Origin of the sequence: Roseomonas gilardii, assembly GCF_001941945.1 — a bacterium.
Taxonomy (GTDB): domain Bacteria; phylum Pseudomonadota; class Alphaproteobacteria; order Acetobacterales; family Acetobacteraceae; genus Roseomonas.
In genome coordinates, this window is record NZ_CP015583.1 from 2,735,451 (window position 1) to 2,846,531 (window position 111,081).

110 protein-coding genes, 1 tRNA gene, 1 other RNA gene and 2 pseudogenes (2 of these 114 running past the window's edge) are annotated in these 111,081 nt (G+C 70.4%); 51 read left to right on the forward strand and 63 right to left on the reverse strand.

Annotation, left to right across the window (positions count from 1 at the left end):
* From RGI145_RS26195 to RGI145_RS12590, 15 genes and pseudogenes are all read left to right on the forward strand, one after another.
* Positions 1-57, forward strand: the end of a protein-coding gene (locus RGI145_RS26195; RefSeq protein ID WP_075798616.1) for a helix-turn-helix domain-containing protein. 651 nt of this gene lie to the left of the window's left edge; 57 of the gene's 708 nt are visible here — the last part of the coding sequence; its start codon lies off the left edge, out of view; the stop codon is at positions 55-57.
* A 72-nt stretch (positions 58-129) separates the two neighbouring features.
* Positions 130-312, forward strand: a complete 183-nt coding sequence (locus tag RGI145_RS25085) for a hypothetical protein (RefSeq protein ID WP_156878515.1) — start codon at positions 130-132, stop codon at positions 310-312.
* Positions 312-470, forward strand: coding sequence for a hypothetical protein (locus tag RGI145_RS25090; protein ID WP_156878516.1), 159 nt, complete (start codon positions 312-314; stop codon positions 468-470). Before RGI145_RS25085 ends, RGI145_RS25090 begins: the two co-directional genes overlap by 1 nt.
* Positions 470-781, forward strand: coding sequence for a hypothetical protein (locus RGI145_RS12535; protein ID WP_075798617.1), 312 nt, complete (start codon positions 470-472; stop codon positions 779-781). The genes RGI145_RS25090 and RGI145_RS12535 overlap by 1 nt, the downstream gene beginning before the upstream one ends.
* Positions 781-990, forward strand: coding sequence for a hypothetical protein (locus RGI145_RS12540; RefSeq protein WP_075798618.1), 210 nt, complete (start codon positions 781-783; stop codon positions 988-990). The genes RGI145_RS12535 and RGI145_RS12540 overlap by 1 nt, the downstream gene beginning before the upstream one ends.
* Positions 990-2,324 (forward strand): hypothetical protein, encoded by a 1,335-nt coding sequence (locus tag RGI145_RS12545; protein ID WP_075798619.1) that lies wholly within the window; start codon positions 990-992, stop codon positions 2,322-2,324. Before RGI145_RS12540 ends, RGI145_RS12545 begins: the two co-directional genes overlap by 1 nt.
* Positions 2,321-2,833 (forward strand): hypothetical protein, encoded by a 513-nt coding sequence (locus tag RGI145_RS12550; protein WP_156878517.1) that lies wholly within the window; start codon positions 2,321-2,323, stop codon positions 2,831-2,833. Before RGI145_RS12545 ends, RGI145_RS12550 begins: the two co-directional genes overlap by 4 nt.
* Complete coding sequence (locus RGI145_RS12555) at positions 2,833-3,207, forward strand: hypothetical protein (RefSeq protein ID WP_075798621.1); 375 nt, start codon at positions 2,833-2,835, stop codon at positions 3,205-3,207. Before RGI145_RS12550 ends, RGI145_RS12555 begins: the two co-directional genes overlap by 1 nt.
* The gene (locus RGI145_RS12560; RefSeq protein WP_075798622.1) at positions 3,204-3,938 is read left to right on the forward strand and encodes a hypothetical protein; all 735 of its coding nucleotides are present in this window, start codon (positions 3,204-3,206) and stop codon (positions 3,936-3,938) included. Before RGI145_RS12555 ends, RGI145_RS12560 begins: the two co-directional genes overlap by 4 nt.
* Positions 3,939-4,105: 167 nt before the next feature.
* Positions 4,106-4,318: pseudogene (locus RGI145_RS24710) on the forward strand (ClpX C4-type zinc finger protein); the annotation flags it as partial.
* A gap of 10 nt (positions 4,319-4,328) precedes the next feature.
* Entirely contained in the window at positions 4,329-4,526 is a 198-nt protein-coding gene (locus RGI145_RS12570) for a hypothetical protein (protein ID WP_075798623.1), read from the forward strand.
* Positions 4,519-4,779 (forward strand): type 1 periplasmic-binding domain-containing protein, encoded by a 261-nt coding sequence (locus RGI145_RS12575; RefSeq protein ID WP_075798624.1) that lies wholly within the window; start codon positions 4,519-4,521, stop codon positions 4,777-4,779. Before RGI145_RS12570 ends, RGI145_RS12575 begins: the two co-directional genes overlap by 8 nt.
* Entirely contained in the window at positions 4,772-5,110 is a 339-nt protein-coding gene (locus RGI145_RS12580; RefSeq protein ID WP_075798625.1) for a Lar family restriction alleviation protein, read from the forward strand. The genes RGI145_RS12575 and RGI145_RS12580 overlap by 8 nt, the downstream gene beginning before the upstream one ends.
* A pseudogene (locus tag RGI145_RS26200) lies at positions 5,103-5,192 on the forward strand (hypothetical protein); the annotation flags it as partial. The gene RGI145_RS12580 and the pseudogene RGI145_RS26200, both read left to right, overlap by 8 nt.
* Positions 5,193-5,263: 71 nt before the next feature.
* On the forward strand, positions 5,264-6,340 hold the full coding sequence (locus tag RGI145_RS12590; protein WP_083670659.1) for a tyrosine-type recombinase/integrase: 1,077 nt from the start codon (positions 5,264-5,266) through the stop codon (positions 6,338-6,340).
* Between the two features lie 749 nt (positions 6,341-7,089).
* On the opposite strand, the gene RGI145_RS12595 is transcribed toward RGI145_RS12590, so the two are convergent.
* Entirely contained in the window at positions 7,090-9,732 is a 2,643-nt protein-coding gene (locus RGI145_RS12595; protein WP_083670662.1) for a bifunctional diguanylate cyclase/phosphodiesterase, read from the reverse strand.
* 204 nt (positions 9,733-9,936) lie between these two features.
* Between RGI145_RS12595 and RGI145_RS12600 the strand changes: the two genes are divergently transcribed.
* The gene (locus tag RGI145_RS12600; RefSeq protein WP_083670664.1) at positions 9,937-10,920 is read left to right on the forward strand and encodes a TRAP transporter substrate-binding protein; all 984 of its coding nucleotides are present in this window, start codon (positions 9,937-9,939) and stop codon (positions 10,918-10,920) included.
* Between the two features lie 150 nt (positions 10,921-11,070).
* On the opposite strand, the gene argJ is transcribed toward RGI145_RS12600, so the two are convergent.
* Both argJ and RGI145_RS12610 read right to left on the reverse strand, forming a co-directional pair.
* Entirely contained in the window at positions 11,071-12,306 is a 1,236-nt protein-coding gene (argJ, locus tag RGI145_RS12605; RefSeq protein WP_075798630.1) for a bifunctional glutamate N-acetyltransferase/amino-acid acetyltransferase ArgJ, read from the reverse strand.
* Between the two features lie 38 nt (positions 12,307-12,344).
* Positions 12,345-13,280, reverse strand: a complete 936-nt coding sequence (locus tag RGI145_RS12610) for a peptidylprolyl isomerase (protein WP_075798631.1) — start codon at positions 13,278-13,280, stop codon at positions 12,345-12,347.
* Between the two features lie 387 nt (positions 13,281-13,667).
* Between RGI145_RS12610 and RGI145_RS12615 the strand changes: the two genes are divergently transcribed.
* Positions 13,668-15,215 (forward strand): tannase/feruloyl esterase family alpha/beta hydrolase, encoded by a 1,548-nt coding sequence (locus tag RGI145_RS12615; RefSeq protein ID WP_208863871.1) that lies wholly within the window; start codon positions 13,668-13,670, stop codon positions 15,213-15,215.
* Between the two features lie 767 nt (positions 15,216-15,982).
* Here the strand turns inward: RGI145_RS12615 and mctP are convergent.
* Together mctP and RGI145_RS12625 are read right to left on the reverse strand one after the other, a co-directional pair.
* Positions 15,983-17,473 (reverse strand): monocarboxylate uptake permease MctP, encoded by a 1,491-nt coding sequence (mctP, locus tag RGI145_RS12620; RefSeq protein WP_075798632.1) that lies wholly within the window; start codon positions 17,471-17,473, stop codon positions 15,983-15,985.
* Positions 17,470-17,652 (reverse strand): DUF3311 domain-containing protein, encoded by a 183-nt coding sequence (locus tag RGI145_RS12625; RefSeq protein ID WP_075798633.1) that lies wholly within the window; start codon positions 17,650-17,652, stop codon positions 17,470-17,472. The genes mctP and RGI145_RS12625 overlap by 4 nt, the downstream gene beginning before the upstream one ends.
* 314 nt (positions 17,653-17,966) lie before the next feature.
* Between RGI145_RS12625 and secA the strand changes: the two genes are divergently transcribed.
* Together secA and RGI145_RS12635 are read left to right on the forward strand one after the other, a co-directional pair.
* Entirely contained in the window at positions 17,967-20,705 is a 2,739-nt protein-coding gene (secA, locus tag RGI145_RS12630; protein WP_075798634.1) for a preprotein translocase subunit SecA, read from the forward strand.
* Positions 20,706-21,563: a transglutaminase-like domain-containing protein gene (locus RGI145_RS12635; RefSeq protein WP_075798635.1), complete on the forward strand. Its 858-nt coding sequence runs from the start codon at positions 20,706-20,708 to the stop codon at positions 21,561-21,563.
* A 69-nt stretch (positions 21,564-21,632) separates the two neighbouring features.
* Here RGI145_RS12635 and RGI145_RS24715 read toward each other — a convergent pair whose 3' ends face one another.
* The 6 genes from RGI145_RS24715 to RGI145_RS25440 form a co-directional block, all read right to left on the reverse strand.
* Positions 21,633-23,465, reverse strand: coding sequence for a class I SAM-dependent methyltransferase (locus RGI145_RS24715; RefSeq protein ID WP_167668270.1), 1,833 nt, complete (start codon positions 23,463-23,465; stop codon positions 21,633-21,635).
* Between the two features lie 113 nt (positions 23,466-23,578).
* Positions 23,579-25,789, reverse strand: coding sequence for a glycosyltransferase family 4 protein (locus RGI145_RS12650; protein ID WP_167668271.1), 2,211 nt, complete (start codon positions 25,787-25,789; stop codon positions 23,579-23,581).
* A 180-nt stretch (positions 25,790-25,969) separates the two neighbouring features.
* Positions 25,970-26,926, reverse strand: a complete 957-nt coding sequence (locus tag RGI145_RS12655) for an acetyl-CoA carboxylase carboxyltransferase subunit alpha (protein WP_075798637.1) — start codon at positions 26,924-26,926, stop codon at positions 25,970-25,972.
* A gap of 156 nt (positions 26,927-27,082) precedes the next feature.
* Positions 27,083-27,793 (reverse strand): phosphatase PAP2 family protein, encoded by a 711-nt coding sequence (locus RGI145_RS12660; protein ID WP_075798638.1) that lies wholly within the window; start codon positions 27,791-27,793, stop codon positions 27,083-27,085.
* Positions 27,794-27,875: 82 nt separating this feature from the next.
* Positions 27,876-28,796: a site-specific tyrosine recombinase XerD gene (locus RGI145_RS12665; protein ID WP_075798639.1), complete on the reverse strand. Its 921-nt coding sequence runs from the start codon at positions 28,794-28,796 to the stop codon at positions 27,876-27,878.
* A 31-nt stretch (positions 28,797-28,827) separates the two neighbouring features.
* Positions 28,828-28,974, reverse strand: a complete 147-nt coding sequence (locus RGI145_RS25440; RefSeq protein ID WP_167668272.1) for a hypothetical protein — start codon at positions 28,972-28,974, stop codon at positions 28,828-28,830.
* 36 nt (positions 28,975-29,010) lie between these two features.
* Here RGI145_RS25440 and aroB point away from each other — a divergent pair, with 36 nt between their 5' ends.
* Together aroB and RGI145_RS12675 are read left to right on the forward strand one after the other, a co-directional pair.
* On the forward strand, positions 29,011-30,843 hold the full coding sequence (aroB, locus tag RGI145_RS12670) for a 3-dehydroquinate synthase (protein WP_237183061.1): 1,833 nt from the start codon (positions 29,011-29,013) through the stop codon (positions 30,841-30,843).
* Positions 30,844-30,970: 127 nt separating this feature from the next.
* Positions 30,971-31,510 carry a DUF2889 domain-containing protein gene (locus tag RGI145_RS12675; RefSeq protein ID WP_058389627.1) on the forward strand — a complete coding sequence of 180 codons (540 nt, stop codon included), beginning with the start codon at positions 30,971-30,973 and terminating at the stop codon, positions 31,508-31,510.
* 91 nt (positions 31,511-31,601) lie between these two features.
* Here the strand turns inward: RGI145_RS12675 and RGI145_RS12680 are convergent, their stop codons facing one another.
* Together RGI145_RS12680 and RGI145_RS12685 are read right to left on the reverse strand one after the other, a co-directional pair.
* Entirely contained in the window at positions 31,602-32,840 is a 1,239-nt protein-coding gene (locus RGI145_RS12680) for an acyltransferase family protein (protein WP_075798640.1), read from the reverse strand.
* 238 nt (positions 32,841-33,078) lie between these two features.
* Positions 33,079-33,375 (reverse strand): BolA family protein, encoded by a 297-nt coding sequence (locus RGI145_RS12685; protein ID WP_075798641.1) that lies wholly within the window; start codon positions 33,373-33,375, stop codon positions 33,079-33,081.
* Positions 33,376-33,435: 60 nt separating this feature from the next.
* Here RGI145_RS12685 and RGI145_RS12690 point away from each other — a divergent pair, with 60 nt between their 5' ends.
* The 4 genes from RGI145_RS12690 to RGI145_RS12705 all read left to right on the forward strand — a co-directional run bounded on the left by RGI145_RS12690 (position 33,436) and on the right by RGI145_RS12705 (position 38,005).
* A complete protein-coding gene (locus RGI145_RS12690; RefSeq protein ID WP_079253433.1) occupies positions 33,436-34,056 on the forward strand; it encodes a J domain-containing protein in 621 nt (206 codons plus the stop codon).
* 41 nt (positions 34,057-34,097) lie between these two features.
* Positions 34,098-35,084 (forward strand): cobaltochelatase subunit CobS, encoded by a 987-nt coding sequence (gene cobS, locus RGI145_RS12695; RefSeq protein ID WP_027280600.1) that lies wholly within the window; start codon positions 34,098-34,100, stop codon positions 35,082-35,084.
* Positions 35,085-35,156: 72 nt separating this feature from the next.
* Positions 35,157-37,031: a cobaltochelatase subunit CobT gene (cobT, locus tag RGI145_RS12700; RefSeq protein ID WP_075798642.1), complete on the forward strand. Its 1,875-nt coding sequence runs from the start codon at positions 35,157-35,159 to the stop codon at positions 37,029-37,031.
* Between the two features lie 5 nt (positions 37,032-37,036).
* Complete coding sequence (locus tag RGI145_RS12705) at positions 37,037-38,005, forward strand: esterase-like activity of phytase family protein (RefSeq protein ID WP_167668276.1); 969 nt, start codon at positions 37,037-37,039, stop codon at positions 38,003-38,005.
* Positions 38,006-38,017: 12 nt separating this feature from the next.
* On the opposite strand, the gene RGI145_RS12710 is transcribed toward RGI145_RS12705, so the two are convergent.
* The 4 genes from RGI145_RS12710 to RGI145_RS12725 all read right to left on the reverse strand — a co-directional run bounded on the left by RGI145_RS12710 (position 38,018) and on the right by RGI145_RS12725 (position 41,543).
* Positions 38,018-38,857, reverse strand: a complete 840-nt coding sequence (locus RGI145_RS12710; protein ID WP_075798643.1) for a sensor histidine kinase — start codon at positions 38,855-38,857, stop codon at positions 38,018-38,020.
* A gap of 45 nt (positions 38,858-38,902) precedes the next feature.
* Positions 38,903-39,199 carry a 50S ribosomal protein L28 gene (gene rpmB, locus RGI145_RS12715; protein ID WP_075798644.1) on the reverse strand — a complete coding sequence of 99 codons (297 nt, stop codon included), beginning with the start codon at positions 39,197-39,199 and terminating at the stop codon, positions 38,903-38,905.
* A gap of 127 nt (positions 39,200-39,326) precedes the next feature.
* Complete coding sequence (locus RGI145_RS12720) at positions 39,327-39,590, reverse strand: hypothetical protein (protein WP_019460734.1); 264 nt, start codon at positions 39,588-39,590, stop codon at positions 39,327-39,329.
* Between the two features lie 39 nt (positions 39,591-39,629).
* Entirely contained in the window at positions 39,630-41,543 is a 1,914-nt protein-coding gene (locus RGI145_RS12725) for an ABCB family ABC transporter ATP-binding protein/permease (protein WP_075798645.1), read from the reverse strand.
* Positions 41,544-41,605: 62 nt separating this feature from the next.
* Here RGI145_RS12725 and RGI145_RS12730 point away from each other — a divergent pair, with 62 nt between their 5' ends.
* From RGI145_RS12730 to RGI145_RS12740, 3 genes are all read left to right on the forward strand, one after another.
* Positions 41,606-42,511 carry an NUDIX hydrolase gene (locus RGI145_RS12730; RefSeq protein ID WP_237183063.1) on the forward strand — a complete coding sequence of 302 codons (906 nt, stop codon included), beginning with the start codon at positions 41,606-41,608 and terminating at the stop codon, positions 42,509-42,511.
* Positions 42,512-42,596: 85 nt separating this feature from the next.
* Entirely contained in the window at positions 42,597-43,352 is a 756-nt protein-coding gene (gene ydfG, locus RGI145_RS12735; RefSeq protein ID WP_075798646.1) for a bifunctional NADP-dependent 3-hydroxy acid dehydrogenase/3-hydroxypropionate dehydrogenase YdfG, read from the forward strand.
* A gap of 155 nt (positions 43,353-43,507) precedes the next feature.
* Positions 43,508-44,671 (forward strand): helix-turn-helix transcriptional regulator, encoded by a 1,164-nt coding sequence (locus RGI145_RS12740; protein ID WP_156878519.1) that lies wholly within the window; start codon positions 43,508-43,510, stop codon positions 44,669-44,671.
* Positions 44,672-44,693: 22 nt separating this feature from the next.
* Here the strand turns inward: RGI145_RS12740 and RGI145_RS12745 are convergent, their stop codons facing one another.
* From RGI145_RS12745 to RGI145_RS25575, 8 genes are all read right to left on the reverse strand, one after another.
* A complete protein-coding gene (locus RGI145_RS12745) occupies positions 44,694-46,808 on the reverse strand; it encodes a hypothetical protein (protein ID WP_075798648.1) in 2,115 nt (704 codons plus the stop codon).
* A gap of 90 nt (positions 46,809-46,898) precedes the next feature.
* Complete coding sequence (locus RGI145_RS12750; RefSeq protein WP_075798649.1) at positions 46,899-47,492, reverse strand: nitrile hydratase subunit alpha; 594 nt, start codon at positions 47,490-47,492, stop codon at positions 46,899-46,901.
* A complete protein-coding gene (locus RGI145_RS25985) occupies positions 47,492-47,833 on the reverse strand; it encodes an SH3-like domain-containing protein (protein WP_075798650.1) in 342 nt (113 codons plus the stop codon). The genes RGI145_RS12750 and RGI145_RS25985 overlap by 1 nt, the downstream gene beginning before the upstream one ends.
* Positions 47,830-48,204 carry an SH3-like domain-containing protein gene (locus RGI145_RS25990; RefSeq protein WP_075798651.1) on the reverse strand — a complete coding sequence of 125 codons (375 nt, stop codon included), beginning with the start codon at positions 48,202-48,204 and terminating at the stop codon, positions 47,830-47,832. The genes RGI145_RS25985 and RGI145_RS25990 overlap by 4 nt, the downstream gene beginning before the upstream one ends.
* Positions 48,201-49,112, reverse strand: a complete 912-nt coding sequence (locus RGI145_RS25780; RefSeq protein ID WP_075798652.1) for an SH3 domain-containing protein — start codon at positions 49,110-49,112, stop codon at positions 48,201-48,203. Before RGI145_RS25780 ends, RGI145_RS25990 begins: the two co-directional genes overlap by 4 nt.
* A 58-nt stretch (positions 49,113-49,170) precedes the next feature.
* A complete protein-coding gene (locus RGI145_RS12770) occupies positions 49,171-49,554 on the reverse strand; it encodes a DsrE family protein (protein ID WP_075798653.1) in 384 nt (127 codons plus the stop codon).
* A 2-nt stretch (positions 49,555-49,556) separates the two neighbouring features.
* Positions 49,557-50,396 carry a HesA/MoeB/ThiF family protein gene (locus RGI145_RS12775; RefSeq protein WP_156878520.1) on the reverse strand — a complete coding sequence of 280 codons (840 nt, stop codon included), beginning with the start codon at positions 50,394-50,396 and terminating at the stop codon, positions 49,557-49,559.
* Positions 50,397-50,456: 60 nt separating this feature from the next.
* Entirely contained in the window at positions 50,457-51,098 is a 642-nt protein-coding gene (locus tag RGI145_RS25575) for a DUF4260 domain-containing protein (protein ID WP_208863872.1), read from the reverse strand.
* 173 nt (positions 51,099-51,271) lie between these two features.
* On the opposite strand from RGI145_RS25575, the gene RGI145_RS12785 reads away from it, so the two are divergent.
* Positions 51,272-52,717 (forward strand): bifunctional phosphopantothenoylcysteine decarboxylase/phosphopantothenate synthase, encoded by a 1,446-nt coding sequence (locus RGI145_RS12785; RefSeq protein WP_075798654.1) that lies wholly within the window; start codon positions 51,272-51,274, stop codon positions 52,715-52,717.
* Entirely contained in the window at positions 52,714-53,166 is a 453-nt protein-coding gene (gene dut / locus RGI145_RS12790) for a dUTP diphosphatase (protein WP_027281734.1), read from the forward strand. Before RGI145_RS12785 ends, dut begins: the two co-directional genes overlap by 4 nt.
* Positions 53,167-53,182: 16 nt before the next feature.
* Here dut and RGI145_RS12795 read toward each other — a convergent pair whose 3' ends face one another.
* From RGI145_RS12795 to RGI145_RS12805, 3 genes are all read right to left on the reverse strand, one after another.
* Positions 53,183-54,787: an ABC transporter substrate-binding protein gene (locus tag RGI145_RS12795; RefSeq protein WP_075798655.1), complete on the reverse strand. Its 1,605-nt coding sequence runs from the start codon at positions 54,785-54,787 to the stop codon at positions 53,183-53,185.
* Between the two features lie 100 nt (positions 54,788-54,887).
* Positions 54,888-56,102, reverse strand: coding sequence for an MFS transporter (locus tag RGI145_RS12800; RefSeq protein ID WP_083670673.1), 1,215 nt, complete (start codon positions 56,100-56,102; stop codon positions 54,888-54,890).
* 222 nt (positions 56,103-56,324) lie between these two features.
* Complete coding sequence (locus tag RGI145_RS12805; protein ID WP_075798656.1) at positions 56,325-57,062, reverse strand: class I SAM-dependent methyltransferase; 738 nt, start codon at positions 57,060-57,062, stop codon at positions 56,325-56,327.
* Between the two features lie 153 nt (positions 57,063-57,215).
* On the opposite strand from RGI145_RS12805, the gene mutM reads away from it, so the two are divergent.
* Positions 57,216-58,106: a bifunctional DNA-formamidopyrimidine glycosylase/DNA-(apurinic or apyrimidinic site) lyase gene (gene mutM, locus RGI145_RS12810; protein ID WP_027281737.1), complete on the forward strand. Its 891-nt coding sequence runs from the start codon at positions 57,216-57,218 to the stop codon at positions 58,104-58,106.
* 46 nt (positions 58,107-58,152) lie between these two features.
* On the opposite strand, the gene RGI145_RS12815 is transcribed toward mutM, so the two are convergent.
* A complete protein-coding gene (locus RGI145_RS12815; protein ID WP_075798657.1) occupies positions 58,153-58,788 on the reverse strand; it encodes an isochorismatase family protein in 636 nt (211 codons plus the stop codon).
* A 125-nt stretch (positions 58,789-58,913) separates the two neighbouring features.
* Here RGI145_RS12815 and RGI145_RS12820 point away from each other — a divergent pair, with 125 nt between their 5' ends.
* Complete coding sequence (locus tag RGI145_RS12820) at positions 58,914-59,702, forward strand: OBAP family protein (protein WP_075798658.1); 789 nt, start codon at positions 58,914-58,916, stop codon at positions 59,700-59,702.
* A gap of 194 nt (positions 59,703-59,896) precedes the next feature.
* Positions 59,897-61,198 (forward strand): MFS transporter, encoded by a 1,302-nt coding sequence (locus tag RGI145_RS12825; protein WP_075798659.1) that lies wholly within the window; start codon positions 59,897-59,899, stop codon positions 61,196-61,198.
* A gap of 48 nt (positions 61,199-61,246) precedes the next feature.
* Here the strand turns inward: RGI145_RS12825 and RGI145_RS12830 are convergent, their stop codons facing one another.
* The 6 genes from RGI145_RS12830 to RGI145_RS12855 form a co-directional block, all read right to left on the reverse strand.
* On the reverse strand, positions 61,247-61,714 hold the full coding sequence (locus RGI145_RS12830) for a GNAT family N-acetyltransferase (protein ID WP_075798660.1): 468 nt from the start codon (positions 61,712-61,714) through the stop codon (positions 61,247-61,249).
* Positions 61,715-61,754: 40 nt separating this feature from the next.
* Positions 61,755-62,402: a 5,6-dimethylbenzimidazole synthase gene (gene bluB, locus RGI145_RS12835; RefSeq protein WP_075798661.1), complete on the reverse strand. Its 648-nt coding sequence runs from the start codon at positions 62,400-62,402 to the stop codon at positions 61,755-61,757.
* A gap of 98 nt (positions 62,403-62,500) precedes the next feature.
* Complete coding sequence (locus RGI145_RS12840) at positions 62,501-63,610, reverse strand: AbrB family transcriptional regulator (RefSeq protein WP_083670676.1); 1,110 nt, start codon at positions 63,608-63,610, stop codon at positions 62,501-62,503.
* Between the two features lie 62 nt (positions 63,611-63,672).
* Positions 63,673-65,496, reverse strand: coding sequence for a glutamine--fructose-6-phosphate transaminase (isomerizing) (gene glmS, locus RGI145_RS12845; protein ID WP_075798662.1), 1,824 nt, complete (start codon positions 65,494-65,496; stop codon positions 63,673-63,675).
* A 1-nt stretch (position 65,497) separates the two neighbouring features.
* Positions 65,498-66,823: a bifunctional UDP-N-acetylglucosamine diphosphorylase/glucosamine-1-phosphate N-acetyltransferase GlmU gene (gene glmU, locus RGI145_RS12850; protein ID WP_075798663.1), complete on the reverse strand. Its 1,326-nt coding sequence runs from the start codon at positions 66,821-66,823 to the stop codon at positions 65,498-65,500.
* A 122-nt stretch (positions 66,824-66,945) separates the two neighbouring features.
* Entirely contained in the window at positions 66,946-67,359 is a 414-nt protein-coding gene (locus RGI145_RS12855) for a VOC family protein (RefSeq protein WP_075798664.1), read from the reverse strand.
* A gap of 211 nt (positions 67,360-67,570) precedes the next feature.
* Between RGI145_RS12855 and RGI145_RS12860 the strand changes: the two genes are divergently transcribed.
* Positions 67,571-68,233 carry an HAD family hydrolase gene (locus RGI145_RS12860; protein ID WP_075798665.1) on the forward strand — a complete coding sequence of 221 codons (663 nt, stop codon included), beginning with the start codon at positions 67,571-67,573 and terminating at the stop codon, positions 68,231-68,233.
* A 10-nt stretch (positions 68,234-68,243) separates the two neighbouring features.
* Here RGI145_RS12860 and RGI145_RS12865 read toward each other — a convergent pair whose 3' ends face one another.
* Positions 68,244-69,116: a DUF3108 domain-containing protein gene (locus RGI145_RS12865; protein ID WP_075798666.1), complete on the reverse strand. Its 873-nt coding sequence runs from the start codon at positions 69,114-69,116 to the stop codon at positions 68,244-68,246.
* Positions 69,117-69,208: 92 nt separating this feature from the next.
* On the opposite strand from RGI145_RS12865, the gene RGI145_RS12870 reads away from it, so the two are divergent.
* Both RGI145_RS12870 and RGI145_RS25100 read left to right on the forward strand, forming a co-directional pair.
* Positions 69,209-69,283: transfer RNA gene (locus RGI145_RS12870), tRNA-Val, on the forward strand.
* Positions 69,284-69,444: 161 nt separating this feature from the next.
* Positions 69,445-69,594: a hypothetical protein gene (locus RGI145_RS25100; RefSeq protein ID WP_156878521.1), complete on the forward strand. Its 150-nt coding sequence runs from the start codon at positions 69,445-69,447 to the stop codon at positions 69,592-69,594.
* Positions 69,595-70,014: 420 nt separating this feature from the next.
* On the opposite strand, the gene RGI145_RS12875 is transcribed toward RGI145_RS25100, so the two are convergent.
* The 7 genes from RGI145_RS12875 to RGI145_RS12905 all read right to left on the reverse strand — a co-directional run bounded on the left by RGI145_RS12875 (position 70,015) and on the right by RGI145_RS12905 (position 79,186).
* Complete coding sequence (locus tag RGI145_RS12875) at positions 70,015-70,644, reverse strand: cysteine hydrolase family protein (RefSeq protein ID WP_208863873.1); 630 nt, start codon at positions 70,642-70,644, stop codon at positions 70,015-70,017.
* Between the two features lie 68 nt (positions 70,645-70,712).
* Complete coding sequence (locus RGI145_RS12880) at positions 70,713-72,773, reverse strand: NAD(+) synthase (RefSeq protein ID WP_075798667.1); 2,061 nt, start codon at positions 72,771-72,773, stop codon at positions 70,713-70,715.
* 284 nt (positions 72,774-73,057) lie between these two features.
* On the reverse strand, positions 73,058-73,612 hold the full coding sequence (locus RGI145_RS12885; protein WP_083671115.1) for an EF-hand domain-containing protein: 555 nt from the start codon (positions 73,610-73,612) through the stop codon (positions 73,058-73,060).
* A 143-nt stretch (positions 73,613-73,755) separates the two neighbouring features.
* Entirely contained in the window at positions 73,756-74,130 is a 375-nt protein-coding gene (locus RGI145_RS12890; protein ID WP_075798669.1) for a hypothetical protein, read from the reverse strand.
* 122 nt (positions 74,131-74,252) lie between these two features.
* Positions 74,253-75,650 carry a M20/M25/M40 family metallo-hydrolase gene (locus tag RGI145_RS12895; RefSeq protein WP_075798670.1) on the reverse strand — a complete coding sequence of 466 codons (1,398 nt, stop codon included), beginning with the start codon at positions 75,648-75,650 and terminating at the stop codon, positions 74,253-74,255.
* Positions 75,651-75,761: 111 nt separating this feature from the next.
* Complete coding sequence (locus RGI145_RS12900; protein WP_156878522.1) at positions 75,762-76,061, reverse strand: hypothetical protein; 300 nt, start codon at positions 76,059-76,061, stop codon at positions 75,762-75,764.
* Positions 76,062-76,312: 251 nt separating this feature from the next.
* Positions 76,313-79,186 carry a DUF4214 domain-containing protein gene (locus RGI145_RS12905; RefSeq protein WP_156878523.1) on the reverse strand — a complete coding sequence of 958 codons (2,874 nt, stop codon included), beginning with the start codon at positions 79,184-79,186 and terminating at the stop codon, positions 76,313-76,315.
* A gap of 236 nt (positions 79,187-79,422) precedes the next feature.
* Between RGI145_RS12905 and RGI145_RS12910 the strand changes: the two genes are divergently transcribed.
* Together RGI145_RS12910 and serA are read left to right on the forward strand one after the other, a co-directional pair.
* Positions 79,423-80,094: an SCO family protein gene (locus RGI145_RS12910; protein ID WP_075798673.1), complete on the forward strand. Its 672-nt coding sequence runs from the start codon at positions 79,423-79,425 to the stop codon at positions 80,092-80,094.
* 16 nt (positions 80,095-80,110) lie between these two features.
* Positions 80,111-81,394 carry a phosphoglycerate dehydrogenase gene (gene serA, locus RGI145_RS12915; protein ID WP_075798674.1) on the forward strand — a complete coding sequence of 428 codons (1,284 nt, stop codon included), beginning with the start codon at positions 80,111-80,113 and terminating at the stop codon, positions 81,392-81,394.
* Positions 81,395-81,516: 122 nt separating this feature from the next.
* Here the strand turns inward: serA and RGI145_RS12920 are convergent, their stop codons facing one another.
* The 3 genes from RGI145_RS12920 to hflK all read right to left on the reverse strand — a co-directional run bounded on the left by RGI145_RS12920 (position 81,517) and on the right by hflK (position 85,601).
* The gene (locus RGI145_RS12920) at positions 81,517-83,058 is read right to left on the reverse strand and encodes a DegQ family serine endoprotease (protein WP_075800037.1); all 1,542 of its coding nucleotides are present in this window, start codon (positions 83,056-83,058) and stop codon (positions 81,517-81,519) included.
* A gap of 333 nt (positions 83,059-83,391) precedes the next feature.
* Positions 83,392-84,318, reverse strand: coding sequence for a protease modulator HflC (hflC, locus tag RGI145_RS12925; protein ID WP_075798675.1), 927 nt, complete (start codon positions 84,316-84,318; stop codon positions 83,392-83,394).
* On the reverse strand, positions 84,315-85,601 hold the full coding sequence (gene hflK / locus RGI145_RS12930; protein ID WP_075798676.1) for an FtsH protease activity modulator HflK: 1,287 nt from the start codon (positions 85,599-85,601) through the stop codon (positions 84,315-84,317). Before hflK ends, hflC begins: the two co-directional genes overlap by 4 nt.
* Before the next feature lie 464 nt (positions 85,602-86,065).
* On the opposite strand from hflK, the gene apbC reads away from it, so the two are divergent.
* Together apbC and RGI145_RS12940 are read left to right on the forward strand one after the other, a co-directional pair.
* Positions 86,066-87,166 carry an iron-sulfur cluster carrier protein ApbC gene (gene apbC / locus RGI145_RS12935; protein WP_075798677.1) on the forward strand — a complete coding sequence of 367 codons (1,101 nt, stop codon included), beginning with the start codon at positions 86,066-86,068 and terminating at the stop codon, positions 87,164-87,166.
* 139 nt (positions 87,167-87,305) lie between these two features.
* Positions 87,306-87,956, forward strand: coding sequence for a hypothetical protein (locus RGI145_RS12940; RefSeq protein WP_075798678.1), 651 nt, complete (start codon positions 87,306-87,308; stop codon positions 87,954-87,956).
* Positions 87,957-87,960: 4 nt separating this feature from the next.
* Here the strand turns inward: RGI145_RS12940 and RGI145_RS12945 are convergent, their stop codons facing one another.
* The 3 genes from RGI145_RS12945 to RGI145_RS12955 all read right to left on the reverse strand — a co-directional run bounded on the left by RGI145_RS12945 (position 87,961) and on the right by RGI145_RS12955 (position 90,225).
* Entirely contained in the window at positions 87,961-88,284 is a 324-nt protein-coding gene (locus RGI145_RS12945) for a hypothetical protein (protein WP_075798679.1), read from the reverse strand.
* Complete coding sequence (thyX, locus tag RGI145_RS12950) at positions 88,281-89,216, reverse strand: FAD-dependent thymidylate synthase (protein ID WP_075798680.1); 936 nt, start codon at positions 89,214-89,216, stop codon at positions 88,281-88,283. The genes RGI145_RS12945 and thyX overlap by 4 nt, the downstream gene beginning before the upstream one ends.
* A 106-nt stretch (positions 89,217-89,322) precedes the next feature.
* Complete coding sequence (locus RGI145_RS12955) at positions 89,323-90,225, reverse strand: alpha/beta fold hydrolase (protein ID WP_237183064.1); 903 nt, start codon at positions 90,223-90,225, stop codon at positions 89,323-89,325.
* A 126-nt stretch (positions 90,226-90,351) separates the two neighbouring features.
* Between RGI145_RS12955 and ssrA the strand changes: the two genes are divergently transcribed.
* The 11 genes from ssrA (at position 90,352) to RGI145_RS13005 (ending at position 98,747) form a co-directional block, all read left to right on the forward strand.
* Positions 90,352-90,677, forward strand: a transfer-messenger RNA (tmRNA) gene (gene ssrA / locus RGI145_RS12960).
* Positions 90,678-90,797: 120 nt separating this feature from the next.
* Complete coding sequence (locus RGI145_RS12965; protein ID WP_075798681.1) at positions 90,798-91,322, forward strand: SspB family protein; 525 nt, start codon at positions 90,798-90,800, stop codon at positions 91,320-91,322.
* Between the two features lie 315 nt (positions 91,323-91,637).
* Positions 91,638-93,281, forward strand: coding sequence for a fumarate hydratase (locus RGI145_RS12970; protein WP_075800039.1), 1,644 nt, complete (start codon positions 91,638-91,640; stop codon positions 93,279-93,281).
* A gap of 139 nt (positions 93,282-93,420) precedes the next feature.
* Positions 93,421-93,597, forward strand: coding sequence for a hypothetical protein (locus tag RGI145_RS25105; protein ID WP_156878524.1), 177 nt, complete (start codon positions 93,421-93,423; stop codon positions 93,595-93,597).
* Positions 93,598-93,684: 87 nt separating this feature from the next.
* Positions 93,685-94,719, forward strand: coding sequence for an NAD(P)-dependent alcohol dehydrogenase (locus RGI145_RS12975; RefSeq protein ID WP_075798682.1), 1,035 nt, complete (start codon positions 93,685-93,687; stop codon positions 94,717-94,719).
* A 140-nt stretch (positions 94,720-94,859) separates the two neighbouring features.
* The gene (locus RGI145_RS12980; RefSeq protein WP_075798683.1) at positions 94,860-95,264 is read left to right on the forward strand and encodes a VOC family protein; all 405 of its coding nucleotides are present in this window, start codon (positions 94,860-94,862) and stop codon (positions 95,262-95,264) included.
* Positions 95,265-95,420: 156 nt separating this feature from the next.
* Positions 95,421-95,975: a hypothetical protein gene (locus RGI145_RS12985; RefSeq protein WP_156878525.1), complete on the forward strand. Its 555-nt coding sequence runs from the start codon at positions 95,421-95,423 to the stop codon at positions 95,973-95,975.
* Positions 95,976-96,027: 52 nt separating this feature from the next.
* Positions 96,028-97,443: a class II fumarate hydratase gene (locus tag RGI145_RS12990; protein WP_075798685.1), complete on the forward strand. Its 1,416-nt coding sequence runs from the start codon at positions 96,028-96,030 to the stop codon at positions 97,441-97,443.
* A 35-nt stretch (positions 97,444-97,478) separates the two neighbouring features.
* Positions 97,479-97,730 (forward strand): ribbon-helix-helix domain-containing protein, encoded by a 252-nt coding sequence (locus tag RGI145_RS12995; RefSeq protein WP_075798686.1) that lies wholly within the window; start codon positions 97,479-97,481, stop codon positions 97,728-97,730.
* On the forward strand, positions 97,727-98,107 hold the full coding sequence (locus RGI145_RS13000) for a thioredoxin family protein (protein WP_075798687.1): 381 nt from the start codon (positions 97,727-97,729) through the stop codon (positions 98,105-98,107). Before RGI145_RS12995 ends, RGI145_RS13000 begins: the two co-directional genes overlap by 4 nt.
* Positions 98,108-98,207: 100 nt before the next feature.
* Entirely contained in the window at positions 98,208-98,747 is a 540-nt protein-coding gene (locus RGI145_RS13005; protein ID WP_075798688.1) for a YqhA family protein, read from the forward strand.
* Between the two features lie 13 nt (positions 98,748-98,760).
* Here RGI145_RS13005 and RGI145_RS13010 read toward each other — a convergent pair whose 3' ends face one another.
* The 14 genes from RGI145_RS13010 to RGI145_RS13075 form a co-directional block, all read right to left on the reverse strand.
* On the reverse strand, positions 98,761-99,267 hold the full coding sequence (locus RGI145_RS13010; RefSeq protein ID WP_075798689.1) for a metallophosphoesterase family protein: 507 nt from the start codon (positions 99,265-99,267) through the stop codon (positions 98,761-98,763).
* Positions 99,268-99,289: 22 nt separating this feature from the next.
* A complete protein-coding gene (locus RGI145_RS13015) occupies positions 99,290-99,835 on the reverse strand; it encodes a GcrA family cell cycle regulator (protein WP_075798690.1) in 546 nt (181 codons plus the stop codon).
* 130 nt (positions 99,836-99,965) lie between these two features.
* Complete coding sequence (locus RGI145_RS13020; protein WP_075798691.1) at positions 99,966-100,934, reverse strand: acetamidase/formamidase family protein; 969 nt, start codon at positions 100,932-100,934, stop codon at positions 99,966-99,968.
* 83 nt (positions 100,935-101,017) lie between these two features.
* Entirely contained in the window at positions 101,018-102,433 is a 1,416-nt protein-coding gene (gene radA / locus RGI145_RS13025) for a DNA repair protein RadA (protein ID WP_075798692.1), read from the reverse strand.
* Between the two features lie 601 nt (positions 102,434-103,034).
* On the reverse strand, positions 103,035-103,907 hold the full coding sequence (gene speE / locus RGI145_RS13030) for a polyamine aminopropyltransferase (protein WP_075800040.1): 873 nt from the start codon (positions 103,905-103,907) through the stop codon (positions 103,035-103,037).
* A 98-nt stretch (positions 103,908-104,005) separates the two neighbouring features.
* Entirely contained in the window at positions 104,006-104,464 is a 459-nt protein-coding gene (speD, locus tag RGI145_RS13035; protein ID WP_027281773.1) for an adenosylmethionine decarboxylase, read from the reverse strand.
* Between the two features lie 163 nt (positions 104,465-104,627).
* Positions 104,628-106,859: a hypothetical protein gene (locus RGI145_RS13040; RefSeq protein WP_156878526.1), complete on the reverse strand. Its 2,232-nt coding sequence runs from the start codon at positions 106,857-106,859 to the stop codon at positions 104,628-104,630.
* Positions 106,860-106,903: 44 nt separating this feature from the next.
* Positions 106,904-107,488 (reverse strand): hypothetical protein, encoded by a 585-nt coding sequence (locus RGI145_RS13045; RefSeq protein ID WP_075798694.1) that lies wholly within the window; start codon positions 107,486-107,488, stop codon positions 106,904-106,906.
* Positions 107,488-108,072 carry a protein phosphatase CheZ gene (locus tag RGI145_RS13050; protein WP_075798695.1) on the reverse strand — a complete coding sequence of 195 codons (585 nt, stop codon included), beginning with the start codon at positions 108,070-108,072 and terminating at the stop codon, positions 107,488-107,490. The genes RGI145_RS13045 and RGI145_RS13050 overlap by 1 nt, the downstream gene beginning before the upstream one ends.
* The gene (locus RGI145_RS13055) at positions 108,065-108,445 is read right to left on the reverse strand and encodes a chemotaxis response regulator CheY (RefSeq protein ID WP_027281776.1); all 381 of its coding nucleotides are present in this window, start codon (positions 108,443-108,445) and stop codon (positions 108,065-108,067) included. The genes RGI145_RS13050 and RGI145_RS13055 overlap by 8 nt, the downstream gene beginning before the upstream one ends.
* Positions 108,442-109,158: a MotE family protein gene (locus tag RGI145_RS13060; RefSeq protein ID WP_075798696.1), complete on the reverse strand. Its 717-nt coding sequence runs from the start codon at positions 109,156-109,158 to the stop codon at positions 108,442-108,444. The genes RGI145_RS13055 and RGI145_RS13060 overlap by 4 nt, the downstream gene beginning before the upstream one ends.
* Positions 109,155-109,670, reverse strand: a complete 516-nt coding sequence (locus RGI145_RS13065) for a DUF6468 domain-containing protein (RefSeq protein WP_075798697.1) — start codon at positions 109,668-109,670, stop codon at positions 109,155-109,157. The genes RGI145_RS13060 and RGI145_RS13065 overlap by 4 nt, the downstream gene beginning before the upstream one ends.
* Positions 109,671-109,680: 10 nt before the next feature.
* Entirely contained in the window at positions 109,681-110,769 is a 1,089-nt protein-coding gene (gene fliM / locus RGI145_RS13070; RefSeq protein ID WP_075798698.1) for a flagellar motor switch protein FliM, read from the reverse strand.
* Positions 110,766-111,081: the 3' portion of a flagellar basal body-associated FliL family protein gene (locus RGI145_RS13075; protein WP_075798699.1), read on the reverse strand. 236 nt of this gene lie beyond the right edge of the window; 316 of the gene's 552 nt are visible here — the last part of the coding sequence; its start codon lies off the right edge, out of view; its stop codon occupies positions 110,766-110,768. The genes fliM and RGI145_RS13075 overlap by 4 nt, the downstream gene beginning before the upstream one ends.

The following is a 111,081-nucleotide window of genomic DNA, read 5'->3' on the forward strand; positions in this document are numbered from 1 at the left end:
CGAGAAGCGATGGGCTTACCCCCGGGATGGGCATCTTCGCAGGTGATCCGGGACTGATAACCCCATTTTGGCATTGACAGGGTAAACCCATTTTGGCATTCCTGGGGTTGTCCACCCCAGGAGGCCTTCATGCCTACCGCCGCACTAGCTGCCATCCGCAGCATCACGCACCTCGGCGCACCACCGCGATCATCCTCCGCTCCAATCGGCAACCTTAATGCCGGCAGCGCGTCGAACTGCGCCCTGGCAGCCGAGCGTGAGGGGCATGCCAGCGCCCTCGCCATCACCGCCTGGATCGAGGCGACCCGCTGATGGCCCCGACCTTCCCGGCCAGCACGGTCCTGGCCAGCGCCGTCGCCGCCGCCATCGAGGCCGCGCGCCGCGTCACCCCGTCCCAGATCCTGCTCGCGATCGAGATGTTCACCATCGGCGCCCTGGCGGCGGCCGTGTTCGTGGGAGTGCCCCGGTAATGGGTCTGTCCGTCACCCACCCCGCCATCTTCAACGTGCTGCGCCAGGACTTCGGCGCCGTCGCCGCAGCGGTGGCGAAGCTGAACCCTCATGCCGAGGGGGCCGAGAACGTCGCCGCCTCGATGAGCCGGACGGCAGACGGTCTGGAGCGGGACGCGCGGTCCCCTGACTTCATCCGCGCTTCCGCCGGGACCTACGGCTACGTGATCCACGCCTTCATGCAGAGCCCGCGCACGCTGGTTCTGCTGGCGACCATCGACCCAGCGCAGATCGTGCCGGAGATGGTCGAGCAGCCGGAGGATGTCGGCTGATGGGCGCGCCCGCTTCCCGGATCAGCCCGGACCAGGAGATCGACGTGCTGTTCGCCCAGTGGGAGGAAGCCGTCGAGGCCCTGCGAACGCTCACGGAGCGCGCTCAGTTCAACATGTCGGCCACGCAGGAAGAGTTGGATCACGCGATCGGCGCCATCGCTCGCTTCGACGCGATGCAGGACGCGATGGATCTGGGGGATCAGGCCTGATGCGCACCCAGAACCTGCGTGATCGGGGAGGGGTGCGCCCTCCCCCGACCAGCAAGCAGCCCGCCACCGGCAAGCGCGGCGGCCGGGCGAAGAAGATGGCCCAGCCCGTCGCGCCGCCGGTCGAGCCGGCGCTGGACGGCGCGGTGAACCCCGATTTCGCCATGCAGCCCGGCGCTGTGGCGCCTGACGCGCCGCTGTTTCCTGTCCCTCGGTGGGACCCGATCCCGCGTCTCGCGGCGGTAATCCAGGCGGTGGACACGGCAACCGCGCTGCCGGACCTCATGTCCTGCCTGATCGAACTGGACCGGCTGAACGATCCGGACCCGACCCGCGCGCCGTACCCCCTCGAAGAGGACAACGACTGGACGGACCGGTGGGTACTGGCCGAGGCGAAGGTGCTGGAGCGTATCGCCGGGCTGCGCCCCGAGACGGCGGATCAGGCCCAGACGCTGTTCAAGCTGATGGCCGCGCGGATCGAGGACGACGTGATCGAGCGGGCCAACGTGAACCAGTACATCTGGTCCGCGCTGATGACGGCCCACGAGTGCCTGTGGTCGCCGGCCACCGCGGCGGCGGCGGACACCGATCTGATCCGGACATGCCACCTGCATCCCGCCTACATCAAGGCATACAACCTGCACGGCGGCGATCTGGAGTTGGAGAAGGACCCGCTCTGGAAGGCCTACGAGCAGAGCCGCGACGCCATCAGCGACTTCGAGCCGAAGAGCATCTCCGGGATGCTGGCGAAGGCGCACGCCGCGAAGGCCGAGGCCGCCAACAAGGACGGCACCGAGAACCCGGACGGCACGATGGCCGCAACTTGGTCCTGGGATCTGGTGAACGACCTGCTGCGGCTGTTCGGGACGCCGGAGGTTGTCGCTGCGCCGCAGTCTCACGAAACCACGGCGCCGGGCCTGTCGATTACGACGATGGCCCATCGCATGCGCGAACTCAGCGTCCAGTATAACCGTCACGATGGGCTGGCGACTGAGGCTGAGCCGAATTCCGGTAAGCGGCGTACTCACGATGCCGCCCGTAATCGCGTCTACGCACAAGAGGAGGCGCTGGAGGCGCTGATCCGGGCAACTCCCGCAACAACCGTGACGGAGGCCGTACTCCGTCTCCGCTGCATCGGCAGCGAGATCAACAATCTCACTGGCTTCAAACTCACCCCAGCCGTGGAGGAAGAATTATCCGAAGCCGTGGACCAGCTCTGTGCTGCGCTGGCCGGGCTGTCCCGCCTGACCGGGGTGAAAGACGACGACCTCGGCACCCGCGCCCTTAGCTTTGGCGCGCATGCGATGAACCACCCGGCGGAGGGGGAAATCCTGTGACCCACCCCTTCGCAATGAACACCCCTCCGCTTTCGGCGGAGGAACTGCTCAACGCCGCTATCCACCTCGGCTCGGCCGAAGCAAAGATCGTGGTCGCCGATGCCGCACGCTGGTCGCGTCAGCATCAGGCTGATGTGGTCTCGTTGCAGGCGGTGGGGGAATGGACCCTGTCTCAGCACATCGAGAGGGTGCTGGAGCCCGTCATCACCGACGAGGCGCTTCTACGGCACATGAGCGATATCCTGGCCGCGGATGCCTTCGATGGCGCCCGCGAAGACCCGGAGGGCGACCTGGGCCTGATCGCCATCAGCGACAGGGCACTGGACTACCTGCACAGCCTGTTCGTGGTGCAGGCCTCCGAAGCGCGCCGGAAGAAGGACCCCGATGGCGCCCGGTTCGCCTGCGACATCTGCGAATGCATCTGCGAACAGCCGGGAGCGGTGGCTATGATGCACTCCGCGCTCTGCCCATTGCTCGGCCACAACTGGCGTCAGGAGGACGGCATCTGATGCCCGAGATCCACATGGACCCCGACCCCTACTATCCCGACGACGTGCTGCTGGAACGCGCCCTGGCAAACGGGACCGTCGAGAAGCTGATCGCGACGCTGGACAACGAAGACCTGACCCAGATCTGGCTCAACACCAGCACGGAAGGGGTGCTTCTGGTGGAGCGGGATTTCCACCGGCTCCTGGTGATGGGGCTGGAGGCCCTGCGGGAGAACGAGCAACCCAAGGTGACCGAGGCGATGGTGGACGCCGGGGAGCGCGCGCTCCTCTGGGCCAATGCCAACGAGCCCAGGACTGACAAGCCGCTCCGGGACAAGGTGAAGCTGGTGCTGGCGGCCGCGTTCCGCACCATGCAGGGGAGTGCCCAGGCATGACCACGCCAGAGCCCTTCGGCACTCTCCACACCCCCTATGGCATCGAGGTCGAGGTCCACCGGAACCCGGACGCCCGGGAGGACGACGAGGACAGCTTCGCGGTCGGCCTGGAAGCCTGCGCGCTGATGGGCGGCATCCACGATCCGGCCAAGCGTCGCGCGTTCATCGAGGCTGCCGGCAAAGCCGCCAGGGAGCATGGCGGCATGCCGCTGGACTTCATCAGCGAGTTCGGCGGCCAGAAGGTCCCGCGCCGCAGCATCATTCCGGCGGTGGCCCCGGTCTACAGCACGATGCCGACCGACCGGGACGGGCCGTTCTCGAACCGGGACGGGTTCAGCGTCCGCGACTGCGCCGACGCCATCGCGAACGACCTGCTGGACCGCCGCCGCTGGTATGAGCGGTCGGAGTACCTGATGGGGTTCCTGGGCAATCAGTTGCCTGTCCTGGGGAACATGCCCAAGGCGCTCGGAGGTCTCGCGCTGGGCCTCATCATCGCAGGCGTACTGGAGTTGCTGGGGGAAACGGAGATCGACTGCTTGGAGCAGGCGGCGTTCTACGCCCTGGCGGAACACCAGCCCTGGCGCGACGCCGGCCGGTCCTGGCTTCTGCCACACCGCAAGACCTGGGTGGCCGACTGGATCGAGAAGCGCCCGGACTATCGCCGCGCCGCGCGGCTGGTCTCCCACGTCCATCCCGACGTGCCGAGCTGGCTGGGGAGCGTCACGCGATGAGCCTCGCCACCGTGTTCCAGATGGAGGCGGCGCGCCTCCGGCGGGAGATCAAGCACAACCTGGCCCAGAAGGACCGGCTCCTCACGGACGATCATATCGAGCGGAGCCAGCTTGTGGTGCGCTCCGGGACCATGGGCATCATCGCCCAGACCATCGAACGGATCGCCATGGCGCTGGAGGAGGCGCCGGCAGTCGCAGCCGCACCCGAGAAGCATACCCTCAGCAATGCTGAGGGTCAGGCGGCGCCCAAGAGGGGCAACACCCTCTACTGCTCCTTCTGCGGCAAGAGCCAGCATGAGGCGCGGCGGTTGATGGCGGGTCCGGGCGTCAACATCTGCGACGAGTGCGTGGATCTGTGCGTGTCCGCCATCAAGGAGAAGGACGGCGAAAATGGCTGATCCTGACCCCGTGTCGCGCCAGTGGAACGTGAACATCCAGGTCGCCCGGATCGGCGCGGTCACGGGTTGCGTGCTGGCTGTGATTTTCGCCGGCACTGCCGCCGCACTCGCGATATCCGGGGACTTCGGCTGGGGGATTTTCCTCGGCGTGTCCATCGGGCTCGCCATCTGGGCACACCACAATGGCTGACCTCCACCCCGAATTCCTGCGCGGCCTGGAGGTCGCGGCCACCATCGCGGACTTGGCGGCCGAAGACGCCATCCGGTCGGCCGGGGACACCGTGCTGCTCGACCCTCTCTTGATGCGATCCGATGCCAGCCCGGAGGCGCTGAGCCTGTCCGCGCGCTGCCAGATGGATGGCACGATCCACAGCGCCCAGCACCACGGCGCGAAGGCCATCGCCGCAGCGATCCGGCGGCGGATGGGAGGTGGTTGTGGCTGACCTGACCAAGCCCCAGGACTGCCCTTTCTGCGGTGACTGGGCGCCGCAGGTACTCAGCGTCATCGACGCATTCTGCGTGTCCTGCGGCGACTGCGGCAACCACGGCCCAGAGTGCGCCACCGAAGCCGAAGCCATTGCCGCCTGGAATGACGTGACGGTGCTGGTGATCGGCCGGGAACAGGCAGCCGAGATTGCCGTCCTCCTGCGGGATCTCGATCAGATCCGGATCGACCCGGCCCTGCCGAAGCAATCCACCTTCATCTCGATCTCCCACGAGCGGTTCGAGAGGATCAAGCGCGTCCTGCGTGAAGTGGTGGGCCGCGATGGCTGAGCAGTTCCTGACCGTGCCGGCGCTGGCCGCCCGTTGGGCCTGCTCTCGCCAGCACGTCTACAACCTCGCTGCCCGAGGGGAGATCCCGACCGTCAAGATCGGGAGCCTCCTCCGGTTCCGCACCTCCGAAATCGAAGCCTACGAGAAGAGTTCATGGCCCGCCCGAGAGCAGAGAGCCCGACCTACAGCCTCGCTGTCCGAGGCGGCCGCTATTACGTCCAGTGGTGGGAGAACGGGGCTACCCAAAGGGTCTCTTGCCGCACTGACAGTCTTGCGGAGGCGCGGCGCTTCCTAGCCAGCTTCAAGGCCACCCTGGCCGCCCCTCCCCGGCCGGAGTTCCCGACCGTGGGGGAGGTGCTGGAGGCCTACCGGCTGGACAAGGAGGGCAAGGTCGCCAGCCAGACCATCGTCTATTCCTGCCGGCAGTTGGCCGGCGTGCTGGGGGACCTGCCGGTCAACCTGCTGAACAAGGAGCGGGTCCGCTTCTACATGCGGGAGCGGCGGAAGATGGGCCGCGGCGGCGCCCCGGCGAAGCACCGGAAGACCCCCGCCTTGCTCAGCAACGGCACCCTGATCCGGGAGCTGGTCACCCTGCGCGCCGCGCTTCGCTGGGCCGTCGAAGACAAGATGATCCCCGAGGCCCCGCACATCGAAGTGCCCAGCGCGCCACCGCCGCGCGACCGATGGCTGACCCGGGAGGAGGCCGATCGTCTGATGCGGCATTGCGAGCAGCCGCACATCAAGCTCTTCGTCGCCCTGGCGCTGTACACCGCGGCCCGGCACGGCGCGCTGACGGAATTGCGCTGGGACCAGGTGCAGCTCGGCGCCGGTCTTATCGCCCTGGGCCGTGGCGTCGGGAACAAGCGCCGCGCCGTGGTGCCTATCGCCCGGACCCTGCGACCGCTGCTGGAGGAGGCATGGGCGGAGCGGGAGGCGGCCCGGAGGGCGGGGCATCACGCCCCGGAGTTTGTCCTGGAATGGCGCGGGGAGCGGATCGGCAGCCTCAAGAAGGCCTTCCAGAGCGCCGCCCGGAAGGCGGACCTGACAGGGGTGACGCCGCACGTCCTACGGCACACGGCGGCCACCTGGATGGCGCAGGCCGGCCGGTCCTTCGAGGAGATCGCGGCCTTCCTGGGGAACAGCGTGGCGATGGTCGAAAAGATCTACGCCCACCATCATCCGGACCATCTGCGCGCCGCAGCGCATGCCCTGGATGGCCACCGCGACTGACCTAGGAAGCCTAGGTCAGCGTTCCCGGTATATGCTCGGTTTGATCGTATTCTGTTTACAGCGTGGACAGTGACAGCGTGTTGATTTCGCTGGATAAGGAGCGCGCTCCGTCCCTTGGTAAGGGAGAGGTCGAGAGTTCGAATCTCTCCAGCAGCACCACGGTTTTCCCCTGATATTCCCGGACTGTTTCGGAAGCGGTTTCCTCGTGCATTATACGAGGCCTCCCTCCACGGCTTATGCCGCCCCCCTCAAGCTGTCAGGACAGCGGTGGGGATGACGGGCTACCGCCGATAGGGTGGCTTCGGCCTTTGGATCTGGGCGGGCGTGGGACCATCCTCGCGCATTCGCGCCCATCTCGTCGGCTTCGCGGAACCTGGCCCCTCTCCAGGGACTTCCCAGAGGCCGCGCCGGACGCAACCGACGGTCAGTCCCCATTTCGGATCGTCGATCCAGACGATTTCGAGTTCGCCCGGTAGGTCGGTAGCCTTGTACCACTTCATGCCCGCTTTCCGCGTAATCTGCTGCGGGCGGGGTTGATACAAACCGAAACACGCGATGTAAACTAAGTATAAAATGAATTCTTCCGAAAAAACATAGTATTAATGAATTCCACCCGCATTGATTTAATGGAATTAAATTACTCGCTCAAAATAAATCGCATGCCATTGAGGACATTGATCCCCTCCATGGTACGGGCCGAGCACCCGTCATCACTCCACAGACAGGTCGCCTTCACAGTTCACCGCGCCTCAGGGCAGGGTAAGACGCTCATCCCGCAGCCCATGCGCCCGCAGGAGCTGCGCCACGGCTTCCCGGCTCATCGGTCGGCCCAGCAGGAAGCCCTGCACCTCGTCGCAGGCACGGTGCTGCAGGAAGCGCAGTTGCTCCTCGGTCTCCACGCCCTCCGCCGTCACTTCCATGCCCAGGTTGCTGCTCATGGCGAGCACCGCCTCCACGATGGCATGCGCGCCGTTCCGCCGGCCGATCGCATGGACGAAGGAACGGTCCACCTTGATCCGGTCGAAGGGGAAGCGGTGCAGATAGCCGAGGCTGGCATAGCCCGTGCCGAAATCGTCCAGCGCGATCCGCACGCCCCGGCGCTTCAGCGCATGGATCGCGTTCAGCGCCTCCTCGGCATCGCCGATCAGCAGTCCCTCGGTGATCTCCAACTCCAGCCGTTCCGCCGGCAGGCCCGAAAGCTCCAGCGCCCGGTCCACGATGGCCGGCAGGTTGCCGCTGCGGAACTGCGCCGGCGACAGGTTCACCGCCAGCCGCAGCGGCTCCGGCCAGGTGGCGGCCTCGGCGCAGGCGCGCTCCATGACCCAGCGGCCAAGCGGCAGGATCAGCCCGCTCTCCTCCGCCACGGGGATGAAGGTGGCGGGCGGCACCGCTCCGCGCACCGGATGCGTCCAGCGCAGCAATGCCTCGAAGCCGCGGATCGCGCCGTTCCCGCAGGTCATGATCGGCTGGTAGTGCAGTTCCAGCACATCGGCCTGCAGGGCCAGCCGCAGGTCCTGCTCCATCTCCCGCCGCTCGCGGAGTTCCACCTCCATGGCGGGCTCGAAGAAGCGCACCGTGCCGCGCCCCTCGGACTTGGCGCGGTACAGGGCGGTGTCCGCGTTGCGCAGCAGGCTTTCCGGTGTCGCGCCATCCTGTGGATGCAGGGCGATGCCGACGCTGGTGCCGACCTGCGCCATGTTGCCGTCGAGGATGAAGGGCGTGACCAGGTTCCGCACGATCCGGCGGGCCAGGGGCTCCACCCCGTCGCGCGAGGCCGCGCCGCGCCACAGGATCACGAACTCGTCGCCGCCGAGGCGGGACACCGTGTCGTCCGGGCCGACCAGCTCGCGCAGCCGCTCCGCCACCTGGCGCAGGAGCTGATCGCCCGCGGCATGGCCATAGGTGTCGTTCACCACCTTGAAGCGATCGAGATCCAGCGCCAGCACCACGAGCTGGCCCGCCCGCCCGCCTGCCTCCCCGATCGCCTCGCCGAGCCGCTCATGCAGCAGGATGCGGTTGGCTAGGCCGGTCAGCGGGTCATGGTGCGCCAGGAAGCGCACCCGCCGTTCCGACAGGGTCTGCTCCGTGACGTCGGTGAAGGTCCGCACAAGCCCGCCATTGTCCAGAACCTGGCTGCGGACCTCCAGCACCGTGCCGTCGGGACGCGTGCAGCGATAGAGCGGCGCGGCAGCGTCCTCCCGGTCCTGCGTGCAGTCCTCCGGCAGGATGTCCCGGCCCTGCCCGGCGCGCAGGAAGGAGGCCTGTCGCCCTTCCGGCACGCCGAGCAGGTCCATGGCGCGGCGGTTCACCACCGGCATGCGGCCATCCGGCGCCACCATGACCAGGCCCTGGCTGATGTTCTCGATCGCATCGGATAGCGCCTGCTGGGACCGTGCCCGCTGCTTCCTGCGACGGATCAGCAGGAGCCCCGCCCCCAGGATCAGCAGCGTCAGCAGCGCGCCGGAGGACAGGATGCTGCGCCGGTAGGCGTCGTAGCCCTGCAGGATCTCCGCCATGTCGTTGCTGACGGCCACGATCAGCGGAAAGGATTCGACGCGCCGGAAGGCGGTCAGCCGCTCGGTTCCATCGGCCTTGTCCCGGCTGCGGAGGGTGCCCTGCGGACGGATCAGCGCCTCCGCCATCAGGTTGCCGCCGGCGATGCTGCTGCCGAGCATCCCGGCTTCCTCCGGTGCCCGCGCCCGGATGATCCCGTCGAGCCCGACCAGGGTCACGGCACCGTGGCCGATATCCAGCGTGTCGTAGACCTGGGTCAGCCAATAGGGGTTCAGCGAGATCACCACCACGCCGCCGAAGCGGCCGTCGCCCGTCAGCAGCTTGCGTGTGAACTGCACCGACCAGCGGCCGGATTCGCGCCCCATCACCGGCACGCTGATGAAGAGATCGTCCCGCTGAGGATCGAGGTGCACCCGGAAATGCGCGCGGTCGGAAAGGTCCACCCCGTTCTGGACCGGCCCCAGATTGCTGAGCCAGAGCCGCCCCGAGGGGCCGATCACCGCGGTCTGCAGCGACATGTCCTGCTGGAAGCCATGTTCCCGGCGCAGGAAGTCGAGGCTGAAATCGGCCGGGTCGTGCCGGTAGGCCTCGCGGATGAAGAGCAGGCGCTGGTCGATGGCCTCCACCGTCCGGGCGATGATCTGCTGCGCGGCCCCGGCCAGGTTGCCGGCGTTGCGCGTCGCGTCGTCCAGCGTCCGCTGGTGTTCGCGTTGCAGGTGCAGGGCGATGCCGCCCCAGAACAAGACCAGGATCGCCAGAATCAGGCCGAGATCGGCGCCGAACCATGCGGCGGCGGCGCGGAGCCTCCCCCGGCGGCCAGTCCTGCTTTCCACCGGTGCGGCGTCCGGCAACCGCGCCATTCCACCCTTCGCCGTCATGTCGCCTCCGGGCCTTTGCGGGATATCCGCCGGACCCTGCTGAAAGCCCCGCGGTGCTACCGGATCGATCCGGTATCCCTGGCCGCGCTGCTGGAATGCAGCTTGCAGCCATGAGATGATGAATCTGTTATCGGCACAACCTCACAAAGACATGGCGCGCCGCCGTTTGCCGCGGGGGCTGAGCCTGACCGGGGAATGGATCACATGACGACGCGACGCGCCCTGATGGCCATGGCGCCGCTGCTGGGCCTGGCCGCCTATCCGGCACGGGCCGGGACGGCGGAATGGGGCATCGCCACCGAATACCCGGCCACCGCCATGCCGGGCGAGGGAATCGCCTTCTTCGCCGAGACGGTGAACCAGGAGGCGCATGGCATCCTGGGGGTCCGCCCGGCCTTCGACGCGCCGGATGGCCTGCGTTCCGCCAAGATGCCGGCCGCCGTGGGCCAGGGAAAACCAGAGGCCGCCGACGCCTTCACCGGCGCGATGGCCGGGCTGGCGCCGATCTTCCAGCTTTCCGCCCTGCCCTTCCTCACCGGCTCCGCTGACGACACGCGCCGCCTGCTGGAGGCGGCGCGCCCCGCCTATGTGAAGGCGCTCTCGGAGCGCGGCCTCACCCTGCTTTATGCCACGCCCTGGCCCGCCACCGGGTTGTGGTCGCGCAAGCCGGTCTCCGGCCCCGAATCGCTGAAGGGGCTGCGCGTGCGCACCTATGACGAGGCCGGGACCATGGTGATGCGCGCGGCGGGCGCGGAGCCGTCGCAGATCTCCTTCGCCGACGCGCTGCCGAGGCTGAAATCCGGCGAGATGGATGCGGTCCTGTCCTCCGGCGACGGCGGTGCCGGGGCGCGGCTCTGGGAGATCCTGCCGCACTTCACCGCTATCGACTACGCTTGGCCGCTGAGCCTCGCCTTCTGCAACACGGCGGCCCTGCAAGCCCTGCCGGACGCGGGCCAGGCGGCGGTGGCGCGGGCAGGAAAGGCCACCGAGGCGCGCCAGTTCAAGGCCATCGCCACCCGCATGGCGGAGAACGAGGCGCGGATGCGGACGCATGGCATGACGATCGCCACCGCGCCGGGACTGCGGTCGGCGCTGGAGACGGCAGCGGCGCCCGTCCAGGCCGCCTGGGTGCAACGGGCCGGGCCGGAGGGAGAGGCCATCCTGCGCGCCTATCGCGGCGGGCGTTGAAGGATCGCGGGGTGGCGCCATTCGGCGCCAGCCCGGGTGTCATGGCTTGTGAGGCAGTTCCGAGACAATCATGGTCCGCGACCTGCGCTCGCGGTTGCACTGATGCCGGCTTCCTGGGGAGACGGAGCGCCTCCCCCCCCGGATGCCCGGTCAGCTCCGGTAGGAGCCGTTGATGTCGATGTAGCCATGGGTGAGGTCGCAGGTCCAAACCGTGGCCTTGCCCTCGCCCAGGCCGAGATCCACCTCGATTTCGATCTCCCCGCCCTTCATGTGCGCGACCACCGGGGCTTCGTCATAGCCCGGCACCACGCCGCCCTCGCGCGCCATCCAGGTGCCGCCGACGGCCACGGACAGCCGGTCGCGGTCCGCCGGCTCGCCGGCCTTGCCGACCGCCATGACGATGCGGCCCCAGTTCGCGTCCTCGCCGGCGATGGCGGTCTTCACCAGCGGCGAGTTCGCGATGGCGAGCGCCACCACCTTGGCCGAAGCGTCGGAAACCGCGCCGCGCACCGTCACCTGGATCAGCTTCTGCGCACCCTCCCCGTCCCGCACCACCTGGAGGGCCAGCTCGTGCAGCAGCCCGGCCAGCGCCTCGCGGAACCCGGCCAGGATCTCGCCGCCCTCGGCCGGAACCTCGGGATGCTCCGCCTGCCCGGTGGCGAAGAGCAGCACCGTGTCGGAGGTGGAGGTGTCGCTGTCCACCGTGGTGCAGTTGAAGGAGGTCTCGACCCCGGCCTTCAGCGCCGATTGCAGCGCGGCGGCGGGGATCTTCGCATCCGTCGCCACGAAGCAGAGCATCGTCGCCATGTCGGGCGCGATCATGCCCGATCCCTTGGCGATGCCGGTGATGGTCACCGGCGCGCCGCCGATGCTGGCCTGCCGCGTCACCGCCTTGGGGAAGGTGTCGGTGGTCATGATGCCGCGCGCCGCCTCCGCCCAGGCCTCCGGCGAGAGGCCGTCATGCAGGGCCGGCAGGGCGGCGGTCAGCTTCCCGTGCGGCAGCACCTCGCCGATCACGCCGGTCGAGGCCAGGAAGACCTCGGAGGGCGCGCAGCCCACCAGCTTCGCCGCCGCCTCGGCGGAGAGGCGCGCGGCCTCCTCCCCGGCACGGCCGGTGAAGACGTTGGCGTTGCCGGCATTCACCACCACCGCGCGCGCCGTGCCGCCGGCCAGGGCCTTGCGGCACCAGTCCACCGGGGCGCCGGGGCACTTCGACTTAGTGAAGACGCCCGCCGCCGTGGTGCCGGGGGCGAAGACCATCATCATCAGGTCGTCGCGCCCCTTGTAGCGGATGCCCGCCGCCACCGTGCCGAGGCGGACGCCCGCGACGGGCGGCAAGGCGGGCATGGGCACCGCGAGGGGGGAAACCGGAAGGTCCTTGGCCATGGTGTTCTCGGTGCTCGTGTATAGGGTCGGTTCTAGCGTCAGTTCTTCTGGGCGGGCGCGGGCGGCGTGGCGCCGTCCAGCGGCGAGGGCTGGCGCTGCGGCGTGCCGTCGAGGTTGAAGCGCTCCACCTTGGCGCCGGCCTTGTACTTCTCCAGCGAGGCGTTCACCGCCTCCTCGAAGGCCGCCTGGCGCAGCGAGGCGCGCTGCTCCTCGAAGCTCTTGGGCGGCGCGGCGCGGCGCTCCTCGACCTTGATGATGTGCCAGCCGAAGGCCGACTTCACCGGCGCCGGGCTGATCTGGCCGGGCTTCAGCGCGAAGGCGGCCTCGGCGAATTCCGGCACCATGTCGGACTTCTTGAAGAAGCCCAGGTCGCCGCCATTGCCCTTGCCGCTGGGGTCGGTCGAATATTTCTGCGCGATCGCCCCGAAATCCGCCCCCGGCTTCTTCACCTCGGCCAGGACCTTGTCCGCCTCCTCCTTGCTGGAGACGAGGATGTGGCGCGCATGCACCTCCTCCTCGGCGGGCTGGTTCTTCTGCTCGGCCTCGAAGCGCTTGCGCAGCGCCTCGTCGGTCAGGGCCGGGGCCACGTCGCGGCGGATCAGCGCCTGCTGCAGCTCCTGGTCCGTGGCGACGGCGATGCGGTGCTGCACCTCGGGGTCCTTCTCCAGGCCCTGGGCGCGGGCAGCGGCGGCCACGGCCTTCTGCGCGATGAGCTGGTCCACGATCAGCGGGAAGAGCACCTGCGGCGGGGCGTTGCGCGCCTCGGCGGGCAGGTCCTGCGCCGCGTCGCGGACATCGCTCAGGCGGATATTCTCGCCGTTCACCGTCGCCACCACCGGGTCGGCGGGTTGCTGGGCGGACGGGGCGGCCGGGGCGGCCGGGGCCGGCGTCTGCGCCAGGGCGGCACCCGCCAGCGGGAGGGCCAGGGGTCCGGACAGCAGTCCGAGCGACAGGATCAGAACAGGGAAACGCATCAGACAAGTCCGGTCGAAAAGGGCGCGGCACCATGACGCGCATGCCGCGGGACGGCAAGGCACGCCTCCGTACCGAAACCTTTCGCTGGCGCGCAGGCCGGAGGGGAAGGCAACAGGCCGAAACACGGCCATCGCCGCGCCGGTTCCGGCGGGGCGAGAATCCGCCGACGCCGCACGGTTCCTCGCCTATCCTCCTTGCCGGAGGCACCCCGGCAAAGGGGTGCCCAAGGGAGGAGAAGACCCATGCCCGACCGGATGCCGGTCCCCCATTCCGGGACCGCCCGACGTCCAGCGCCGGCGGACCGCCCCGGCCGGCGCGCGGCCCCGGAGGATGCCTCACGGGCTGCCCTCCGGATTGCCACAGGGCGCGGAGGAGCGCTCGCCGCTGTGTTCCTGGCCCTGCTCGGCCTCCTCCCGGCGGCGGCCCAGGCGCCTTCTTCCACGCCCGCTTCCGGAGGCGGCGAGGCCGCCCGCTGTGCCGCGCTGGCGGGGATGCGCATCGACGACACCAACCTGCTTTCGGCCACGGCCGTCCCCGCCACCGGGGACCTGCCGGCGCATTGCCGGGTGCTGGGCTATGTCCGCCCGGCGATCAATTTCGAGCTGCGCCTGCCGCTCGCCGGCTGGAACGGCAAGTTCTACATGACCGGCTGCGGCGGCTATTGCGGCAAGGTCCTGGGCGATGCGCCGGGCTTCACCAATGCGCTGAATTACGGGCTGCGGCGCGGCTATGCCGCCGCGACCACGGATTCCGGCCATTGGGGCACCGGCTCCACCGATGGGCGCTGGGCCTGGAACAACCGGCTGGCGGAGATCGACTGGGGCACGCGGGCGGTGCCGGAGGTAACGCGCGTTTCCAAGCTGCTGGTCAACGCCCTTTATGAGCGTCCCGCCGCGAAGTCCTATTTCGCCGGCTGCTCCACAGGCGGGCGGCAGGCGCTGATGGAGGCACAGCGCTTCCCGGATGACTTCGACGGCATCATCGCGGGCTCCCCGGCGCTGGACTATACCGGCCTCGTTGCCACAGCCATGGCCTGGACCACCCGCGCCAATGCCGGACCGGATGGCAGGCGGCTCTTCGATCCCGCCCATGTGCCCCTGGTGCAGAAGGCCGTGGCCGAGGCCTGCGACGGCGCCGACGGGCTGAAGGACGGGCTGGTCTCGGACCCGCGCCATTGCGGGTTCGACCCGGCGAAGCTGCAATGCGGCGCCGGGCAGAATGGGCCGGACTGCCTGGGCGAGGCCGAGGTCGGGGTGCTGAAGGCCTGGTACGCCCCGCCGCGCAACAGCCGGGGGGAGAGCCTCTATCCCGGCGGCATCCCGCTGGGTTCGGAGCCCTTCTGGCCCGTCTGGCTGGCGGGCACCGCCGCGACACCGCCGCTCAACCCGCTCTTCAACCGGGACTTCCTCCGCTACATGGCCTTCGCCGAGGACCCGGGCGAGAGCTACGACCCCCTCACCTTCGATTTCGACCGCGATCCGCCGCGCCTGGCCGCCATGGGCGCGCTGTACAATGCTGCTTCGCCCGACCTCGCCCGCTTCCGCGCGCGGGGCGGAAAGCTGATCGTCTATCACGGCTGGGCGGATGCGATCGTGACGCCGGAGCGGACGGTGCAGTGGTTCGAGGCGGCGAGCGCCGCCGCCGGCCGCGACGCCATGGCCGGCACGGCGCGGCTCTTCATGCTGCCGGGTTTCGATCATTGCGGGTTGTCGAATGCCGGGCCGGGCATCGACCAGAACGGCTTCGACCCGCTCGGCGCGCTGGAGGCCTGGGTGGAGCGGGGCGAGGCGCCCGCGCAACTGGCCACCACCAAGACCGCGACCGGCGGGCAGCGCCTCTGGAGCCGCCCTGCCTGCCCCTGGCCGCAGGTGCCGCGCCATGACGGCAAGGGGTCGGTCGCGGAGGCCGCGAGCTTCGCCTGCGCCGATCCGTGAGGGTGGGCCCGGCCGTTTCCTGTCCAGGAAAGGGGTTGGGAAGCGGCTTGGATCAGGTGAAGAGCGGGATGCGCCGATTTGTAGGCATGCCTTCCGGATGCCGGAGATGCGGGCATGGATTTCCTGGGTGGGGTGGGCGGCCGGGGGCATCCGCCCTCCCCTCGTCACGGCCCGGACATGGCGCCATCCGTGCCACTTTAGGGTTTTAGCGTTTTAGGATTTTAGCCCTTTATCCCTGGATGCAGGCCTCCGGTCTGGACGGCAAACTGGTTCTGCCGAGGAGGCAGGAGACGGTGCGGCAGGGCGATGAGTTGACTATATTCCTATATCCCGGGTGGGTGTGGGAGGGCAAGGGGCTTTTGCGGTGGTCATGCTCCCATCCATTCCGGCGGCGGGATCGTGGCCCGGGGGAAGGCTCCGCCTTGCCCTCGATACCCCCATCCGCCAGGAGCCAGTGGCTCCTGGACCTCCCTTCGCGGGCTCTTGCCGCGGCGGGATCGCGCCGGAGAGCCATGCTCTCCGGCGACGGTCGGTGCCAGGCGTGCGGACAGGGTGTTTGTCTTTCTGGTTCCGGTGCCCGCTGTCTCCACCGGTCCTACGGGATGGGATCGGCGGGCCGACGGCGACCGGTGGCGCCAGTTCCCCGGGTTCAGGGCACGCAGTGTCCTGACGGTGAGGGGGTCCGGGGGAGAGGCAGAGCCTCTTCCCCGGGGGCGGACAGGGCAAGCCGCGCCGGACCCTCCACGCGGCGCATTGCGCCTGCCGTATCAGGCGGTGCGCGCCACCCGTTCCGGCTGCACCACGCGCAGCACCAGATTGGCCAGCACGGCGACCAGCACGTTCGCGATCAGCGCCAGCAGGCCGACATAGGCGGTGTAGGTCCCGCCCCCGAAGACCATGCTGTGCAGCGGCTTCAGCCCGTCGCTCCAGGCCATCCAGGAGCCGCCGAGGAAGCCGACGGCCCAGCCGAGCAGCAGGGGGCCGCCGCGGAACCAGCCGGTGAAGAGGCCGAAGACCACGGCGGGGAAGGTCTGCAGGATCCAGAGGCCGCCCAGGAGCTGGAGGTCCAGCGCGAACTGGGTCGGCAGGAAGAGGATGCAGGCCAGCGCCCCCACCTTCACCGCCAGCGAGGTGACCTTGGCGACCTGCGCCTCCCCGGCATGGGAGACCTGCGGGTTCACGTAGGCCTTCCAGAAATTCCGGGTGAAGAGGTTGGCGGCGCCGATGCTCATCACCGCCGCCGGCACCAGCGCGCCGATGGCGATGGCGGCGAAGGCGAAGCCGGCGAACCAGCTGTCGAACAGCGCCTTGAAGAGCAGGGGCACCACGGCGGTCGGGGTGGTGGTCACGATCCCCGCCGCATGGGCCATGTAGCCCATCAGGGCGATCAGGCCGAGCAGGATGGTGTAGGCCGGCAGCAGCACCGCGTTCTTGCGGATCGTGTTGCCCGAGTTGCTGGCGAAGATGCCGGTCAGCGTGTGCGGGTACATGAAGGCCGCCATCGCGGAGCCCAGTGCCAGCGTGGCATAGGGGAGGTACTGGCCGGGGGCCAGGATCAGGCCGGTGGCGCCGCCCTTGGCCGCGAAGACCCGCTCCGCCGAGGCGAAGACATTGGCATAGCCGCCGAGCTTCATCGGGATGATGGCCACCGCCACGATCACCACGATGTAGATCATGATGTCCTTGACGAAGGCGATCAGCGCCGGCGCCCGCAGCCCCGAGGAATAGGTGTAGAGGGCCAGGATGATGAAGGCGACGGCCAGCGGCACCTCCCCGGTCAGGCCCAGCGCGCCCAGCACCACCTCCATGCCGACGAGCTGGAGCGCGATATAGGGCATGGTGGCGAGCACCCCGGTGATGGCCACCGCCAGTTCCAGGGGCCGGGAGTTGTACCGGGCATGCACCACGTCGGCCGCCGTCACATGCCCGCCCGCGGCCGCCACGGCCCAGAGCTTCGGCATGATGGCGAAGACGATCGGATAGACGATGATCGTATAGGGCAGCGCGAAGAAGCCGTAGGCACCGACCGCGTAGACCACCGCCGGGACGGCGATCACCGTATAGGCGGTGTAGAAGTCGCCGCCGACCAGGAACCAGGTGATCCAGGTGCCGAAGTTGCGGCCGCCCAGGCCCCATTCGTCCAGGTGCGCCAGGTTCTCGGGCCGGCGCCAGCGGGCCGCGAAGAAGCCCATGGCGGTGACGAGGATGAAGAAGCCGATGAAGACCCAGAGGGCCGTCCAGTCGATGCCCCCGCTCACCGGCCTTCCTCCCGCTTCCGGATGGCGCGGTAGCAGAGCCAGGTCAGGAAGGAGGTGATCGGCACCCAGAGGAGCTGGTACCAGTAGAAGAAGGGGAAGCCGAAGAGTTCCGGCTGCATGTGATTGTAGAACGGGACCCAGAGCAGCCCGACAAAGGGCAGCAGAAGCAGAACCCACATGAGACGTCGCCTCCGAATCCCCGCCTGGAGGGCGGGGAAGCGACAGGGAGGCTGACCTGTCCTGGCGCCGTCCGGCAATTTTCTTCTCTGTAAGAAAACGGCCCGGACCCCGGGGCCCCGATCACCCTTTCGCGCGCGGCTCAGGGCGGATTTTCCGGAGGCGCGGTGCCGGTGCGCGCCGCCATTTCGTTGACCCCGTACCCGCTGGCCCCTATCTGTCCGGCGGCATACCCGGCGGCCCCTTGCCGCCGGGCCGATGCCGCGCCCGCGGGACCGCTCCTGCCCCCGGGAGCCTGGAGAGACCCGGAAAGCACATGTTCGCACGCCTCGCCCGCGCCATCATCGGTACCTCGAACGACCGCGCCGTGAAGCGCTATCAGGCGCGCGTGCCTGCCATCAACGCGCTGGAACCGCAGGTGGCCGCCCTGAGCGACGAGGGGCTGCGCGCCAGGACCCAGGAATTCCGCGACCGGCTGGCCCGGGGCGAGACGCTGGACGCCCTGCTGCCGGAAGCCTTCGCCGTCTGCCGCGAGGCCAGCAAGCGCGTGCTGGGCATGCGCCATTTCGATGTCCAGCTGATCGGCGGCATGGTGCTGCACGAGGGGCGCATCGCCGAGATGAAGACCGGCGAGGGCAAGACCCTGGTCGCCACGCTCGCCGTCTATCTGAATGCGCTGGCCGGCAAGGGCGTGCATGTGGTGACGGTGAACGACTACCTCGCCCAGCGCGATTCCGGGGAGATGAGCCGTCTCTACGGCTTCCTCGGCCTGTCCACCGGGGTGATCGTCTATGGGCTGAACGACGTGGAACGGCGGGCCGCCTATGCCTGCGACATCACCTACGGCACCAACAACGAGTTCGGCTTCGACTATCTCCGCGACAACATGAAGTACCGGCTGGACGAGATGGTCCAGCGCGACTTCCACTTCGCGATCGTGGACGAGGTGGACAGCATCCTGATCGACGAGGCCCGCACCCCGCTGATCATCTCCGGCCCCTCGGACGAGAGTTCCGAGCTCTATGGCCAGGTCGATGCGGTGGTCCGCGAGGTGGTGAAGGACAAGACCACCTTTGAGAAGGACGAGAAGCAGCGCACCGTCGTGATGACGGAGGCCGGCACCGAGGCCATGGCCAATGCGCTGACCGAGGCCGGGCTGCTGACCGAGGGCGACCTCTATGACGCCAGCAACATCACCCTGGTCCACCACGTGAACCAGAGCCTGCGCGCTCATGCCCTCTTCACCCGGGACGTGGATTACATGGTCCGGGGCGGCAAGGTGGTCATCATCGACGAGTTCACCGGCCGCGCCATGGAGGGCCGCCGCTACTCCGACGGGCTGCATCAGGCGCTGGAGGCCAAGGAGCACGTCGAGGTCCAGCCCGAGAACCAGACCCTGGCCTCGATCACCTTCCAGAACTATTTCCGGCTCTTCCCCAAGCTGGCGGGCATGACCGGCACCGCGTCCACCGAGGCGGACGAGTTCGCCGAGATCTACAAGCTGGAGGTGGTGGAGATCCCGACCAACCTCCCGGTGGCCCGCGACGACCAGGATGACGAGGTCTATCGCAGCGCCGCCGAGAAGTACGAGGCCGTGGCTAACCTGATCGCCGAATGCCGCGAGCGCGGCCAGCCGGCCCTGGTCGGCACCACCTCGATCGAGAAGTCCGAGCTGCTGAGCAGCCTGCTCAACAGGAAGGGCATCCCGCACCAGGTGCTGAACGCGCGCTACCACGAGCAGGAGGCGGCGATCATCGCCCAGGCCGGCCGGCCGGGCGCGGTGACCATCGCCACGAACATGGCCGGCCGCGGCACCGACATCAAGCTGGGCGGCAATGCCGAGGCGCTGGCCCGCGCCTCCTTCCCCGGCGAGCCGGAGGGGCCGGAATTCGAGGCGCGCATGGCCGAGATCCGGCGCGAGGTCGAGGGCGCGGCGGCGCGGGTGAAGGAGGCCGGTGGCCTCTTCGTGATCGGCACGGAGCGGCACGAGAGCCGCCGCATCGACAACCAGCTCCGCGGCCGTTCCGGCCGCCAGGGCGATCCCGGCGCGTCGCGCTTCTTCCTGAGCCTGGAAGACGACCTGATGCGCATCTTCGGCTCCGACCGCATGGGCGGGATGCTGTCCAAGCTCGGGCTGAAGGAGGGGGAGGCGATCATCCACCCCTGGATCAACAAGGCGCTGGAGAAGGCGCAGAAGAAGGTCGAGACGCGCAACTTCGACATGCGCAAGAACGTGTTGAAGTACGACGACGTGATGAACGACCAGCGCAAGGAGGTCTATTCCCAGCGCCGGTCCTTCATGCAGGCCGCCGATGTCGCCGAGACCGTGACGGAGATGCGGCGCGAGCTGGTGGACGACATGGTCGCCCGCGCCGTGCCGGAGAATTCCTATCCCGAGCAGTGGGACCTGGAGGGGTTGCAGGAGCGGGTCCTGTCGATCCTCGGCCTCGACCTGCCGGTGGCCGAGTGGGGCCGCGAGGAAGGGATCGACGAGGCGCATCTGCGCGACCGCATCCAGGAGGCCGCGGACCAGGCCTATGCCGCCCGGGCCGCCAATATCGGCCCGGAGCGGATGCGGGAGATCGAGAAGTCCCTGTTGCTGATGGTCTTCGACAAGGTGTGGAAGGACCATCTCCTCGCCCTCGACCATCTGCGCCAGGGCATCGGGCTCCGCGCCTATGCCCAGCGCGACCCGCTGAACGAGTACAAGTCCGAGGCCTTCAACCTGTTCAACGGCATGCTTTTCGACCTGCGGGAGGACGTGACCCGCTGGCTGATGCATGTGAACCTGATGCCGGAGCAGCCGCTGCCCTCCCCCGAGCCGATCCAGGTGACGGAGGCGCGCCAGCCCGCGCCGCCCTCCCCGCTGGATGGCGATCCGGCGGACCCGGTCGTCTTCGCCAGCTATGGCCATGCCGCCACCGATGCGGCGGTGCAACTTTCCCCGGGCGTGCGCGCTGACGACCCGTCCACCTGGGACCGGACGCCGCGCAACGCGCCCTGTCCCTGCGGTTCGGGCAAGAAGTACAAGCACTGCCACGGGAAAAACATCTGAATGGCACGACCGCCGCGAAGCCTGGGCTGCACCCTCGACTATCAGGCCTCCGGGCCGAGCACCTTCGTCTTCGCGGTCCGTCCTTCGGAGGACCCGCCCGCACGCCAGAAGATCCTGCGGGAGAGCCTGACGCTGTCCACCGGCGAGCCGGGCGAGGAATGGCGCAGCGTGGACGGCATCCGCTGGCTGCGCGTCCTGGCCCCGGCCGGCCCCGTGCGGCTGCACTACGAGGCGGAGGTGCAGGGCGAGCCGGTGGTGCATGACCCGGCCGGGATCACGGAGATCCCGGTCCAGCAGGTGCCGCAGGAGGCTTTGCACTTCCTGTTGCCGAGCCGCTATTGCGAGAGCGACCGGCTCACCGGTTTCGCCCAGGCGCAGTTCGGCGGGATGGCCCAGGGCCATTCCCGCGTGGCGGCGGTCTGCGACTACATCTACCAGCGCACCGCCTATCAGCGCGGCAGCACCGATGTGCGGACCACGGCGCTGGACGTCCTGACGGATGCCGCGGGCGTGTGCCGCGACTTCGCGCATCTGGGCATCGCGCTGACCCGCGCGCTGGGGATCCCCGCGCGCTTCCTGGCCGCCTATGCGCCGCACCTCCAGCCACCGGATTTCCACGCGATCTTCGAGGCGTTGCTGATGGGGCCGGAGGGACCGTGCTGGTACGTCTTCGACGCCACGCGCCAGACCGCGCTGGACGGGGTGGCACGCATCGCCGTGGGGCAGGATGCCTCGCAGGTGGCCTTCTGCTCCATCTGGGGGAATGCCCAGGCCACCGGCATGCAGGTCCGCTGCGATCCGGAGCCGGGTGCGGCGAAGGAATGGACCACGGCGGCGGTGTCGGTGTCGGTGGCCTGAGAGCGGAGATTCAACCTCCGACGATATGGCGGGCGCGCTGCTCCGGCTGCTTCGGACCCCGAGATCCGTTCAAGTCGGCTTCTCGATAAGCCATTTCGGATCCTCCACCCGAAGTGTCAGTCCGACCTCAGTAGCAAAGTCCCGTGCCGCACGCGCAACACCCGGCCAAGGGTAGTCGTCGCCGATCAGGATGCCACCCGGTTCCAGCAAGTCCCAGTACTGGCGAGCATCCCGCAATACGGCCTCATACTCATGCGCCGCATCGATATGGATCACGCCCGCGCGCACCCCGAGCCGTTTGAGAATGACCATCGCGTTTTCGGAAGTCTGTGCCAGGGGTACGACGAAGGCCGACACCCCCTCATGCACAACATTGGATAGGAATTGCCAGTAGAGTGACGGCCAGCCGTGCCGCATCTTGAGGTCCTCGAAAATCCGGTCCGGACATTCGCGGTTCCAATGCTCTGGACTGCCGAGAAAAGTGTCGATGGCAATCACGGCCCCGTTCACGCCTTGCGCTTTGAGGTGCTTTGCCATGTAGATTGTCGAGCCCCCCTTCCAGACACCGACATCAATCACGATGCGAGGGCGACGGGCGAGGAGTTCACGCTCCAGCGCCGGATGCCGGCTATTCCATCCCTGCAGATCTACCGGGACATTGGGAGTGAAGCCGGCATAAACGTCCGCGGCGAACAGTTTCCTCTGAAGTTCATTGGCCGGAGTTTCCGCACTTTCCACCGACTGTCGGACCCGAGGTTCCGCAGATATATCCGACGCGGCCTGCTGCGTAATGCGGGCGAGTTGCCTTTTCCTGAATTCCTCACTGTTAGCTATACGGCGCACGATCTCGGCCGGTTGCATCTCGCCGGTATTGAGGGCAGAGGTAAAGGTGTCAAACCCGAGGCGATCTGGAGCCCGTTCCAGAAGCCCCCAGTAAAGGGACTGCACGAAAGTCTCCGATGGAAGCTCCTCATCGGCAACCGTTACCATCAGGCTCTGCTCCCGATCGATGAGTGACACTCGCGCCTCAGCCGCCATAATGGCCAGATCATCTGACGTCGGAAAATCGAACCCTGTCAGTTGCTCGTCGAAAAAGACGGTCTCGTCATAACCCATGCTCTTATACAGCTCTGGATTGTAATGCTCGCCGACATCACCAATGTAATGGCCCTGGGCTGGGAAACACATAAGTCTGACGGTGCCGAGCGCGGCGCAAGCGACCTCTTTCGCCGCATCCTGAGATGTTCCAAAGATCGGCAGGCCGAGCGAAGAAAAATAGGCCCGTATGCGATCATCAGGCCGCTCGGAATAAGGGCTGTTCCGTACGAGGCCCAGATACTCTTCCACGATTTCGCGCTGACGCTGCCACTGCCTGCGAGTCAACGCGAAACCCCAGTTATGGCCCATGGGGACGAGATGGCGTCTTAGCTGCTTCTGCTCCTCATTGGAGGCCCTATGAACGCCATATGCAGCCACGTAACCAACACGTTCTTCACTCAGCGCAAAATCTGAAAGTTTTTGTAACGTATCAAGATAGTAACGTGAGAGAACCATGTCGTCTTCGAAAAATACGCCAAGATCGGCCTTCATTTCATCAAAGACGAATTTTTCCGCACGCTCGAAATTAAGAGCCACCCCGAGATTGTACGGAGCGTGATGAACCACCCCAGCGGGAAAGTAATGCTGAAACACCGCGATACTGGCAGCAATATCTTCGGGATTTGCCCTGGATCTGCCGCCGAATGGGCTTCTTGCTCCGTCCTGGAATAGATGGACGGATCTGTCCTCGACATCAACACTCTGCGCTTTGAGACTCTTCAACACCCGGCCGAGAAAGTTGGGCCTGTTGAAGGACATAATCGCGATCGGCGGCAGAAACGGGCGTACCATCTGGTCTGGCATCAGTTCGCTCCTTTTCGGAGGCATCGTTCGTTGTCTTCCCCGGCCAGCGGCTTCGGGATGCCCGGGAGATTATGCCCGTGCCGCAGCGGGCCCATCGCAGCTCGTACTTCCGTTCATACGTTCTCGAAGAGAAGCTGCTCGACGATATTCTGCCGCTCGGCTGCGTCCACTTCGCTCGCCCAACCGATTTGCCGCATCCCGAAAGCAGCACGGCGTGGATCATGCTCGCCCAGGTATGATGCAGACCGATCGAGCGTGAAGCGCAGATCCACCAGCCCGTCCGCAGACACAGGGATACGGAGGCGCAGCACCTTGGTCACCCAGGGCTGAGCAGTCATGGAGGCGATGCGTGGATCGAGGGAACCACAAGATCTCGCCATAAGCCGAACCTTGGGGGGAGCGACGGTCACGACTTGCCCGTTCGCAGACGGGGATCCGAAGAGTTGAAGGTAAACGATAACGTTGCCGGCGCTGAGGCCCGTATAGAATGCGACCCGCGCCGATTTTCCTGTCATCCAGACACCGATGGATTCACAGTCGTTCCAGCCTTCTACCAGAGTCGATCGCAACGGGTTGGCGATGTAGCTGGATGGCATGCCGTGGCTCCGACTGTAGTCAGCCGGCCTGAAGGTTCGTCCGCTGGGCATCAGAGCCACAGCAGCGCATGCACCCCTGGATGGCCTTTCCTTTTGCCGCTGCAGCGCAGCCAACAAGTCCCGCCCCACATCGTTCCAGGTCCGTGCCTGGAAGCGCGTCCTGATATCCGTGCGCCGCTTCTCCAAGTAGCCCGGCTCGAACAGCATGCGACGCATCACGCTCATGCCGTCACGAACATTCAGCGGGTCCACATAATCCACGAGATCCTGGCCGACCTCCGGAATGGATGTCGCATTGGAGGCGACACACGGCACACCGTAGGTCAGGCTTTCGCCCACGGGGAGGCCCCAGCCCTCGCAGAACGATGGAAACGCCGTGAAGAGGCAGTTCTGATAGAGTGTCGCCAGATCCTCGTCCGAGAGATCATGAAGAATATGCAGTCGGTCTTCCAACTGGTTCGTGTCACGGATCTGGTCCATGAGTTCATCGACACGCCATCCCTGGCGCCCGATGAACACCAGATCCGGCATATCCTCGCCCTGCGATAGAAGCTCCCGCCAGATGCGGAACAGATAGGCGTGGTTCTTGCGTGCCTCAATGGTTGAGACAGAAAGCACGAAGCGTCGGTCGCGTAGATGCGCGATTGTGCCTTCCCATTGGGCGCTGCGGCCAGCGGCCAGCCGCTTCACCGGCTTCAGGACATGAGCCAAAGGCACCGCCTCGACATCGATGTCCGTAATTCCGTTCTCTACCAGCAGGCGTCGGACATCGTTCGCCACATAATCGCTAATGGCGAAGAGAAAATCGAAGCAGCGCAGCCCATCGCCGATTGCCAAGGTGAACCAGACGCTCAAGAGCGGCGCACAGAACTCAGGGTGAGTGATGGGGATCAGGTCATAGACATAGAGGCCCACACGCAGACCCAATTCACGCATCCGGGCACAAGTCTGGACCACTTCTCGCACATTCCAGAAGGCACCCAGGATAAGCAGTGTTTGCGTTGACGCCGGCGGGATCAGGATGGCGGTCGAGCGCAGTTCGGCAACCAACTCCTTCAGCCGTTGCTGCTCGACCCGCGTTCCCGCAGCGTGGGACACCAGCTGAGACAGTGTATTGTTCTGCAGCATCATACAGCCATCGGCGCTGCTGATGACGAAGCGATAGCCACAAAGCTGGTCCTTCGGCAGTGCCAGGACCTGCTCGATGATATTTGCCTGGACGCGCTGTATCCCCGACAGGGTCCGGTGCTCGTTCAGGTACACCAGGAGGTCCGTCACCTCCATCAGCGTGGCCGTGGCGAGTTCCTGCTCCGTCCAGTGGCCCATCAATTCGGAGGCCAGTTGGCTCTCGCCCAGCATCACCAATTCCCGGTAGGCGTCGGCCGAAGCCCCTAGCCGTAACGCGTTGGCAAGGCTCTCGGTGGCCTCGCCACGCCGGCCGGCCAGGACCAGCGCACGGCCGAACTGGAGCTGTGCGTCGCCGTCCTCGGTCCCGAGTTCCGCCGCCTGGCGATAGGCGTGCAGGGCATCGGAGACCTGCCCTTGCTCCTTGAGCGCGTGGCCGAGCTGCACCCAGATGGGAACGTCCTTCGGCTCTACCTCCAGATGCAGGCGGTAGAGTTCCGCCGCAGCCGTCCAGTCCTTCCGATCCCGTGCCTCATCGCCAGCCCGCCGGAACTGACGGTCCTCGTCCCGTCGGGGGGCTGCCAGGGAGGCCAGCTTGGTCAAGATCAGTTCCCCGCCACGCATGATTCGTCCGCTCACAAAACCGAGAGATCATCTGCTATCCAAGCGAATCATGCAACCCAGAGGGGAATAGATTAGCGGCATAACTCTTCAACGGAGAAGATTTTGGCTGTGCTCAGGCGGAGTGCGCGGGAAGCCCGATATTTCCACGCGCCAAACTGTTCAGGCGACGCCGTGCCGGCCCATTTCCAGGAATTTCTCGCGCCGCCGGCTCTTCAGGGTTGCGCCATCGACGGGCAGCAGCGGCTGCAGGGCCTCCCAGACCTTCTGCCCGACATCGGCAACCGCCTTGGTCGGGTCGCGGTGCGCGCCGCCCAATGGCTCCGGCACCACCGCATCCACGAGGTTCAGGCGCAGCAGGTCCTCCGCCGTCAGCCTGAAGGCTTCGGCCGCCTGGGGCGCCTGCGCAGCGTCCCGCCATAGGATGGAGGCGCCGCCTTCCGGCGAGATGACACTGTAGATGCTGTGCTCCAGCATCAGGATGCGGTCCGCCGCCGCCAGGGCGATGGCGCCGCCGGAGCCGCCCTCGCCGATGATCGTGGCGACCACCGGCACGGGTGCTTCCAGGCAGGCCTCGATGGAGCGGGCGATGGCCTCGGCCTGCCCGCGCGCCTCGGCCTCGATGCCGGGGAAGGCGCCCGCCGTGTCCACGAAGGTGATGATCGGGATGCCGAAGCGGCCGGCGAGCTCGATCAGGCGCCGCGCCTTGCGGTAGCCTTCGGGCTTGGCGCTGCCGAAATTGTGCTTGATACGGGTCTCGGTGTCGGTGCCCTTCTCGGTGCCCAGGACCATCACCGAATGCCCGTGGAAGCGGCCGAGGCCGCCCACCACGGCCTCGTCATCGGCGAAGGCGCGGTCCCCCGCCAGAGGCGTGAACTCCTCGATCAGCGCCTCGATATAGGCCAGGCATTTCGGCCGCTCCGGGTGGCGGGCCACCTGCGCCTTCTGCCAGGGGGTCAGCTTGCTGTAGGTCGCGGCGAGGAGCTTCTCCGCCTTGTCCTGCAGGCGGCCGACCTCCTCCGCCACATCGATGCCGCCGGCATCGGTGGTCCGGCGGAGTTCCTCGATCTGGCCTTCCAGCTCGGCGATCGGCTTCTCGAAATCCAGGAAATGACGCATCGGGGGTCCGTACACGGAGGCGTGCGGAGCGGCTAGAGCGGATCGCGCCGGAAGGGAAGCGCCGGACCCGCGAATCCGCCCCGCCTGGAAGGGAAGGCGATGCCCCGGCACGGGCCGGGGAGGCAAGGGCCTCTTTCCGGAAGGCGGCGGCCCCTGTCAGTGCTCCGCCTCGCCTGGCCTCTCGACCTGGCCGCGCCGTTGCAGGCGCAGGGCCACGAGCCAACAGGAAAGCGCCCAGGCCGAGCCCAGGCACCAGCCGGCCAGCACGTCGGTCGGCCAGTGCACCCCCAGATAGATCCGGCTGGCGCCCACCAGCAGCGTCACCGCCACCGCGACGGCCATCACATAGAGCTTCAGCCGCGGCCCCGCCTGGATGCGCGTCATCAGCGCCCCCAGGGTCAGGTAGGTGACGGCCGAGAGCATGGCATGGCCGCTGGGGAAGCTGGCGGTGAAGACCTCCACCATATGGGGCACCACGTCCGGGCGCGGCCGTTCGAAGAGGAGCTTGACCAGCAGGGACAGCACGGTGCCGCCCAGGATGGACACGGCGGTCAGCAGCGCCGCGCCGCGCTTGCGCTCCAGCAGCAGGCCGCCCAGCACCACGAGGCTCACGGACACCAGGATCACGTTGCTGCCCAGGGCGGTCACGTCCTGGGCGATCGCCGGCAGCCAATGGGGGCCGATGGGGCGCTCCAGATCGGCCGGGTCGCGCAGCAGGAGGAGCAGGTGGCGGTCGAAACCTTCCAGGCTGTCGCCATGCACCAGAGCCGCCAGTGCCACGAAGCCCAGCAGCCCGCCCGCCACCAGCAGCAGGCCGAGCAGCCCCGGCAGTTCGGGCGTGGCGTCGCGGTGCTCGAATCGGGTCATGCGCGTCGTTCCTCCTGGGCATGCCCCTTTGGGGGGTCATGGGGCGGTGGGCCTTCGGACGGCCATCCCGGGCAGCAACGGCTCAGCCGGTGCCGCGTTCCCCCGCCGGCGCGACGGCGTCGGAGAGCGGGTGGTGCAGTTCCATCACCGCCCGCAGCCGTTCCTCCAGCACCTTGGTGTAGATCTGCGTGGTCGCGATATCGGCATGGCCGAGCAGCACCTGCAGAGAGCGCAGGTCCGCGCCCCGGTTCAGCAGGTGGGTGGCGAAGGAGTGGCGCAGCACGTGCGGCGTCGCCCGCGCCGGGTCCAGCCCGGCCTCCAGCGCCGCCGCCCGCAGCAACTGGTTCAGCCGTTGTCGCGTCAGGTGCCCTGCCGCGGCGCGGGAGGGAAAGAGCCAGCGCGCGGCCGGCCCGCCCTTTTCCTCCTCTGTCGCCAGCCCGGCCAGGGCCTCTCGCGCCCGGGCGCTGATCGGGATCAGGCGTTCCCGCCCGCCCTTGCCCCGGATGGCGACCAGCGGCGCCGTGTCGCGCAGCGCCGCCGCCGGCAGGGCGACCAGCTCGCTTACCCGCAGGCCGGAGCCGTAGAGCATCTCGCAGGCCGCCACGGCCAGCAGGCCGCTGCGCCCGGGGAGGCGGGACGCGCCGGCGATCAGCGCCTCCACCTCCTCCTCCCGCAGGGCCTTGGGCAGGGATTGCGGCAGGCGCGGCGTGTCGAGCAGCGCGGTCGGGTCGTCGCCGCGCATCCCCTCCCGGGCCAGGAAGCGGAAGAACTGGCGCAGCGCCGAAAGCCGCCGGGCGACGGTGCGCGCCGAAAGCCCCGCGCCCGAGAGCCCGGCGAGATAGGCGCGCAGCGCTTCGGGCGAGGCGCCGTCCAGCGTCCCGCCTTTCCGGCGCAGCCATCCCGCCACATCCGTCAGGTCCGCCTCATAGGCGGCCAGGGTGTTGCGGGCCGCGCCGCGCTCGGCCGCCAGCATCTCCAGAAAGGCCTCGACACGGGCATCCATGGCGTGCAGGAGAGCCGCCCCGGCCACGCCTTCAGCGCGGGCCGAAGCGCTCCGCCGGGATGGTGCGCTCCACCGGCTGTGGACTCACATCGGGCGGAAAGGCACCAATGACGAGCAGGCCCACGGCGAGCAGTGCGATGATGACGAGAATGATCAGGGTCAGTGGGCGACGAAACATGGAGTTGCGCGTGGTCCCTCGCGTGCGGGCGAAGCCGTGCTAGCCTTGGGCACCGTGTCGCGCAACCTGGACATCCTCGCCGATCCGCATTCGGAGCGAAACCGTGGCTCCGCTGCCCCGCCGGCGGAAGCCGACCGGGCCGCGAAACACGTCCAGACGGGGAGCGGAGCGGGGAATATCCGCGGGGAAGCCGGCGCGGTCGCGGATTCCACGGCCCCGGCCCGGATGGCGGCGGTCGCGGCCCGCAGCATCGTGCTGGTTGGCCTGCCGGGTGCCGGAAAGTCCTCGATCGGCCGGCGACTCGCGGCGCGGCTCGGCCGCCCCTTCCTCGACACCGATGCCGAGATCGAGGCCGCGGCCGGCCTGCCCGTCTCCGAGATCTTCGCCCGCTATGGCGAGGCGCATTTCCGCGATGGCGAGCGGCGGGTGATTGCCCGCATCCTGGCCGGCCCGCCGGTGGTGCTGGCCACGGGGGGCGGCGCCTTCAACGACCCGCGCACCCGTGCCTCGGTGCGCGCTTCCGGCGCCGTCGCGGTCTGGCTGCGCTGCTCTCTTTCCGCCCTGGTGCGCCGGGTGGCCGGGCGGGACCACCGCCCGATGTTCGTCGGGCGCGACCCGGCCGAGGTGCTGCACGGCCTCATGCAGATGCGCCATCCTTATTATGCGGAAGCCGATATCGTGGTGGATTGCACCGACGAGACCCCCGACATGACCACCGCCAATGTCGAGGTGGCGCTCGGCGCCCATGAGGCCCCGTCCCGCCTCCCCGTCACGCTGGGCGCGCGCAGCTACGAGGTCGCCATCGGCGGGCACCTGCTCGAACGCGCCGGCGGGCTGCTGGCCCCGGTGCTGCCGGCGCGCCGCGTGGCGGTGGTGTCCGACGCGGCGGTGGCGGCCCTGCACGGCGCCCGGCTGCGGGCCGGGCTGGAGGATGCGGGCTTCGAGATCCGTGCCGAGATCGCCGTGCCGCCCGGCGAGGGCTCCAAGAGCATGGCTTCGCTGGAGGCCGTGCTGGACGCGCTGCTCGGCGCCGGGATCGACCGCAAGACGACCGTGATCGCCCTGGGCGGCGGCGTGGTGGGCGACCTGGCCGGCTTCGCGGCCGCCGTTGCCATGCGCGGCCTGCCTTTCGTGCAGGTGCCGACGACCCTGCTGGCCCAGGTGGATTCCTCGGTCGGCGGCAAGACCGGGATCAACCTGCGCGCCGGCAAGAACCTCGCCGGCGCCTTCCACCAGCCGCGCATGGTGCTGGCCGATATCGGCACCCTCGCCTCCCTGCCCCCGCGCGAGCTGCGCGCTGGCTGGGCCGAGGTCGCCAAGCACGGGCTGCTTCAGGGATCGCTCTGGGACTGGTGCGAGGCGCAGGGGCCGGCGGCCATGGCCGGGGACCCGGCGGCGCTGCGCCACGCGGTGCTGGAATCCTGCCGCCTGAAATCCGCCGTGGTGGCCGCCGACGAGCGCGAGGAATCCGCCGAGGGCGGCCGGGCGCTGCTGAATCTCGGCCATACCTTCGGCCATGCGGTGGAAGCCGAGTGCGGCTATGACGGCAGCCTGCTGCATGGCGAGGGGGTGGCCATCGGCCTCGCCTTGGCGGCGAAGCTCTCCGCCCGGCTGGGTCACTGCGACCCGGCCCTGCCCGCCCGGGTGGTGGCGCATCTGCGCGATGTGGGGCTGCCCGCCTCGATCGGCGACCTGGAACGGCGCTTTACCGTGGAGGCCCTGCTGGGGCGGATGCGCAAGGACAAGAAGGTCCGCGACGGCGCGCTCCGCTTCGTGCTGATCCGGGAGCCCGGTGACGTCTTCACCACGGGCGACGTGCCGGAAGACGTGGTGGCGGCCCTGCTGCGCGAGGACGGCGCCACCGGCTGAGGCGGCCCCCTCCCGTGGGCGCGGCCCCGGCCGGTCCGCGGATCGCGCCCTCCCGGTCGCGGGGGTTATGCCACCCTCACGCTTCCGGCGATTCCGCCGCCGGCGGTCACGGGCTAGGCTGGGGCCCATGCCCCTTTCCCAGCCCGTGGCACGCAGCCTCCAGCACAACCGCGACATTGCCCTGCGCGGCTATGAGCGCGAGGACGGGTCCTTCGACATCGAGGCCCGTCTGACCGACACCAAGGCCTATCCGCTGCCCAATCTGGACCGCGGCACCCTGATGCCGGGCGACGCCCTGCACGACATGTGGATCCGGCTGACGGTGGATGCCGACATGCTGATCCTGTCCTGCGAGGCGGCGACGGACAGTTCGCCCTATGCGATCTGCCCGGACATCGCGCCGAACTTCGCCCGGCTGGCCGGGGTCCGCATCGGTCCGGGCTTCAACCGCGCCGTGAAGGAGCGGGTCGGCGGCACGGAGGGGTGCACCCATCTGCGGGAGCTCCTGGCCCAGATGGCCACGGTGGCCTACCAGACCCTGCATTCGGTCCGCACCCGCCGGCGCCGGGATAGCGGAGAAGGCGAGCCGCCCTTGTCGCCGGGGATCGTCGGCACCTGTTACGCCTATGCGCCCGACAGCCCCGTGGTGCGGCGGCGGAAGGGCTGAGACCGGCGGGCGGAAGTCCCGGCCTTCGCGCTGTCCGGCATCGCGCGGGGCCGGCCGGCCGGACCCTCCGGGCCCGGCCGGGGATCGCGCCCTATCGGCGTTCGGCCGCCAGGGCGACGCCGAGGTCCTCCGAGGCATCCATCGGCTCCAGCGCCGCCGGGGCCTCCGGGACACGCCGGGCGCCACGCGTCAGCCACTGGCCCAGCCGCATGCTGGGCGTCTCGACCAGCCGGTAGCCGAGTTCCGCCACCACCAGCGAAACGGGGATCGCCAGCAGCACCGCGAGGCCGGGCGGCAGGATTCCCACCAGCCCATGCGCCAGGGCCAGGATGACGATCTGGTGGAAGAGGTACAGGCTGTAGGAGATCTCCCCGAGCCGCCGCAGCGGCCGGATGGCCGCCAGGCGATGGAACAGGGCGGTGCTGATCGCGGCGGTGATGATGATCGTGGCGGCCAGGCTCATGCCCAGCATCCAGACCAGCTTCATCACCATGCTCGTGGTGGAGACGGGCCCCCAGGCCGGCATGCCCAGCAGCAGCAGCGCCACGGCCACCAGCCCCAGCCGGCCCAGGGCGGGCAGGCCGGAGAAGAGCCGCTCCAGCCTCTCGCGCTGGAACCAGAGCGCCGAGCCGAGGAAGAAGAGCGGCATCCACTGGAACAGGAAGGCGAGGCTGCCCAACATCGTCATGGGCAGGGTCTGGCCATCCAGGCTCATGAAGCCGGCCGCCACCAGATAGAGGCCCAGGGCCAGCAGCGGCGCCCAGAGGCTGCGGCTCCGCACCAGCAGGAAGACAAGCGGGAAGAGCAGCGAGGCCCGCAACTCGACGATCAGGCTCCACATCGGGGCGTTCAGGTCGTGATACGGCTCCATGCCATAGGCGGCGAGATGGCCGAGGAGCAGGTCCGGCGTGAGCGGCACCGACCAGGAGGTCGCATTCAGCCAGCCGCTCATGCCAGGGACGGCACCCTTATAGGTTGCAACATAGAGTCCGGCCGCCACCAGCACCGCGACGGCGAAGGGCAGGTAGATCCGGCACAGCCGCTTCACCACATACTGCCCGTAGGAGATGCCGCGCCCGTTCTCGAAGGATGCGGAGAGGACGAAGCCGCTCAGCACGAAGAACACCGCGACGCAGCCCGGCCCGGCCACCAGGAAGCGTGCCGGCGTGTATTTCAACGCGAAAAACAGATAGTCGGCCGGACCGGATGCCTCGGTCAGCGGCGGCACGTAGAATGCCTGTGGAAACGACATCCACACATGGTGAAGAAGCACGATGAAAGCGGCGAGACCTCGCACGACGTCCAGTTCATGATAGCGCCTGGAAGGCATTCGTCCTGATCTCCCTTGGTGATCAGCAGAGAGGCGCCGGCGGAGGGATATTCAACCCATCCGACAAGACATGGCGTTCAATGCAATCTAAAATAAAATTACATCCGGATCATGAGACGTTCGCATGATGGCAAACGGGAAAGCAAGAAAACTGCTGGGATCCGGATCATGAAATGTTTTGGAAACGGACCGGCTCCCCCCGGTCCTCCTTCCTGTTGCCCCTTCTCGACTTGAACCCTCAGCCCTCGCCCGGCGCCTTGGCTTCGATGGCAAGGGCATGCATGCCACTGGCGAATTCCCCCGCCAGGGCCATGTTCACGGCGCGCTGCCGCGCCACCCTGGATTGCCCCAGGAAACCCGGCCAGACCACCCGGACGGTATAATGCGTCTCGCCCCCCGGACGGGCACCGGAATGGCCGGCGTGCTGATGGCTGTCATCGCGCACCGCGATCTCGGCGCCCGGGAAAGCCTTGGCCAGCGCGGCTTGCAGTCGGGTGGCGCGCGCGCCAGCAGGATGAGGATGCTCTGGGATCATGCAACCGCTTTTTCCATGCGTTACCGATGTTTGTGAAGCGTAGGATACTGCCTTGCCCGCATGGCGCCGGACGCCCATAAGGGGGACACCATGGCCCGACGCGGCACGACACACACTCCGCCCTCACCCGGAAGCAGCAGCTTCCGCCGTTGCGATTTCCCCGGCTGCGAGGCGGCCGGGGAGTTTCGCGCCCCTCGCGACCGGTCTCGCCTGCGCGACTATTATCATTTCTGTCTGGAACATGTCCGCGCCTACAACCAGGCGTGGGATTTCTACAAGGGAATGACGCCGGAGGAGATCGAGGTCCATCTCAAGGAGGATTCCGGCTGGCAGCGCCCGACCTGGCCGCTTGGCCGCCTCGGCATGCAGGGCAAGTTCGATCCCTCGCAGCTCAAGGACCCGCTCGGCCTCTTCGCCGACGCCAAGCCCACCCCTCGAAAGTCGGCGACCAAGGCCCCAGCTGAGCTCCGTGCGGCGCTCGACGTGCTGGGCCTCGGCTGGCCTCTCGAAGAGGATGCGCTGCGCGAGCGTTGGAAAGAACTCGCCAAGCGCTATCATCCCGACACCAACGGAGGCGACAAGTCGGCCGAGGAGCGTCTGAAGGACGTGAACCGTGCCTACAGCCTGCTGCGCAAGCGGCTCGCCACCATGGGGGCCCAGGCGACCAGCGTCGCCGCCTGAGGCCCTTGCCACACTGACACTGAGAAGCGGGAACACCCCCGATGGACACCATCGCCACCTTGCCCGATAGCCGTCCCGACATGCCCGACGCGCGGGTCAAGGTGCGCGAGGTCTTCGGGATCGACACGGATCTCGAGGTTCCGGCCTTCTCGAACCCGACCGAGCACGTGCCGGAGCGCGACCCGACCTATCGCTTCGACCGCGACACGACGCTCGCCATCCTGGCCGGCTTCGCCTTCAACCGCCGCGTGATGATCCAGGGCTATCACGGCACGGGCAAGTCCACCCATGTGGAGCAGGTGGCCGCCCGGCTGAACTGGCCCTGCATCCGCGTGAACCTGGACAGCCACATCAGCCGCATCGACCTGGTGGGCAAGGACGCCATCGTCCTGAAGGACGGCAAGCAGGTCACCGAGTTCAAGGAAGGCATCCTTCCCTGGGCCCTGCAGCGCCCCTGCGCCATCGTGTTCGACGAGTACGATGCCGGCCGCCCGGACGTGATGTTCGTGATCCAGCGCGTGCTGGAGGTCGAGGGCAAGCTCACCCTGCTGGACCAGAACCGCGTGATCCGCCCGCATCCGGGCTTCCGCATCTTCGCCACCGCCAACACGGTGGGCCTGGGCGACACGACCGGTCTGTATCACGGCACGCAGCAGATCAACCAGGGCCAGATGGACCGCTGGAACATCGTGGCGACGCTGAACTACCTGCCGCACAAGCAGGAGACCGACATCGTTTCCGCCAAGATGGGCGTGACCGACGCGAAGGGCCGCAAGCAGATCGAGGCGATGGTCAGCCTCGCCGACCTGACGCGCGCGGGCTTCATCGCCGGCGACATCTCCACCGTCATGTCGCCGCGCACGGTCATCACCTGGGCCGAGAACGCCAAGATCTTCGGCGATGTCGGCTTCGCCTTCCGCCTTTCCTTCCTCAACAAGTGCGACGAGGCGGAGCGCGCCACGGTGGCCGAGTACTACCAGCGCTGCTTCAACGAGGAGATCCCGACGGGCCTCTACGTGAAGGCCTGACGGCGACGGGGCGGATGGGAGGGCCCTTCCTCCGCCCCACGGGATGACTGCGGCTGGTGGGAGAGGTTTTCCGTGAGCAATTCCAAGGATCTGTCCCGCCAGGAGGAGTTCAAGCGGGCCACCGCCGGCGCGGTCCGCGCCATTGCCCGCACCGATGACGTGCAGGTGGCCTTCCAGCCCGGCCCCTCCGGCCTGACCGGCAAGCGCGCCCGCCTGCCGCTGCCGACCCGGGCCCTGCCGCCCGCGGAGATGGCGCGCCTGCGCGGCGCCGCCGATGCCGTGGCGCTCAAGCTGCGATACCACGACGAGGCCACCCACGCCGCCCGCCTGCCCGCGCGCCGCGACGCGAAGGAGGTCTTCGACACGCTGGAGCAGGCGCGCGTCGAGGCGGTGGGCAGCCGGGCGATGCCGGGCGTCGCCGCCAACCTCCAGGCACGGCTGACCGAGCAGGCCGAGGCCGAGGGCTATGACCGCATGACCCGCAAGGACCAGCTGCCGCTGCCGGTGGCGCTGGGCCTGCTGGCGCGGGAGAAGCTGTCCGGCGAGCCGGTGCCCGAGCCCGCCCGCCGCGTCCTCGACCTGTGGCGCGACACGCTGGGCGAGCGGGCCGAGGCCGCGCTCGACGAGATGGCGGGCAGCACCGAGGACCAGGACGCCTTTGCCCGCGCCGCCCGCAAGCTGCTGACCGCGCTCGACCTCGCCGAGGCCGAGGTGGAGGCCGAGAGCAGCGAGGACGAGGAGCAGCAGGGCGATCAGGGCGCCGATTCCTCCCAGGTCCAGGACAATTCCGGCGAGGGCGAGGCGCAGTCCGAGGATGCCGAGAGCATGCTCGGCGCCCAGCCCGAGCAGGCCCAGGGCGAGGCCGCCGAGGATGAGGGCGAGGGCGAGGAGGAGGACGGTTCCGCCGCCGAGGGCGAGGACCGCCCGGGCGGGCCGCAGCAGCGCAAGGAGGTCCCCGCCTCCGACGATGCCTCCGTCTATCGCGCCTATACGCGGAAGTTCGACGAGGAGGTCGGCGCCGACGACCTTTGCGATCCGGAGGAGCTGGCCCGTCTGCGGCAGCAGCTCGACCAGCAGCTTTCCCACCTGCAGGGCGTCGTCTCCAAGCTGGCCAACCGGCTGCAGCGCCGCCTGATGGCGCAGCAGCAGCGCGCCTGGGATTTCGACCTGGAGGAAGGGGTGCTGGACGTGGCGCGGCTGGCCCGGGTCATCTCCAACCCGACCTATTCGCTGTCCTACAAGCGCGAGCGCGAGGCGGACTTCCGCGACACGGTCGTCACCCTGCTGATCGACAATTCCGGCTCGATGCGCGGCCGGCCGATCACCGTGGCCGCCATGTGCTGCGACATCCTGGCCCGCACGCTGGAGCGCTGCTCGGTGAAGACCGAGATCCTGGGCTTCACCACCCGCGCCTGGAAAGGCGGCCAGTCGCGCGAGCGCTGGGTGCAGGATGGCAAGCCGCGCAACCCGGGCCGGCTGAACGACCTGCGCCATGTCGTGTACAAGGCGGCGGACGAGCCCTGGCGCCGGGCGCGCAAGAATCTCGGCCTGATGCTGCGCGAGGGGCTGCTCAAGGAGAACATCGACGGCGAGGCGCTGGACTGGGCCTATAAGCGCATGCTCGCCCGCCCGGAGCACCGCCGCATCCTGATGGTGATCTCGGATGGGGCGCCGGTGGATGACAGCACCCTCTCGGTGAATCCCGGCAACTACCTGGAGCGGCATCTGCGCAAGGTGATCGCGGATATCGAGGGACGCGACATCGTGGAGCTGGTGGCCATCGGCATCGGCCATGACGTCACGCGCTATTACCGCCGCGCCGTGACCATCGTGGATGCCGAGGAGCTGGGCGGCACGATGATGCAGAAGCTGGCCGAGCTGTTCGACGAGGATGCCGCGGCCGCCTATCAGCGCGCCGCCGCGGAACGCTCCCCCGCCCTGATCTGACGGGCTTGCGCCGGCGTCGCCTGCTCGGGGGCGGGCTGCTGGCCGCCACGGCCGGGCTGGGCGGCTGCGCCCTGGCCCTGCGTCCCGGTGGCGGGCCCCTGTCGCGCCCCCTGCCGCCACCGGAGGGCGATCCGCCCTTCGGGGCGGGGCGCGTGCTGGGGGTGCTGGAGTTGGATGCCCGGCGCCTGGGTGGCGAGGGCCTGTCCGGCCTGCATGTCTCCGACGAGCTTCTCCTCACCGCGATCGGCGATCGCGGCGCCTGGTGCCATGCGCGGCTCGTGCTGGATGAGCGGGGCGTGCCGCTGCGGCTGGAGGCGCCGCGCACCGGGCGCCTGCACGATGCGCGCTGGCGCGCCCTGCCCGTTCCCTTCTCGGCCGATGCGGAAAGCCTGGCCCGCCTGCCGGACGGCTCCTGGCTGGTCGGCTTCGAGCGCTGGCACCGGATCTGGCGCTATCGCGACCTGAACGGACCGGCCGAGCCGGTCGAGGCGCCGCCGAGGCTGGAGGAGGCACCGCTGAACGGGGGGCTGGAAAGCCTCGCCGTGCTGGCGGACGGACGCTGGCTCGCCATCGCCGAGAAGTACCATGCGGACGAGGCCGGCACGCTGCGCCATGCCTGGATCGGAGGACCGGGGCGCTGGCAGGCCCTGGCCTATCGCCCCGCACCGGGCTTCGATCCCTCCGACGCCTGTCCCCTGCCGGATGGCGGCGCGCTGGTGCTGGAGCGGCATTTCTCCTGGCTGGACGGGCTGCGTGGGCGGCTCTGCCACATCCCGGAGGAGCGCCTGACCCGGGCCGCGGCCGGCAGCGTGCTGGAAGGCGATGGGCTTCTGGACCTGGCCGACCCGCTGCCCACGGACAACTGGGAAGGGGTCAGCGTCTTCCACCACCGGGGGCAACGGCTGGCCGCCCTCATCTCGGACGATAACGGCCTGCCCATCCAACGGACCTTGCTGATGGTGGTCCGCCTCTGACGGGCCTCCCCGTCAGGCGCCTGCCCCGGAATCGAGCAGGCGGTGTTCGGGCAGCGTCATCCAGACGCGGCTGCCGATGCCGCTCATGGCCTCGACCGTCAGGTCGCCGCCATGCGCGTGCAGGAGATCGCGCGACGTGGCGAGGCCGAGTTCCAGCCCGCGCGTCCCGGCGCGCGTGACCATCGTGTCGCCGAGATCGGCCACGGTCGCACCATGGCCCTCATCCTCGACCACCAGGGCGAAGCGGCCCGGCTGGCGGCGGATATGGATGGCGATGCAGTCGCCCATGCCGGTGTCCCGCACCGCCCTCGCCAGGATCTGGAACAGCACCCGGCCGATGGCCCGCCGGTCGCCGAGCAGGGCGACATTCTCGCATTCCGGGTCGATCCGCCACAGGCGCATGCCCTCCCCCATGGGGCGCTGCACCTCAACCAGGGCTTCCTGGAGCAGCTCGCCGAGCCGCAGGGGTTCCTCGGTCAGCCGCCGGCCCTGTCCCTGCGCGGCCTGATGCTCCGCGAGGCTGTCGCTCGTTTCGTCGGCGAGGTTGAGCAGATGCGCGGCGCCGCTGCGGAGCCGGCCGATGGTCTGGAGGTAGAGGGAGGTGGAGACGGTGAGGTCCGGGTGCTGCGCCAGCCGCTCGGACAGGGCCATCAGCTCCAGCCCGGGCCGGGTCAGCTCGCGGGCCAGGATGCCCAGATGGCGGCGCTGGGCCGCCAGGGCGTCCTGCTCCACGGCCAGCCGCGCCTCGGCCACACGGGCCCGGCGGGACTGCCTCAGGGCGACGGCTCCCAGGCCCAGCGCGGCCAGGATGGCCACGAGGGCAAGGAGCGTCAGAATCGGAACGAAAGCCATATCCCCCCCATTATAGGGGAGGATCGGTTAATTGCCCCTGAAGACTTAGGCCGCCTGCTTCTTGACCTGGGCGCGCACGATGCGGCGCTTCAGGGTCAGGGCCTCGGTGCCGAGCTTCCGGTCGGCGGTGCCGAGCAGGAAGGAGTCGAGACCGCCATTGTGCTCCACCGTACGGATGCCGTTGGTGGTCAGGCGAAGCTGCACCGCCGTGCCGAGCACATCGGAGAAGAAGGACGCCTGCTGCAGGTTGGGCAGATAACGGCGGCGGGACTTGTTGTTGGCGTGGCTGACGTTGTTGCCGGTCAGCACGCCCTTGCCGGTGATGTCACAGCGGCGGGCCATGTCGTTAAACCTCGAAATCGCGAACGCGCGGGAAGGGCGGCCCTATGGCCCACCAGGCCCGCGGCGTCAAGTTTTGTTCCCGGGGGGAACGGTCCGGACAGGACCATCCCGCCCCCGGGAGCGGGATTCAGTGGGAGCCGCGCATGCTTTCCAGTTCGCCGCGCTCCACCGATTCGAGGGCGCTGCGCAGCACGCGGGCGATGGCCTTGTCCTCCATCGAACGCGCCATCAGCCCCAGCGCGCCGCCCAGCAGGGCCGAGGCGACCGAGATCGGGGCGATGTTCTGCTCCGTCATGTACTCGATGGCCTTGTCCACGATGGAACCGGCATGGCTCAGATCCTCCGGGGCCATTTCGTCGAGCTTGTTGTTCCCCGGGTTGTCAGACGCCATCAGGGGCTCTCCTCAAAAATGCAGTCGGGCGCAACATGGTCACGCCGTGGCCGGGGTGGAAGCCCCTTCGGCCAGGCCGTGCCGGCGGCGGGCGGCCTCCGGCCCGCGGTCCGCGTCCAGATCGGCGGCCGCGGCGGCCTCGGCGGCGGCCACTGCCTCGGACTGCCGACGCCACATCGCGGCGTAAAGCCCGTCCTCGGCCAGCAGCCGCGCATGGCTGCCCCGCTCGGCCACCCGGCCCTCCTGCAACACGATGATCTCGTCGGCATCCACCACGGTGGAAAGCCGGTGCGCGATCACCAGCGTGGTCCGCCCCTGGGCCACGCCGCGCAGGGCGGACTGGATCTCGCTCTCGGTGCGGGTGTCGAGGGCGCTGGTGGCCTCGTCCAGGATCAGCACGCGCGGGTCCTTCAGGATGGTCCGGGCGATGGCCACGCGCTGCTTCTCGCCGCCCGAGAGCTTCAGGCCGCGCTCGCCGACCCGCGTGTCGTAGCCATCGGGCAGGCGCAGCACGAAGTCGTGCACCTGGGCGAGCCGCGCCGCATGCTCGACCTCCTCCTGGGTCGCGCCGGGGCGGCCATAGGCGATGTTGTAGCGGATGGTGTCGTTGAACAGCACCGTGTCCTGCGGCACCACGCCGATGGCGGCGCGCAGGGATTCCTGCGTCACGTCGCGGATGTCCTGCCCGTCCAGCAGCACCCGGCCGGAGGAGGCGTCGTAGAAGCGGAACAGCAGGCGGGAGATGGTGGACTTGCCCGCCCCCGTCGGCCCGACGATGGCCAGGGTCCGTCCCGGCGGCACGGTGAAGGAGACGCCCTTCAGGATCTCCCGGTCCGGGCGGTAGCCGAAATGCACGCCTTCGAACCGCACCTCGCCGGGCCCCGCCGCCAGGGCCGGGGCGCCGGGGCGGTCGGCCACCTCCCGTTCCTCCCGCATCAGGGTGAACATGGCGTCCATGTCCACCAGCCCCTGCTTTACCTCGCGGTAGACGAAGCCCAGCATGTTCAGCGGCAAATAGAGCTGGATCAGGTAGGTGTTCACCAGCACGAAATCGCCCACCGTCATGGTGCCGGCCGCGACGCGGCTGGCCGCCATCAGCATCACCGTGGTCAGCCCCACCGCGATGATCGCCGCCTGGCCGGCGTTGAGCATGTTCAGCGTGGTCTCGGAACGGGTGTAGGCGCCCTCGTAGCGCGCGAGCGAGGCGTCGTAGCGCCGCTCCTCGTGCCGCTCGTTGCCGAAATACTTCACCGTCTCGTAGTTCAGCAGGCTGTCCACCGCCTTGGTGTTGGCGTCCTGGTCCATCTCGTTCATCGCCCGGCGGAAGCGCAGCCGCCAGTTCGTGAAGGCGAGCGTGAAGGCGATGTAGATGCCGATCGTGCCCAGCGTGACGGCCGCGAAGGCGAAGGAGAACATCTTCCACAGGATCGCCGCGACCAGCAGGATCTCGAAGATCGTGGGGATGATGTTGAACAGCATGAAGTCGAGGACGAAATTGATCCCCCGCGTCCCGCGCTCGATCACTCGCGACAGGCCGCCGGTCTGGCGGTCGAGGTGGAAGCGCAGGCTGAGCGCGTGCAGGTGCTGGAAGACCTGCAGGGCGATGCGCCGGGCCGCGCGGGCCTGGACCTTCACGAAGATGGCGTCGCGCAGCTCGGCGAAGAGCGAACTCGCCACCCGCAACAGCCCGTAGCCGAACACCAGGGCCACCGGCACCGCCGCGATGGCCGCCATGCCGCCGGCCGCGGTGGCATGGGGGGTCAGCGCGTCCACCGCTCGCGCATAGGCCATGGGCACATAGACATTGGCCACCTTGGCGCAGACCAGGAAGACCAGGGCCAGCACCACCCGGACGCGCAGGCCGGTCTCGTTGCGGGGCCAGAGATAGGGAGCGAGGTTGCGCAGGGTCTGGAAGTGGTTGCCGCCCGTGCCGGCGGGGGGTGATTCGGCCATCAGTCGGAAGTCTCGCGAGATTTGCTTCCAGATGGGCAGACTTCCCGGCGCCGCAAAGCCGAATGGTTGCAGGCCAGTCCGGCGTGGCGCATCTGCGGGGGATGGACACACGCCTCTTCCGCCACATCCAGGCCTGCAACGAGCACCCGGATCTGGGCCGCTATACGCCGCTGCGCTTCGGTGGAGAGAGGGGGGGTACGGAGCAGGTGGGATACCTGCCCCCGGCCCTGGCCGCCCGCCTGCCGGCCCTTTCCCCGCATCTGCGGGCGACGCCGGAGGGTGTGGTGCTCGATCCGGCCCTGGCCAGCCCGGCCGAACGTTCCGCCGCCCTGGCCGAGCTGGTGGCGAAGCTCGCCGCCGAGGGGGTCTTCCGGCTGCGGAAGGAGCTGTTCGATGTCCGCGCGGCACCCGGCGGGCCGGTCCTGGCCGTGCTGGACCGGGGCGCCGTCGCCCTGCTCGGCATTCCCAGCCAGGGGGCGCATCTCAACGGCCTGGTGCGGCGGGCGGACGGGCTGCATCTCTGGATCGGCTGGCGGTCCCGTCACAAGCCGGTGGCGCCGGGGCAGCTCGACAACATCGTGGCCGGCGGCGTCCCGGCCGGGCTCTCGCCCCGCGACACGCTGCTGAAGGAGGCGGAGGAGGAGGCGCGCATGCCCGCTTCGCTGGCCGCCACCGCGAAGGCGGCCGGCACCGTCTCCTATGTCATGGCGAATCCGGATGAGGGGCTGCGGCGCGACGTGCTCCACTGCTTCGACATCGAGCTGCCGGAGAATTTCACCCCCGAGCCGGGCGACGACGAGGTGGAACGCTTCGAGCTCTGGCCCGCCACGCGCGTGCTGGAGGCGGTGCGGGACGGCGATCGCGTGAAGTTCAACGTCAACCTGGTGCTGATCGACCTGTTCCTGCGGGAAGGGCTGGTCGAGGACCCGGATGGCCGTCTCCGCCAGGGCCTGGACCGCTTCCGCTGACGATCCGCCCGGCCGCCGGTTTTCATCGGGACGGCGAGGTGTTGTACCCCTGTCCCCTCCAAGACCCTTTCGGGAGTCCGCTGTCATGATCGTTCTCGTCACCGGCGCCACGGCCGGTTTCGGCACCGCCATCGCCCGCCGCTTCGCCGCCGACGGCGCGCGCGTCATCGCCGCCGGCCGCCGGGCGGAGCGGCTGGAGGCGCTGAAGGCCGAGCTGGGCGCCGACAAGGTGCTGCCCCTGGTGCTGGATGTCCGCGACCGCGCGGCGGTGATGAAGGCCGTCGAGGGGCTTCCGGCGGAATGGGCCGCCGTCGATGTGCTGGTGAACAATGCCGGCCTCGCCCTGGGCCTGGAACCCGCCCAGAAGGCCGACCTGGACGACTGGGACACGATGGTGGACACCAACGTGAAGGGGCTGATGTACCTGACCCGGGCGCTGCTGCCGGGCATGATCGAGCGCCAGCGCGGCCATGTCATCAACCTGGGCTCCACCGCCGGCGAGTGGCCCTATCCCGGCGGCAACGTCTATGGCGCCACCAAGGCCTTCGTGCGCCAGTTCAGCCTGAACCTGCGGGCCGACCTCTTCGGCACGCCGGTGCGGGTGACGGACATCCAGCCGGGCCTGGTGGGCGGCACGGAGTTCAGCAATGTCCGCTTCCATGGCGACGACGCGAAGGCCGGCGCCGTCTATGAGGGCGCGGACGCGCTGACGCCGGACGACATCGCCGATGCCATCCACTGGGTCGCGTCACGCCCGGCACGGGTCAACGTGAACATGCTGCAGGTCATGCCGGTCGCACAGAGCTTCGGGCCGCTGCGCGTCCACAAGCCCGGCCAGTAACCGCCGGCCCGCCCCGGGGGAGCCTTCCCCGGGGCCTTCCCGCCTCGCGTGTTCCCGTTAACCTTTTCTTTACCGTATCACCCGATCGGGTGATCGCAACACGCTCAAAAACTTGCAATCTCCCCGTTAATTCGATCGAGCCTGGGGAGATGGCCTTGCTCGCGATCAACCGTGGCGACGACACTTCCCCGGAAAGCCTGGCACTCGAACTCTATGCCGCGTTGCTGGACGGGACCGGACTGCCACAGGTGCTGGAACGCATCGCGACGCTTCTGGGCGCCGCCTCCTATGCCGCGCTGGTGACGGAATACGACGGACGGCAGATCCTGCGCGGCAGTGCCGTCGCCCATGGAAATCTCGACCCCGCGCGGATGGCGGAATACGGCCGCCACTGGGTGCATCAGGACCCGTGGTGGCAGGCGGCGCTGCGGCATGGCCCCGGCGTGCTGAACATGGCGCGCCTCGTCTCGCCCGGGATGCTCACCCGCACGGCCTTCTGGAACGACTTCCTGCGCGGCCCCGATGCACCGTTCCACGTGATGGGCGCCCGTGTGCACACGGTCGGCGACGTGTCGGCCGCCCTGGCCCTGCACCGCCCCATGCGGCAGGAGACCTTCGGCGCGCGCGAGGAGAAGATCCTGGAGTTCCTCTACCCGCATATCCAGCGCGTGCTGGTGGCCCAGGCCCGGCTCAACGCGGCGGAATGGCCGCTGGCCACGGCGGCGGGGCTGGATGCGCTGACCCAGGGCGTGGCCGTGCTTTCGGCCGAAGGGCAGTTGGTCCTGGCCAATGCGGCGCTTCAGGCCATGGCGGCGCAGGAGGATGGCTTCATCCTCGACCGGCAGGGGATCCTCTGCGCCGGGGCGGCCGCGCGGCATGCCGTGACCGGCGCGGTGAATGCCGCCCAGGCCGCGGCCAGCGGCAAGGTGCGGCTGCTGCCCGATGCGGGGAGCTTCGCCATCCCCCGCCCCTCCGGCGCCCCACCCTGGCTGGTCCAGGCCCTGCCGCTGCGCCAGAAGGATGGGGAATGCGGCTTCGCCAGCCTGCCGCGCCGGTTCACCGGGGTGCTGCTGCTGGTGCTCGACACGAGCCGGCGGCAGGCGCCCTCCCAGGGGCTGCTGCGCCGGCTCTTCGGCCTTTCCGCCGCCGAGGCCGCCCTCGCGGCGGCCATGGCGGAGGGCAAGAGCGTCGCCGCCATCGCCCAGATGCGGGGGGTCCTGCCGGGCAGTCTGCGTTCCCAGCTTACCGCGATCCGCCGCAAGACGGGCTGCGGCAGCCAGGCGGACCTCGCCGTGCTGCTGGCCCGGGTCGGGGGCTGAGGCCCGCGCCCCGGCCGGCGGCTCAGCAGTAGCCGGCGGCCACCGGGACGGTCCCGGCCTCGGAGTTCTGCTCCGGGCCGGACACCCCGGTTACGGCGCGCTCCGGTCGGCGCGCGGCGATCTCCGGCTCCGGCGGCAGCAGGGCCAGCAGCAGGGCCGCCTGGGCGCGACCATGGCCCAGCCCGGCCCTGGCATTGCCGAGCGCCGAGCCCTTCGCCTCCAGCCCGTCCGGCCCATGGTCCCAGAGCAGCCCGCGCAGCACGCGCTGTCCCTGGCCGATCATCACCCCGGCCCTTTCGCGCAGCGCCTCGGACAGTTCCAGCCGCCCTTCCTCCGCGACGAGGTCGAGCGCGGTCAGCGCGCGCAGCAGCAGCCCGCATTCCTCCGCCGAAACCACGCCGCTGCGCTGCCAGGGTCCGTCGCTGCACCGGCGGCGGATCAGGATGGTTTCCAGCGGCGCGGTGCGGCCGGGCAGGTCCATGGCCCCCAGTCGCAGGGCCGCCACGCCGCGTGCCAGCGCATCGCCCAGGCCGGGCCAGGACGGGTCCAGCAGGGCCAGGCGCGACAGGGCGAGCAGCCCGGACGCGTGGCTGGCCATGGAAAGCGTCCCCGCCTCCTGGCCATCCTGCCCTGGCCCCTCGGCGAAGATGCCTTCCTCCCCGTCCGCCTGGCGCGCCAGCAGCGTCCGCACTGGTTCCCGCAGCAGATCCCGCCGTGATTCCCCGCCCGGCAAGCGGGCCAGGGCATCCAGCGCCAGGACGAGGTCGCAGAGGGACCGCGTGGGCAGGCCGGGGGCCTGTTCCAGCAAGGGGCCGAGATGCGCCTGGCACCAGGAGAGCAGCGTCGCCCTTTCCTCCGCCCCGGTTTCCGGCGGCGCCAGGAGCAGCGTGGCCGCGACGGCCAGCAGCGCCGCGACGGGCTCCTCGGGCGGCGAAGGGTCGCGACCGGCCATGGTGCCGTCGGGCGCCATGGTCCGCACCGCCTGCGCCACGCCCTCGGCAGTTCCGGTCAGTTGCAACCGGTCCTCCCGCACCACGAAGCTCTCGCCACCCGCCAGGGAGGTGACCCCATGGCGGACCAGCAGCCAGTGCAGCCGTCCCGCGCCATCGGTATGGGCGGTGACGCTCGCCACCGTCGCGGGCGTCCGGGGCCGGGCATGCAGCGCATGGGCGCCGTCCGCGGCGTCGCCATGGCCCGCCACGGCCAGATGATCCAGCGGGCCATCATGCAGTCGCAGCGCGGCACCGCCGCCCGCTGGCAGCGCGTGACGCGACAGCGCCCCATCCCGCCCGCCCAGCACGCCGCGTCGCAGCGGGCTCAGGCTCAGCTCGTCCCAGGCCGTGGTCACGCGCACGGCGCGGAGCTGGATGCCCGGTTCGGCCCGCAGCGTCACCGTCAGCCGCAGCACCGGATCCCCGGCGCGCAGGGCATATTCATAGCGCAGCGTCCCCACCGGGCGCGGCCGGCCGCGCCGCAGCAGTCCGCGCAGCCCCGGGCTGCCTGGCACGGCGAGCCGGCTTTCGTGGAACAGCACCACGCCGTCCGCGGTGCGGCGCAGGCCGCAATCGGCGATGCTGTCCTCGACATCCAGGCAATGGGCGCGCCGGCCCAGCCGGAACTCGACCAGGTTGCCCGTGTGCCGCGCCGCCTCGGCATCCGGCGCGTCGCCGTCGCAGAGGGATTCGATCACCAGCCCACGCGACAGGTCGCCGGTGAAGCGGGAGGTGCCCGTCACCACCTCGAAGGCGCGCGGGTCGTCGCTGCGGACCTCCAGCACGGGCGGCAGCCAGCGCCGCGCCGCCATTCCGTCCGTCCCCAGCGCCAGGACCGTTTCCCGCAGTCCCTGGGCGAGTTCCGGCGCCGTGGCCCGCAGCACGGGATGCGCCAGCGCCTCCAGCACCCGCGCATTGTCCACGGTCCAGACGGATTCGGCCGCGGCCGGCGGGGATTTCGCGGGCATGCGCGCCGCGCCGGCGGGCGGCACCGGCGCTGACGCCAGGGCCAGCATCGGTCCCGGCATCGAGGCCGGGCCCAGGGAAGGACGCGCGACCCCGTCCAGGGTGACGTCCCGGATCATCCGCTGCCGCAGGAAATGCAGCAGGCGATCGCATTCGGCTTGCGGTTGGAAGCGTCTCATTGCGGCGCAGGATAAGACAGCGCCGCGTGGGCTGCATCCCCAATATGCAACCCAAAGTGGAGATTTATGGAATCTCCACAATGAGAGGTATCAGGCTATCTCTGGCACCGCCACCGAGCGGAGGCCCATCATCGCCTCCACATCCACCAGCGCCGCCAGCCGCTCCGCATCCCAGCCCTCTGTGCCCGGAGGGCGCAGCGGCAGGACCATCCAGCGATAGTCCGCGGTGCTGTCCACGACCCGCACCGACACGCCGTCCGGCAGGACCGTGCCCCATTCGGCCAGGACGCCGCGCGGGTCGCGCACCGCCCGTGCGCGATAGGCGGCGGACTTGAACCAGCCGGGCGGATAGCCGAGCACGGCGCGGGGATAACAGGAGCAGAGGGTGCAGACGACGAGGTGGCGCCGCGCCTCGGTGTCCTCCAGCACGCCCAGCGGCGGCAGGCCCGCCATGCTCACACCCATGGCCTCGGCAGCAGCGCTGCCGTCGCGCAGCATCAGCGCGCGATAGGCGGGGTCGGTCCAGGCCCGTGCCACCATGGCGGCCCCGATGGCGGGCGAGGCACGATCCGTCCGCGCCTGCTGGGCGTCGAGCTCGGCGGCGTCGGTGATGCCCTTCGCCTCCAGCGCCACCAGGAAGCGGTCCAGCAGGGCGACATAGGCGGCGCGTGGCGGTGCGGCCATCAGGACATCCTCCCTTCCTCGCCCAGCGGCTCCAGCCAGTGGCCGTAGAGCTCGACCAGGGTCGAATCTTCTTCCCGCCCAATCCCGGAGGGCGCGGTGCCGAACAGTGCCGGCTGGGCGAAGGCCACATGGTACAGCGCGCGCAACGGCGCCGGGCGGCCGAAGGCCAGTTCCGAAGGGTCCGGGAAATCGCCGAGATGGGCCAGCACGGTCCCTTCCCGCCCCCGCAGGTAATGCGGCGTGCGGATATGGGCGGGGCCGCGCGATTCCGGCCAGTCGAAGCGCACCCGCACGCGGGTGCCGGGCACCAGCACGGCCCCCGGCGGGGCGACGCCGTTCATGCCTCGCCCCCGATCCCGTCCAGCAGCTCCGGGGCGATAATCCCCTTCTCGGCCATCAGGGCCGCCATGGCCCGCAGCCAGCGCTCGTAATAGGTCAGCGCGTGGTACTCGGCCTCGGGGATGGATTCGATCGAGCGGCGCAGCTCGTCCACCGTCATCAGGCCGCGTGCCGCGAGGATCTGGCGCAGCGCGTCCACCCGGCGGCCGAAGGCATCAGGCGGGGCGTCGTCCTGCGGCTCGACCGGCGTGCAGAGGAAGCGCGGATGCGCGCCGAGATCGTGCGGCGCGGCGCGCGGGTCCCGCTCCGTGCCGGGCGTGCCCCCGCCGGGCGTGCCCCCGGTTGCCGTCTCCCCTGGCGCCGCCTGCGTCATCCGCCGATCACCTCATCCGCCGTCACGCCGAACATCTCGGCCCGCTTCAGCCAGCCACGGTACTCGCCCACCTGAACCTCGCACCAGGCGTTTCCCTGGGCGCAGGCGCGGATGCGGCCGATCACCCCCGGCTGCAGCCGTGCCACCGCGCCGGCATCGTCTTCCGGGCGGCGGCGCATCGTGTGCATCTCGCCCCGCACGGTGAAGGTCCGGCGCCCCAGGCCCAGGTTGGAGTGGTGCACCCAGCCCTCGGTGCCGTCCTGGTCGCGGATGCGGCGCCACTGGTCGAACTCGCGGATGATCTCCACGGGCAGGTCCCGGCGCTGATAGGTCCATTCGATCGGGAAGCGCGTGCCCGGGCCGGCACGCATGTTCACCTCGTCCGAGCGCAGCGGCGCAAATCGGGGAAGCGGCAGGCCGGTCACGGAGCCCATGGCGGGCTCCGGCTCGGGCGGCGGGGCGGGGGCCGGCGCGGGTGGTTTCAGGACGGCCGCGCCCGCGGCGGCGCCCGCCGCCCCGGCAGCGGCGCCGGCGGCGGCACCGGCCGCTCCCTTGGCCGCCGTGCCCGGCCGCTTGGTGGCACGGGCATCCGGCTTGCCGGCGGTCGGCGGCTCCCGGCGGGCGGCACCGCCCTGTGCGCTCCCCTGTGCGCTCCCCTGGGTGCTCCCTTGGGTGCCTCCCTGCCTGGCGGCGGGAGGGCGGGACAATGTGCCGGAGCCGCCCTGGGTATTCCCCTGGGTATTCCCCTGGGTGCGGGGCGGCAATTGCAGCGTGTGCGGCGGGGCGGCCTGCCCCCCGGTCTGGCCACCGGATTGGCCGCCGGTCTGGGCCAGCACGGCGGCGGGAGTCCCGAGCGATCCGGAGAGGGCCAGGAGCAGGAAGGTCGGCAGCGTGAGGGTACGTCGCATCGGCAGGCCTATTGAGGGCCGCGAACGGGGGGGTCGGTCAACCCGTTCGGCCCATCATTCAGAAAGTCAGGATTTGCCCTGCCCCGACCGATTCGAGAAAGGTGGCGAAGCCCGCCACCTCCACCTGCGGGTGCAGGGCCGAGGCTGGCAAGTCCTCGGCGCGCAGCCCGGCCTCGCAGGCCAGAAGGTGGACGGGCAGTTCCAGCGCCGCCTCCAGCAGCTCCGCCGCCGTGGCCACGCCGCGTTCCGCCAGCAGCGCCTCGCGGGGATCGGTCATCAGGGGGCTTTCGCGCAGCAGCAGCCGGCAGCCGCCATTGGTGACGAAGAGCGTCACCCGGCGCCCCAGCGCCGCCGCCCCCGTCGCGGCCACCAGGGCGTAATGCCCCTTCTCGTGCCCGCCCGAGGCGAGCAGCACCCCCAGCGGCGCCCCGCCCATCCCCATGCTCACGCCACCCCGCAGACAGGGGCCGTGGCCTCCGCCGCATGGGCGGAAAGGTCGTGGATCGTGGCGCTTTCGCCACAGAGCGCGCAGGCCGGATCGCGGCGTAGGCGGATGTCGCGGAAGCGTGCCTCCAGCGAGTCCCAGAGCAGCAGGCGGCCGGACAGGCCGGCGCCGATGCCCAGGATCTCCTTCAGCACTTCCGTCGCCTGGAGCGTGCCCATCACGCCCGTCACCGCGCCCAGCACCCCGGCCTCGGAGCAGGTCGGCACCAGACCGGGCGGCGGCGGTTCCGGGTGCAGGCAGCGATGGCAGGGATGCGGCGCGCCGAGATGCGATTTGTAGGTGGAAAGCTGCCCCTCGAAGCGCAGCACCGCCGCCGAGACCAGCGGCCGGCCCAGCAGGTGGCAGGCATCGCCCAGCAGGAAGCGGGTCTCGAAATTGTCGGTGCCGTCGCAGACCAGGTCGTAGCGGGGGATCAGCGCCTCCGCCGCCGCCGCATCCATGCGCCGGGAGTGGACCTCGACCCGGACCTCCGGGTTCAGGCGCCGGATGGTGGCGGCGGCGCTGTCCGCCTTGCCCATCCCCAGCCGCTCCGTGTCGTGCGCCACCTGCCGCTGGAGGTTGCTCAGCTCCAGCGTGTCGTGGTCCACGATCCCGATCGTGCCGACCCCGGCGGCGGCGAGGTAGAGCGCCAGCGGCGAGCCGAGCCCGCCCGCCCCCACCACGAGCACCCGCGCCGCGCGCAGTTTCGCCTGCCCCGTGGCGCCCACCTCGGCCAGCAGGATGTGACGGGAATAGCGGTGGAGTTCCGCCTCGGAGAAGTCGAGCGACATGCCCGCCATATGGCATGGCGGCGGCGCTTCCGCAGGGGGGTCCCTCCCCGCTCCGGCCGCCACCGGGTGTCAGATCGGCGCGCGGCCGATGCGGCCCAGATGCGTGTCGTGGAAGCTGCTGGCGTATTTCAGCCCGTGGCCGAGGGCACGGTCGATGCCGATATGCAGCAGCCAGGCCAGGGCGAAGCTGCCCAGCAGCCGGTCGCCGGTGCTGACGGCCAGGGCCCCCAGGACCAGCGGCCCCGGCGTCACATGCACGAGGTTGTAGAGGATCGAGCCCAGGCGCCGCCCGCCGAGATAGGCCAGGATCGACAGGTCCGGCGCGATGGCGGCCAGCACGAAGGCCCACCAGCCGGTGCCGAGCCAGATCTGCCCGACCAGCCCGACCGTGGCCAGGGCGAGTCCTTCCAGCCGCAGCATCAGGTTCACCGCGCCGGTCGCGTGGCCCGGATCGGTGGAATAGGTCACGGCGACCGCCTCGGCCTCCCGCCTCGGGCGCGCGGCCCGGGGCGCGCGGCGGGGTGCGGGGGCGGGTTCCGCGGGCGATCCGGGCAGGAGTTCGGGCAGGAGTTCGGGGGCGGGTTCCGGCAGGGCCTCCGCCACTGCGTCCGCCGCCGCGCGCCGGCGAGTCGCCGGGGCCTTCGCCCGGCGCTTCGCGGGCGGCGGCTCCTCGGCGGAGAGCGGCGGGCGGCTGCGGGTGGCGCGGGTCACGGCGCAGCGCCCCTGCGGGGGTTCGGGGTGGGGAGACCGGTCCTGTGCGGCGCCATCGGCGGGGTGCCTCGTCTGGGAAGTGCGAGCGCGAAGAGCATCCCGGCATAACAACCCCACGTTCGCGCGACCAGGGGCCGACCGTCGCCCGCGCCGGCCCCTGGCCCGTCTGCGGCATGGCGGCTACACCTGCCGCCATGCTGAACGGCAAGCGCGTCCTGCTGATCGTCTCGGGCTCCGTGGCCGCCTTCAAGGCGCTGGAGCTCGCCCGCCTGCTCGGCAAGGCCGGGGCCTCGGTGACGGGGCTGCTGACCCCTGGCGGGGCGCGCTTCGTCACCCCGCACGCGCTGCAGGCCATCACCAACCGGCCCCTGGCGCAGGACCTCTGGTCGCTGGAGGAGGAGGGCGAGGGGCGCGGCCATATCGCCCTGGCGCGCGGACACGACATCGTGGTGGTCGCCCCGGCCTCGGCCGACCGGCTGGCGCGCATGGCCGCCGGGATGGCGGACGACCTCGCCGGGGCCACGCTGCTGGCCGCCACCGCGCCGGTGCTGGTCGCCCCGGCCATGAACTGGGCGATGTGGGCGCATCCGGCGACCGTCGCGAACATGGCCATCCTGGCGAATCGCGGCGTGCATGTGGTGGGGCCGGAGGACGGGCTCATGGCCGAGGCCGAATCCGGGCCGGGCCGGCTCAGCGAGCCGCCCGCCATCCTGGCCGCGATCGAGGCGGTGCTGGATGACCCCGCGCCGGGGCCGGCCGATCCGGGGCTGGAGGCCGCGCTCGATGCCGCCATCGCCGCCGGCGATGCGGATGGGGGCATGGCGCCGCCCGGCGACCCGCCGGCCGAGGAGCCGGCCACGCCCGTGGCCGTTTCGCCAGGCGATGGCGTGAGCGATGCCGCGGCCGCCCTGGGTGACGTCCCCGCGCTCCGCGCCGCGCGGCCGGTGGAGAGTGCGGCCGCCGCCTCAGCCTCGCGCCCGCTGGTGGGGCGCCATGTCCTGGTGACGAGCGGCCCGACCCATGAGCCGATCGACCCGGTGCGCTACCTCGCCAACCGTTCTTCCGGCCGGCAGGGTCATGCCATCGCCGCCGCCCTCGCCGCGCTGGGCGCGCGGGTCACGCTGGTGTCCGGCCCGGTGATGCTGCCCGATCCGCCGGGGGTCGCCATGGCGCATGTGGAAAGCGCGCGCGAGATGCTGGCCGCCTGCGAGGCCGCGCTGCCGGTGGATGCGGCGGTCTGCGCCGCGGCGGTGGCGGACTGGCGCGTGGCCGAGGCCAGCAGCGGCAAGATCAAGAAGCGCGACGGCGCGGCCCCGCCGGAGCTGCATCTGGTGCCCAATCCCGACATCCTGGCCACGCTGTCGCACCATGCGCGGCGCCCCGGCCTCGTGGTGGGCTTCGCGGCGGAAACGGATGACCTGCTGGCCAATGCCCAGGCCAAGCTGGCGCGCAAGGGCTGCGACTGGATCGTGGCCAACGATGTTTCGGGGGATGTGATGGGCGGGACGGAGAACAGGGTGCATCTGGTGACGCGCGACGGCATCGAGGACTGGCCGCGCCTGCCGAAGGAGGAGGTGGCGCGCCGCCTCGCCGCACGGGTCGCGGAGGCGCTGGCATGAGCCGCGCCACCATCCAGGTCACCCGCCTGCCGCATGCGGAGGGCCTGCCCCTGCCCGCCTATGCCACGCCGGGGGCCGCGGGGATGGACCTGCTGGCGGCGGTGACGGCGCCGCTGACCATCCCGCCCGGCGGCCGCGCCCTGGTGCCGACCGGGCTCTGCGTCGCCCTGCCGGCGGGGCACGAATTGCAGGTGCGGCCCCGTTCCGGCCTGGCGCTGAAGCACGGCATCACCATGCCCAACACGCCCGGCACGGTGGACGAGGACTATCGCGGGGAGCTCTCGGTCATCCTGATGAATGCGGGGCAGGAGAGCTTCACCGTGGAGCGCGGCATGCGCATCGCCCAGGCGGTGCTGGCGCCCGTGACCCATGCCGACTGGGCGGAGGTCGAGGCGCTGCCGGAGACCCGGCGCGGCACCGGCGGCTTCGGCTCCACCGGCACGCGCTGAGCCTCCCCGGCGCGCGTCAGGCGGTGCGGCGGACGTTCCAGAAGGCCGGCAGCCCCTTCAGCACCCCGGTCAGGTCGGAGCGGTAGGCCACGGGGGTGAAGAGCTGGCCGGTGGGGATATAGGGCACGTCCTCGAAGGCCTGGCGCTGCATCGCCTCCGCCACGCGCTTCTGCGCCGCGACGTCGGGGGCCTGGAGCCATTCGGTCCGCAGCGATTCCAGCCTGGGGCTGTCCGGCCAGCCCGGCGCCGCGTCCTTGCCGTTGCCGCGAAGCCAGATGTTGGTCACGGGGTTCAGCTCCTCCGACCCGCCCCAGCCGGTGTGGAAGACGCTCCAGCCGCCCTGCGCGACGGGATCGGGCTTGGCCCGGCGCTGCATGGCGGTGGCCCAGTCCATGGCCTGGACCTCGGCGTTGAAGCCGATCCTGCGCAGCAGCTCCCCGGTCACCTCGGCCATGGCGTTGTAGATGGGGAAGTCGGTGGGCATCATCACCACCACCTTCTCCCCGCCATAGCCGCTGGCGGCGAGCGCCGCCTTCGCCCTGGCAAGATCGCGCGGCGCGGTCAGGGCCTCCATCCCGGCCTCGGACGCCATGGGCGTGCCGGGGCAGAAATACCCCACCCCGTCGCGCCAGAGCGACCTGTCGTCGCCCTGGGCCGCCATCATGTACTCGGCCTGGGAGAGCGCCGGCAGGATGGCCCGCCGCACCGCCGCCCTGTCGAAAGGCGGGTTCAGGTGGTTGAAGCGGAACTTGCCGATCAGCCCCAGCGGCTCGATCACATCCACGGTGATGCCCGGCGCCTGGCGCAGCGCGGGCACGAGGTCGATCAGCGGCCAGCGCAGCCAGTCCACCTCCCCCTGGCGCAGCGCCGCGGCGGCGGTGGCGCCGTCCGGCATCACCAGGACCTCCACACGCTCGAAATGCGCGACCTTCGGCCCGGCCGAGCCCTCGGCCCTGCCCTCCGGGCGCGGCACATAGCCGTCGAAGCGCGCATAGGCCATGCGCGCGCCCGGCACGCGCTCGCCCGGCAGGAAGCGGAAGGGGCCGCTGCCGGTCGGGTCGGTCACGGCGGTATAGGGATCGGTCTTCGCCAGCCGCTCCGGCATGATGACGCAGGTGGGCGAGGAGTATTTCGCCAGCGCGGCCGGAAGCTGAGGAAAGGAGCGCTTCAGGCGGAAGGTGATGGTGCGGTCGTCCGGCGCGGCGACCTCCTCCGTCACCGCCATCAGCGTCTGGCCAAAGCTGTCGCGCGCCGCCCAGCGGCGGATGCTGGCCACGCAATCCCGGGCCAGCACCTTTTCCCCGTCGTGGAAGCGCAGCCCGTCGCGCAGGGTCATGCGCCAGAGCCTGCCCTCGTCCTCCACCACATGGCCGGCCACCATCTGCGGCTGCGGCTGCAGCGACCCGTCGAGGCCGTAGAGCGTGTCATAGACCAGGAAGGCGTGGTCCCGCGTCTGCGAGGCCGTGGTCCAGACCGGGTCCAGCGCCGCGATATCGGCGGCGGGGACGTAGCGCAGCACCTTGCTGCTGCCGGCGGCCCAGGCGCGGGAGATCGGGGCCGGGGAGATTGCGGGGAGCGCCAGCGCGGCGCCCGTGGCCGCGAGAAGGCTGCGACGTTGCATCGGAGGTTTTCCTGCCCTGTCGGCGCGGCCTCTGTCGGGCCGCGTCCGGGCGGGATTGAAGCAGGGATCGGGGGGCCTCCGACAGCCCCCCCCGCCGCCGTCAGCGGCCGGCCAGTGCCGCCTGCCGCCCGGTCAGTTCCGTCAGGTAGTAGGCCATGCCGGCCAGGGCGACGGCGCCGCCGAACCAGGCCACGCCCGTCCAGCCGCCCTGGGTGAAGAGCAGGCTGGCCATGGTGGAGCCCAGGGCCCCGCCCAGGAAGAAGATCGCCATGTAGAGCCCGTTGAGGCGCGAGCGGATCTCCGGTCGCAGCGTGTAGATGGCGCGCTGCCCCTGGATCTGCGTGATCTGCACCCCGGCATCCAGGATGATCGCCGCCACCACCAGCGCCACCAGGGAATCCCGGCCCAGCCAGGCGATGGCGAAGGCGCAGAGGACCAGGGCGAAGGCCAGGCCCGTGCTGGGCCGGGTCAGCCCCCGGTCGGCCAGCCAGCCCGCCACCGGGGCGACCAGCGCGCCCGCCGCCCCGGCCAGGGCGAAGAGGGCGATGCCGCTCTGCGACAGGTGGAAGGGCGATTCCATCAGGTGCAGCGGCACCGCCGTCCAGAACAGGCTGAAGTTGCAGAACTGCGCCGTCTGGTAGGCGGCGCGGCGGCGCAGGATGGGCGTGTCGCGCAGCACAGGCCAGAGGGAGCGCAGCAGCGCGCCATAGCCCGCCTGCGGGTGCGGGCGGCGCTCGGGCAGGCGGCGGGACAGGATCACCGTCAGGCCCGCCATCAGCACGGCGGAAAGGATGAAGACCGCCCGCCAGCCGAAATGGTCGGCGATCAGGCCGGAGGCCGGGCGGGCCAGCAGGATGCCGAGCAACAGCCCGCTCATCACCTTGCCCACCACCTGCCCGCGCTTCGCCTCCGGTGTCATGTGCGCGGCCAGCGGCACCAGCATCTGCACCGCCACCGAGGCGATGCCGACCAGCAGCGAGGCCAGCAGGAAGACCGGCGCCGAGGTCGCGAGCCCGGCGCCCAGCAGCGCCAGGGTGGAGCCCGCCAGGGTCAGCGCCACCAGCCGGCGGTTCTCCACGAGGTCGCCCAGCGGCACCAGCAGGATCAGGCCGGCGCAGTAGCCGAGCTGGGTCAGCGTCACCACCAGCCCCGCCACCGCCGGGCCGAGGCCGATCGAGGGGGCGATCAGCCCGATCAGCGGCTGGGCGTAGTAGATGTTCGCCACCGCCATGCCGCAGGAGATGGCCAGGAGCAGGATCAGCCCGGTGGAGGGGCCGCCGTCATGCTCGCGCAGTTCCGCCGCGCGTTCCGCCATGCATCACCTCTTCCGCTGCGTCGCTCAGGGGAGCCTTCCCCGCCTCGCGGGAGGCGACGGGAGCGCGGCCGGTGGCCACGCCGGGCGGAAGGCTCGGTCGGTTCCCCCGCGACATAGGCGAGAGCGGCGCCGAAGCGGATAGGGCCAGTCCCGTCCGGAGCGCATCCCTGCCCGGCGCCGTGGTGCAGCGGCCCCGGGCGGTGGCGCCCGGTCGGGGATAGGTCAGAGGCGCCAGCCGGTGTGGATCGCCACGATCCCGCCCGAGAGGTCGCGATGCGACACGCGCTCCAGCCCGGCGGCGCGGAACATCTCCTCCAGCGTCTCCTGGTCCGGGAACTGGCGGATGCTTTCGGCGAGGTACTGGTAGCTCTCGGCGTCGTTGGCCACCTTGGCGCCGATCGCCGGCAGGGCCTTGAAGCTCCAGGCATCGTAGAGCTTCGCCAGCGCGTCGATCCGCAGGCGGGAGAATTCCAGCACATGGAAGCGGCCGCCCGGGCGCAGCACCCGCCGCGCCTCGCGGATCACGGCGTCCTTGTCCGTGCAGTTGCGCAGGCCGAAGGCCATGGAGACCTTCTCCACGCTGCGGTCCGGCAGCGGGATATGCTCGGCATCGGAGCAGACGAAGCTCAGCCCCTGGGCCAGGCCGCGCGACAGCGCCCTGCCCTGCCCGACGCTCAGCATGCTGGCATTGATGTCCGACAGGATCACCCGCCCCGCCCCGCGCTCCTTCGCCAGGAAGGCCACGTCGCCCGTGCCGGCTGCGAGGTCGAGCAGGGTCTCGCGCGGCGAGGCGGCGATGGCGGCCACGAAGGCGCGCTTCCACAGCCGGTGGATGCCGAGCGACATCAGGTCGTTCATGATGTCGTAGCGGGGGGCGACGCTGTCGAAGACCCCCCGGACCAGGCTGGCCTTCTCGTTGCGCGGAACCTGGCGGAAGCCGAAATCGATCTGATCGGACATGGCACCCTATCTAGAGCGGAACGCCGCGCCGGGATATCCGCCTCCCCGGATGTTTCCCCGCCCGCCTTCCCGGATGTTTCCCCACCCGCCTTCCCGGATGTTTCCCCACCCGCCTTCCCGGCGGGGGGCGCGGTCCGCCCCACTGGAGACGAGATGCCCGAACTGCCCGAGGTCGAGACCGTGATGCGGGGCCTTTCCGCCGTGCTCACCGGCCGCACCATCGCCCATGCCGAGACCCGCCGCGCCGGGCTGCGCTGGCCCTTCCCGCCCGATCTGGCGATGCGCCTGACCGGGGCACGGGTGGAGGGGTTCCGGCGCCGCGCGAAATACATGCTGATGCGGCTTTCCACCGGCGATTCGATGCTGGTCCATCTCGGCATGTCCGGCCGCATGGTGGCGCGGCAGGAAGGGGCGCCGCAGGTCTCCTCTCTCGGCCCGCAGGGCGCGGCCTCCGATGCCCGGGGCGCGGCGCCGGAGCGGCACGAGCATCTGGTGATGGAGACGGAGGATGGCTGGCGGGTGGGGTTCTGCGACCCCCGCCGCTTCGGGATGGTGGACCTCGTGCCCACCGCGGCGGAGGATTCGCACCGCCTCCTCGCCGGGCTGGGGCCGGAGCCGCTGGGCGATGCCTTCACCCCCGCCGTGCTGTCCCGCGCCCTGGCCGGCAAGGCGACGCCGATCAAGGCCGCGCTGCTGGACCAGCGCGTCGTAGCCGGGCTCGGCAACATCTATGTCTCGGAGGCGCTGTACCGCGCCGGGATCTCCCCCCGCCGCCTGGCCGGCACGGTGCCCGGCGCCCGGGCGGCGCGGCTGGTGCCGGCGATCAAGGCGGTGCTGGAGGAATCCATCGAGGCCGGCGGCTCCTCGCTGCGCGACTATGTGCGGGCGGATGGCGAGGTCGGCTTCTTCCAGGAGCGCTTCCACGTCTATGACCGGGAGGGGGGCGCCTGCCCCGCCTGCCCCGGCCCGCCGAAATGCCCCGGCATCGCCCGCATCGTGCAGGCCGGGCGCAGCACCTTCTTCTGCCCCCGCACCCAACGTTGAGGTTGGGGGCGTCGAGGTTCGAGGCGCCGGGGGTCAGGACGCTGGGTCAGGGGCGCCGGTTGTCGCCGCGCCAGCGCTCGATGGCGGCCAGGGCGGTTTCCGCATCGATGATGTCGGCATAGCGGCGGCCGATATCGCGGAGATTGGCCTCATGCGCCTCCTCCGTATGGTCGCCCACGCAGTCGCGCGGCACCATCACGCGGAAGCCGAGGCTGAAGGCGTCGTTGACGCTGGCGCGGATGCAGCCGCTGGTGATGCAGCCGGTGACGATCACGGTATCCACCCTTTCCCGCGTCAGGATCGCGGCGGCGGGGGTGGCGAAGAAGATCGAGGGGGCGGATTTCACCAGCCGCACATCCGGCGCCTCGGCCGCGATGCGCGGGTCGAGTTCCGCCTCCGGCCCGTCGGGGTGGAATTCCGTCACCGCGGCGATCTTCCAGTGCGGCGCGGCGCGCGGGCTGTCATAGGCGTTGACGCAGGCGATCACCGGCAGCCCGGCCGATTTCGCCGCGCGCATCAGCCGTGCCGTGGCCTCCACCGCGCGGTCCACCATCGGCGCGCCGCCCATGGGGAAGGCCGGGTCGGTGAAGCCGCGCTGGAAATCCACCACGACGAGGCCCGGCTTCTCGCCGAAGCCGATCTCGGCGGCGCCATAGCCCCGTGTGGCATAGATGTCGGACATGGGTCTTCCCGCTCCGGGTTGCCTGCTCTTCTCCGGCACCATGCGAGCGCCGTGCCGCCGCCCCGGCGGGGCCGCGTGACCTTCCCGGCACCCCCGCGTTCCTCCTGCGCAGAGGAGGCAAGGCCATGGCATGGTTCCACGACAGGTCCTGCGCGCATTGCGGCGGGCGTGGCGCACTCTCGGCCATCGGGCTGGGTGTCGCCGCCGGTGTCACCGCGGCGGCGGGGTTGCTGCTGGGCCGGAAGGCGCTGGCCACGGCGCGCATCGGCCAGGGCCATCCGCTGAAGCACCGTGTCCTCGACCTCGCCGCCGGCGCCATGCAGGCGAAGTATCCGCTGGAAGCGATGACCACCTATCTGAACGGCTTCCACATGTATGCGGACGACATGGGTCGGCAGGTGGAGGCGACGCATTTCTGCATCCACCTGCGGCATGACCTGCACCAATGCGTGATCTTCGATTCCAACCGGCCCGACGCCCGGCTGATCGGCATCGAGTACATCATCAGCGAGGAGCGCTTCCGCGGACTGCCGGAGGAGGAGAAGCGCCTCTGGCACAGCCATCATTACGAGGTGAAGTCGGGACTGCTGGTGGCACCCGGCATCCCGGAACTGGCGGAGCGCGCCTATTTCAAGGACCTCGTCTCGACCTACGGCAAGACCTTCCACACCTGGCAGTACGAACGGGACGACTTTCCCTATGGCATCCCGCAACTGATGATGGGCTTCACCGCCGATGGGCAGGTCCGTCCGGAGCTGGTCGAGGCGCGGGACAGGCGCCTGGGCGTCTCCACGGGTGAGCGCCGGCGCAAGCGGGATGGCATTCCCATGCCGGACGTGGCCGGGGGCGCCAATTCCTGGGAAGGCGGGCGGACCGTCCAGACCCGGCTGGAGGAGCGGCCCATGCGGCGGTGACGCCCTTGCCGGAGGGTCCGGAGCCGGCCGTCCTGATGTTACAGATTGGTAACATGATCCGACCCCTGCCCTGACCTATCCTCGGCCGGCATTCCTGAACCCGCTCCTTTCTCCATTGGGGCGAGGCCCTTTCCCGTCCGCGCAACGGCCACGGACAGGGGGATGGGATGCACCGAGGAATTCGAGGAAGCATCGTGGTCCAAGAGAAACAGGTGATCGCCAAGATCACCCGGCGTCTGATTCCCTTCCTGGGGATCATCTATCTGATCGCCTATATCGACCGGCAGAATGTCAGCTACGCCAAGCTGCAGATGGTTGGCGCGCTCGGCCTGTCGGAATATGCCTATGGGCTCGGCGCATCGCTCTTCTTCATCGGCTATTTCATCTTCGAGGTGCCGAGCAACATCTTCCTGGAGAAGTTCGGCGCGCCGCGCTGGTTCGCGCGCATCATGGTCACCTGGGGCGCCGTGACCGTTGCCCTCGCCTACACGCAGAGCACCACGATGTTCTACATCCTGCGCTTCCTGCTGGGTGTCTGCGAGGCCGGCTTCTTCCCCGGCGTGCTCTATCTCCTGACGCTGTGGTATCCGCACGAGTATCGCGGGCGCATGGTCGGCTCCTTCATGGTGTTCAGCGCCTTCGCCAATGCCATCGGCGCGCCGATCGGCGGCATGCTGCTCGACCTCGACGGGCTTGGCGGGCACCAGGGCTGGCAATGGGTCTTCCTGGTCACCGGCGTGCCGGCGATCCTGATGGGCGTCGTGACGCTCTTCTACCTCGACCGCGGGCCGCAGGAGTCCCGCATCCTGACGCCGGAGGAGAAGGTCTGGCTGGCGCGCCGCCTCTCGGACGAGACGCAGCGCATGCGCAAGACCGAGCACAAGAACCCCCTCGCGGTGCTGGCGGATTCACGGGTGCTGCTGATGACGCTCTACTACGTCGCCTTCCCGCTCGGCGCCTACGGGCTCAGCTACTGGCTGCCGACCATCGTGAAGGGCTTCGGCGTCAGCAACACCGCCAATGGCTGGATCAACGTGATCCCCTGGCTGCTGGTGGCGCTCGGCCTCTATACTTGGCCGAAGCTGGCCGCCGGGAAGAGCCCCACCGCCTTCATCGTCATCCCCGCCCTGTTCGGCGCCGCCTGCCTCGTGCTCAGCGTCTATGTGCCGGACAACACGCTGCGCTTCGTCTTCCTCTGCGGCGCGGCGGTCGGGATCTTCGCGCCGCAGCCGGTGCTCTGGGCCATCCCCTCCGCCTTCCTGACAGGCGCCTCGGCGGCGGCGGGCCTCGCCGCGATCAACTCGGTGGGCAATCTTGGCGGCTTCATCGCGCAGAACGCGATCCCCTGGATCCGCGACAGCACGGGGAGCAACACCATGCCGATGCTCTTCCTCGCGGCCTGCCTGGTGGTAGGCGCGCTGATGACCTTCGTGGTGATGGCGGTGATCCGTCGCCACGGGGTGGGCGAGGTCAGGGTCGCCAGCCCGGCGGAGTGAGGGCAGCACGAGCCCGGAGGGATGCCGCCCGGGCGGCATCCCTCCGCCTCAGGCGCCGAGGGTTTTCCGCATGTGGACGATGACCCCGCCCGTCCAGATCTCCTCGCGCTCCACCTCGTAGCCCAGGCGATGGTAGAGGCGGATGTTCTCGGCGAAGCGCTGGTTGGTGTAGAGCCGGACCAGCCCGTGGCCTTCCGCGCGAGCCACGGCCTCGGCATGGCCGACCAGGAAGCGGCCCAGCCCCTGGCCCTGATGCGCCGGCAGCACCGCGACATTCTCGATCATCAGGTGGTCGGGTCCGAGGATCATCTCCACCAGCCCGGCCAGCATCTCCCCTTTGTGCAGCAGGTCGATCCGGTGGCCCTTGCGCAGGGCCTCGGCGTAATCCGCCGTCATCGGCCAGGGCTCGCGCCCGATGAGCGGGACCCATCGGGCATAGGCCGCGCGCGACAGGGCGCGGATCGCCCCGGCCTCCGCCGGGACGGCGCTGCGCAGGATCGGGATCTCGCCGGACATGAACGTCTCTCCGCTGGGATGCAGGCCAGATCGGGAGTCCTCAGCGTCGCAGCAGCCGTTCCGCGACGGGCCGCCGCCGTTCCCAGCCCAGCCGCTCCAGTTCCGGTGCCGCCTCCTCCGCCTCGGGCCAGCCGAGGCAGAGATAGCCGATGAACAGCCAGCCCTCCGGCACATCCAGGACGCGCCGCACCTCCGCCGGGTCGAGGATGGAGACCCAGCCCAGCCCCACCCCCTCCGCCCGTGCCGCCAGCCACAGCGTGTGCAGCGCCATCACGGCGGAATAGGCCACGGTTTCCGGCATGGTCTCCCGGCCGAGCCCATGGCCCTGCGCCGGATCGCGCTCCGCGAAAAGGGCGAGGTGGCAGGGTGCCTCCTCCAGCCCCGCGAGCTTCAGCCGGGCGTAGAGGCCGGCCCTTTCTTCCGTCTGCCCGGCCAGGGCCAGGGCGTTGCAGCGGGCGAAATCCGCCCGGATCGCCGCGCGCCGCGCCGTGTCCTCCACCGTGACGAAGCGCCAGGGCTGGCTCAGCCCGACCGAGGGGGCGAGGTTCGCCTGTTCCAGCAGGCGCTCCAGCAACCCATCCGGCAGCGGGTCGCGGCGGAAATGGCGCACATCCCGCCGCCAGCGGAACAGGGCCGCCAGTTCCGCCCGGAAGGCATCGTCGAAACGGGGCGCGTCGGCTCTGGGCATGGCGGGGCTTCTACGCCCTCCGCCGGGGCATCTCCAGGGCGCGTCATGGGGTCTGCCGGCGTGCGGCCGCCCCATCGGCCCCGCGCGCAAGACCGGTATCAGACCACCGGAACGTCCCGCATCCCGCCATGGCGGGCGACCAGCCGGGCGATGACCGGGCCGAGCAGGATCACGATCACCAGCCGGATCGCCTGGAGGGCCATGACGAAGGAGAGGTCCACCTGGCTGGAAGCGGCGATCACCGCCACGGAATCGATCCCGCCCGGGCTGGTGGCGAGGTAGGCGGTCAGCGGGTCGATGCCGACCAGATGCGTCAGCAGCGCCGCCAGCCCGCCGCAGAAGCCCATCAGCAGCAGGATCGAGACGGCGATGCGCGGCATGGCGCGCAGCGCGTGCATCAGCACGGCACGGGTGAAGCTGAGACCGATGCGCCAGCCCAGCACGGCGTAGCTGATGGCCAGGAGCCATTCGGGAAGCTGGATGTCCAGCAGGCCGGTGGCGTGCAGCGCCGCCCCGATCAGCATCGGCACCAGCAGCGGTCCGGCGGGGATGCGCGACCACTGCCCCAGGAAGCCGCCGCCGAAGGCCAGCAGCAGCGTGCCGGTGAAGGAGAAGGGATCGAGCGCCGGGAACCAGGCGATGGCGGGCGCCTGGGCGCCGGAGGTATCCACCCATATCCGCGCGATCAGCGAGGCCGCGATCGCCACGAAGGCCACCCGCAGATACTGCATGAAGGCCACCAGCCGGGCATCGGCGCCGAAGGCCTGGGCCATCAGCACCATGGCCGAGGCGGCGCCGGGGGTGGAGCCCCAGACCGCGGTGGTGCCCGGCAACACGCCCCAGCGGCTCATCAGGAAGCCCAGCACGCTGCTGGCCGCCAGGGTGGACAGCACCACGCCCAGGAAGAGCGGCCAGTCGGACAGGAAGGTCTGGATGATCTCGGCAGTGATGGAGACCGCCACCAGCGCGCCGACCACGCCCTGCACCCCGGTGAAGGCGAATTTCGGCATGCGCAGCGCGGCGCCGCCCACCGCCACCAGGATCGCCGCCACCATGGGGCCGAGCAGCAGGGAGGCCGGCAGGCCGGTGGTCATCAGCCCCCCGGACAGCACCACCGAGAGGAGCACGAGCACCGCCCAGGATGCCGGCACCGGCAGCCCGCTCAACAGGCCCTTGGAGGTCGGGGGGGAAGCCTGCTGGCGTGTCACGTCGGGTCAGCCTTTTTCATTTTCGTCCAGGCCCCCGCCCGGCCAGTGGGGGCCGGTCCGGCCTACTCCACCGTCACCGCCTTGGCGAGGTTACGCGGCTGGTCCACGTCGGTGCCCTTCAGCACGGCGACGTGATAGGCCAGCATCTGGACCGGGATCGCGTGCAGGATCGGTGCCACGAAGGGATCGACCGTCGGCAGCACCACCACGCGCTCGGCGAAGCGGCGCAGCACCGGCGCCCCCGCCGCATCGGTGAAGGCGATGATCCGCCCGCCGCGCGCCGCCGCCTCCTGGAGGTTGGAGGCCGTCTTCTCGAAGAGCGGCCCGCCGGGGCAGAGGGCGATCACCGGCACGGCGGGATCGATCAGCGCGATCGGCCCGTGCTTCATCTCGCCCGCCGCATAGCCCTCGGCATGGATGTAGGACAGCTCCTTGAGCTTCAGCGCGCCTTCCATGGCGATGGGGAAGAGCGAGCCGCGCGCCAGGTAGAGCACGTCCCGCGCCTTCGCCACCTCGGCGGCCACCGCCTCGATCTCGCTGGAATCCTCCAGCAGCCGCGCGGCGTGCTCCGGCACCTCCAGCAGCGCGGCGGTGAGGCGCGTTTCCTCGGCGGCGGTGAGCGTGCCGCGCGCCCGGGCGAAGCCGATGGCCATGCAGGCCAGCACGGAAAGCTGGGCGGTGAAGGCCTTGGTCGAGGCGACGCCGATCTCCGGCCCCGCCACGGTCAGCAGGGTGGCATCCGCGTCGCGCGACATGCTGCTCTCGGGCACGTTGACCACGGCGAGGGCAGACTGCCCCTGCCCACGCAGCAGCCGCATGGCGGCCAGCGTGTCCGCCGTCTCGCCGGACTGGGACACGAAGAGCGCGGCGCCGCCCTCGGGCACCGGCGGGTCGCGGTAGCGCAGCTCGCTCGCCACGTCGGAATCCACCGCCAGCCGTGCCAGGGATTCGATCCAGTAGCGGCCGACCTGCGCCGCCAGGAAGGCGGAGCCGCAGCCCGAGATCCAGAGGCGCGGCAGGTGGGTGGGATCGAAGGGCAGCGGCGGCAGCGACACGGCGCGGGAGCCCGGATCGACATACTGGTGGAGCGTGTCGCCGATCACCACCGGGTGCTCGTGCAGCTCCTTCTCCATGAAGTGGCGGTAGTTGCCCTTGCCGACCGCCGCGCCGGAGAAGGCGGTGGTCTTCACCGCCCGTTCCGCCGGCCGGTCCTGCGCGTCGAAGAAGTGCGCCGCGTGGTCGGAGACGACGACCCAGTCGCCTTCCTCCAGATAGGCGATGCGGCGGGTCAGCGGCGCCAGCGCCAGGGCGTCGGAGCCGACGAACATCTCGCCCTCGCCATAGCCCACGGCCAGCGGCGCGCCCTGCCGCGCGGCCAGCAGCTTGCGCGGGTGCCCGGCGAAGATCGCGGCCAGGGCGAAGGCGCCCCGCACCCGCTTCAGCGCGTTGGAGAAGGCCTCCTCCGGCCCCTGCCCTTCGGCCAGGTTGCGGTCGAGCAGCCGGGCGAAGGTCTCGGTGTCCGTCTCCGTTTCGAAGATGGCGCCCTGCGCCTCCAGCTCGGCGCGCAGCTCGGCATGGTTCTCGATGATGCCGTTATGCACCACGGAGACGCGCTTCGTGCCGTGCGGATGGGCGTTGCGCTCGGTCGGCGCGCCATGCGTCGCCCAGCGCGTGTGGCCGATGCCGGTGCGGCCTTCCAGCGGCTCGCGCTCCAGCACATGGGCGAGGTTCACCAGCTTGCCCTCGGCCCGGCGCCGGTCGATATGGCCGTTGACCAGCGTGGCGATGCCGGCGCTGTCGTAGCCCCGGTATTCGAGGCGGCGCAGCGCCTCCAGCAGGCGCGGGGCGGCGTCCTGCTGCCCCACCACACCGACGATGCCGCACATTCTAGCGCTTCTCCTTGCGCCGGCTGGCGCGGAAGGCCGCCGCCATGCCGGGCTTCTCTTCCTGGCGGGCGCGGCCGAAGACCATGGCATCCGGCGCCACATCCGCCGTCACCGTGCTGCCCGCCGCGACGAAGGCGCCGTCGCCCAGGGCGAGGGGCGCGACCAGCGTGCTGTTGGAGCCGATGAAGCTGCCCGCGCCGATGCGGGTGCGGTGCTTGGCGAAGCCGTCGTAATTGCAGGTGATGGTGCCGGCCCCGATATTGGCGCCCGCCCCGATCGCGGCATCGCCGAGATAGGAGAGATGGTTCGCCTTGGCGCCCTCGCCAAGCACGGCGTTCTTCAGCTCGACGAAATTGCCGACATGGGCGCCCTTCTCCACCACCGCGCCGGGGCGCAGGCGGGCGAAGGGGCCGATCACCGCATCCCGCCGCACGGTGCAGCCTTCCAGGTGGGAGAAGGCGCGGATCTCGACCCCGTCCTCCACCGTCACGCCCGGGCCAAAGACCACGTCCGGCCCCACCGTGACATCGCGGCCCAGAACCGTGTCATGGCAGAGGGTCACGCTGTCCGGCCGGATCAGCGTGGCGCCGTTCTCCATGGCGGCGAGGCGCAGGCGGGCCTGCACCGTGGCCTCGGCCCCGGCCAGCTCGGCGCGGCTGTTCACGCCGCGGCATTCGGCCTCGCTGCCCTCCACTGCCACGGCGCGGCGGCCATCGGCGCGGCACAGGGCGACGAGGTCGGTCAGGTAGTATTCCCCGGCGGCGTTGTCGTTGCGCACCCGGCGCAGCCAGGGGAAGAGGTCCGTGCCGGCGGCGCAGACCACGCCGGCATTGCACAGGCCGACCACCCGCTCCTCCTCGGTGGCGTCCTTGAACTCCACGATGCGGGCGATGCCGCCATCCGGATGCGGCAGCACGCGGCCGTAGCGCGCCGGATCGGCCGGGCGCATGGCCAGCAGGGCGAGGTCCGCCCCTTCCCGCCGCGCCGCCTGCAGGCGCCGCATGGTGTCCGCCGTGATCAGCGGGTTGTCGGCGTAGAGGACGGCGACATCGCCCTCGAACCCTTCCAGCACCGTGGCGGCCTGGAGCGCGGCATGGGCGGTGCCCAGGCGTTCCTCCTGCACCACGCAGGGATAGGGGTCGGCCAGCTCGGCCACCGCCTGCATCTCCGGCCCGACCACCACCACGATGTGGTCGAAGGCGTCCTCGCAGGCGGCGATCAGGTGGCTGAGCATGGGCCGGCCCGCCAGCGGGTGGAGGGCCTTGGGAAGGCTGGAACGCATCCGCGTCCCGAGACCGGCGGCGAGAAGAATGGCGGCGGAGGGCATCTTGGCCCATGGACCTAGCCCCCGCCCCCCGCCCCGTCCAGCACCGGGGGCGCCACTGAGGTTTCAAACCTTGTTGCCGGCTGTGACGGGCGGCGGGCCCTGGCCCCCCGCCCGCGCGGCGGTCAGCGCGCGAAGACGCTCTCGAAGTCCCGGAAGCCCTTCACCTCGATCGGATTGCCGCTCGGGTCGAAGAAGAACATCGTCCGCTGCTCGCCCGGTTCGCCCTCGAAGCGCACGACCGGCGGGATGTCGAAGGCGATGCCTCCGTCCCGCAGCCGGCCGGCCAGGGCGAACCAGTCCTCCAGCGGCAGCACCACGCCGAGATGCGGCATCATCACCATGTGGTCGCCGACCCTGCCGGTGCGGGTGACCTCGAAGGGCTTGCCCAGGTGCAGCGAGATCTGGTGGCCGAAGAAGTCGAAATCGACCCAGGTGTCGGTGGAGCGGCCCTCCTCGCAGCCCAGCACGCCGCCATAGAAACGGCGGGCTTCGTCGAGATCGGTCACATGATAGGCCAGATGGAACAGGGACTTCACGGTCGGCTCCTGGATCGGTCGCAGTGGCGGCGCCCCTGCCCGTCCGGGTGCCCCGGCGGGAGGGATCGGGTTCACGGCGCCTGAATAGCCCGCCACGCCATCCCCGCCAGCCCCGGGGGTTTTTCCCAAAGGGGGATTTTCCCAGGGGCGCATGGCAGCGGCGGTTTCCGGTGCCGAGACGCGGCCTTCCCGCCCGGCTAGGCTTCGTCGCATGGAACGTATCTGCCTTCTCGACCTCGACGGCACGCTGATCGACAGCGCGGCCGATATCCGCGACGCGCTGAACCGGCTGATGGCCCGGCGCGGCCTGCCCGGCTTCGCCATGCCGGAGGTCCACCGCATGATCGGCGATGGCGTGGCGGTGCTGGTGCGGCGGGCTCTGGAGGCGCGTGGCCAGCCCTTCGACCCGGCGGCCCTGGCCGAGTTCGTGCCGGACTACGAGGCCCATGCGAACGACCGGACTGCGCCTTTCGCGGGCGTGCCGGAGGCGCTGGCCGAGCTGCGCAGGGCGGGCTGGCGCCTTGCCGTCTGCACCAACAAGCCGGTCGCGGCGGCGCGGCTGATCCTGGAGCATCTGGGCCTCGCGCCGCTGGTCGATGCGCTGGCGGGCGGCGACAGCTTCCCGGTGCGCAAGCCCGATCCGGGCCACCTGCTAGGCACGCTGCGGCTGATGGGCGTGGCGGCGGAAGGTTCCGCCCCGCCGGGCGTGGTGATGGTGGGCGACCATGCCAACGACATCCGCTCCGCGCGCGGCGCGGGGGCGGCGCCGGTCTTCGCGGCCTGGGGCTATGGCCTCCCCGAAATGGCGGATGGCGCCCCGGTGGTCACAAGCCCGGCGGAGCTGCCGCCGCTCCTGGCGCGGATGGCGGGTTGACCGCGCCGGGTCAGCGCTGGGCGGCCAGGGAGGACGCTTCGCTCACCCGCACGAGGCTGACCGTGGTCTGCCCGAACCAGCGGTTGGGAATCTCCAGCCGCACGGGCAGGAACGGACCGCCGGGGTGGACCTGGGCGAGCCAGGCATCGCCTTCCTGCAGGCGCTGACGCTCGGCCGGGCTGTCATCCAGCTTGAAGCCATGCGTCAGCCGGCCGCTGAAATGGCAATGCAGGGCCCGGCCGGGCCAGTTGCCCGAGAGCATCTCCCACCCCAGGGTCCGGGCCGACAGCTCGCTGCGGCGGCGCCCGTCGAAGACCGCCGCCTGGGCCTCGCAGCGCCCGCTGTCCCGCACCTGGCGGAGCAGGGTCGCCACCGCCGTCAGGCTGTCCATGGTGCCGCGCTGGGCCGCGGCGGGCACCGGCTCGCGCTCATCCGTGTCCAGCGGCGGCAGAAGCTGGCGCAGCACCGGCTGGCCGTCCAGGTAATCCACGACCGTGCTGCGCTGCTCCCCGCCCCAGACACCCTGGGCGACATAGCGCCGGGGCTGTGGTCGGCCGTCGGCCCAGTTCCCGGTCGCGCGGGTGGTCATGGTGCCGCTGCGGAAGAGCGAGGCCACGCCGCGCATATGGGTGCGGATCTCCAGCACATAGCCACCCGACGAATCGGACAGGTCGAAGCTGGCCTCGATATCCATCACGGTCAGCCCGGCGGCCCGGACCACGTAGCTGGCCTTCATGGGCTGGGCGCGGGCCGGCGCGGCGGCCAGGAGGAGCGACAGGCCCGCCAGAAGAGCGGCCGGGAGGATGGCCAGACGGCCCCGCCATGAGGCGTCCCGGGAAACGTCCCCGCAGATGGCGCGCGGGAAGACAGGAGCTGTCCGCATCCAGGAGCCTCCGGTTGGCGAGGCCCTCATATCGTGGGCCATCCCCCCGTTGACACCCCCGGCGAGGGAGGATAGTTGAGCGCCCACAGCCTGGGTGCGTAGCTCAGCGGGAGAGCACTGCCTTCACACGGCAGGGGTCACAGGTTCAATCCCTGTCGCACCCACCAGGCTGCTCCCCTTTCAATCAGCAGTTCAAGCCAAACGTCGCCCGATGCGCGCGGCTGCCGTTGTGTCCGCATGTCTGGCCTACGCGGGGTGTGTTCCAGCGCACAGACAGGATGGACCAGCCGTCTAGTTTCTTCTCCACTATCAGTCGGGAGAGGGCGGCATGCCGATGTCGGAGAGGGGTGTGGCGGAGCCGGGAGAGGTGTCCTCTGGCGGCCGTGCCGTGTCCAGGGGCATCAGCCTGTTGATCCACTCGGCCCCGCTCTGCCTGTGCGCGATCCTGGGGCTGCTCTGGCTGATAGGTGGCCGCTAGGGCCGCTTCCTCCCGGGCGAAGGTCGTCGGCCGCCGCAGTCCCCCTCATACGCATGATCGGCCATAGCGGGTCCCATGGCTCGCAACGCTTGTCTCGTTGCGGCGCAAAGCGCAGTTCGCGAATTTCGGGCTGGCGGATGCGGGAATGACTGCCGCCCGGACCCGCCTCCCCTTGCTACTGGCGAGATCAGGTTCTGGCCTTGCGGCCCATTGGACACGGGGATGGATGCATGGTTGCCGGCCTGGCGCCCGGCCCGCCTTTACCGACAGGAAGCAGCGCGAGGAATGACCGGCGTCAGTTTCGATCTTGGTGAAATGGTCATATTCCTCGTGGCGATCCTTCTGTTCGTGGACATCGCCAGAGGAAAGACGGACTAGCTCCCTTCCATCCCGCAGGCGGGCGCCCGAGCCGGCCTGGCCTCAATCCCAGGCGGACAGGATCTCGCCCATCCGGACCGTTTCCACCTGCTGCCCGTAGCGCTCCCGGTAGAGCGCCAGCAACGCGTCATGCGTCCGGTCCGAGGATGAGCAGAGCGCATCCGTCGGCAGCACCACGCGATAGCCGCGGTCCACCGCCCCCAGCACCGCCGCCAGCACGCAGACATCGGTCTCGGCACCGGTGATCACCAGCGTGTCCACGCCACGGGCGCGCAGCCTTTCCTCCAGCTCCGGTCCACTCCAGGGCGAGTACACCGTCTTGTCCAGCAACTCCCCTGGCGGGACGAAGCGCATGAGCGGCGGCAACAGGTCGATGGCCCCGGGCGGCAGGGCGTCGAGCCGCATCTCCGACCAGCGCTCGTAGTAGCGCCGCCAGGTCCCCCGCCCCTCGCGCGGCGAGCGCAGCGGAATGAAGCGGGTGAAGATGGTTTGCTCCGCATGGCGCTCGGCCAGTGCCTCCACGGCGGGCAGGACACGCTCCATCCACGGCGTCTCCCAGGGGCTGCCCTTCGAGAAGAGGTTCTGCATGTCCACGCAGAGATGCAGGCAGTGGTCGCCAAGCGGCCCGAAGCGCAGGCCGTCCTGCACCCGCGGCATGTCCTCCTGATCCATGTTTCATGGTCCTCCCGCCTTCCGAACGAGCGGCGGGGCGGGAGGATGCGGGCCGGATGGGCGGGAGCCTATCGCGCTTCCTGCTCCCCGGCCTCCTCCTCCGGCACGTTGCGGCGCAGCTCCTCCAGCCAGGCCTCGGCATTGCCGTCGGAGGGGGCGCGCCAGTCGCCGCGCGGAGAGAGCGAGCCGCCCGCCACCACCTTCGGCCCGTTCGGCATGGCCGACCGCTTGAACTGGCTGAAGGCGAAGAAGCGGCGCAGGAAGACCTCCAGCCAGTGCCGGATCTCCGGCAGCGCATAGGCCCGGCGTGCTTCCTCCGGAAAGCCCGGCGGCCAGCGCCCCGCCCCGGCATCGCCCCAGGCGCGCAGGGCGAGGAAGGCGATCCTGGAGGGCCGGAACCCGTAGCGCAGCGTGTAGAACAGGTTGAAGTCCTGCAGCGCATAGGGGCCGACCTTGGCCTCGGTGCTCTGGATCGCCTGCCCTTCCGTGGCGGGGATCAGCTCCGGCGAGATCTCGGTGTTCAGGATCGAGCCCAGCGTCCCGCCCACCGCCGCGTCGAACTGCCCCGAGGCGATCACCCAGCGGATCAGGTGCTGGATCAGCGTCTTCGGCACGCCGCCATTGACGTTGTAGTGCGACATCTGGTCGCCGACGCCATAGGTGCACCAGCCCAGCGCCAGTTCCGAGAGATCGCCCGTGCCGAGCACGATGCCGTCATGCAGGTTGGCGGCGCGGAACAGGTAGTCGGTGCGCAGCCCCGCCTGCACGTTCTCGAAGGTGATGTCGTAGACCGGCTCGCCGCGCGAGAAGGGATGGCCGAGATCGCCCAGCATCTGCCGCGCCGCCGGACGGATATCGAGCTCGTGCGCCGTGACGCCGAGCGATTCCATCAGGCGGTGCGCGTTGGTCTTCGTGCCCTCGCTCGTGCCGAAGCCCGGCATCGTATAGGCGATGATGTCGGTGCGCGGCCGCTCCAGCAGGTCGAAGGCCTTGGCCGCCACGATCAGCGCCTGGGTGGAATCGAGCCCGCCCGAGACGCCGATGACGATGCGCCTGATGCGTGCCTCGCGCAGCCGCTGCACCAGGCCCGAGACCTGGATGTTGTAGGCCTCGTAGCAATCCTGGTTCAGCCGCGCCGGATCGGCGGGCACGAAGGGGAAGCGTTCCACCGCCCGTTCGAAGCCCAGATCGCCCTTCGGTGCCTCCAGGCGGAAGCCGATGCGGCGGAAGGGGCGTCCGTGGCGGCGGCGGTTGTCGTCGAAGGTGCCCTGCCGCGCCCGTTCCTGCCGCAGCAGGTCGAGGTCCACATCCGCCACCGCGAACTGGTCGCCGGCGGGGAACCGGTCGCTTTCGCGCAGCACCGCGCCGTTCTCGAAGATCGAGACCTGTCCGTCCCAGGCCAGGTCGGTGGTGGATTCCCCCACCCCCGCCGCGGCATAGACATAGGCGGCGAGGCAGCGCGCCGACTGGCTCTGTGACAGCAGCCGCCGCGTTTCGGCCTTGCCCACGGTGATGTTGCTGGCGGAAAGGTTGGCCAGCACGGTCGCGCCGGCCAGGGCGCCCTCGGTGCTGGGGGGAAGCGGCACCCAGACATCCTCGCAGATCTCGGCATGCACCACGAGGCCGGGCACGTCCTCGGCGGCGAAGAGCAGGTCCGGCCCGAAGGGCGCCTCCAGCCCGGCCACCGCGATCGTGCCGCCCTCCGTGCCGAGGCCCGAGGCGAAGTGCCGGCGCTCGTAGAATTCGCGGTAGTTCGGCAGGTGGATCTTCGGCACCACGCCCAGCAGCCGCCCGCGCTGGATCGCCAGGGCGCAGTTGTAGAGCCGCCCCTCGTGGCGCAGCGGTGCGCCGATCAGCAGAAGCGGCATCAGCCCGGCGGAATCCCGCACCAGCCGCGCCACCGCCGTCTCCACCGCCTCCAGCACCGCATCCTGCAGCAGCAGGTCGTCGATGGCGTAGCCGGACAGGCAGAGCTCCGGGAAGACCGCCACCGCCACGCCCTGGGCGTCGCAGCGGCGCGCGAGGTCCAGCAGGGCATCGGCGTTGCGCGCCGGGTCGGCGGCATGGGCGCGGCCGCTGCAGGCGGCGATGCGGGCGAAGCCGTGCCGGTAGAGGGAAAGGAAGCTCATGCCACGCCCGCCCCGTCCCGGCGGGGGAGCCGGAAGCCCGGCTCATGGCGATGGGTCACGGTCATGGCGGCGTCTCCCGGCAGAGGGCATCCCCTCCCGACAGGGAACGGGGATGGACCGCAGAGACTTGGCGCCGATCGGGCCGCCCGGCAAGCACGGCACCGGTTTGCTGTCCCAGCCTGCCTCCCGTGGGCCTGCCGCCTCCGGCCGGCTTCTTCCGGGAGGAGGTGGCAGGCCCAGGGGGCCGGAATCGCCGTGACGATTCCGGCCGGGAAAACGGCGCTTCAGCGCGCCGGGGCCGCCCCGCGCCCGGCCGGGCGCAGCTCGTCCGGGGTCAGGACGCCATCCCCGTTCCGGTCGGCCATGCGGAAGAAGGCCTGCGCCACCGGCTGAAGCTCCGCCAGGGTGACGCGTCCGTCGCCATTGGCATCGGCGGCGCGGAACAGCGCCTCGGCCCGGGCCTCCATGGCGGGCGGCACGGGGCGGTTGGCATTCTGCCCCCGGGCGGGGCGCTGGCTGGCCACATAGGCGCGCAGCTCCTCCCGTGTCACTGCGCCGTCATGGTCGGCATCGATGGCGGCGAAGCGGGCGGACAGGGCGGCCCAGGCCTCGTCCCAGGTCACCCGTCCATCGCGGTTCGCATCGGCCTCGGCGAAGAGCCGGGCCATGCCGCGTGGCCCCCGCTCGCCTCCTCGCTCTGGCGCCTGCCTGGCCTGGGGTGCGGGTTGGGGCGTCTGGCCGGAGGACTGGGCCAGGGCGGGGCCGGCGAGGCCCATGCCGAGAAGTGCGGCCAGTCCGAAGGCGGACCAGCGGGTCCGGGCCGGGGTGGTGGAGGTCATTGGCGGCGGGTCCTGATCCGTGTGGGAAAGTGCCGCCAGTTGGGGTGGGGATGTAACGGGGCCATGGGCCGCCGCGTGAGGAAGAGTGACGAAACCCCGTTCCTCCTCCGCGCGGCCCTCCTCCGCGCGGCGGGTCCGGGAACCTACCAGCGGTTCCAGGGGTCGTTCCGGCGGCGGTCCGCGTCCTGCCAGCGGCGCTGCTGCTCCCAGCGCTGGCGCATGTCCTGCTCCCGGCGCCATTCCGCCTCGCGTCGCTGCTGGATGGCGAAATCGCGCTGGCGCTGCGTGTCGCGCCACTGCTGCTCCTCGATCCGGCGGCGGTCCATCTCGACGCGGTGCCGGTCCTGTTCGGCCCGCTGGCGCTGCTGGTCGGCCTGGATGCGCGCCCCTTCCTGCAGCAGGCGCTGCCCCGCATCGGCGGGCTGCGCCCGGGCCGGGATCGAAACGGCAGGGACCAGAAGAGTGGGAAGCAGCAGCAGGGCCGGCAGAAACCCGGCGGGAATTCGGCGTCGCGTCATGGTGGTGGTCCTCCCGTTTCCTGAACGACCGGGGGAAAGACTGGATGCCCCCCATGGCGAGGCCGGGGCCTCACCATGGTGGAACAAAGGCACGGGCCGGGCCCGGCCAGGGCTGGCGGAGCCTAGCCGCGCGGCGGCGTGCCCGGCTCCCCAAGGTCCCAGTACATGCCGGCGAAACCGGCGATGCCCTCGCGCAGCGTGGCCGGCAGGGCGTGCTCGTCCGGCCCGTGCTGCTTGCAGCCGTTGTAGGAATGCGGGACCCAGACCAGCGGCACGCCCAGCGCATCCACGAAGACATCGCCCGGCAGCCCGCCGGAGGTGTTGGGGATCACCTGCACCCGGCTGCCCAGCGCGCTTTCCATGCTCGCCTTGGCCCAGCGGACCCAGGGATGGTCGGGATCGGTGCGGCTGGCCGGCATGCGCAGCCCGGCATTCTCGATGCCGATCTCCGGGAAGCCGTGCTCGTCCAGGTGCCGCCGCAGCGCGGCCTCGAAGGTGGAGGGGTCGGTGTCCACCGTGTAGCGGATCTGGCAGGTCGCCTTCGCCCAGGGCGCCACGGCATTCACCGGATTCTCCGGCCGGCCCGAGACCATGGCCAGCACGATGAAGGAGTTCCAGCCATAGATCTTCTCGGCGGAGGTCAGGCCGGGCTCGCCCCAGCCCTCGACGATCGCCGCCGCCTCCCCCGCGCCGCCCACCGGGCAGCCTTCCAGCACGCGGCGGATGGCGGGGGGCACCGTTTCCCCGGCCAGCCAGCCGCGCACGAGGATCCTGCCGTTGCGGTCGCAGAGGCTGGCCAGGGCATGGGCCAGCACCACCGCCGGGTCGTTGGTCAGCCCGCCCCAGTGGCCGGAATGCACGCCGCCCTGGCGGAAGCGCGCCACAAGATCGAAATGCCAGGTGCCGCGCGTGCCGGTGGCGATGGTGGGCAGTTCCGGCTCCACGCGCGGCCCGTCCGAGGCGATCAGCACGTCGGCCGCCAGCGCCTCCCGGTTCGCGAAGACGAAATCGCGCAGCCCGGCCGAGCCGCGCTCCTCGCAGGTCTCGATCAGCACCTTCACGTTGAAGCCGAGCCTGCCACCGCGCTCCGCCAGCACCGCCTCCAGCGCCGAGAGGTTCAGCGCGTGCTGGCCCTTGTTGTCCACCGTGCCGCGCCCGTACCAGCGGCCGTCGCGCTCCGTAAGGGTCCAGGGCTTCAGCCCCTCCGACCACTGCTCGTCCAGCCCGTGCACCGTGTCGCCATGGCCGTAGAGCAGCACGGTCGGCCGCGCCGGGTCCTCGATCCGTTCCGCCGTCAGGATCGGGCCGAAGCCCTGCGCCGGATTGTCGTGGATGCCGACCGCGAAGCCCATCCCTTCCAGCCAGGGGCGGATTGCCGCCTCCAGGTAGTGGCGGCAATCCGCCGCATGGGCGGGGTCCTGCGAGGTGGAGGGGATCGCCACCAGCGCGGCCAGACGGTCCCGGAAGCCCCGGTCGAAATACTCGCGCGCGCGATCCAGCGCGCCCTGCCGCGTCGCCATGGCCAGACTCTCCTGCGGTTCCCGGGAAAACGGGCCGCAGGTTGCGACGGAGGGAGGGCGAAGGGAAGACCCGGGGGCGATCTCTTCACCCCCGGCGCTGGGCCGGGGTTCCTACCGCGTCCGGCTTGGCGCACCGCCATCGCCGGATGCACCGGCCGCGAACAGCGCCGCCGCGGCGGCGAGCGGCACGAGGCTCAGCAGGGCCATGGCGCTGCCGCTCTCCGGCTCCGCTTCCTGTGGGGCATGGCGCCCAGCCGGGGCGGCCGGCAGGAAAGCGGGCGGTCGTGCCGCCAGGCGGGGCGGGGCGCTGCGGGGCGCCACGACCACGCCGGAACCGGAGGGCACCACGACGGTTTTCACGCTCTGCGCCAGCGCCGGCGGAGGAAGCGCCAGAAGGGTGGCGAACGCCACCAGCAGCGGAGGGATCGCGGCCCGTGTGATCTTCTGTCGGGGGCAATGGCTGCGCGGCACTGGCACCCTCATGCGAACCGGCTGGCGAGAGGTTCGGAACTTATCGAGTTCACGCGAGAAGATCACCTTTTATTCAACTCAAGGTGGCATTTCTGTCGCGCCAGACCAGAAGGGTGCGGCCATTCCATGTCGCCAGCGTGCCTGCCGGAACGTTGAGCCCGCCACGACCACCAGGCGGGTGATCGGCAGCCTCACAACTGCCAGTCCGAGGCAGCCGCCACGGCCGGCGCATGGCTGTGCGACTGCGCCTCGCCCGATTCGCCGATGACATAGGCGAGGTCCAGCCGGCTGTGCCCCGCCTTGAGCCAGTTGCTCCAGTTCGCGATCTCGCCCGCCGAGGCACTACGGCCCAGGGCAGTGCCGTAGAGGTCGGCAATGAAGCCGGAATCGTCCTGTCCGCCATGGCGGGCCGTGAAGAGTTCCGTCTGCATGAGTTCGGCGTAGAGGTCGCGCAGGGCCTTGCCGGCGGCGAGCTTCTGCGACCAGAGCAGCAGGGAGGAGGCGTCCGGCCCGCTGTCCAGGACCGCCTCATAGGCCCGGGCCACCTTCGCGCCCTGCGGATCGGCCAGCCAGATGCCCTGCGGATGCTGCGCCAGGAAGAGGTTGCGGCTTTCCGCCGAGCCGGCGATCCCGGCCGCCAGCGCGGCCTTGCTCATACCGGCGGCGACGAGGCCGACGTGGTAGTCGATCTCGGACGCGGCGGCGGAACGGCCGAGCGCGCCCTGGTAGAAGGCCGAGACCTGCTGCGCCGTGCTCAGGGCGCCGAAGCGGCCGGCGAATTCCGCGCTGCCGACGAGGTCCGCCGCAAGCTGCGCCGGGGTGAGGCCGGCATCGAGCCGCGCCGTATGGGTCGCGAGGCCGCTGGCATCGGGCTCCCGCATCAGGATGGTCTCGTAGAGCCGCACCACCCAGGCCGCGGCGGTGCCGCTGCCCAGGTCCAGCCGCCCGTCGTCGAAACGGACCGACTGCGCGCCCGAGAGCAGCAGCGTGTCGCCCTCCCAGCTCAGTTCCAGCCCCTTGGGCGTGGCGATCCAGTGGCTGGCATCGGCGGAGACGCCGTCCAGCACCGCCACCCCGGCGGTGGAGAAGGCGACGTCCTGCGCCACCCCGCCTGGGGAAAGACGGACCACCGTGCCGGTGTCGGGGGCGGGCAGCTCGGTCATCAGCGCGCCGCTCGCCACGGCGGGGACGGTGAAGGCGGCCATGGCCTCCGCCGAACGGCCGATCAGCATCAGCAGGTCGAGATTCGACCAGCCATGGGCGGCGATCATGTCGTGCCAGCTCGCGAGGTCGGCCGCGCCGGGCGCGCGTTCCAGCGCATCCGTGAAGAGGCGCGTGAGGAAGCTCGCCTCGCTCTCGCCGGAGGGGTGCCGGGCCAGATAGGCCTGGGTCTGGGTCAGGCTGCGGTAGAGGTCCGTCAGGCTCGACGTGCCGGCGGCGATCGCCTTTTCCCAGCGTGCCAGCGCGGCCGCGTCCGGCGCGTCGTCCAGCACGGCGTCATAGGCATACAGGATCTCCCGCGCCGTGCCGTCCACGACCCAGGTGCCGCCGGGATGCAAGGCCGCATAGCGTGCCGTCGCCTCGGGGGAGGTGGTGAAGGCCAGCACGAGCTGCGCCCGCTCCACCCCCTGCGCCAGGGCGTTCAGGTGCGTCGCCATTCCCCCCGCATCCGGCGTCCGCCCCAGCGCGAAGGCATAGAGGCGCGTCACCAGGTCGGCATCGGACAGCGTGCCGAAGCGGCTCTGCGCCTCCGGGCTCGACAGCAGGCTGCGGGCCATGCCCAGCAGGGTCAGGGCGCCGCTTTCCAGCAGATGCGTGTGCAGGGCGAGGCCGCCGTCATCGGGATCGCGCAGCAGCAGCGTCTGGTAGAGGCGCGTCGCCTGTGCCGCGGCGGAATCCGCGGCCAGTTCGAGCTGCCCGTCCATGAAATCGACCTGCCGCGTCGCGCCGAGGTCGAGCAGCGTGCCATCGGCGAGGCGCAGCTCCAGCGCGGCGTCGTTCAGGCCGAGGCGGCTGCCCCCGGCGCCGGCGGCCACCACCGCCACGCCGCCGGTGCCACGCGTCACCGCCTCCGTCCAGCTTCCCGCCGCGAGGACGGTGGGGCGGTCGTCGTTCAGGATGGTGCCGCTGGCCTCCCCGTCCCCGACCACGGCGCCACTGACATCGGTGAGCACCACCCGGAAGCTCTCATCGGCCTCGCGCAGCCGGTCGCCCAGCACCGTCACCGCGATGCTGGCCGTGCTGGCCCCCGCCGCGATGGTGACCTGGCCGCTGGCGGCCTGGAAATCCTGCCCTGCCGTGGCGGTGCCCGACAGCGTGCTCCAGCGCAGCGTCACCGGCGCATCCGCCGCGCGCGACAGGCTGACGGTGAAGCGCATCGTGCCGCCGCCGGAATCGCCTTCGGCCAGGCTGGCATCGGCGATGGTCAGCACCGGCGGGACGGGCGTGTCGTCCTCGCTGGTGACGTTCAGCACGGCGACATCCACCGTCATCGCCGCGTCCTGGTGCCCGTCCGAGACGATCACCGCGACCGGCAGGGTGGTGCCGCCCGAGCGCAGCAGGTCGTAGCCGTCGCGCAGCTTCAGGACGTTGCCGTCCACCACCTCGAAGCGCCAGTCGTCCTGTGGCGCGACGGTGAAGGTGAGCTGCGCGGCGGCGGTGTCCGGATCGCTGGCCGTGAGGCTGCCGACGATGCCGCCCGCATCGGTTTCCAGCACGCTGCCACCGCTGGAGAAGGCGAGGCCGGAGGGCGGCGTGTCGTCCACCCCCAGCAGCGTCACGACCCAGCCGCTGCCGAGATCCTGCCAGCCGGCCGCCGTCTGCACCCGCAGGCCAAAGGCGAGCACCGGGTCCGCCCCGGCGGCCCAGGCCTCCCGGTCCAGCAGCCGGGCGGGGGTGATGGTGACGGTCTGGCCCGTGGCATCCAGCGTGGCGGTGAAGGCGCCGGCAGCGGCGCCGGTCAGGGCCACCGCCAGCACGCCCGTGGCCAGCCCGACGCTGTCGGACAGGGTCAGCCGGGCCGACCAGTCGCCCGCGCCGGAGTTCTCCAGAATGGTTCCCGGCACCTGGCCTGAGATCTGTAGCATCCGGAGGCAGCCCCCAGCGTCCGCGCCTCTGCGACACGCCGTCCTGGCACGCCTGTCCCGATGCCCTCCTGGCCCTGGGTTTCTGGCATCCCCTTGCTGAACAGGGGGTTAAGAACCTTCGCCCTTCTCCGGCGCAGCCTCCTGTGCCTGGGGCGCAGTCCGGCCCTGTCCGGCGGACATTCGCCTTGGGGCCAGGGAAGGGTATAGGGCGGCGCATGATGCGCGCCTTCCGGATCCTGATCGCCGTGCTCGTCCTGGTCCTCGCGGGGGGCTGGGCCTTCGCCTGGTTCCAGCGGGAACCCGGGGAAAGCTGGCCGGACTCCTTCGCACGGCTGGTCACGCGGCAGCAGGGCCCGGCCCGGCCCATGGTCGCCTCGCCGAACGCGGTCACGCTGCCCTCCGGGGCGCGGATCGGTGGCGATTTCGCGCTCACCGACCAGACGGGCAAGCCGGTGACGGAGGCCAGCTACCGCGGCAAGGCGGTGCTGATCTTCTTCGGCTTCACCCATTGCCCGGATGTCTGCCCGACCGAGCTCAGCACCCTGGCCACGGCCATGGACCAGCTCGGCCCCGATGCCGCCCGCGTGCAGCCCCTCTTCATCACCGTGGACCCGGAGCGCGACACGCCGGAGAAGCTCGCCGACTATGTCGGCCTCTTCCACCCCGCCCTGGCCGGGCTGACCGGCACGCCGGAGCAGATCGCCCAGGTCGCCAAGGCCTATCGCGTCTATTACGCCAAGGTGACGCCGCCGGGGGCGAGCGACTATCTGATGGACCACTCCGCCTTCGTCTATCTCCTGGGCCCGGACGGGGCGCTGCGGGGCATGTTCCGGCCGGGCGCGACCCCGGAGGAACTGGCCGCGGCCGCCCGCCAGGTCCTCGGCTGAAGGAACTCCCCCGGCCATGGCTCTCCTCCCCCCTTCCAACATCCCGACCGAGGCCCGTCCCGACGTGATCTCCCTGCCCAAGGACCGCATCAAGATCCTGCTGCTGGAGGGCATCTCGGACAGCGCCGTCGCCACCTTCAACACCTCCGGCTATGCCACCATCCGGCGCGAGGCCAAGGCGCTGGAGGGCGAGGCGCTGCTGGAGGCGGTGCAGGGCGTGCACCTGCTCGGCATCCGCTCCCGCACCCAGGTGACGGAGGAGGTGCTGAAGGCCGCCGACCGGCTGATCGCCATCGGCTGCTTCTGCATCGGCACCAACCAGGTGGACCTCGCCGCGGCGCGGCAGCGGGGCATCCCCGTCTTCAACGCCCCCTTCTCCAACACCCGCTCGGTGGCGGAGCTGGTGATGGGCGAGATCGTCATGCTCCTGCGCGGCATCCCCGGCCGCTCCAACGAGGCGCATGCCGGCGGCTGGGACAAGTCCGCGACCGGCGCGCACGAGGTGCGCGGCAAGACGCTGGGCATCATCGGCTATGGCAATATCGGCACGCAGGTGAGCAACCTGGCCGAGGCTTTCGGCATGCGCGTCCTCTACCACGACGCGATCCGCAAGCTGGGCCATGGCAATGCCCAGGCGGCCGCCTCGCTGGGCGAGCTGCTGGCGCAGAGCGACGTGGTGACGCTGCACGTGCCGGAAACACCCGAGACCACCGGCATGATCGGCGCGGCGGAGCTGGCGGCGATGAAGCCGGGCGCCATGCTGATCAACAACGCCCGCGGCAAGGTGGTGGACATCGACGCGCTGAAGGCGGCGGTCGAGGGCGGCCATCTCGGCGGGGCGGCGCTGGACGTCTTCCCCTCCGAGCCCAAGCGCAACGGCGACCGCTTCGTCTCGCCGCTCCAGGGGCTGCGCAACGTGATCCTGACGCCGCATATCGGCGGCTCCACCGAGGAGGCGCAGGAGCGCATCGGCGAGGAGACGGCGGACAAGCTGGTGAACTACTCCGACACCGGCGCCACGCTGGGCGCGGTGAACTTCCCCGAGGCCAACCTGCCGGCCCGCGCGCGGGGGACGCGCTTCATGCATGTCCACCACAACATCGCGGGCATGCTGGCGGCGATCAACGACACCTTCCGCAAGTTCCAGCTCAACATCGCGAGCCAGGTGCTGCAGACCGATCCGGAGCTCGGCTACGTCGTGGTGGATGCGGAGAACGTGGCGGACCCGCAGGCCGTGCTGGCCGACCTGCGCGCCCTGCCCGGCACGATCCGCGCGCGGCTGCTCTACGAGCGCAACTGAGCCGGGACGCCTGACGCGGAAAGGGCCTGTCCGGCGCGCCGGACAGGCCCTTTTCATGTCTCCCCGGGGTTCACCCCCCGGGCGGGAAAGGCCCCCGGGGATGTCCCCGGGGGCCCTGGCGGCTACCGGCTGTTGCCGCCGCGCAGGCCGAGCGGCACGAAGCGCTGTCCCTGCGCCCCTTCCACCAGCATCAGCGCGCTGGGGCGGTTCTGCTTGCGCAGGTCGTCCAGCTTCGCCTTCAGCTCCTGCGGCGTGTTCACCCGCTCCTGCTGAACCTCCACGACGCGGTCGCCGGCGGTGATGCCGCGATCCGCCGCCGGGCTGCCCGGGGCGACCTCGACCACCACCACGCCCTTCGCATCGGGCGCGATGGAGAAGCGCTCGCGCAGCTCCGGCGTGACGGCGGTGACCTTCATCCCCGTGCCTTCCAGCTCCACCAGGGCCGGCTGCGCCGGGGCATTGCCCGTGCCTGCCTGCTGCTGGTCGGCCGGGATCTCGGCCACCTTGACCTGGACGGTCTGCTCCTTGCCGTCGCGCCAGAGCAGGACCGGCACCTCGCTGCCCACCGCCGTCTCGGCGACGATGCGCGGCAGGTTGCGCATCTCCTGCACATCCTGGTTGTTGAACTTCAGGATGACGTCGCCGGTGCGGATGCCGCCCTTGGCGGCCGGGCCGTCATCCTGGGCCCGCGCCACCAGCGCGCCGCGCGCCCCGCCCTTCAGGCCCAGGGATTCCGCGATGTCGTCGGTCACCTGCTGGATGTTCACGCCCAGCCAGCCGCGCCGCACCTGCCCGCCGGTGCGGAGCTGCGCCACGATGTTCTTGGCAAGGTTGGCGGGGATGGAGAAGCCGATGCCGATCGAGCCGCCGGAGGGCGAGTAGATCGCGGTGTTGATGCCGACGACCTTGCCATGCATGTCGAAGAGCGGGCCGCCGGAATTGCCGCGGTTGATGGCGGCGTCCGTCTGGATGAAGTCGTCGTAGAGGCCCTGGCGGATGTCGCGGCCGCGCGCCGAGACGATGCCCGCCGTGACCGAGCCGCCGAGGCCGAAGGGGTTGCCGATCGCCAGCACCCAGTCGCCGACCTGGGCGGTGTCGCTGTCGCCGAAATCCACCTGGGAGAGCGGGTGGTCGGTCTTGATCTTCAGCACCGCGATGTCGGTGCGCTGATCGGTGCCGAGCAGCTCCGCCTTGATGGTCGTGTTGTCCTGCAGCACCACGTTGATCTCGTCGGCGCCGTCGATGACGTGGTTGTTGGTCACCACGATGCCTTCCTTGGCATCGACGATGAAGCCCGAGCCCAGGGACTGCGCGCGGCGCGGCGCCTGCGGCTGGTTGGGCCGGCCGCCCGGGCCGCCAGGGCGGTTGCGCTCCAGGAAGTCGCGGAAGAATTCCTCGAAGGGGCTGCCCGGCGGCGCCTGCGGGATCTCGGGCGCATCCGGCCGGTTCGGCCCGCGCGCCTGCAGCGTGGTCGTGGTCTGCACGTTCACCACCGCCGGCAGGAGCTGCCTGGCCAGGGGGGCGAAGGAGGTCGGCGCGTCGCGCAGGGGGATCTGCGGCGAGGGCGTGGCGCCGGGGGCCGGGATCGTGGAGGGGGCCGGGGCCGGAGTCTGGGCTTGGGCGGGAGCGGAAGGCGCGGGAGCCTGGGCCAGGGCGGGCGCCATCGGGAGGGCGGCGAAGCCAGCCAGAATGGCCGCCGAGGCGAGCAGATAAGGACGCACGGTGATTCTGCCTTCCTGTCGGTCTGAGAGGTCAGCCTGGAATGTGACCACTCCCATGGCCATGGAAAGCCACAAAGGGTCACAATCGGCCAACTCCGCGCAGCCTCTCCCCCGGGCCGCCGCGGATCAAGGGGGAGGCCGCATCAAAGCCTGTTCAGCCGGTGCGGGTTCGGCCAGGGTGGGTTCGGTCGGGCAGACGGTCCGCCGGAAATGGAAAAGGGGGAACGGCCATGCCGTTCCCCCTTTCCGGGAAGCCCTGCGGGAGCCGTCCGGCCCTTACGGGGCGGGGGCCGGCTGGGCCGGGGCCGGGGCGGCTGGTGCCGCGATGGTGCCCGGGGTGGGGGCCGAGCGGAAGTAGCGGAAGAAGTCGCTGTCCGGTGCCAGCAGCAGCCGGGTTTCCGCATGGCCCTCGACGAAGGCCGTCCGGTAGGCCTGCATGCTCCGCCAGAAGGAGAAGAACTGCGGGTCCGCCCCATAGGCCTTGGCGTAGATCCCGGTCGCCTCCTGCTCGCCCTCGCCGCGCAGCGCATCGGCCTGGGCCTGGGCCTCGGCCAGCAGCACGGTGCGCTCGCGGTCGGCGCGGGCGCGGACCTGGGTGCCGATCTCGGCGCCCTCGGCGCGGATCTCGCGCGCCACGCGCTCACGCTCGGACTGCATCCGCGACAGGATGGCCTGGGTGTTCTCCTCCGGCAGGTCGGCGCGGCGGATGCGGACGTCCACCACCTGGACACCAAAGGAATCCGCCTCGGTATTCACCTGGTCGCGGATGGTGTTCATGATCCGCAGCCGGTCGGCCGAGAGCACCGAGAGCAGCGGCTCGTTGCCCAGCACGCGGCGCAGCGAGCCCGACATGATGGAGGAGAGCCGCCCGCGGATGCCGCTCTCCAGCGAACCCACCGTCTGGTAGTAGCGCAGCGGGTCGCTGATGCGGAAGCGTGCGAAGCTGTCCACGATCAGGCGGCGCTGGTCGCCCAGGATGATCTCCTCGCCCGGCGATTCGAAGTCGAGCAGCCGGCGGTCGAAGGAGATCACGTTCTGGATCAGCGGGATCTTGGCATGCAGCCCGGGGTCGCGGATCACGCGGATCGGCTCGCCGAACTGGGTGATCAGCACCTGCTGGGTCTGGTGCACGGTGAAGAGGGTGGAGCTGAGGAGGATCAGCACCACCACCACGGCGGCGCCGAGCGCGATCAGGCGGTTCATCGGCTGCCCCCCTGCTGCACGAGGTTGCTGGTCAGGCCGGGCGTGCTGCCGGAGGGCGGGTTCGGCGCCGGGGCGGAACCGTTGGAGGAGCCGTTCTGGCCGGGGGCGCGGGGCGCGCCCGGGCGCGGTGCCCCTGGTCCGTCGAGGTTGAGCAGCGGCAGGACGCCGCCGACATTCTCGTCCACGATCACCTTCGGGTTGTTCTGCAGGATCTCCTGCATGGTCTCCAGGTACATGCGCCGCAGGGTGATGTCCTGCGCGGTGCGATAGGCGGTGAGCACGCTGGTGAAGCGCTGCGCCTCGCCCTTGGCCCGGGCCACCTGCGCCTCGCGGTCCGCCTGGGCGGACTGGATCAGCTTCTCGGAATCGCCGCGGGCGCGCGGGATGATGTCGTTGCGGTAGGATTCCGCCTCGTTGCGGGCGCGCTCGCGGTCCGCCTGGGCACGCTGCACGTCGCGGAAGGCATCCACCACGGAGGGCGGCGGGTCCACCTTCTGCATCTGCACCTGGGTGATCTCCACTCCGGCGCTGTACTGGTCCATGATCGCCTGGGTGCCCTGGCGCACCGCCTGCTCGATCTGCGCGCGCGCCTCGGTCAGCGCGGGCTGGATCGGGGTGCGGCCGATCACCTCGCGCATCATGCTCTCGGCGGCGGATTTCACCGTCTGCTCGGGATTGCGCGTGTTGAACAGGAACTCGCCGGCGTCGCGGATGCGCCAGAAGACGGCGAAGTCGATGTCGATGATGTTCTCGTCGCCGGTCAGCATCATCGATTCCTCGGTCACGTTGCGCGAGGGATTCGGCCGCACATTGGTCGCGCTGTTGTCCGCCGAGGAGCGGAAGCCGATGTCGATGCGGTTGATGCGGGTGACGCGGGGCGTGGTCACGCTCTCGATCGGCCAGGGCAGGTGGTAGTTCAGGCCGGGGCCGGTGGTCGCGCGGAAGGCGCCGAAGCGCATCACCACGCCCTGCTCGTCCGGCTGCACCCGGTAGATGCCCGAGGCCGCCCAGACGGCCACGAGGGCTAGGCCGATCAGGGCGATGCCCTTCCCGCCCCCGCCGCCGCGCGGCAGGAAGCGCCGGGCGGCCTCCTGCGCCTGACGGATCACGTCATCGAGATCGGGGCCGCGGCCGAAGGGACCGTTGCCGCCCCCGCCATTGCGGGGAGGCTGGCCCCAGGGGCCGTTGCCGGGACCGTTGCCCTGGTTGTTGCCATTCCCCCCGCCCGAAGGCGGGCGGGGATTGCCCCAAGGATTGGGTCCGCCGTTGCTGTTCCACGGCATGGGCCGTCAGGTACTCCCTGGTTTGGTCGCGTCTGCTATCCGTTCGCCACCCGGTGGGGGTCAAGCCCCGGCCCCGATCCCGGCCCCCGATCCTGGCCCCTGCTGCGGGCGCGGCCACCGGTGCCCACCCCCGGCTTCCCCGACCAGGGAAAGCAGCAGGGCGGGACCGGGGAGCGCCGGAACCGGGAGCGCCGGGCGAAGGCCTCCGGCCCTGCCGGCACTCCCGTTGCCGGGGGCCGGCGGGGCGGCGCCGTCCCGCGCCCCGGCTTGCATGCGACGGCAGCATGGGCGCAAGAGCGGCCTCAAGGGAAGCCCCGGGTTCCGGGGCTCCGGCTTCGAGGCCCGGGACGGGCCTGGTGACCGCCCGTGGCTGGGGTGGACCGTGTGACGATGCGGCAGTTTCCGCCATTACATTAGAATTTGTTAATCTTGTCGTAATTCGGAAAAGGTCAAGGGGACGAGGCATGGAAAGCGCGCTGACCGATGCGATCCGCGCGGCACTCGCCGAGGTGAGGGACCCCCAGACGGGGCTGGACGTGGTTTCGGCGGGCTGGGTGCAGGGGCTGGTGGCCCGCGACGGGCTGGTGCAATTCGCGCTGGAGGTGCCGCGCGAGCGCGCCCGGGCACTGGAGCCGGTGCGCGCCGCCGCGGAGCGCGCCGTGGCCGCCGTGCCGGGCGTGCTGTCGGCGACCTGCGTGCTGACCGCCCATCGCGCGGCCCCGCCGGCGGATGCGCCCCGGGCCGTGCGGCCGCCGCCGGGCCAGGACAGGATGCTGTTGCCCGAGATCGGCGCCATCGTCGCCGTGGCCTCGGGCAAGGGCGGCGTCGGCAAGTCCACCACCGCCGTCAACCTCGCGGTCGCGCTGGCGGCGCAGGGGCTGCGGGTCGGGCTGCTGGATGCGGACATCTACGGCCCTTCCCTGCCGCAGATGCTCGGCACCAAGGAACGGCCGCGCAGCGCCGGGCAGCGGATCGAGCCGCTGTCCCGTTGGGGGCTGAAGGCCATGTCCATCGGCTTCCTGGTGGATGAGGAGACGGCGATGATCTGGCGCGGCCCGATGGTGATGGGCGCGCTGGAGCAGATGCTTTCCCAGGTCGAATGGGGCGCGCTGGACGTGCTGGTGGTGGACATGCCCCCCGGCACGGGCGACGCGCAGCTCACCATGAGCCAGCGCGTGCCGCTGAAGGGCGCGGTGATCGTTTCCACGCCGCAGGACGTGGCGCTGATCGACGCGCGGCGCGGCGTGCGGATGTTCGAGAAGGTCAATGTCCCGGTGCTCGGGCTGATCGAGAACATGTCCTATTTCTGCTGCCCCAACTGCAACCACCGCACCGAGATCTTCGGCCATGGCGGGGCCCGGGCGGAGGCGGAGAAGCTGGGCGTGGAGTTCCTGGGCGAGCTGCCGCTGCGCCTGGCGATCCGCGAAACCGCCGATGCGGGCACGCCGATCGTGCTGGCCCGGCCGGACAGCGAGGAGGCCGCCACCTACCGCGCCATCGCGGCGCGGGTCTGGGAGAAGGCGGGCGCCCCCGCCTCCGCGGGCCCCCGGATCATCATGGACTGAAGGCGGAGGATCGGGGGGAGGACCTCGCTCAGCCGTGTTCGCGCCGTGCCCGGTCCACGGGATGGGCAGCGGCGCCCCGGCTTGGCAGATTGGGGGAGGATGCGGCCCGGCCAGGGCCGCCACACCGGAGGAGCCGCCCTTGATCCCCCATGCTTCCCGGCCACGGCATGGCGGGCGCCGCCCGGCGCTGCCGATGCTGGCCGCCCCTGCCCTGCTGGCCCTGCTCGCCCTCGCCCCGGCGGCCCGGGCCGACGACACCGCGGAGGCTCTGGAGCGGGCGCGGAAGTTCTATGGCTCGGGCGACCTGAAGGGCGCCGCGAAGGAGCTGTCCTTCGCCGCCCGCGACATCGACCTGAAGCGGCGCACCCGCTACGCGAAGCTCTTCCCGCCCGCGCCCAGGGGCTGGACCCTGGCGGAGATGGAGAAGGAGGAGGAGGGCAGCGCCCTGGCCACCCAGATGCTCGGCGGCGGCGTGATGGTGGAGCGCACCTACAGCCGCGCCTCCGACGATGCGGAGATCAAGGCGCAGGTGATGGTGGACTCACCCCTTGTGCAGTCCCTGGCCAGCGTGGCCAGCAACCCGATGATGATGCGCCCCGGCGACAAGCGCGTCCGCCTGGGCGAGGAGGACGCCATCCTGCACTACGAGGCGGACAACAAGTCGGGCGAGGTCTCGCTGGTCGGCGGCAACCTCATGATCAAGCTGGAAGGCAGCGGGATCGAGAATCCGAAGGTCATGACCGACCTGCTTGGCGCCTTCGACCTGAAGAAGCTCCGCGACGGCGGCTGAAACCTCAGCGGCCGGTGGCGCGCCCCAGGGCGAAGCCGGCGGCGAGGCAGCCCAGCATGATGGCGCCGAGCTCCCCGAACAGCGCCTGCATCACCGGCAGGCCGACGAAGAGCGCCAACAGGATCAGGATGATGGACAGCGGCCTGCGCCACCAGGGCAGGCCGGGACGGCCCTGCAAGGCGGCCCGCAGCCGGGCGCCCTTGCCGGTGCCGGTCCGGCGCGGCCCCTTGGCGGGGGCGCGGGCGCCGGGTTTGCCCGGCGGCCGGGGCGTGGCGCCGGAACCCGGCTTCCCGGCGGCGCCGGGGCGCTTGGCCGCCGTGCCGCTCATGCGCGGCCGAGCACCGCCATCAGCTCGCGCCATTCCCGCTTGCTGAGGCCAGCCGCCTCCGCCGTGGGTTCCGTCCCGTCCAGCATGGCGCGCACGACTTCCAGCATCCGGGACGACAGCGTCACCGCGCCGAGGCGGTAGTCGCGGAAGGCCTCGGCGCAGAGCGGCACCCAGGCCTCCACCGCGCGCAGGATGGCCTCGGCATAGACGCGGATCTCGTACTGCGCATGGGCGTCGGCGCGCAGGGACAGGAAGTGGAAGAGGTTGTGGAGGTCCACCTTCCAGTACCACTGCGTGTAGGCGTTCAGCGTCAGGTTCATCCGCGCCAGTTCGCGCGTCAGCCCCTGGCGGGCGGGGTCGAGCACCTGCCCGTCCTCGCCCTCGTTCAACATCTCGATGTAGTGGTCGTAGTTCCGCCCGGCATCCTCGCGCAGCAGGGCGAGGACGCGCTCCGCTTCCTCTCCGCCCAGGGTGTCTCCCCGGCCCTGCCGGTTGCTGGCCGACTGGGCGGCCAGGGCGCCGCGCTCCGGGATGTAGAATTCCCGGTCCAGCACCGAGTAGCGGGCGGAATACTCGTTCACATTGGCCATGCGATGCCGGATCCACTGCCGGGCGACGAAGATCGGCAGCTTCACGTGCAGCTTGATCTCGCACATCTCGAAGGGCGTGGAATGCCGGTGCCGCATCAGGTAGCGGATCAGCCCCCGGTCCTCGTTCGCCGCCCGGGTGCCGCGGCCATAGGAGACGCGGGCGGCCTGCACCACCGCCGCGTCGTCGCCCATGTAGTCCACCACCCGGACGAAGCCGTGGTCCAGCACCGGCATGGCCTCGAAGAGCATCGCCTCCAGCGCCGGGACGGTGGGGCGGCGCGTCTCGTGCCGCTGGGCCCGCGCTTCCGCCAGTTCCGCCTGTTGCCGCTCCGTCAGCGCCATGCCCCGTCCCCCATCAACACGCGGACATGCCGCAGCTCCGGGGCCGTTCTAGAATGGCCGAAGCCGCGGCGCCATAACACTGCCGAATGGCAGACCGGCCACCCTGCTACCCCGCGCGGGCCGCCGGATGCGCCTTGAGGAAGGCCTCCAGCGCGGCGATGAATTCCGGCCGCCCTGGCGCGGTGCCATGGCTGGCGCCCGGGATGGTCACCAGCTCCAGTTGCGGCATCACGGCCTTCAGCCGCTCGAAATCCTTGAGGTACGGGTCGTTCGTCCCGACGATCCCCAGCACCGGCACGGTGACGGCGCGCATCTGCGCCTCGGTCACCACCTGGTCGGGGTTGGAACGCCGCACCGCCGCCAGGGCCTTCGGGTCCTTGCCCGCCAGGGCCTGGGCCGAACGCTCGCGCAGTTGCGCCTCGGTCGGCGGCGGCTGGTCCCGGGGCCAGAGGCGCAGGATCTGCGACGTCAGGAGCCCCTCGTCCATCTCGGCGGATTCGATATCCACGCGCTTCTGGTCCTCCTCGCTCCAGTTCCGCCGGCCCGAGGCGCCGCCCAGGGTCGCGGTGAGGAAGCGCTCCGGCCGCGTGGTCAGAAGCTGCGCCACCACATGCGCGCCCATGGAGTAGCCGACGATGTGCGCCTTCGGGATCGACAGGTGGTCCATCAGCCGCGTGATGTCGTATCCCATCTCCGGCCCGTAGGCGGCCCGGTCATGCGGCTTGCCGGACAGCCCGTGCCCGCGCGCGTCGAGGGCGATGGTGCGGTAGCCCTTCGCCAGAGCGGGGAAGATGCCGGTCTTCACCCATTGTCCCTGGATATCGTCCGTGTAGCCGTGCAGCAGGATGACCGGATCGCCCTGCCCCGCCTCGATGTAGTGGATCCTCACCCCGGCGGAGTCGAAATGGCGGTCCTCTTCCGCCGCCCGGGCACCGCCGGGCCAGCCCGCGGCCATGGCGCCCCATGCGGCACCCATGGCGGAAGCCGCCAGCAGCCGGCGCCGGCTCATGATCCCTGGGGTGATCCTCGGGGTGATCCCTGGCATGTTCGTCCTCCCTTGTCGCGCAGGCGCTCTGCGGCGCCGGCGGAGGAGGATGGAACCGGGACGAGGAAGGCGGCAAGTGATGGCGGGCAGCCCCTCGATTTCCGTCGCGGGATCGCCTATATGGGTGTCGCTCACCTTCGGGTGGCTATGGCGATAAACGGCAGGTGGAATAAGTGTTGCGGACCCGGGGGCAGTGCCCGGCGCCTCCACCATTCATCCCTCGAGGTCGTTCGGGGCAGGATGGGGGCGAAACAGGTTCGACGCGCATGGTAAAGCCCTGTCTTTTGCCCGGCATTGTACCGCCGTTATCGGGCTAATTCACAAGTGCCAACGATAACAGCCGCGAGGCTGTGGCGCTCGCTGCCTAAATAGGTAAGCGCCGTCCGGGGGGAACGGGGCAACAGAATCCCCCCACTTATCTTTACCTTTTGGCCTTCCCCGATGCGTTCTCCGCTTCCGCGGGCCTTGCCAATCCTGCCCACTGGCGCCATCCCGCCTTCGTTCCTAAAATCCGGGGCAACAGGATTGAACGCGACATGAGTGACCAGCCCCCCCTGGCCGAGAGTTTGCTGCCCTATGACCGCTGGACCGAGGACGCCATGCGCGAGGTCGCGCTGCGCGCCCTTGAGCACGCGGCGGAGCATGGCCTGCCCGGGGAGCATCACTTCTATCTGAGCTTCCGGACCGACGCGCCCGGCACGATCGTGCCGGGCCATCTGCGGGCGAAGTACCCGCAGGAGATGACGGTGGTGCTGCAGCACCAGTTCTGGGACCTGAAGGTGGACCGCGAGGCCCGGCAGGTCTCCGTGGGCCTCAGCTTCGGCGGCACCCCTTCCACGCTGGTCATCCCCTTTTCCGCCCTGACCGGCTTCCTGGACCCGCACGTGCGGGTCGGCCTGCGCTTCAACCCGCCGGAAGGCAGCGAGGACATCGCGGAGGAGCCCAGCCTGCTACCTCCCGCCGAAGCGCGCCCGGGGGAACCCGAGGCTCCGCCGCCGTCCGGGCCGGCCGAGGTGGTCAGCCTGGATGCCTTCCGCCGGCGCCCCAGCGGCCGGGACTAGCATCCGGCCCCTGCTCCCGGCCCCTGCTCCGGGCGGAACATTCCCGCCTGGCCTGGGCGGGAGCCTGACCTCGCCCCGCCGCATGGCTGTCGCCGCAAGGGCGCCGTTTCGCCGGGAATTCAGGGCCGGACACACCCCGTGCCATCTGCGGTCACGGGCAAGCGTGTTGCTGCGACGGTGGCGTGCCCGGGATGGCTGGAGTAGAGCGTAGACAAACGCGTTCTTCTCCCCTTCTGCCCGGAGAGCACAACAATGACCGACGTCCTCACCACTCCCTCGCCCGACGCCTCCTCCGGCGCCGAGGCCGATGCCGGTATGCCGGTGTCGCAGCGGAGCAAGGATTTCCTCTACAGCCCCCTCCTGCCGCTCGGCGAGGACAGGACCCGCTATCGCCGCCTGCCCATCGAGGGCGTGAAGACCATCGAGGTCGCCGGCAAGCGCGTCCTCTCCATCCCGGAGAAGGCGCTGGAGGACCTGGCCTTCGCCGCCTGCCATGACGTGTCGCATTTGCTGCGCCCGGCGCATCTGACGCAGCTCCGCAGGATCCTCGACGATCCCGAGGCCAGCCCGAACGACCGCTTCGTGGCGCTGGACCTGCTGAAGAACGCCAACATCGCCGCCGGTGGCATCCTGCCGATGTGCCAGGACACCGGCACCGCCATCGTCTTCGGCAAGAAGGGCCAGCGAGTCTGGGTCGAGGGCGACGAGGAGGAGGCGCTCTCCTACGGCGTGTTCCGCACCTATACCGAAACCAACCTGCGCTATTCGCAGATGGCGCCTCTCTCGATGTTCGAGGAGGTGAACACCGGCAACAACCTGCCGGTGCAGTTCGACATCTATGCCAGCCCGGGCGAGCACCATGCGGACGAGTTCCACATGATGTTCGTGCTCAAGGGCGGCGGATCGGCCAACAAGACCTTCCTCTACCAGCAGACGCGCGCGGTGCTGAACAAGCCCAAGCTGCTCGCCTTCCTGGAGGAGAAGATCAAGACGCTCGGCACCTCCGCCTGCCCGCCCTATCACCTCTCCATCGTGATCGGTGGCACCTCGGCCGAGGCCAACCTCAAGACGGTGAAGCTCGGCTCCACCAAGTACCTGGACGAGCTGCCGGAGAAGGGCGACCGCACCGGGCACGGCTTCCGCGACCGGGAGCTGGAGGCCGAGATCCACAAGCTGACGCAGAACATCGGCATCGGCGCGCAGTTCGGCGGCAAGTATTTCTGCCACGACGTGCGCGTCATCCGCCTGCCGCGCCACGGTGCCTCGCTGCCGATCGGCATCGGCGTCTCCTGCTCCGCCGACCGCCAGATCAAGGCGAAGATCACCGCCGAGGGCGTGTTCCTGGAGGAGCTGGAGCACGATCCGGCCAGGTACCTGCCGGAGCACACGGATGAATCCCTGGGCGGCGAGGTGGTGAAGATCGACCTCTCCCGCCCGATGGACGAGATCCGCGCCGAGCTGTCGAGGCATCCGGTGAAGACCCGCGTCTCGCTGACCGGCACCATCGTGGTGGCGCGCGACATCGCCCATGCCAAGCTGCAGGAGCGGCTGGACCGGGGCGAGGGCCTGCCGCAGTACATCAAGGACCACCCCGTCTATTACGCCGGCCCGGCCAAGACGCCGGAGGGCATGCCCACCGGCTCCTTCGGCCCTACCACCGCCGGGCGCATGGACAGCTACGTGGCGAATTTCCAGGCCGCGGGCGGTTCGCTGGTGATGCTGGCCAAGGGCAACCGCTCCAAGGCCGTCACCAATGCCTGCAAGCAGTATGGCGGCTTCTATCTCGGCTCGGTCGGCGGCCCCGCCGCGCGTCTGGCCCAGGACTGCATCAAGAAGGTCGAGGTGCTGGAATATCCGGAGCTCGGCATGGAGGCGGTCTGGAAGGTCGAGGTGGTGGACTTCCCCGCCTTCATCGTCGTGGACGACAAGGGCAACGACTTCTACGAAGGGCTGGAATAACCCCCTTCCCTCCGGAGGTTCCGCAAGGGAATGGCGAAATGGGGCGCGGTGGCGGAAACGCCGCCGCGCCCTTTCCCGTTCCGCAGCCGGGCGCGGCCCATCCGGGCGTCACGCGCCATTCCTGGCAGGAGGCTGTGCTGTGGAAGTCCGTTACCTCGAAAGCGTGGCGGGGGAGCATGTGTCGCGGGCGGTGCGCTTCAACGGGCCCGGCTGGTACGTGCTCGACGACCAGGGCGACCTCGTTTCCGGCCCCTATCTGAGCCGGGAGAAGGCGCAGAAGGTGATCGCGGAGCAGTTCACCGTGCCGAAGCCCTGAAGACACCGGACCAGGGCCGGCGCATCCCGGCTGGACGGCACCGCGCCCCGGCGCCAACATCACCCGTCGGGGAAACGGAGGCTGGCCATGCGCGCCCTGGTCCTGGAAAAGCAGCATGAGCTGCGGCTGCGCGAGATCGACCTGCCCCAGGCGCTGGGCGAGGGGGATGTGCGGATCGCCGTGAAATGCGTCGGCATCTGCGGCAGCGACCTGCACTACTACCTGCACGGCGCCATCGGCCAGTTCGTGGTGCGGGAGCCGATGGTACTCGGCCACGAGGCCAGCGGCGTGGTGACGGAGGTCGGGGCCGGTGTCACGACGCTGAAGCCCGGCGACCGTGTCTGCATGGAGCCCGGCATCCCGGACTGGACCTCGCGCGCCTCGCGCCAGGGCCTCTACAACCTCGACCCCGCCGTGCGCTTCTGGGCGACGCCGCCGGTCCATGGCTGCCTGGCGCCGGAGGTGGTGCACCCCGCCAGCCTGACCTTCCGCCTGCCGGACAATGTCAGCTTCACCGAGGGTGCCTTCGTCGAGCCCCTGGCCGTCGGCATGCAGGCGGCGGTGAAGGCGCGCATCGCCCCCGGGCAGGTCGCCGTCGTGCTGGGCGCGGGCACGATCGGCATGATGACCGCCCTCGCCGCCCTGGCCGCCGGATGTGCCGAGGTGGTGGTGACGGATGTGCAGGCGGAGAAACTGGAGATCGCCGGGCGCTACGCCGGCATCCACCCGGTGAACGTGGCGCGGGAGGATGCGGCGGAGAAGGTCCGCGCCCTGACCGATGGCTGGGGCGCCGATGTGGTCTTCGAGGCCAGCGGCAGCCCGCGCGCCTTCGCCGGGATGCTGGACCTCGCCTGCCCCGGCGGCACGGTGGTGCTGGTCGGCATCCCGCCGGGCCCCGTGCCCTTCGATGTCAGCGCGGCGCAGGTGAAGGAGCTGCGGATCGAGAACGTCTTCCGCTACGCCCATGTCTTCCCGCGGGCGGTGGCGTTGCTCGCCTCCGGCAGGATCGACGTGAAGCCGCTGGTCTCCCGCACCTTCCCCTTCGAGCGGTCGGTGGAGGCCTTCGAATTCGCGGCGGAAGGGCGGCCGGAAGTGATCAAGACGCAGATCGCCTTCGATTGATCGCACCCCCGCGCCTACCGGACCGGACTCCGGGTATTCCGTCGCACGATGCCGGATTATCGTCGCCCTTCCTTCATCGGGCGGGCGTGCATCGCAGGCCGGATCGACGGCCCCATCTGTTGTTCGAGGAACTCTGACCCATGCGTTTTGCCGTGGACCGGCTGGACCACCTCGTCATCACCTGCCGCGACCTGGAAACCAGCGCCTCCTGGTACCAGCGCGTGCTGGGCATGGAGCGGGAAGCCTTCGGCCCGAAGAACCGGACCGCGCTGCGCTTCGGCGGCCAGAAGATCAACCTGCGCCCCATGGACGCCTCGGCGGAGGATTGGGAGACGGGGCACAACCCGATCCCGGGCGTGCAGGACCTCTGCTTCGTCGTCGCCGTCTCGGGCGAGGACATCGCGGCGCATCTGCGCGAATGCGGGGTGACCATCCTGGACGGGCCGGCGCCGAAATACGGCGCGCTGGGGCCCATCACCTCGGTCTATTGCCGGGACCCGGATGGTAACTTGATCGAGATCTCGACCTACTCCAACCAGTCCTGAGCCATCGCGGCGGGGCCACCCGCTCCCGGGCGGGCCCGTCCGGGAAGCTGTCCGGAGGGGACTCCCAAAGGAGCCTCACGGTGTTTTGCCCGCTCCTGGCACCCCGCCCGCACCGGACCGGCCCCAAATGGCCTGCGAGGCATCGGAGGGGCGCGGATGCGAGGACAGGACCGGATGGTGATGCCCATGGGCCAGGCGGTGCCGAGCGCGGCTGGCATCGGCGCCCTGTTGGCCGCGGCTGTCCTGGTGGCCCTGCCCCTGGTGGCCCATGCCGCAGGGCCGGCGGAAGCGTCCGGCCCGGCCGCCCGCTGCGCCCGGATGGGCGACGATGATACGGTCCGGGGCTATGACCCCACGCTGCGCGACGGCTTCCTGCGCGCCTGGCGGAAGAGTTTCCCCGGCGGCACGACGAAGCCGGACGAGGCGCTGTTGCGGGCCCAGTCGCATTACCGCTGCATGGATGGGCATCTCTATGCCTGCTTCACCGGCGCCAACCTGCCCTGCGACAAGCTGGACCAGCGGCGCGAGAATGCCGGTGCGGAAGCGTTCTGCCGGGCGAACCCGGCCTCCGATTCCATCCCCATGGCGGCGACCGGCCATGACACGCCCTATGAGTGGCGCTGCCGGAACGGACGGGCGGAGGTGGTGGGCACGGTGCAGGAACTGGATGCGCGGGGCTTCGGCAAGGCGCTCTGGACCCGCATGAATTGAACTTGATAATCATTATCATCTAAACTGCCCCCTCGCGAAGGGAGACCCGCGCATGGCCGACACACGCACCGAGACCGACAGCCTCGGCACCATCGAGATTCCCGCCACCCGCTACTGGGGCCCGCAGACGGAGCGCGCCCGGCAGCTCTTCCGCATCGGCACGGAGAAGTTCCCGCCCGCGCTGATCCGCGCGGTCGGGCTGCAGAAGCAGGCCGCCGCCGAGGCCAACAAGGCGCTGGGCGAGTTGCCGGGCGAACTGGCCGATCCGATCATCGCCGCGGCGAAGGAGATCGCGGAGAACCGGCGGGACGAGGACTTCCCCCTCCCCGTCTGGCAGACCGGCTCCGGCACCCAGACCAACATGAACGCCAACGAGGTCATCTCGAACCGCGCCAACGAGATGCTGGGCTCCCCGCTCGGCTCGCGGAAGCCGGTGCATCCGAACGACCATGTGAACCGCGGCCAATCCTCCAACGACAGCTTCCCCACCATCATGCATGTCGCCGCCGCCGAGGCGGTGACGCAGCGGCTGGTCCCGGCGCTGGAGGTGCTGCTTGCCAGCCTGGAGAAGCGGGCGAAGGAATGGGACGGCATCGTGAAGGTCGGCCGCACCCATATGATGGATGCGGTGCCGGTCACGCTGGGCCAGGAATTCGCCGCCTGGGCGCGTCAGGTGCGGCTCGGCATCGCGCGGCTGCACGACGCCCTGCCGCGCCTGCTGGTGCTGCCGCAGGGCGGCACGGCGGCGGGCACGGGGCTCAACACCCATGCCGGCTTCGCCGAGGCCTTCGCCGCGCGGATGGCAGCGCTCACGGGGCTGCACTTCACCGCCAGCCTGAATCCCTTCGAGGGCATGGGCGCGCATGACGCCTTCGTCGAGCTCCAGGGCGTGCTGAATGTCATCGCGGTCTCTCTGAACAAGCTCGGCAACGACATCCGCCTGCTGGGTTCCGGCCCGCGCTCCGGCATCTCGGAACTGGTCATCCCGGCGGACGGGCTCTCCTCCTCGATCATGCCGGGCAAGACCAACCCGACGCAGAGCGAGGCGCTGACCATGGTCTGCGCCCAGGTGATGGGCAACACCACCACCGTCACCTTCGGCGCGGCACAGAGCTTCCTGGAGCTGAACGTCTTCAAGCCCGTCATCATCCAGGCGGTGCTGCAATCCTGCACGCTGCTGGCCGATGCCTCTGAGAGCTTCGCCCACAACATGGTGGACAAGCTGGAGCCGAACCGCGAGCGCATCGCGCAGAACCTGGCGAATTCCCTGATGCTGGTGACGGCGCTGAACCCGCATATCGGCTACGACAAGGCGGTGCAGATCGGCAAGCTGGCGCTGCGGGAAAACCTGCCCCTGCGCGATGCCGCGGAGAAGCTGGGCTATGTGAAGCCCGAGGATTTCGACCGCTGGGTCCGGCCGGAGGACATGATCCATCCTGGTGCCAGCCTTTCCGGCGCCGGGGGCTGACCCCACATGCCGGCGGACCATCCGAAGCGGGGCCGATGCGGCATCTGGTGAAACGTTCCTTCAGCCTAGCGGGGCATCGCACCTCCGTCGCGCTGGAGCCTGATTTCTGGACCGCGCTGGAGGGCATGGCCCTCCGGCGCAACCTTCCCCTCGCCCGGCTGGTGGCCGAGGTCGATGCGGCGCGCACGGAGACCGGCATGCCGCTGGCCTCCTCGCTCCGCCTCCTCGCCCTGGCGGATGCCCGCAAGGCGGCCCAGGGGGTGGCCCAAAGCGGGGAGACGGCATGACCGGGATCACGCATCCGGATTTCTTCGCGCGTTTTCCCATGCGGCCCGTCACCCATGACAGCCTGGACGCCGTGCTGGCCGAGGATGTGCCGCAGGCCCTGACGCTGCTCTTCCTCTGGGGCCGCGACTGCCCCAACTGCGACATCGCCAAGGCCGCGATGCTGGCGCGGCCCGAACGCTTCCAGTGGCCGGAACTGCGCTGGCTGCACGACAACGTTTATGACGATCCGGAGATGGCGACCCGCTTCGGCCTGCACGGCATCCCCGTCTTCTTCCTGTTCCGCGGGCGGCGCGTGGTGGGCCGCATCACCGGCTGGCCCGGTGCCTCCGCCTTCGCCGACGCCATCGCGAAGCAGATCGCCGCCCCGCCCCACTGACGGGCCCCCGACAGGCCGATGCCCCGCCGATCCGCGGCCATTGTGCCGGGACGGAAACAACAGGATTCCAGATGGGCGCCGCTGCTCCTATTCTGGCCGCATGAATGAAAAGAAGCGGCTGGCTATACAGCGAATCGAGAGTTTCATCGCACTCAGCCGATGGCTGGTCCTGCCCCTCCATCTGGGGCTGATCCTCTCGCTCCTGGTGCTGATCGCGACCTTCGTGCGGGAACTGCTGGGGCTGGCCTTCAAAATCGGCCGCATGAGCGAGCACGAGACCATCCTGGGCCTGCTGACACTGATCGACCTGGCGCTGGTCGGCAGCCTGGTGGTGATCGTCGTCTTCTCCAGCTACGAGAACATCATCTCCCGCCTCAGCCCCGGAACCAGCAGGGGCTGGCCGATCTGGCTGACCACGGTGGATTTCGCCGGGCTCAAGCGGAAGCTCTTCGCCTCCATGGCCGCCATCTCCGCGGTGGCGCTGCTGAAGGCACTCATGCGGCTGGAAGACACGGTCAGCGAGCGGCAGTTGCTCTGGCTCGTGGTGATCAACATCGTCTTCATCGTCGGCTATGTGCTGATGAGCTTCGCCGACCGCTCCGAGAGGCCGGTGCCGCCGACTTCCACGACGCCCGACTGAGCGATTTGCGGGATCAGGCGCCGGCGCCACCCGTCGCCAGGATCTCCGCCAGGGTCACCGGCCGGAAATCCCAGGCATCCACGCCGACATCGGTCTGGCGTGGCATCGGCTTCAGCCGGCCATGGCTGTGTCCGTGCAGGTTGCGCCAGCCCTTGTGCATGTTCCGCCAGGTCCGGAAGGCATAGTGGCAGAGCACCAACGGCACATCCTCCACCACGATTTCCGCATAGGGCTGCAGGCTGGCCCAGGCAGGCTGTTCCGTGACGGCGGGCCCGTCATTGTTGCCGGTGATGAGATGCTTGCGGCCATGCAGGCCCTCCACCAGCGCCGCCACGGCAGGCGCCGTCCGGTTCAGCGCGAAGTCGCCGAGATGCCAGACCTCATCCTCCGGCCGGACCACGGCGTTCCAGCGCTCCACCATGGCCACGTCCATGGCGGCCACGGATGGGAAAGGGCGCCGGTAGAGACCCAGCGCCCCGCCATGGCCGAAATGCGTGTCGGCGGTGAAGAAGACCGTCAGCGGCGTCGCGCCGGCTGGTGGATCAGGCGGCGTCCTCGCGCCGGTCCCGCGCCTTCACATAGGCGATGGAGGCGTGCTCGGAGCAATAGGGACGGCCCTGCACCGCCTCGGCCGTGCAGAAGCGGAATTCCGGCGTGCCCGGCTCCCCGATCGGCCAGCAGCAGGTGCGCGCCCCGGAACGCTGGAAGGGGCGCACCACCGGCGGCGCGGCGACGGGCGCGCGCGGCGCCGGGGCGCTGCGCGGGGCCGGAGCCGGCGTGGGAACCGCGGGCGCCATGACGGCCGGCGCCGCAGACGCCGGGCGTGGCACGGGCGGCGCCGGTACGGGCGGCGGTGCGGCGGGACGCGGGGCCTCCGCGACGGCGCGCGGCGCGGCGGGCTCGGCCATGCGAACCTCTCCCGCCTCCTCGCGCCGGATGGGGCTGGGACGCGCGGAGAGGTTCAGGCGATGTGCCTTGCCCACCACTGCATTTTTCGAGATTCCCATGCGCCGGCCGATCTCGGCCGTCGAATGTCCTTCGGCCCAGAGAGCCTGCAGCGTCTCGATCGCTTCGGCGGTCCACTCCATAATAGGGACTCCTCCGTATCCAGCACCGCTAGATACGGTAGGTGAATGCGTACCGTTCCCACAAGATGCAGGACGGTTCACAGGCACGCAAAAGTTGTGGACGGATTGTGGATACCGGGGAGAAGCGGCTTCAGAACAACAGTCCCTTGCGCAGCATCCCATGCACGCCCTTCTCGCCGTTCACCGTCTGCGTCACGCGGAAATCCACTGCGAGGGAACAGAACTGATAGGCATCGGCGGGCGAGAGGTTGGTGCGCGAGGCGATGAAGCCGATCATCTCGCGCAGCGCCTGCTTCATGGCGAGGTCGAGATCCTCGTTCATCCCCATGGTGATGAAATGCGTTGCCGTTTCCGCGCGCGGGAAGCGCAGCAGCGGGTCCTTCGCGCCGCCGCCCTTCTCCAGCGTCAGGCGGAAATGCCCGTCGAGGCAGATTTCCAGCGCGTTGATGCAGACCTCGCCATCGCCCTGCACGCCATGCCCGTCGCCCGCGGAGAAGAGCGCGCCTTCCACATGCACCGGCAGGTAGAGCGTGGCCCCCGCGCCCAGCTCCTTGTTGTCGAGGTTGCCGCCATGGGCACGCGGCTCCTTGGTGTTGATGCGGCCCCATTCGCGCGGCGGCGCCACGCCCATCACGCCGAAGAAAGGCGCGAGCGGCAGGGTGATCTCGCGCGCCATCGGCAGGCGGCAGGTCATCGCCTCCCGGTCCACCGGGATGTGCAGCATGCGCGTGAAGGGGAAATCCTCCGGCAGCGTGCCCATCAGCGGGCGGAAGCCGCAGAAGCCCCAGTCGGCGCCGAGATCGATGCGCTCGATATCCACGCGCAGCATGTCGCCGGGCTCCGCGCCGCGCACCGCCACGGGGCCGGTCAGGATATGGCCCGCCCCCAGGCGCGGCACCTTCGCCGCATGGATCGCGGCCAGGGCGGGCGGGATGGCGAGGCCGCTTTCCGGCGGCGGCATGATCTCGGGCGCGCCGGAGACGCATTGCAGCACCACGAGATCCCCCGATTCCACCGTGGCGACCGGGGCGAAGGACGGATCGAAGACACCCCAGCGCACGGTCTCGGGTGTCGCGGCGATCTGGTACGTCTGGGGCATGGGGCCTCCTGCGGAGCGATGGGCGCCGGCCGAGTCCGGCGCAGGCGGAAATGTTCCGCATCGTGCCGGGCTTGGCGAGGGGATCACTCCGTCGCGGCGGGGGCCTTTTTCGCGCGCGGGCGGGAGCCTGCCGCGAATTCGGCCACCAGATCCACCAGATGCCCGTTCTCCACCAGGCGCAGCCCTTCCGGCGCGCTGAGCGCCCGCCCGCCCCGTGCCACGCGGCGCGGCAGGGTGGCGGCGTCGAAGCCCAGCTTGTGCGCCTCGCGCAGCCGCGTCTCCATCTGCGCCACCTGCCGGATCTCCCCGGACAGGCCGACCTCGCCGAAATAGACCATGCCCGGGCTGGCAGGCTGGTCCGTCGCCGCCGAGGCCAGCGCCGCCGCCACGGCGAGGTCTGCCGCCGGCTCGGTGATGCGCAGGCCCCCGGCGATGTTCAGATAGACGTCGTTCTGCCCGACATTCAGGCCGCAACGGCTTTCCAGCACCGCCAGCAGCATGGAGAGGCGCCCGGAATCCCAGCCCACCACCTGCCGCCGCGGCGAGCCGCCATTGGAGGGCGAGAGCAGTGCCTGCACCTCCACCAGCACCGGCCGCGAGCCCTCCAGCCCGGCGAAGACGGCGGAGCCGGAGACGTTGCCCCGACGCTCCGCCAGGAAGAGCGCGGAGGGGTTCGGCACCTCCATCAGCCCGGCCTCGGTCATCTCGAAGACGCCGATCTCGTCCGTGGCGCCGAAGCGGTTCTTCACCGCGCGCAGAATGCGGAACTGGTGGCCACGGTCGCCCTCGAAATAGAGCGTGGCATCGACCATGTGCTCCAGCACGCGCGGCCCGGCCAGCGTGCCCTCCTTGGTCACATGCCCGACCAGCACCAGCGCGAAGCCACGCGACTTGGCGAGGCGCGAGAGCTCGGCGGCGCAGGCGCGCACCTGGCTGACCGTGCCGGGCGCGCTGTCCAGGCTGTCGAGCCAGACGGTCTGGATCGAATCGATCACCACCAGCCCGATGTCGCGCTCATCCTCCAGGCTCGCCACGATGTCGCGGAGATTGCCGGCGGCGGCGAGGCCCATCGGCGCCTCCGCCACGCCCAGGCGCAGCGCGCGCAGCCGCACCTGCTCCACCGCCTCCTCGCCCGAGATGTAGAGGGTGCGCCGGCCCCGCGCGACGCGCGCCGCCGCCTGCAGCAGCAGCGTGGACTTGCCGATGCCCGGATCGCCGCCCACCAGCACCACCGAGCCCGGAACGAAGCCGCCGCCCAGCACGCGGTCCAGCTCCGCGATGCCCACCGCCGTCCGTGCCGGCGGGGCGGAACGGCCCTTCAGCCCGACGAACTCCACCCGCCGCCCGCCCGCGGTGCGCCCGGCCGGCCCGGGGGAACGCGTCTCGATGGTTTCCTCGACCAGCGTGTTCCACTCGCCGCATCCCTCGCACTTGCCCTGCCATTTCGGATGGGGCGTGCCGCAGGACTGGCAGACATAGCGGGTGACGGGCTTGGCCAAGGCGGGGAACTCCGATCCCGAAAACAGGAACTATTCGGGAACATATAGCCCCTCACCCCCCGGAAAACGAGAGCGGCCGCCCGGCGACCCGCGTTCCGAAAGGGCCACGCGCGAGGCGGGCCACGGCGGAACCGGTGAAGCCAGGCGGCCGCGATCGGCTCGCTCCAAGAGGCGTGGAAAGGGGAAGCGGCCGCCGCCGTCCCGTGCCCCGAAAGGGCCGCGCGCCTCGGAGGGAGGGCGGCCACGGCGGAGCCGGTGACAGGCGGCGGCCGAAGGGAGAACCGGCCGTCGCGTCGCCGCGTCCCGAAAGGGCGGCGCAGCCCCGGGAACGGGGGCGCGGCCACGGCGGGACCGGTGGAGCGCGACGGCCGGAGAGCCGTCCGCGAGAGAGGAGGAAAGCGGCCGTCACCGCCCCGCGCCCCGAAAGGACCACACGCCTCTGAGAGAGGGCGGTCGCAGCGGGGCCGGTGGAACGGTGACGGCCGGATGGGAAGCGGCCGCCGCCTCCCCGCGTCCCGAAAGGGCGGCGCAGCCCGCAAAGGGCGCGCCACCACGGCGGAACCGGTGGAAGGCGGCGGCCGGAGCCTTTAGCCCGGGGCCTTCAACCCTGGGCGGGCAGATGCTCCGCGATATAGGGCGGCAGGTGGAAGGCCGCGGCCTGGATCTCGGGCGTCCAGTAGCGGGTCTGGCCGAGGATGCCGGCCTTCTCCGCGCGCGCGCGGATCTGCTCCACCGTCGCATGGCGTGTCGCCGGATCCTTGGCGGACCAGCCGAGCGTCATGTAGCCACCGACATAGGTTGGCACCGCCGCCACATAGGCCCAGACATCGGCGAAGACCTTGCCACGGCGCAGGCTCGTGTCGCGCAGCTCGTCGGCCTGCATGATCGGCACGCCGCACTGGTTCACCACCAGCCCGCGATCCGACAGCAGCCGCGCGACATTGGCATAGAACTCGTCGGTGAAGAGGACCTCGCCCACGCCGACCGGGTCGGTGCTGTCCACGATCACCACATCGAAGGAACCCGCCGCCGCCTTGCGCACATAGTCGATGCCGTCGCCGACGATCACCTCGGCGCGCGGATCGTTCCAGGCGTCGCCGGCGATCTCCGGCAGGAACTCCCTGACCAGGCGGATCACCTCGCCGTCGATCTCGACCATCACGGCCTTCTCGACATTGCGATGCTGCAGCACGCGGCGGAGCACGCCGCCGTCACCGGCGCCGATGATCAGCACGCGCCGCGCATCACCATGCGCCAGCAGCGGCACATGGGTCAGCATCTCCTGATAGACGAACTCGTCCATCTCGGTGATCTGCGTCACGCCGTCGAGCAGCATGACGCGGCCATGGCTGTAGGACTCGAAGATCATGATGTCCTGGAAATCCGACTGCACGCGCGCCAGTTCCCGCTTCACGCGGAAGCGCTGGCCCCAGTCGGGGTAGAGCGTCTCGTTCACCCAGGAATCGGTGGTCATCTCGAATCCCTCGCCCAAACAGCTTCGGAAAGGTTTCCGCAAAGAGAGAGGGCGGACCCTAGGGCCCGCCCCCGGTCATCGCACGTGACGCTTTGGCGTCAGACGGAGATGCCGCGGCGATGCTCGCCGAGCTGCACGCGCTCGGGCAGGAAGCCCTTCTTCAGCACCGGGATCGCCTTGTAGGGATCGCAGACGCCGCAGACGAAGATGTCGAGCGCTCCGAAAGCCTTTTCCGGCCAGGTGTGGATCGACACATGGCTCTCCGCCAGGACCAGCACGCCGGACACGCCGCCGTTGGGCTGGAAGTGGTGGAAGTGCCCGTGCAGGATCGTGGCACCCGTGGCGATCGCGGCCTCGCGCAGCACGTCGTCGATATGCGCGGGGTCGTCGAGATTCGTCGCACCCCAAAGGTCGATGATCAGATGCGTGCCCGCGAAGCGGACCCCATCCTTCTCGACGAAGTAATCCTTTGCCTCATCGGCGCCGGAGGAGAAGTTTCCCTGGGCGTCGCTCGGAAATTCCGAGACCATCCCCAGCGGAGCGGTAAGAGCGTCCATATCGGCCCCCTGTTCCACCAGAAGACGACCTGTGAGCCGGCAGCGCCGATCAGGTCAGTTGTTGCGGAGGGCGCATATGGGGCATGGGGGTCCGGGGGGCAAGCGAAATCGGGACTTCACGGGCCGAAAAAAATGCGGCCCTCCCCCGCGCCGCGCACGATGCTCACCGCGCCGCCCCCGCATCGGCCCGCAACTCATCCAGCCGACCGGAAAATCCCCGGAAAAGGTTCAGTTCGCGCTGCAGCCTCGGCAGGTCTGCCAGACCGTGCACCGGATCGAGGGTCAAGGCATTGAAAGCCTGGGATAATTCCCCATCTCCCAGCCGTGCTGCCCACCGCGAGCGCAGGCTGCCCAGGCGCTGGGCATCGCCCGAAAGCGCGGCATAGGCGGCGGCGCGCAGGAGCAGCCGGCGCCGCGCGTCGTCCATCTCCCCTTCGCCTTTCGCAGCCAATCCGGCCAGCGCATCGGAAGCATTCGCCCAGTCGTGGCGCGCGGCGAGAATCCCGGCGAGCGGTTCCGCTCCATCGCTGCCTAGGCCACGCAACAACGCGACGGCGTCATCCTCCTTGCCCTGCCGTGCCAGCAGGCGCGCGGACAGCAGTGTCCGCTCCCGCGCCAGATCCGGCGGCAAGGGCTGCACGCCGCCATCCGGCAACGCTGCCGCGGCGCCGGCGATATCGCCGCTTTCCAGGCGCAGACTGGCGAGACGCAGACCAAGCCGCGCGCGCGCCTCGCCCGAAGCGCCGTCCATGCCGCGCACGAGAAGCGCCGCCGCGCGCGCCGGCAGGTCGAGCGCCACGAGGCGGTCCGCGAGGCCGAGCAACAGGCGGCCCTGATCCGGATCGGCGGCCAGCAGTTCCGGATTGGCGTCCGCCAGCGCGATGGCGGCCACCGGCGCGTCCTTCTCCAGCGCCAGGGCCAGCGCCTGCCGCATCAGCGGGCGCAGCGCGCCGTCCTGGTCGGGAAAAAGGCGCGCGGTTTCCTGCAGCATGGCCAGCGCGGCACGGCCGTTCCCGGCCTGCTGCCGCAAGGCGGCGATCCGTTGCCGCGCCGCCAGTTCCTCGCTTTCGCCGCGCCAGCTGTAGAGCGCTTCTTCCAGCGCATCCGCCGCGGCAGCGGCATCGATCTGCCCACCCGCCAGGCGCAGTTCCACGGCATGGCGGATGGCCCGCGCGCGCGCCGGCCGGTCGCGGCCGCGCATCGCCTCCTCATAGGCGGCCAGCGCCTCGTCCCGCCGCCCTTCCGCCTCGGCCAGCCGCCCGCGCAACTCCGCCAGGGCCGGCGCCGGACCGCCCGCGTCGAGCAACTGCCGCGCCGCCGACCGCTCGCCGCCCGCCAGCAGCGCCTCCACCGCCGGAGCCAGCAGCCGTGACCGCAGCGAGGGCGGATAGGCCAGCAGCACCGGCACGACGGCGGCGATGCCGGGAGCCGCTTCCCGCCCCTCCCCCCGCGCGCCGCGCAGCAGCCCCTGCCAGAGCGCCGTCTCGTCGGTCCTGGGCAAAGCGGGGTCCTCCAGCGCCCCGGCCTCCCCCAGGCGGCCGCCGAGCAGCGCCGCCGCGCCCTGAAGCGCTCGCAGCACCGGATCGAGGCCCGCCTGCGGGTCCTCCTGGAAGGCCAGGCGCAGCATGGCCTGTGCCTCCTGCGCCTGCCCCAGGGAGAGCAGGGTTTCCGCCGCCGCCCGTCGCAGCGGCGCGCGCTGCAGCGGCGCGGCCGAGGCGATCCCGGCCTGCTGCGCCCGCAGGCGCTCGGACAGCGCCGCCGCTTCCAGAGCCGGCAAGTCGAAGAGGCGCGTCATCCCGCGCGCATCGGCAACGGGCGCCTCCGCCCCTGCCGCGCTTTCCCCGGCGCCTGACAGCAGGAAACGACCGGCGCCCGCCCGGAAATCCACCGCATCGCCGCGCGCGATCAGGGCCGCGCCCAGCGTCGTCGGCAGCAGTTCGGCCTGCGGCAGCCGCCGCGCCTGCGGCACCATCTGGTCCGCCTCCCGCACCGTGCCCACCAGCAGCGGCAGGCCCGTTTCCGGGTCCGGCAGGGCTACCACGCGGCCCGGCGCGGCGGCGCGCAGCACCAGCATCCCGTCCTCCTGCCCGGCGCGGATCGAGCGGGCCGGCGGCAGCGCGGACACGGGCTCCAGGAGCCAGCGGTCACCTTCCCGCCGGGCCCGCAGCGTGGCGGGCGGGGCGAGGCGGAAGCGCAGCACCGTGGCCTCCGGCAGCGGCAGCAGATCGGCCGAGCCGAAGACCGGATCGTCGCGCAGGGCGGACAGATCCAGCGGCCGGGCGAGATCCGACACCACCAGCAGAAGGTTGCCACGGCGCAGCACCGCCAGGCCCGCCTCCGCCGGGAGCGGCAGGGCGAGGACCCGTACCCCCCCGGGGGATGCGAGGACACGCACCGGCAGGCCTTCGGGCGGCTTCGGCGCGGACTCGGCGGCGGGCGTCACGGGGGGGGAGGCGGCGCCACGGGCCGCTCCGCCGCCGGCGAGGACGGCGTCGCGAGGGCCTGCACGGGCGCCGGAACCGGGAGCGGCACGGGGGGTGCCACGGCCGGCTCCGCGCCATCCCGTCCGTTCCGGCGGGTGGGCGGCTGCCGTCCGTGGCTCCGCGCCTCGCGCGCTGCGGCTTCACGCACCGGGGGCTTCGCCTCCGGCTTCCGGGCGGCCGGCGGATCGAGCACATCGAGGACGATGCGCTCGCCCAGGCGGAAGGGGTGGATCTGCGCGCCGCTGCGGAGGCTCACCTCCACTCCGTCCGCCGTGCCGCGCAGGGCCAGCACGTTGCGCGGCAGCTTCGCCGGCATGCGGAACTCGCCGGGGCTGTCGAAATGCAGCATCGCCCGGTCGCCAAGCTGCTCCAGGCGGTAGCCCGTGGGCAGCGACCAGTCGAAGACGAGCCGCCCCATCCCCGGATGCTCGCCGGAGCGTACCGCCACCGGCTCGGCCCGCCCCGGCAGGGCGGCGAGGAGCAGCGAGACACCGAGCGCCAGCCCCATGGTGACGGCCTTTTGCCGGTCGGGGGCGCGCATCAGTCGAAACTCGCCAGCAGGGCGTCGATCTCCGCCTGGGACGAGGCGGCGGCCGGAAGCTGCGGCCCCTGCGCCAGCCGCTCGCCCTCGCTGCGCTCCGGTGCCCCTTCACGTGGGGCGGCGACGGGCATGCCGCCCCGCGCCGGGCCGAAGCGCTGGGTGATCTTCTGCACCCGGCCCTCGATCTCCTTCAGCGCCGCCACCACCTTGGCGATGCGCTGGCCCGTGATGTCCTGGAAGGAACAGGCTTCGTAGATCCGCGTCACCGCCTCGCCGATCCGCGCCGCCGGCGCGGCGGGCAGTTCCGGGACCAGCCGTTCCAGCACCTCGCAGGCGTCGAGGATCTCGTTGGTGGCGGCGGCGGTATGCTCCAGCACCGCATCCAGTTCGTCGGTCGCCACCGGGATGTGCTGGTCCTCGATCTCCTCCACCCGCAGGGCGGCGATCTCGGCCTTGGCCTGGGCGATGGTGCGTCCCAGCGCCTCCAGCTCCGCCAGCAGCACGACCTCGTTGGTGGTGATGTCGCCGCCCATGCTGGCGAGCACGCTGCGCACGGCCTGCTCGATGCGCTCCTGGTCAGGCATCCTGCATCACCTTGGCGATCTTCTCGCGCAGCGTCTCGGCGTTGAAGGGCTTGACGATGTAGTTCGAGACGCCCGCCTGCTTCGCCGCGATCACGTTCTCCGTCTTGCTCTCGGCGGTGATCATGATGAAAGGCGTGGATTTCAGCCGGGCGTCGGCGCGGACTTCCTTCAGCAGGTCCAGCCCCGTCATCGGCTGCATGTTCCAGTCGCTGATCACCAGCCCGAAATTGCCGGCCCGCAGCTTCGACAGCGCCTCCTGCCCGTCGGACGCTTCCTCGACATTCTCGAAATCCAGCTGCTTCAGCAGGTTCCGGATGATGCGCAGCATCGTCTTGTAGTCGTCGACGATCAGCACGTTGGTGTTCCTGTTCATCGCCTGGCATCCTGGCTGTTGTCGGGTCCATCCGGGTCGTTGGCCCGGTTGCGGTGGCGGGCGAGCTCGGAGGTCAGGAGCCGCGCGCGGTCGGGACGCATGGCGCCCAGCACCGGCGCGGTCTTGGCCTCCCGCATCCGGTCCACGATCTGGACGAGCACGGGCATGTCGAGCTCGTCGAACACCGCGGCCGCGTCGCGCGGCCGCATGGTCTCGTAGGTCTTCACCAGCCCGCGCCAGCCGGCCTCCTCGCGCTCGTTGCGGGCCTTTTCCAGCTTCTCCAGCCGCGCCTGCAGCGCCGCCATCTCGTCGAGGCGTGACCTCAGCCGGCTCTCGGCCGCGGCGAGGACAGCCTCGCGCGCCGCCAGTGCCTGCTCGCGCTGCTCCAACTGCCCGCGACGCTCGCGCAGGCTCTCCAGCACGGCCCGCTCCGCGACGCTGACGGGGTCGGGGTCCGGCGCCGGCATGGCGGGCTGGACGGGCGGCTTCGCGGCAGCCGGCGCGGCCCCATGCCGCGCCGGGTCGGGCGACACCGGCGCGGGCGGCGCGGAGGCGGTGGCGCTGGCGATCAGCATCCCGTCCAGCCGCGCCATGGCGGCGATGCCGGGCACCGCCGCCGGCCATTCCACCGCCTGGCCGATGGCCAGCAGCTTGCAGCCCGCCAGCAGCCCGCCGCTCAGCATCAGCAGCGGCAGGAGACGCGGCCGGCTCATCGGGCCAGCCTCAGGGCACGCAGCAGGTCGCGCTCGGCCTGGCTGCGCGGGACATCCTGGGCATTACCGGCAGGCACCGCGTGGCCGGAGGGGCGCTCCGGCATCGCCGCGACCTCCGGCACCGCCTCGGCCCGCGCCAATGGCGCTGCCGGGCCGGGCTCCGCCGTCGCGGGCGACACCACCAGGGGCCGTGCCTCCCGCACCAGGGCTTCCAGCCGGTCCGCCATCAGGCTGGCCCGCTCGGTCAGGAAGCGCAGGTCCTCGCCCAGCGGCTCCGCGCGCACCAGCGTGGCCGACAGGGCGCGGTCGGCCTCCTCCGTGCCGCGCCGCATGCGTTCCAGCACCCGCTCCGCCTGCCGCGCGGCCTCGCCCAGCTCGGCCGTGCCGCTTTCCAGCGCCGGCCTTTCGCGGCGCAGGGCGGCCAGCCGCCGGTCCAGCCTCCAGACGAAGGGAATGGCGAGGCAGAGCAGCAGCACCACGACACCCTGGAGAGTCCATTCGACCGCGTTCATCGTCGGGCCCTCACCCCATCCTCACGACACCGGCGCCGTCGCGGCGGAGCTCGCGCTCCACCCGCACCGCCAGCCGGTTCTCCCGCCGCCCGAGCTGTCCCTCGAAGAGCGGCACGTCGCCGCAGCGCAGCCGCACCGGCGCCCCGGGCGCGACGTTGAGCGCGATGCGGTCCCCGGGCTTCAGCGCGGTGATGGTGGACAGCGGCAGGGTCTGCTCGTCGAGCACCACGTCGAGCCGCACCAGCGTGTGGCGCAGCTCCTCGGCGAGGTGGTTCTCCCAGATGCTGTCGCGGCCGAAGCGTTCGCCCATGAACTGCTGCAGCAGCACCTCGCGCACCGGCTCCAGCGTCGCATAGGGCAGGATCATGTCGAGCCGGCCGCCACGGTCCTCCATCTCGATGCGCATGCGGGCGAGCACGGCGGCGTTGGACAGGCGGGAGATGGCGGCGAAGCGCGGGTTCACCTCCAGGCGCTCGAAGCTGAACTCCACCCCGGCGATCGGCGAGAAGGCCTGGCCGAGGTCGGAGAGCACCACGGAAATCAGCCGCTCCACCAGCGTGCGCTCGATGGTGGTATAGGGGCGCCCCTCGATCCGCATCGCGGAGGTGCCGCGCCGCCCGCCCAGCAGCACGTCCACGATCGAGTAGATCATGGCGCTGTCCACCACGATCAGCGCGTGGTTGTCCCACTGCTTCACCTTCACCACGGCCAGCATGGCCGGCAGCGGGATGGAATCGAGATAGTCGCCGAAGCGCATCGAGGTCATGTTGTCGAGCGACACCTCGACATTGTCCGAGGTGAAGTTGCGCAGCGTCGTGGTCAGCAGCCGCACCAGCCGGTCGAAGACGATCTCCAGCATCGGCAGCCGGTCATAGGAGACCAGCCCGGCATCCACCACGCGCTCGATGCCGCTGCGGTGCCGCTCCTCCGTCCTGTGCTCGAAGCCGAGCAGGCTGTCGATCTCGGCCTGGTTCAGGATCTTGGCGGCGTCCGGACCCGGGGCCGCCATCTCCTCGATCCCCTCCACCGCCTCGGCCAGGGAGGCGCCCCAGGCGGCGGCGAGATCGTCCTGGTCGCCCTCCTCCGCAGCGCCGCTCATTGCACCAGGATCTCGGTGAAGAGCACGTCGTTCACGCGGGCCGGCGCGGCGGCGATGTTGGCGCGCGCGATCAGTTCCTCGCGCAGCCGGTGCGTGCCGATGCTGCCGCGCAGCTCCTCCGGCCGCATCTCGCGCAGATAGGTCTGGAACAGGTCCAGCAGACGCGGCATGGCCTGCTGCACCGCCGCGGCATCCTCCGGCCGCGCCAGTTCCAGCTTGGAGCGCAGCCGGATGAAGGCGCCGCGCTTACCGGGCGCGTTCAGGTTGGACATGATCTCGGGCATGTCGAGATAGGTCACGGCCGAGGGTGGG

Bases quoted from the DNA above. Each gene is read 5' to 3' on its own strand.
- RGI145_RS25085 (WP_156878515.1), top strand. From the start codon at position 130: ATGCCTACCGCCGCACTAGCTGCCATCCGCAGCATCACGCACCTCGGC.
- RGI145_RS25090 (WP_156878516.1), top strand. From the start codon at position 312: ATGGCCCCGACCTTCCCGGCCAGCACGGTCCTGGCCAGCGCCGTCGCC.
- RGI145_RS12535 (WP_075798617.1), top strand. From the start codon at position 470: ATGGGTCTGTCCGTCACCCACCCCGCCATCTTCAACGTGCTGCGCCAG.
- RGI145_RS12540 (WP_075798618.1), top strand. From the start codon at position 781: ATGGGCGCGCCCGCTTCCCGGATCAGCCCGGACCAGGAGATCGACGTG.
- RGI145_RS12545 (WP_075798619.1), top strand. From the start codon at position 990: ATGCGCACCCAGAACCTGCGTGATCGGGGAGGGGTGCGCCCTCCCCCG.
- RGI145_RS12555 (WP_075798621.1), top strand. From the start codon at position 2,833: ATGCCCGAGATCCACATGGACCCCGACCCCTACTATCCCGACGACGTG.
- RGI145_RS12560 (WP_075798622.1), top strand. From the start codon at position 3,204: ATGACCACGCCAGAGCCCTTCGGCACTCTCCACACCCCCTATGGCATC.
- RGI145_RS12570 (WP_075798623.1), top strand. From the start codon at position 4,329: ATGGCTGATCCTGACCCCGTGTCGCGCCAGTGGAACGTGAACATCCAG.
- RGI145_RS12575 (WP_075798624.1), top strand. From the start codon at position 4,519: ATGGCTGACCTCCACCCCGAATTCCTGCGCGGCCTGGAGGTCGCGGCC.
- RGI145_RS12590 (WP_083670659.1), top strand. From the start codon at position 5,264: ATGGCCCGCCCGAGAGCAGAGAGCCCGACCTACAGCCTCGCTGTCCGA.
- RGI145_RS12595 (WP_083670662.1), bottom strand. From the start codon at position 9,732: ATGACGGCGAAGGGTGGAATGGCGCGGTTGCCGGACGCCGCACCGGTG.
- RGI145_RS12600 (WP_083670664.1), top strand. From the start codon at position 9,937: ATGACGACGCGACGCGCCCTGATGGCCATGGCGCCGCTGCTGGGCCTG.
- argJ (WP_075798630.1), bottom strand. From the start codon at position 12,306: ATGGCCAAGGACCTTCCGGTTTCCCCCCTCGCGGTGCCCATGCCCGCC.
- RGI145_RS12610 (WP_075798631.1), bottom strand. From the start codon at position 13,280: ATGCGTTTCCCTGTTCTGATCCTGTCGCTCGGACTGCTGTCCGGACCC.
- RGI145_RS12625 (WP_075798633.1), bottom strand. From the start codon at position 17,652: ATGTGGGTTCTGCTTCTGCTGCCCTTTGTCGGGCTGCTCTGGGTCCCG.
- secA (WP_075798634.1), top strand. From the start codon at position 17,967: ATGTTCGCACGCCTCGCCCGCGCCATCATCGGTACCTCGAACGACCGC.
- RGI145_RS12635 (WP_075798635.1), top strand. From the start codon at position 20,706: ATGGCACGACCGCCGCGAAGCCTGGGCTGCACCCTCGACTATCAGGCC.
- RGI145_RS24715 (WP_167668270.1), bottom strand. From the start codon at position 23,465: ATGCCAGACCAGATGGTACGCCCGTTTCTGCCGCCGATCGCGATTATG.
- RGI145_RS12655 (WP_075798637.1), bottom strand. From the start codon at position 26,926: ATGCGTCATTTCCTGGATTTCGAGAAGCCGATCGCCGAGCTGGAAGGC.
- RGI145_RS12660 (WP_075798638.1), bottom strand. From the start codon at position 27,793: ATGACCCGATTCGAGCACCGCGACGCCACGCCCGAACTGCCGGGGCTG.
- RGI145_RS12665 (WP_075798639.1), bottom strand. From the start codon at position 28,796: ATGGATGCCCGTGTCGAGGCCTTTCTGGAGATGCTGGCGGCCGAGCGC.
- RGI145_RS25440 (WP_167668272.1), bottom strand. From the start codon at position 28,974: ATGTTTCGTCGCCCACTGACCCTGATCATTCTCGTCATCATCGCACTG.
- RGI145_RS12675 (WP_058389627.1), top strand. From the start codon at position 30,971: ATGCCCCTTTCCCAGCCCGTGGCACGCAGCCTCCAGCACAACCGCGAC.
- RGI145_RS12680 (WP_075798640.1), bottom strand. From the start codon at position 32,840: ATGCCTTCCAGGCGCTATCATGAACTGGACGTCGTGCGAGGTCTCGCC.
- RGI145_RS12685 (WP_075798641.1), bottom strand. From the start codon at position 33,375: ATGATCCCAGAGCATCCTCATCCTGCTGGCGCGCGCGCCACCCGACTG.
- RGI145_RS12690 (WP_079253433.1), top strand. From the start codon at position 33,436: ATGGCGCCGGACGCCCATAAGGGGGACACCATGGCCCGACGCGGCACG.
- cobS (WP_027280600.1), top strand. From the start codon at position 34,098: ATGGACACCATCGCCACCTTGCCCGATAGCCGTCCCGACATGCCCGAC.
- RGI145_RS12710 (WP_075798643.1), bottom strand. From the start codon at position 38,857: ATGGCTTTCGTTCCGATTCTGACGCTCCTTGCCCTCGTGGCCATCCTG.
- rpmB (WP_075798644.1), bottom strand. From the start codon at position 39,199: ATGGCCCGCCGCTGTGACATCACCGGCAAGGGCGTGCTGACCGGCAAC.
- RGI145_RS12720 (WP_019460734.1), bottom strand. From the start codon at position 39,590: ATGGCGTCTGACAACCCGGGGAACAACAAGCTCGACGAAATGGCCCCG.
- RGI145_RS12725 (WP_075798645.1), bottom strand. From the start codon at position 41,543: ATGGCCGAATCACCCCCCGCCGGCACGGGCGGCAACCACTTCCAGACC.
- RGI145_RS12730 (WP_237183063.1), top strand. From the start codon at position 41,606: ATGGTTGCAGGCCAGTCCGGCGTGGCGCATCTGCGGGGGATGGACACA.
- ydfG (WP_075798646.1), top strand. From the start codon at position 42,597: ATGATCGTTCTCGTCACCGGCGCCACGGCCGGTTTCGGCACCGCCATC.
- RGI145_RS12745 (WP_075798648.1), bottom strand. From the start codon at position 46,808: ATGAGACGCTTCCAACCGCAAGCCGAATGCGATCGCCTGCTGCATTTC.
- RGI145_RS12750 (WP_075798649.1), bottom strand. From the start codon at position 47,492: ATGGCCGCACCGCCACGCGCCGCCTATGTCGCCCTGCTGGACCGCTTC.
- RGI145_RS25985 (WP_075798650.1), bottom strand. From the start codon at position 47,833: ATGAACGGCGTCGCCCCGCCGGGGGCCGTGCTGGTGCCCGGCACCCGC.
- RGI145_RS25990 (WP_075798651.1), bottom strand. From the start codon at position 48,204: ATGACGCAGGCGGCGCCAGGGGAGACGGCAACCGGGGGCACGCCCGGC.
- RGI145_RS25780 (WP_075798652.1), bottom strand. From the start codon at position 49,112: ATGCGACGTACCCTCACGCTGCCGACCTTCCTGCTCCTGGCCCTCTCC.
- RGI145_RS12770 (WP_075798653.1), bottom strand. From the start codon at position 49,554: ATGGGGATGGGCGGGGCGCCGCTGGGGGTGCTGCTCGCCTCGGGCGGG.
- RGI145_RS12775 (WP_156878520.1), bottom strand. From the start codon at position 50,396: ATGGCGGGCATGTCGCTCGACTTCTCCGAGGCGGAACTCCACCGCTAT.
- RGI145_RS12785 (WP_075798654.1), top strand. From the start codon at position 51,272: ATGGCGGCTACACCTGCCGCCATGCTGAACGGCAAGCGCGTCCTGCTG.
- dut (WP_027281734.1), top strand. From the start codon at position 52,714: ATGAGCCGCGCCACCATCCAGGTCACCCGCCTGCCGCATGCGGAGGGC.
- RGI145_RS12795 (WP_075798655.1), bottom strand. From the start codon at position 54,787: ATGCAACGTCGCAGCCTTCTCGCGGCCACGGGCGCCGCGCTGGCGCTC.
- RGI145_RS12800 (WP_083670673.1), bottom strand. From the start codon at position 56,102: ATGGCGGAACGCGCGGCGGAACTGCGCGAGCATGACGGCGGCCCCTCC.
- RGI145_RS12805 (WP_075798656.1), bottom strand. From the start codon at position 57,062: ATGTCCGATCAGATCGATTTCGGCTTCCGCCAGGTTCCGCGCAACGAG.
- mutM (WP_027281737.1), top strand. From the start codon at position 57,216: ATGCCCGAACTGCCCGAGGTCGAGACCGTGATGCGGGGCCTTTCCGCC.
- RGI145_RS12815 (WP_075798657.1), bottom strand. From the start codon at position 58,788: ATGTCCGACATCTATGCCACACGGGGCTATGGCGCCGCCGAGATCGGC.
- RGI145_RS12820 (WP_075798658.1), top strand. From the start codon at position 58,914: ATGGCATGGTTCCACGACAGGTCCTGCGCGCATTGCGGCGGGCGTGGC.
- RGI145_RS12830 (WP_075798660.1), bottom strand. From the start codon at position 61,714: ATGTCCGGCGAGATCCCGATCCTGCGCAGCGCCGTCCCGGCGGAGGCC.
- bluB (WP_075798661.1), bottom strand. From the start codon at position 62,402: ATGCCCAGAGCCGACGCGCCCCGTTTCGACGATGCCTTCCGGGCGGAA.
- glmS (WP_075798662.1), bottom strand. From the start codon at position 65,496: ATGTGCGGCATCGTCGGTGTGGTGGGGCAGCAGGACGCCGCCCCGCGC.
- glmU (WP_075798663.1), bottom strand. From the start codon at position 66,823: ATGCCCTCCGCCGCCATTCTTCTCGCCGCCGGTCTCGGGACGCGGATG.
- RGI145_RS12860 (WP_075798665.1), top strand. From the start codon at position 67,571: ATGGAACGTATCTGCCTTCTCGACCTCGACGGCACGCTGATCGACAGC.
- RGI145_RS12865 (WP_075798666.1), bottom strand. From the start codon at position 69,116: ATGCGGACAGCTCCTGTCTTCCCGCGCGCCATCTGCGGGGACGTTTCC.
- RGI145_RS25100 (WP_156878521.1), top strand. From the start codon at position 69,445: ATGCCGATGTCGGAGAGGGGTGTGGCGGAGCCGGGAGAGGTGTCCTCT.
- RGI145_RS12875 (WP_208863873.1), bottom strand. From the start codon at position 70,644: ATGGATCAGGAGGACATGCCGCGGGTGCAGGACGGCCTGCGCTTCGGG.
- RGI145_RS12880 (WP_075798667.1), bottom strand. From the start codon at position 72,773: ATGAGCTTCCTTTCCCTCTACCGGCACGGCTTCGCCCGCATCGCCGCC.
- RGI145_RS12885 (WP_083671115.1), bottom strand. From the start codon at position 73,612: ATGACCTCCACCACCCCGGCCCGGACCCGCTGGTCCGCCTTCGGACTG.
- RGI145_RS12890 (WP_075798669.1), bottom strand. From the start codon at position 74,130: ATGACGCGACGCCGAATTCCCGCCGGGTTTCTGCCGGCCCTGCTGCTG.
- RGI145_RS12895 (WP_075798670.1), bottom strand. From the start codon at position 75,650: ATGGCGACGCGGCAGGGCGCGCTGGATCGCGCGCGCGAGTATTTCGAC.
- RGI145_RS12910 (WP_075798673.1), top strand. From the start codon at position 79,423: ATGATGCGCGCCTTCCGGATCCTGATCGCCGTGCTCGTCCTGGTCCTC.
- serA (WP_075798674.1), top strand. From the start codon at position 80,111: ATGGCTCTCCTCCCCCCTTCCAACATCCCGACCGAGGCCCGTCCCGAC.
- RGI145_RS12920 (WP_075800037.1), bottom strand. From the start codon at position 83,058: ATGGCGCCCGCCCTGGCCCAGGCTCCCGCGCCTTCCGCTCCCGCCCAA.
- hflC (WP_075798675.1), bottom strand. From the start codon at position 84,318: ATGAACCGCCTGATCGCGCTCGGCGCCGCCGTGGTGGTGGTGCTGATC.
- hflK (WP_075798676.1), bottom strand. From the start codon at position 85,601: ATGCCGTGGAACAGCAACGGCGGACCCAATCCTTGGGGCAATCCCCGC.
- apbC (WP_075798677.1), top strand. From the start codon at position 86,066: ATGGAAAGCGCGCTGACCGATGCGATCCGCGCGGCACTCGCCGAGGTG.
- RGI145_RS12945 (WP_075798679.1), bottom strand. From the start codon at position 88,284: ATGAGCGGCACGGCGGCCAAGCGCCCCGGCGCCGCCGGGAAGCCGGGT.
- thyX (WP_075798680.1), bottom strand. From the start codon at position 89,216: ATGGCGCTGACGGAGCGGCAACAGGCGGAACTGGCGGAAGCGCGGGCC.
- RGI145_RS12955 (WP_237183064.1), bottom strand. From the start codon at position 90,225: ATGAGCCGGCGCCGGCTGCTGGCGGCTTCCGCCATGGGTGCCGCATGG.
- RGI145_RS12965 (WP_075798681.1), top strand. From the start codon at position 90,798: ATGAGTGACCAGCCCCCCCTGGCCGAGAGTTTGCTGCCCTATGACCGC.
- RGI145_RS12970 (WP_075800039.1), top strand. From the start codon at position 91,638: ATGCCGGTGTCGCAGCGGAGCAAGGATTTCCTCTACAGCCCCCTCCTG.
- RGI145_RS12975 (WP_075798682.1), top strand. From the start codon at position 93,685: ATGCGCGCCCTGGTCCTGGAAAAGCAGCATGAGCTGCGGCTGCGCGAG.
- RGI145_RS12980 (WP_075798683.1), top strand. From the start codon at position 94,860: ATGCGTTTTGCCGTGGACCGGCTGGACCACCTCGTCATCACCTGCCGC.
- RGI145_RS12985 (WP_156878525.1), top strand. From the start codon at position 95,421: ATGCGAGGACAGGACCGGATGGTGATGCCCATGGGCCAGGCGGTGCCG.
- RGI145_RS12990 (WP_075798685.1), top strand. From the start codon at position 96,028: ATGGCCGACACACGCACCGAGACCGACAGCCTCGGCACCATCGAGATT.
- RGI145_RS12995 (WP_075798686.1), top strand. From the start codon at position 97,479: ATGCGGCATCTGGTGAAACGTTCCTTCAGCCTAGCGGGGCATCGCACC.
- RGI145_RS13000 (WP_075798687.1), top strand. From the start codon at position 97,727: ATGACCGGGATCACGCATCCGGATTTCTTCGCGCGTTTTCCCATGCGG.
- RGI145_RS13005 (WP_075798688.1), top strand. From the start codon at position 98,208: ATGAATGAAAAGAAGCGGCTGGCTATACAGCGAATCGAGAGTTTCATC.
- RGI145_RS13015 (WP_075798690.1), bottom strand. From the start codon at position 99,835: ATGGAGTGGACCGCCGAAGCGATCGAGACGCTGCAGGCTCTCTGGGCC.
- RGI145_RS13020 (WP_075798691.1), bottom strand. From the start codon at position 100,934: ATGCCCCAGACGTACCAGATCGCCGCGACACCCGAGACCGTGCGCTGG.
- speE (WP_075800040.1), bottom strand. From the start codon at position 103,907: ATGACCACCGATTCCTGGGTGAACGAGACGCTCTACCCCGACTGGGGC.
- speD (WP_027281773.1), bottom strand. From the start codon at position 104,464: ATGGACGCTCTTACCGCTCCGCTGGGGATGGTCTCGGAATTTCCGAGC.
- RGI145_RS13045 (WP_075798694.1), bottom strand. From the start codon at position 107,488: ATGCGCGCCCCCGACCGGCAAAAGGCCGTCACCATGGGGCTGGCGCTC.
- RGI145_RS13050 (WP_075798695.1), bottom strand. From the start codon at position 108,072: ATGCCTGACCAGGAGCGCATCGAGCAGGCCGTGCGCAGCGTGCTCGCC.
- RGI145_RS13055 (WP_027281776.1), bottom strand. From the start codon at position 108,445: ATGAACAGGAACACCAACGTGCTGATCGTCGACGACTACAAGACGATG.
- RGI145_RS13060 (WP_075798696.1), bottom strand. From the start codon at position 109,158: ATGAGCCGGCCGCGTCTCCTGCCGCTGCTGATGCTGAGCGGCGGGCTG.
- RGI145_RS13065 (WP_075798697.1), bottom strand. From the start codon at position 109,670: ATGAACGCGGTCGAATGGACTCTCCAGGGTGTCGTGGTGCTGCTGCTC.
- fliM (WP_075798698.1), bottom strand. From the start codon at position 110,769: ATGAGCGGCGCTGCGGAGGAGGGCGACCAGGACGATCTCGCCGCCGCC.